This is a genomic window from Ruegeria sp. I1 (assembly GCF_056532675.1).
Genome location: NZ_JBQFNM010000001.1, coordinates 617,190 through 732,532, shown reverse-complemented (window position 1 = coordinate 732,532; position 115,343 = coordinate 617,190). Strand labels below are relative to the sequence as shown.

The window sequence follows — 115,343 nt, the reverse complement described above, 5'->3', positions numbered from 1 at the left end:
TTGAAGCCTGAACCGATGCCGATCAAAATCCCATCTGACCTGCCCGCCTATGATGTCCTGACTGAGGAAGGCGTCATGGTCATGGCCGAGGATCAGGCGATGCGGCAGGACATCCGGCCCTTACGCATCGGGTTGTTGAACTTGATGCCCAAGAAAATTCAGACTGAAAACCAATTTGCACGATTGATCGGGGCGACACCGCTGCAGATCGACCTGTCGCTGATCCGCATGACGGAACACCGGACCAAGAACACGGCTGCCGCGCATATGGCGGAGTTTTACCGCCCGTTTCAGGAGGTGAAGGATCAAAAGTTCGACGGCCTGATCATTACCGGTGCCCCGATTGAGCATCTGGAATTCAACGATGTCACCTATTGGGACGAAATCAGCGAAGTGTTCGAATGGACGCAAACCAATGTGCATTCCACCTTCGGCGTTTGCTGGGGTGGAATGGCGATGATCAACCATTTCCACGGCGTGAAGAAACACATGCTGGATGCAAAGGCCTTTGGCTGCTTTCGGCACCAGAATTTGAACCCGGCCTCGCCATTTCTGCGCGGGTTTTCAGACGATTGCGTCATCCCCGTCAGTCGCTGGACCGAGATGAAGCAGGCTGAGATAAATGCCGCACCGGGTCTGAACATCCTGTTGGGCAGCGATGATGTCGGCCCCTGCCTGGTTGAAGATCAAAAGCACCGTGCGCTCTATATCTTCAACCATTTCGAATATGACAGCGATACGCTAAAGCAGGAATATGATCGAGACGTGGCCAATGACACGCCAATCAATGTGCCGATCAACTACTACCCGGATGACGATCCTGCACAAACGCCACAGAACAGGTGGCGTAGCCATGCGCATCTTCTTTATGGCAACTGGATCAACGAAATCTACCAGACAACACCGTTCGATATGGATCAAATTGGCCGCTAAAATACTGATATCATTTGCCGTACTCCTGCTGGGCTTCGCCATTTTTACAACTTGGCGCAGCACCCAGATCGAAGCTCGGGCCGAGGCTGCCTTCCCCCCCGAAGGTCAGATACTGGATGTTGATGGGATAGCGGTGCATGCCGTTGTGATGGGCACAGGGCCGGACGTGGTGTTGATTCATGGCTCCAGCGGGAACACTCGTGATATGACCTTTGCGCTGGCTCCGATCCTTGCGCAACAGTATCGCGTGATCGTGTTCGACCGCCCCGGCCTGGGCTATTCGGCCAGCTTCAACCCGGATGGCGAAACTATCATCGAACAGGCCGAAATCCTGCAAAAGGCCGCGGCGCAGCTTGGGGCAGAGAAACCCATTGTCGCGGGGCAAAGCTATGGTGGATCGGTTTCCCTGGCCTGGGCTGTAACACAGCCCGACAACATTTCAGCCCTTGTTCTGATTGCACCTGCCGCAATGCCCTGGGAAACGCCTTTGGATGGCTTTAACCGCCTAGCCTCAACCCCAACTGGCAATGCTCTGGCCTTGCCGTTGATCACATCCTTTGTTCCAAACTGGTATGTGGACCAGGCGATGGATCAAGTCTTTGCCCCGCAATCCACGCCAGAAGGCTATGCTGCGCATTTCGGACCCGAACTGACGATGCGCCGCGCATCTATGCATGCCAATGCCAAACAGCGAGCAAATCTTCTGGACGAAGTCGCCGCGCTACAGCCGCGCTATTCAGAAATTTCGGTTCCGACCGAGATCGTGCACGGAACGGCGGATGACACCGTTGGGCTGGAGTGGCATTCCCACCGTCTGATTGACCAGATACCGGGGGCTGAACTCATCGAACTGCCGGGGATTGGCCACATGCCTCAGGTTGTTGCCGCTGATGCGGTCGCAGCAGCAATTGATCGCGCTGCAAAACGCGCGGGTTTGCGTTAAGCGGTCAGCTAATCCATAGTAACTTATGGATTTATCATGAGGTGAGGCATGGCCCGGACCGAAAAAGACGCGATCACGGCCTATTTCAACAAGAAAGCCCCCAAGGACGTACGTACGCTGATCAAGGCAGCCGAAAAAGGCGATATCCTGAACCCGACCTACCCCTATGCGCAAAAGATGAAGTCGAAAGACTATGACGCTCAGATCGATGCGCTACAGATCGAACTGGTCAAGATGCAGTCTTGGGTCAAAGAAACCGGCGAGCGGGTAGCGATTATCTTCGAAGGCCGTGATGCTGCGGGCAAAGGCGGCACAATCAAACGGTTCCGCGAAAATCTAAACCCTCGGGGTGCACGCAACGTTGCGCTGTCCAAACCCTCGGACGCCGAGCACAGCCAATGGTATTTTCAGCGCTACATCCCTCATCTGCCTGCCGCAGGCGAAATCGTGTTTTTTGATCGCAGCTGGTACAATCGCGGGGTGGTTGAGAATGTCTTTGGCTTCTGCACGCACGAAGAACGGGAACGCTTTTTTCGTCAGGTCATTCCGCTAGAAACCGGTTTGGTCAATGACGGCATTCGACTGTTCAAATTCTGGCTAAATGTCGGCCGGGCCGAGCAGCTCAACCGGTTTTTGGCAAGAGAAACCGATCCGCTAAAGCAATGGAAACTCAGCCCGATTGACGTGGCCGGTCTGGACAAGTGGGATGCATATTCGGAATCGATCTCCGAAACCTTAACCCGTTCACATACCGAGAAAAGCCCCTGGACCATCGTCCGATCAGACGACAAAAAACGCGCTCGTATTGCGGCCATCCAGACGGTTCTGCATGCATTGGATTATGATCAAAAAGATCGCAAGGCTTTGGGTAAGGTTGACCCAAAGATCTGCGGCGGGGCAGAGATATGGGACGCTTAAACAAAAAAGCACAAATCATCGATATTCGACACCACACCAAGTAGTTGGACGGCAAGCCGCCAGTCGACTATGTCAATGGTTCTGGAATACTGAAAACAACCCTGAGGCCGGGATGACGAAACGCGGGTACCACCACGGAAACCTGAAACAAGCCTTGATCGAGGCCGCGTTGTCCCTGATCGAGGAGAAGGGGCCAACGGGCTTTACCCTGTCCGAGGCCGCCAAAACCGCCGGTGTCACCCCTGCTGCCGTCTATCGCCACTATCACGGGCGCGAAGACCTGATAGCCGAGGCGGCAAAACAGGGTTTCGAGATGTTCGCGGACCTGATGCAATACGCCTATGACCAGGGTCAGCCTTCGGCCTTAGCTGCGTTCGAGGCCACAGGGCGCGCGTATCTGGCTTTTGCCCGAAAACACCCGGGCCACTATATTGCGATGTTCGAAAGCGGTGTTTCATTGAACCGCACGCCCGAGCTGTCGCTGGCAGCGAACCGTGCCAAATCCGTGCTGGAAAAGGCAGCCGCAGATCTGTCGCAGCATATTCCGCCCGAAAAGCGCCCACCTGCCTCGATGTTCAGCGCACATATCTGGGCGATGAGCCACGGCGTTGTCGAGCTGTATGCCCGGAACACGGGTGCGACATCACCCTTCCCGCCCGAGGATTTGCTGGAAAGCGGCATCGGCATCTATCTGCGAGGGTTGGGTCTGGTCCCACAGGACGATTGATTGGTTCAGATGCGCCCGCTGTTCTGAGGAACACTTAGCCCAGACGTGACATTGATCAGGTCCATGTCACCCATTCCCTTGATAGCGACACGCCCGATATCTGACACCTGGAACTCGTCAATCAACGCGTATTTCATCTCTTCCGGAGCAACAATATGCATCGGGTTTGCAAAGACCTGAAGACGCGCAGCTGTGTTCACCGCAGGCCCGAACACGTCGTAAACATATTTCTGAATACCCACGACCGACCCGACAGCGGCGCCCATGCCCAGACCAATCCGGGCCTGCCATTTATGCGGATGGCTTTCATTTCGCCGCTCGAGATATCGCAGAAAGCGTACGGCGCAATGGGCCACAGAGGTTGCGTGATCGGGCGTAGCGTCCGGCATCCCGGAAACAGCCAGATAAGCATCGCCAATCGTCTTGATCCGCTCGCAACCGAACTGTTCGACGATCCGATCAAAGGCCGTGAAGATATCGTTTAATTCGCTGAGTGTGACAGTTGGATCGGTTTTGGCGGCGAAATCGGTGAAGCCGACAAAATCCAGCATTACCACCGAGACTTCTTTGTACAACTGAGGCGTCACAACGCCAAAGGTTTTGAACTCTTCGTAGACCGCGCGCGGCATGACGTTCAGCAGCAGACGCTCGACCCTCTCTTTTTCACGCTCCAACTCACGGGTGTTGCGCTCTACCATGGTCGAGTAGCTGTCGATCATGCTTTCAAGCTCACGAATGCGAGTGATGTTCTGGCATTCAACAATCAGCAGTTGGTCTGACAGTTCATTGGTCAGCGAAACGGTGACCGCAAAGACCAGTGTCCGGCGCTTTGGTTTGATCTTTAACTCAACAGAGTAGCGTAGTCCGGACTGTTTCACATCATCCAGTTCACGCAGATCAAGGTCAGGGATAAGGTCCAAAAGCGTCTGTTTCTTTTCGGGCGTGCCGAACCATTCCGAGAAAGGACCGTTATGAAAGACAAACTTCAGGTCCGACGCCCGCACGATCGCTACGCCGACCCCGATCGCGCGTAAAAGTTGTTCATTGATGGCATGAATGCTCATGCAGCGTGCCGTACCACTATGATTGAACGTTTGTTTTCAATCGCGCCAAGGGCCGTTTGGATATCCTGAGCGGATACACCGTGCATCTCCAAAGCTTCACCAAACAGCGCAGCCATCTCGTCAAAATCCGCATGCGTAATATTGAGATGGCTGTGAACAGCCTTGATCCTGTCATCGCTGAATGAAGCCGGGCCGCCGATTAGTGAGGATACAAACTTGGTCTGATGATCAATCAATCGAGGCATATCGATATCTTCGAAATAGTCCCCGATCTGGTCGGACTCTAACGCCATTTCATAAAATGACATCACCACCCGGCTGATCGTTTTGAAACCACCGTATTTCTCATAAAGCGTCTGTGCCACACGAATACCCGGGTGCTACCTTTGAATAACACCATGAGACTACATCAAATTAATGGTATTGTTAACGTTTAACGGGTCAATGCACCTGCAACCTGTGTATCTGCTGAAAAACGTGACATCGAATTGTGAGTCAGCGCCTATCTGGTTCCGTGTGTTTGATCATATGCGGACACAGCAGGTTGCACATGTGCTGATCGCGCTTCATCGCCCGGATCGTAGATCTCGATCAGCAAGGGATAGCACGCGGCGGTGTCCGACGAATGCTCTGACGAACAATCCCCGCCTGGACAGGCTGACAGGCCAACGGTCACGTCGATTTCGGCATAAAATTCAAGATAATCGCCCGGGCGCACCGGGCTGGCCTTCATGAAATACTGCCCGGTTTCCTGTGTGAATCCGGTGCACATGAAAACGTTCAGTACATCGTGTACAAGCATCTCGGCTTCGTGCAAGGGCAGTTCACGATGCTGGGCCAGCGTGCGTGTCAGGTTCGAATGGCAGCAATAGTGGTAGTCATGGCCCGACAGCAAACGCCCTGTGTACGGATCGCACCGCGTGCCAATCACATCATGGAGAGAGCCACCAAAAGCGTCGAACCCGTACCAATCCAGCGTATCGTCAACGATAGTGGCCATCGGGCGCAGGAAAGGAAAGCTGGACCACATCCGGTCACCCGTCGACAAATGCGTGCCATGCAACGCGCGGGTTTTGCCGGAATAGAACCGCTCTGACAGGTTATGGGTATTCCACAGGTTCAAATCCCCAACCTGCGGGCCTTCGACCGAGACAATCCGGAAAAAGGCACCGGCAGGCACGTCGATACAGGCAGCATCGCGCGGCGCAGCTGTCACCTCAGCCGATTTACGGGCTGTTTCGCGCAGTGCCTTCAACCCATTCAGATTGGGCTGCACCAAGCTGTCAGGCGGGTAGCAAATGACCGGCTGAATGGCCTGACGCGCCGCCGCATCAAAAGGCGCTGCGTGTTTGGGATTGTCAGATTTCATAGGCTACCTCCGGACCAAGTACCGATTGTTCCGTAACTAGTTAGCTTAGTTTCTGATCGACAACCATGCCTGCATCAAGCTGCTGAAAGAAACACATACCCAAAGCCGCCTACACGCCAATCGAAGGTTCCTATCAGCAAGGGATGATGGCGGAGAGACAGGGATTCGAACCCTGGAGACGGTTTCCCGCCTACACACTTTCCAGGCGTGCGCCTTCGACCACTCGGCCACCTCTCCGTGAGCGGGATACTTGAACCATCGTCAGAGGATTTGCAAGGGGCGAATAGCGCGAAAACTCAACCTTTCACAGGCAGCTCTGAAATCGGGCTAAGGCTCATCTCCGTCACCGTCAGACAGGTCCGCCTGGGTCAGATCGGCGGGTTTCGAAGAGGCCTGTCTGAGTTTCTCCTCAGGCTTGGCAACAGGCGATTGCGCTTGCAGCACCTCTGGGTTCCGCAGCCAGAGGTCACGCTGAGCGAACGGAATCTCGATGCCCGCTTCGGTGAAGCGTCGGTTGATTTCGTGGTTCATGTCGGATTTCACCGACAGCACCCAGTTCACATCCCGCAGAATGGCACGGATTTCAAAATCCAGCGAATCCGCACCGAACCCCTGGAAAACGACGCTGGGCGCTGGGTTCGCCAGAACCATGGGATGTGCGTTTGCAATCTCACCCAGGATCGTTTCAACCTGCTGTGTATCGGTGCCATAGGCGACACCCACGGGCACGATAACGCGGCCAATTGTATTGCCTCTTGTATAGTTGGTAACCACGCCGGAAATCAGGTCCGAGTTGGGGACGATCACATCTGTACGGTCAAATGTTTCGATCCGCGTTGACCGGACCGAGATGTCGCGCACATAGCCCATCATTCCGTTTACATCGATCCAGTCGCCTTTGGAGATCGGCCGCTCAACCAACAGGATTATGCCCGAAACGAAGTTCGACACGATAGTTTGCAGACCAAACCCAATACCGACAGACAGGGCACCCGCGACAATAGCAAGCGATGACAGATCAAAACCTGCCACCATGATTGCAACCAAAGCCGCCAGGAAAATCCCAACATAGCCTGAACCTGCGACAATCGCGTTCTGCCCACCCGGATCGATACTGGTTTTGGGCAGCAACGAGTTTCGCAACCCGCTTTGCAACAATCGTGTCAGCCCATACCCGATCACAAATACGGCGACAAAGGTCAGGAAGTTACTGGGCGAAATTGTAATCCCGCCGATGTTGAACCCTTGCAAGAGGCGCGACCAGACTTCCAGCAAGTCCGTTTCACGCGCGCCCCAGTAAATCGCCAAAATCGGCAACGCCAATATCGACAGGGCAAACCCGACCAAAACTGCGAACAATGAATCCCGCGCGGCATCGCCCTGCCCTGTGATCCAGCCATAAACCTGGCTGATAAAACGTTGGATGATGACCAATGCAGCGATCAGAATGAGTGTCTTAACAGCAGGGAAGACAATGGCCTCGGCTGCGTTGATATAGCCAAAAATCGCCAGAAAAGGCGTTGTGATACCCAACAAGAAAACTGCGCGGCGTAAGAACTCGAGCACTTGGGTGAAACCGGCGCTGCGCACTGTGCCCGCCTGATCGGACCCTTCAGACCGTATGTCATTGGTTCGAATTTGCCGAACACGTAGCAGCAAAAGCGCAGTGACCACGATCACCGGAAAACTGACAACGGCGCGGGTCGCATCAGAAATGTTTTCGATCTGCTCGAACAGCAATGCCAACTCGTGCAGGATCAACATGATCGCTAGAAGATCAATGTAGATGCGCAATTCTGTGATTCTGGCAGGGGAAATACGCTTAAAGTCGTTCGCTGCGCTCATCACGTAGATCTGACGGCCAATCCAATCATAAAACAGAATGATCGCAGCCCAATAGGGAATCTCATCCAGCAGCAAAGTACCCCTCAGACCAAGAACATCGGTCATGTCGATGGCTGTCACGATGGCGACGACCCCGATCCAGGGCAGAACAATCCGAAGCAGAGAAATCACAAAGGTCCATGCGCCTGCACCCCTGCCGCCGAGCCTGCGCAAATAGTCCCCGCCTTTTTCGGACCAATGCTTACCAAAGATCAGCAAAACAGCGGAGAGCACCAGCAATATAAAGATGCCTAAACCACGATCGGTGACCTGTTCGCGAACAACGTCTGTTCGCATGTTCTCGACCGTTTCATTGATGAGGCTGCGGAAGGCCTCTTTGACGTCCACCCACGCCGGACCCCAATAGACCGGATTGATCGGAGACGGCCCTTTTTCAAGCAGTTGTTTTTTCTGACGCTCGCGAAGGATCTGATCAATTTCGCCGATCAGCCCGTTTGCACGACTGAATGCTTCTTCAGATATGATCCTTGGGACCCGCAGCTTGTTGAGCTGGTTTTCGAGATGCTCGCGCAACGCAGCGATGTCTTCAGGTTCTGAGGCATCGCCTTCAGGCTTGGGGCCCAGGGCCTTTAACTGGCTTTCAAGCGTCTGTATCCGCTCTGTGTTGGCGCCACGCGCCCTGTTAAAATCTTCGCGATATCCATTAATTTCCGAGCGCAGATTCTCCATTGCGGCATTCGACGCTCGGTTTGCATCGATCACCGCCTCGGCCCGGTCCGCCGTCTTGATCCAGCCCTGATAATACTCACTCTGCCTGTCGGTCAGCTGCGCACTCGCCGCGCCAACGAGCCCGAACAGGCAAAAGATCATCAGCGTCAGACACAGGCGGACCTGTTGCAGCATCAGATATCCTCGAAAACGCCGGGGATTTTGCGAGGAACTTCGGTCATCCAATCAGGCACCGGCAGCTCTTTTTCCCGCAGGAATTCTGGGTTGAACAGTTTAGACTGATAGCGCGTGCCGTAGTCGCACAGAATGGTCACAATAGTATGGCCCGGCCCCAGATCCTTAGCCAGACGCACGGCGCCCGCCATATTGATCGCGGTTGATCCGCCCATGACCAGACCTTCTTCGCGCAGCAGATCGAAGATATAAGGCAAGGCTTCGTTATCGGTCATCTGATACGCGAAATCGGGTTTGAACCCTTCGAGGTTCTTGGTGATGCGCACCTGCCCGATGCCTTCGGCGATCGAACCGCCCTCCATCGCGATCTCACCAGTGGTGTAGTAGGAGTACAGCCCTGCGCCCATCGGATCGACCAGACCGATCTTCACGCCTTTGGGCTGCAACGCTTCGGCCACACCGGCCAATGTACCGCCCGACCCCACCGCGCAGATAAAACCATCCACCTTGCCATCGGTCTGTTCCCAAATCTCGGGCCCAGTGGTTTCCACATGCGCCTGACGGTTGGCGACGTTGTCGAACTGATTGGCCCAGATCGCACCATTGGGTTCGGTCTTGGCCAGTTCCTCGGCCAAACGACGCGAGTAATGCACAAAGTTGTTGGGGTTGCGATACGGAGCGGCGGGAACTTGCACCAATTGCGCCCCCGCAAGGCGCAGCATGTCCTTCTTTTCTTCCGATTGAGTTTCGGGGATGACGATCACCGTCTTGAACCCCATCGAAGCACCGACTAGCGCAAGGCCTATCCCGGTATTGCCCGCGGTACCTTCGACAATCGTGCCACCGGGCTTTAGTTCACCTCGGGCAACCGCATCGCGAATGATGTAAAGCGCCGCGCGGTCTTTGACGGACTGACCAGGGTTCATGAACTCGGCCTTGCCGAGGATCTCGCATCCGGTCTCTTCACTGATGCGTTTCAGCCGGATCAGCGGTGTTTTCCCGACTGCGTCGGCAAGGTCTCGTGCAATGCGCATGGCGCCCTCATGTCATTTGGTATCAGGCAAGATTTACAGCCGCGCTGCCGCAACCACAAGCGCGATAGTCACCCTCGCAGCCGGTCCCGGTGGCGGGCCAACCAATGGGCTAAGGACAGAAGCGGCAAATCCTTGAACGCATGGCTGTCTACAAGGTCGATGAATTCGGAATAAGGCACGATCCGGGTGCGGATATCTTCGCCTTCGCTCGCCAAACCGCCCGTATCCGTGGTTTGGGTCAACTCCCCTAGTCCGACATAAAGATACAGGTACTCGGTCGAGGATCCGCTGGACGAATAAGCCCCGCCTGCAAACTCCAATGTGTCAAAGGTGACACCGGCTTCCTCCAGCGCTTCGCGATATGCGGCCTGTTCCGGTGTTTCACCCGGATCGATCATGCCCGCGACAGGCTCCCACATCCAGGGTTCTGGGTCTTCGATCAGGAAAATCGGTGTCCGAAACTGTTCGACCAGCAGGACCGCATCGCGCACAGGGTCATAAGGCAAAACGACCACCGCACTGCCCTGCAACAGGCTGTTGCGGTTCAGAACCGGCCCCATTGATCCGTCATGCTGGCGATATTGGAGCTGGATCTCCTCCATCCCGAAATAGTCGACATAGGCGCGGCGGTGGCTGTGGACGATCACGTCCTGTGTGATGTCACGCGGATCACCTGTGCGTCGCTGTCGGGCGAACAGCTTAGCCCAGGCACGGGTTTGGATGGCGGGCATGCTGCGGGTCATCTGCTTTGGGTCGACTCTGCCGAAATAGGCCATCTCCTCTTCGGCGGCGAGGGCCGTAACGGGCCCCAGTCTTTCGGCCCATCTTTCCAACGACCACAAACCCGAAGGAACCCAGACGCCGGGCGCTGGAAAGAACACCTGAGCCTCTGCCGGCGTTCCATCTGGCAAAGCAACGCTCAGCGTTTGCAGATCATAGTCGAAACCGCCTTCGTAGAACGACAACCGCGCCAGATCGACCTCGCTTAGTCCACGTATCAGCAGGCCGTCGGCTTGTGCACCCGATACGCGTTGGATCATCGGGAAATCCTGACCCTGTACCGCGTGAACAGCGTGATCCGCAAGGATTGCTGGTGTGATGCGCAAATCCTCCGCGGAACGGCCCAGGACACACTCCAGCAGCGGGACATAGCGAAGGGTGCCGTAAAAGAACAAATCTGACACGGAGAGGCTTTCTATTTGGAGTGACGGGTCAGCGCCAGCGGCGGCTAGCGATTTCGGTTGCAAGCCCAGACAAAACAGACCCAACGGCTAGGGTGATCAGGATTTCAGGCACCAGCAGAAGCTTTCCATAATCGACTCCGATCACGAAGATCGCCTTTACAGCCTCGAAGGGGCCATCATACCGGTTGCGCATGGCCAGGCGGAACATCTCGTAACAGCCCTGCACAAACAACGCCCAGAACACCAGCGAGGCCACTCCGGTCAGACCATTGTTGATCCCCGCCGTCCATCCGCGCCCGGCGCGCTTGCCCATGATCTTCCACCCACAGGCAACGGCCAGCGCAATGTTCACAAGGGTGAAATAGCCATAGTCTTTGCCCTCTTCGCCATTCTCGATGATCATGGTCGACACCAGAAAGGCCACCACCACCAGGCAAAGGGCGGCAACTAGACGAGCGGCTGTGGGCATTGCGTATTCCGTTCCTTAACTGGGCTTTGCTATGGTGATCTGTGTCACATCGCAATTGCCTGTGTCAAAGGCAGCGCCACATGCGGTCAAATAATAATTCCACATGCGGCGGAAACGCTCATCAAACCCCATGTCCGAGATCTGATCCCATTTGGCGTTGAACGTGTCATACCAGCGGCGCAAAGTCAGGTCATAGCTTTTGCCGAACTCTTTCGAACGCACCAAGTTTAGTCCCGCCAGATCGATTTGCTCACGTAAAACCGTAGGCGATGGCAGCATACCGCCGGGAAAGATATATTTCTGAATGAAATCAACGCCATTCTTATAGTAGTCCCAGCGGTGATCGCCAACTGTGATAATCTGTAGCGTCGCCTGCGCTCCGGGTTTCAACCGCTCGCGCACCGTATCGAAATAGACAGGCCAGTATTTCTGCCCAACGGCCTCGAACATCTCGATCGAGGCGATACCGTCATATTGCCCGGTTTCATCCCGATAGTCCTGCAGCTTCAGATCAACCATATCGGAAAGCCCAGCCTTTTCCATGCGTTGCTGCGCAAACTTCAACTGTTCTTGACTGATAGTCAGGCCGGTGACCCGAAGGCCACGCTCTTTCGCGGCATATTCGGCAAAACCGCCCCACCCGCATCCGATCTCAAGCACATGATCACCGGGTTTCACGCCCATTTCGTCAATCAGGCTGGCATATTTGGCGGTTTGCGCCTTTTCCAGACTCTCCTGCCCGGTCTCGAACAAGGCGCTTGAATAGGTCATCGTATCATCAAGCCAAAGACCGTAGAAATCATTCCCCAGATCGTAATGATACGAGATGTTTTTCTTGGCCTGAGCCCGGTTGTTCCGATGCAACCAGAACCGCAAACGTTCATAGGCCTGAACAAGGAATTTGCCCGTAAACCCGTCATAAACCGTTTCCGAGCCCAGATGCACCAAATCCATGAAAGAACGTAGGTCCGGCGTGCTCCAATGCCCTTCTAAATAAGCGTCCGAGAATCCAAGCTCGCCTTCGCGGATCAAGCGTGCAAATACATCGGGATCATGAATTTCTACGGCGGCAATAGGGCCAGGTTTTGCACCTTCGGTCCGAAACACACGGCCATCAGGCAGTGTGATGTCCAATCGCCCAGACTCCATCTTGCCGAGCATTTTGAAGACTTGGGCAAAATATCTGGGCAGGTTTTTCTGCCCCTCGGTCGATGTCAGGGTCATCCGCTCTCCCCTCTGCGGTGTTTGATGCAGGCTAGGACGGGTTTTTGTTTCTTGCAAGTTTTCAGTTCCTTACTGGTTTTTTCGGCTGTCATACGCAGACAGTGCGCGGGCGCGGCCTTCGGCCATTTCAACAACAGGCGGCGGATAGGATTGCCCGGCGTTCCGCCCCCAGCTTCGGGGGATCGCTTCGAAATATGACAGGGCCGTGGGCGTTGGGTTCGAACGGTCTTCGGCGATCCAGCGATCCAGATATTTGCCTTGTGGATCAAACTTTTCCTGCTGGGTCAGCGGATTGAAGATACGGAAGAACGGCGCGGCATCGGGACCCGATCCGGCCACCCATTGCCACCCCATCGCATTGCAGGCCGGGTCCCAATCGATCAGGCAATCCTGAAACCAGCGCATGCCAATCTTCCAATGAGTCATCAAATGCTTGGTCAGATAGCTTGCGACAATCATCCGGGCGCGGTTGTGCATTCGGCCTGTCACATACATCTCTCGCAGGCCCGCATCGACTACTGGAATACCGGTTTTTGCCTGCTTCCACGCTGTCACTTCAGGACGATCCGCGTCTGTGTTCCACGGAAAAGCATCCCATTCAGGCCGCCAGTTTCCGCTGAGCAGATGCGGCGTGTGGTACATCAGATGATAGGCGAACTCGCGCCACACCAGTTGTCTCAAAAAGCTACCAGTGCCCGAAACCCCCAGCATTGCCGCCCGCTGCACCCTGTGCCATGCGCTCCGTGGCCCGATCTCACCCAGCGACAGATATTCTGACAGGTTTGAGGTCCCGTCGATATCTAGCCGATCCCGGTCATCAGAATAGCGCGCGACACGGTCAAGAAACCCGTCCAGATGATCAAATGCGGCGGTTTCGCCTGGCTGGACATAGGGGCGCACGATCTGCGCACCCCGGTTCATGGGCCTCGCCAAGTTCCAGTCAGTCAGGGTGTCGCTCTGGGGCCAGTGCGACGGTGCGGTCAGGCGCGTGACGGCCGCATCAGGCTCTGGCACGTCTCTCCCCTGCACCGCGCGCCACATCGGCGTGAACACCCGAAACGGTTGTCCGGTTTTGGTGGCAACGGTCCAGGGTTCGAACAACAGATGACCTGAGAAGGACTTCGCGCATACGCCATCCTCGGTGAGCTTCGTCTTTATGTTGGTATCACGTGCAATCGCATCCGGATCGTAAGCGCGAGACCAGTAAATCTCGGACGCCCCTGTCTCGGCAATCACCGCGCGCAACTGCGCCAACGCATCGCCGCGCCGAAAGATCAGACGGCTGCCAATCTGTTCTAAGCTTTGGGAAAAGGCATCCAACCCCAGACCCAAACGCCATTTAGGGGCGGCCCCCAGCGCTTCGGCCAAAGGATCAAGGATGTATACCGGCACCACTGGGCGACCTGTTTGCGCAGCAGCGGACAGCGCCGGATGATCGGACAGGCGCAAATCCCTGCGAAACCAAACGATGATCGGAGAGTGCTGTGACGACATAGCCAGCCTGTTGTTTTCTTCGCACTACGAAACAGGTCTGAAAGTGGATCACAAAACGCGGTCAAGCGCCTCCAGTAATTGATCAATTTCCTGTTGTGAAGTGTAATGCGTGAAGCTGACCCTCAGGACACCCATAGCCGGATCGACACCCATCGCCTGTAACGGGCGCACCGCGTAGAAATCGCTTCCACCAGCCATTACACCATATTTCGCCAGCTCCGCAGCAACAGGCTCTGCTGGCCGTCCTAACGAAAGTGCAACCGTCGGTGCGCGGCGCGTTGCATCCGAGGGGCCGATCAGACGCACGGTGTTACGGGTTTTCAAAGCATCCAAAACCGGTTGCAGCAACGCTTCTTCATGGGCGCGCATCAGGTCATGCACAAATGCACCTTGCTCTGCCGCGCCTTGTTTTGGGCCACCGTGATGCAGACAAAGTTGTTCGATGTAGTCGGCCATCCCGGCGCTCGCTGCAATCTGCGCGTGGTCTGGCCCAGCCGGTGTGAACCGTTTGTACAGGACATCACCGTTGAAATAATGTGCCTGATTGGGCAACAGCTCGCCCAGCCCCCGCCGAATGACCATACAGCCCTGATGCGGGCCATAGGTCTTGTAGGCGGAAAACAGGTAGATATCCGGCCCAAGATCGCCAACATTCGGCAGCCCGTGCGGCGCATAAGAGACGCCGTCGACACAGACAAACGCGCCTGCGGCATGGGCGATCGCGGTGATTTCGGTCACCGGGTTGATTTCACCCACCACGTTGGAGCAATGCGGAAAACAGACAAGGCGCACCTTCTCATCCAGAAGGTTCTCAAGGTCCTTAGGGTCCAGCGCGCCGGTGTTAGGATCGATCTGCCATTCCCGCACCTCGACCCCGGCATCCGCAAGCCGCCGCCAGGGCCCGGAATTTGCCTCGTGATCCTGATTGGTGACCACAATCGCCTCACCCGGTTTCAGCCATTGCCGGAAGGCCTGCGCCAGAACATAGGTGTTTTGCGTGGTCGACGGGCCAAAGCTCAGCTCGTCTGTCTCAACGCCCAGAATGGCGGCGAGTCGGGCGCGCGCCTCGTCCATCTCGGCGCCCGCGAGCTGACTGACCTCAAACGGCGCATAGGGTTGAACCTTGCGCTGGGTGTAGAACCGGGTCAGCCGGTCGATGACGGGCTGGCAGGTATACGACCCGCCCGCGTTTTCAAAGAAAGCCTGCCCCTGCAAACCGGATTCGGAAAAGGCTGGGAATTGCGCCCGCACGAAATCAATATCCAACGGTGGCATGGTCGGTCCCTCCCCTATGTGTTTTCGATTGATCGCGCAGCGTCAGCCCTGAACCTTGGTATAGGTCCCCTCACCGGCCAGAATGCCCCGGAAGCCGCCGGGCTCATCCAGTCCAAACACGATCAACGGCAGGTTATTGTCCCGCGCCAACGCAATGGCCGAGGCATCCATGACCCGCAAGCGTTTCGCCAGAACGTCATCATAGCTGACCGTGTCATAGCGCACGGCATCCGCGTGCTCTTTGGGGTCTTTGTCGTATACACCATCGACCCCGTTCTTGCCCATGAATATCGCCTGACAGGCCATCTCATTGGCGCGCAGGGTCGCGGCGGTATCGGTGGTGAAATAGGGATTGCCGGTTCCGGCGGCAAAGATGCAAACCCGTTTCTTTTCCAGATGTCGCACGGCGCGACGGCGGATATAGGGCTCGCATACCTCATCCATGCGAATGGCAGAGATCACACGGGTGAACACCCCGATCTCTTCCAGCGCCGACTGCATCCCCAGCGCATTCATGACGGTGGCCAGCATGCCCATGTAGTCTGCCGTTGTCCGCTCCATCCCTTGAGCTGAGCCGCTGAGGCCGCGGAAGATGTTACCCCCGCCGATCACCATGCAAATCTCAACGCCCAGATCATGGACCGACTTCACTTCTTGCGCGATGCGCTGCACAGTTGGCGGGTGCAGGCCGAATCCCTGATCCCCCATCAGCGCCTCGCCAGAAATCTTCAGCATAACGCGGTTATACTTGGGTTTCGTGATGTCGGTGGATGAGGTCAGGCTCATATTGCGCTCCGGGCTGGCACGGGTTTATTTTCCGGCGCAAAATGAAGCAAAACCTCCGCAGGTTCAATGCGGTTGGTCAGGAATAAGACACCCCGGTATGGCCCAGCACACCCAAGCACAGATTTGGAACGATTTGCCCCCAATCGAAGACGGCAAACCCGTTCTGATCGCAGGCCCAACCGCATCGGGAAAATCCGAGCTTGCGTTGCGGATTGCCGAAACCTTTGGGGGGGTCATCGTCAATGCGGATGCCAGCCAGGTCTATGACTGCTGGCAAGTCATCTCGGCCAGACCATCGGCTCAGGACGAGGCGCGCGCGCCGCACAAGCTGTATGGTCACGTCGCCCATGACCAAAGTTATTCCACCGGACATTGGCTGCGTGAGGTCACGCCGATGCTTTCGGGCGATGAGCGCCCTATTATTGTTGGCGGTACCGGGCTTTACTTTACAGCCCTGACCGAAGGCATGGCAGAAATCCCTGCTACTCCGCCCGAGGTTCGGCAACAGGCGGATCAACTGCCCCTGTCAGACCTGATCAATGACCTAGATGCGGTTACCTTGGCCGGGCTCGACACCAACAACCGCGCGCGCGTCCAGCGCGCGTGGGAGGTTCAGCGTGCCACCGGTCGCAGCCTGAACTCCTGGCAGGCGGATACTCCGCCGCCGGTCTTGCAGATCGAGGACTGTACCCCATTGGTCTTTGACGTCGATAAAGCGTGGCTGCTGAATCGGATCGTCCTTCGGTTTGATCAAATGCTGGAAAAAGGCGCTTTGGACGAAGTGGCGGCCATGCGCGAACGCTTCGATCCTGCGTTGCCAGCCTTCAAGGCGATCGGCGTACCCGAGTTGATGTCGTTTCTAGAGGATCAGATGACCTTGGACCAAGCCCGCGAGCGCGCCACCATCTCAACCCGACAATTCGCAAAACGACAGCGCACCTGGTTTCGGGCCCGAATGAAGAACTGGAATCGGCTATATATCTCAAAGTGATATGACGCGAGTTTGTCATGGGCCTTCTCGCAGATAGAATCAGCGTCTTCCATGTTGGCCCCTTAGGCCAAACGTCACCTTAAATCGACACAAGCGGCATCCAGAGCCCGCTTGAATCCGGTTATTAACAAAACAATCACCTCCGCCCGTTACCGGAAACAGCCCGTTCCGAAGGGCAAATGATGTCGTTTTTGTACCTTGGATGACGAATTCGAACATTGACGCTGCCATTTTTCTGGTGCCGAATACGCCCATGGGGAGAGACAGAATCCAAAAAACGAGACCCATAGAATTACCTGACGGCGCAAAATGCGCCGCGTAATCTGAATCATCACATCAAAAAAAACTGTAACTCAGGGAGAAGAGTTAATGGCAAATCAATCAACTACCGGAGCAAATGTTCACTGGGCGGCCGAGATGCACGCTCAGGAATGCCGCGACGGTAAACTCAGCCGCCGCGAGTTTATGGCGCGGGCAACCGCGCTGGGTGTTGCCGTACCCACAGCCTATGGCATGATCGGCCTGCAAACACCTGCGGCTGCTCAAGAACCTCCGCGCGGCGGCACCATTCGCTATCAAATGGAAGTGCGCGCGCTCAAGGATCCGCGCACATATGACTGGACACAGATCGCCACGTTCACTGCAGGTTGGTTGGAGTATCTGGTCGAATACAACAACGACGGTACGTTCAAACCCATGCTTTTGGAAAGCTGGGAAGCCAATGACGACGCAACCGAATACACTCTGAATGTCCGCAAAGGCGTCAAATGGAACAACGGGGATGACTTCACCGCCGAAGACGTGGCGCGCAACATCACCGCATGGTGTGATGCAACGGTCGAAGGCAACTCGATGGCCGCACGGATGGCCTCACTTGCAAATGCGGAAACGCAAAAGGCAGCCGATGGCGCAATCACCGTTGTCGACAGCCACACAGTTAAGCTGAAGTGCAACGCACCCGACATCACGATCATTCCGGGCATGGCTGACTATCCAGCCGCCATCGTGCACAGCAGCTTTGACGCCAATGACATGCTGAGCAACCCGGTCGGAACCGGATTTATGCTGCCTGAAAGCCACGAAGTGGGCGTAAAGGGCGTTCTGGTCCGCAACGAAGGCCATGATTGGTGGGGCTACGAGGCCGGCAAGGGCGGCTATATCGACCGGATCGAGTTCATCGACTACGGCACCGACCCGGCCGCCTTCCTGGCCGCGTATGAGGCCGAAGAGATCGACATGAACTGGGAATCGGTTGGGGAATTCGTTGATATCTTCGACGGTATCGGCCTGGTTCGTTCGGAAATTCCGTCGGGCTTTACTATCGTTATCCGCCCCAACCAGTTGGCCGAAGATGGCAATGGCAACAAGATCTATGGCGACAAACGGGTCCGTCAGGCCCTTGCGATGGCCGTGGACAACGAGGTTTGCCTGGAACTGGGTATGTCTGGATACGGCATCCCAGCCGACAACTGCCATGTGGGCCCGATGCACCCCGAGCATGACTCGGCCGTGACCCGTATTCCATACGATCCGGCAGGTGCCAAGGCGCTGATGGACGAAGCAGGCATGGGTGATTTCGAACACGAGGTTCAATCCATCGACGACGATTGGCGCCGGAACACCACCGCTGCCGTTGTCGCTCAGCTGAACGATGCGGGCATCAAGGCCAAGCACACCGTTCTTCCGGGATCGACCTTCTGGAACGACTGGACCAAATACGCGTTCTCCTCGACTAACTGGAACCACCGTCCGCTGGGCACTCAGGTTCTGGCGCTGGCCTATAAATCAGGTGTTGCCTGGAATGAATCGGGCTTTGCGAATGAGGAGTTCGACACGCTGCTGGCCGAAGCGAACTCGATCGCTGATGTCGACAGACGTCGTGAGGTGATGGCCAAACTGCAGGCGATCATGATCGATGAAGGCGTGACTATTCAGCCTTACTGGCGAACAGCAATGCGCCACCACCGCGATAACATGGTGGGTGTCGAAAAGCACATCGCGGACCTGCCGCAGATCTACAAGTTCGGCATCCTGTCCTGAGCCAATACCAAACAAGAGGCCGCGCCACATTGGCGCGGCCTTTTCGTCCTGACAGCGACGACCATAAAAACAGCTACGCGTGAAGCCAAAAGACACTCACGCCAGCCTACCAACAGGGGCTAACATGGGACTATTTATCCTAAGACGCGTTGGCATCATGCTTTTGACAGCATTGTGCCTGACGTTCTTGGTCTTCTTTCTGACGAACCTCTATCCAAACCTGGAAAAGCTTGCGAAAACGCAGGGCAATTTCCGGATGTCGGATGAGCAGGTTGAGAGTTTTCTGGAAAAAGGCGGCTATCTGCAATCCACGCCGATCAAATACGGCGAATGGCTAGGGGTTCTGCCTTCGTACCGGCATACGAATGAAGATGGCACGGTTCAGGGCCGATGCATCCAGCCTGGTCAGCCTGCGGAAGAAGCCCCCAATTTCTGCGGTATCCTGCAAGGGTATTGGGGATATTCGACGGTCTTCAAAGAAGAAGTATCAACCGTTGTTGGCACCCGTCTGGCCCTGACGGGGCGGCTGATGTTCTGGGTGATGCTGCTGATGGTCCCGTCAGCTTTGATCCTGGGTATCCTGGCCGGGATGAAAGAAGGTTCGGCCACCGACCGGACCCTTTCGACCTTTGCCATCACCACCACGGCGACACCGGAATACGTATCAGGCGTGATTTTCATCGCCATCTTCACCTCGTCCGCTGTTGGATTGAAATGGTTCAAGGGCACCGCGACGCAGGCGATGGAGAATCCAACGTTTGAGAACTTCTTCCTGCCGGTATTGACCATTGCGCTTTATGGCATGGGCTATATCGCCCGAATGACCCGCGCTTCGATGACTGAGGTGATGACGGCGCAGTACATCCGCACCGCGCGCCTGAAAGGTGTCTCGTTCCCGAACATCGTCATGAAACACGCGCTGCGCAATGCGCTGATCGCACCCTTCACCGTCATCATGCTGCAGTTCCCATGGCTGCTGAATGGTGTTGTGATTGTCGAGACCCTGTTCAACTACAAAGGCTTTGGCTGGGCGCTGGTACAGGCGGCGGGCAACAACGACATCCAGCTATTGCTGGCAATCTCGGTCGTATCTGTCTTTGTGGTGCTTGTGACGCAGCTGATATCGGATATCGGCTATGTCTACCTCAACCCGCGCATCCGCATTTCTTAAGGAGGGATAGGATATGGAACCATTAACCTGGACCGGCTCTATCGCCTTCCTGAACCCGCTATTGGCTCTGGCTTTGGGGCTTATGGTGCTGTCGATTATCGTCTGGATGTTGGCCAGCATCGTGCTGCCAGAGGATCAGATGACCGTGAACCCGGATGGCACGCTGACCTCAAGTTCGGGCTTGAGAAACCTGATCGGCGCGTCGTTGCGCTATAGCTTCTTGGCCAGTGTCGGGATTGCCGTTGCCTATATTGTACTCGGCATTGTGATGGGCACAGGCGCAGGTATTATCGGCGCCATGTCTCAGCAATTTCTACCTGTCTGGCTTTCGCTGATCCTGCTTTATGCCATGTCGATCGCCTTCAAACGCAAGCTGGGCCTTTATGGCAAGCTGTTTGATAGCCCCATTGGCATGATCGGCTTCGGCCTTGTCATGTTCTGGGTCTTTACCGGCATATTCGGGGCGGTCGACATGATCGTGACCCATGATCCGCTGGCACAGGTCTCGGGCATGAAAAACAAGGTGCCCGGCACCCCATTATCCAATATCGAAGACGGCCAATACGCCTGGTACCTGCTGGGTGGCGACAATTTGGCCCGCGACGTCTTTAGCCGAATGGTCAAAGGCGCCTGGATCGTGGTGCAGATCGCGCCGCTGGCGACGATGTTTGCCTTTATGGTTGGCATCACCTTAGGCCTGCCTGCCGGGTACTATGGCGGTCGGTTGGATACTCTGCTGTCGTTCCTGGCCAACCTGATCCTGGCCTTCCCAGTAATCCTGCTGTTCTACCTGCTGGTGACGCCCGAGATCGTGGCAACCGGAGTGCCGAATTATATGGCGGCTGTGCTGTTCATCTTCCCGATCATCTTTTTGGGAGTGCTGTTGAACTCGCGCTACTACACGCGTCCAAATTTCCGCACACCTCTTCTGATCGGTGTTCTGGGTGTGGCCTTGTGGCTGTATCTGTCGCTGATTTCGACCGGTGGCTACATCATCAATACCGACGCCTACCGGATCTGGGGCCTGCCGATCTATCTGGACCTGTTCGATATTCCCGGCGGTATTCTGGTGGTGTTCGTCTCGGTGGTCTTCGTCAACTCGCCCACGGTCTTCCGTATCGTGCGCGGCCTGGCACTGGACATCAAAACCCGCGATTACGTGGCTGCGGCCCAGACCCGGGGCGAAGGGCCGTGGTACATCATGCTTTGGGAAATCCTGCCCAACGCCCGTGGCCCTCTGATCGTCGATTTCTGTCTGCGCATCGGTTACACCACCATTCTTCTGGGGACTTTGGGTTTCTTCGGGTTGGGCTTGCCGCCCGAAAGCCCGGATTGGGGATCCACGATCAATGAGGGGCGCAAGCTTCTGTCGATCTATCTGCACCCTGCCCTTCCGCCTGCGCTGGCGCTGTTGTCGCTGGTTCTGGGTCTGAACCTGTTGGCAGACGGCCTGCGAGAAGAAAGTCTGAAGGACTGATGTGACTGTGGCCGGGGGGCCAGCCCCCCGGACCCCCCGGGATATTTATGGCCAGATGAAGGGGATCCCCCGGACTCTCGCGAGGAGAAACACAGATGAATAAATTGGCAGATTATGACGGACCTATCCTAGAGATTGACAAGCTTTCGATTTCGTTTTTCACCCGGCTGAGGGAAATTCCCGCCGTTATGGATTTCTCGGTCTCTGTGCAGCCTGGTGAGGCTGTCGGGCTGGTGGGTGAATCCGGCTGTGGTAAATCTACGGTGGCGCTGGGTGTCATGCAGGATCTGGGCAAGAACGGGCGCATTGTTGGCGGTTCGATCAAGTTCAAGGGGCGTGATCTGTCTGAGATGACCACCGAAGAGCTGCGTGACATTCGCGGCAACGAGATCGCGATGATCTATCAGGAGCCGATGGCCAGCCTGAACCCGGCCATGAAGATCGGCAAACAGCTGATGGAAGTGCCGATGATCCATGAGGGTGTGAGCCAGGAAGAGGCTTATTCCCGCGCGCTGGAAGTTGTGACGGATGTGCGCCTGCCCGACCCCGAGCGGATGCTGAATTCCTTCCCGCATCAGCTGTCCGGTGGTCAGCAGCAGCGGATCGTGATCGCGATGGCGCTGATGTCAAAGCCGGCGCTTTTGATTCTGGATGAGCCAACCACCGCTTTGGACGTGACGGTTGAGGCTGCCGTGGTCGAACTGGTCAAAGATCTGGGTAAGAAATACGGCACTTCGATGCTGTTTATTTCGCACAACCTTGGTCTGGTGCTTGAGACCTGCGACCGGCTGTGCGTGATGTATTCCGGTGAAGCGGTCGAGCGCGGCTCGATCAAAGACGTGTTCGACGAGATGCAGCACCCGTATACGCAGGCGCTGTTCCGGTCGATCCCCCTGCCCGGCGCGGACAAGAACGCGCGCCCGCTGGTCGCCATTCCGGGGAACTTCCCACTGCCGCATGAACGCCCGCCAGGCTGCAACTTTGGGCCGCGCTGTGACTATTTCGAAGAAGGCCGCTGTGACGCGCAGAATATCCTGATGGAGGCGGTGCCCGGCAATGATCGACACCACACGCGCTGCCTGAAGTTCAAAGAGATCGACTGGAACGCGCCGATCACAGTGGGCGAGCAGAAGGAAAAGGCCGAGATTGGCCGAACCGTTCTCAAGATGGACAACCTCAAGAAATACTACGAGGTGGCAGCCAACGCCCTGTTCGGAGGCGGTGAAACAAAGGTTGTGAAAGCCAACGAGACGCTGAGTTTCGAGGCACATGAGTCCGAGACGCTGGCCATCGTCGGTGAATCCGGTTGTGGTAAGTCGACTTTCGCCAAGGTTCTGATGGGGCTTGAAACCGCGACAGACGGACAGATTCTGTTGGACAATCGCAATATCGAAGATGTGCCGATTGAAGAACGCGACGCGAAAACCGTGGGCGAAGTGCAGATGGTGTTCCAGAACCCGTTTGATACGCTCAACCCCTCGATGACCGTGGGGCGTCAGATCATCCGCGCGCTTGAGATCTTCGGCGTCGGCAATTCCGAGGCCGAGCGTAAGAAGCGCATGCTGGAACTGCTGGATCTGGTGAAACTGCCCCGCGCCTTTGCGGATCGAATGCCACGGCAATTGTCGGGCGGCCAGAAACAGCGTGTGGGCATCGCACGAGCTTTTGCTGGCGATGCACGGATTGTGGTGGCGGATGAACCAGTTTCGGCTTTGGATGTGTCTGTGCAGGCGGCGGTCACCGATCTACTGATGGAAATTCAGCGCGAGCACAAGACGACACTGCTGTTCATCAGCCATGACCTGTCGATTGTGCGCTATCTCAGTGACCGGGTGATGGTCATGTATCTGGGTCATGTGGTTGAACTGGGAACAACCGATCAGGTCTTCTCGCCCCCCTATCACCCCTATACCGAAGCCCTGCTGAGCGCGGTTCCGATTGCGGATACATCCATCGAGAAAACGCATATCGTTCTGGAGGGAGACATCCCATCTGCGATGAACCCACCGCCAGGTTGCCCGTTCCAGACCCGCTGCCGCTGGAAATCCGAAGTGCCGGACGGGCGGTGTGAATCGGATGTTCCACCGGTCAGAACACTGGCCGAAGGTCATCAGGTTAAATGCCACCTGGCCGAGGACATTCTGGCACGCATGGAGCCGGTGATCAAAATCGCCGCAGAGTAAACCACTGATCAGAATTGGAAAGGGCCGGTCATCGACCGGCCCTTTCTGTTCGCACCGCGGTTTGTGGGGAGACAGGCGGCACGCATCGGTATGCGTGAGTGGCGGAAGTCTTCCGAGGTCGGCTCAGCCGGTCATGACGTTGTTCCCGAAATGCATGAACTCCTCGCTCATTCCGGCAATTTCACCAGCTTCAAGCTGGAGGCTGGCGCTGTCGAGCATCTGGTAACTCTGCTGTCCTTTGACCCAATCATCGGCGGATTGCAGTGTGGTCAGTGTGTAAGACGTGACCTCGTTCAGGTAATGGGTCGGGATGATGACCTTGGGTTTGAGCTTAGAAACGATGTCATTGCCCTGATCAAAGCTGAGAATGTGTTCTGAACCATCCACTGGCAGTGTCAGAACATCGACCTGCCCGATAGCATCCCAGAACTCCTGCGGCGGGTTATGGCGGTTGTCGCCCCAGATCAACGTACGGATGCCGCCGGTTTCGACCAGATAGACCACCATATCCATATGGCCGACATTGTTCGGCGGGCAGGCTTCCACCCCGAACTCGGCGAGCGCATTCGTCCAGTCATACCATCCAGGTGCAACGCAAGCGTGTTTATCGGCAAAGCCCGTGATCTTGACGTCGGCAAACTCGAAATTGCCCACCATCCGGTCCAACACCATGGTCGAGCTTGGACGCTCAATCGCATCATGGTCAAAATGCGCATGGGTCGACAGCGTGATGTCCACAGGGATTTGCGGGAATTCATTGCGGAACCAAAGTCCCCAGGCACCAGACGGATCATCGCGCCAAGGATCAAACAAAACAGTTGCCCCATTGGGTGAAGTGATTTTGATTGCACAATGACCGTAGTAATCGATGCCTACAGCCCCGGTGCTGGCCTGGCCGGTGGACCCCTGAAGATCAATCACATGATTGTTGTTACCCGGCTGTAGCCAGGCCTGCGATTGCGCCTCTGCTGGTTTTGCGCCAAGAACCGAAGCTGTTGCGCCGACGCCCGCTGCGCCCGCTGCCATAAAGAAAGACCGGCGCGACAACCCCGGTGCCAGATGATCCCTGTCCCCTTTCAGGAGCGTGGGTTTCAGATCTTTGCGATCCATTTTGATGTACCTCTCTGTTGGTTGTGTGCAGTTAGTCCGCACCTCTCGGCAGAGGGTAACAAGTCAAAGCATATGGGCTCAGACCGGAAAATTGAGGGTGAAATATGGGGACAAACCCCATATTCGAACATCACGAAATCGAGAGCAGATGGCTGCGTAGGTTCTTATCGCGCCCTTCAAGGCCCAGTTTGCGACGGATGTTGTTGCGGTGAAAATCGATGGTCGACGTTTCCCGCGACAGCGCTTTGGCTATGTCTTTGGTTGTCTTTCCGAACATCACCATCTGTGCGATTTCAATCTCGGTCGGAGTCATCACGGCGAAGGCATCCGTGAGTTCGTCAGAGAGTGATGACGTAATCTCGTTCAGGTTTTTCTCAGCCAATTCAAGGTATACGCATTGCGCTTCGTCCTCTGAAAGCTGAGCACGCACCTTTTCGAGATATGGCAATACGCGGCTACGCACCTGATCGACAATTTCGTGATCTCGGCTTTTACGGTCATCATCCAAACTGGACAACAAAACACGCAATGCTGTGTTCGTTTCTTGCAACTCGCGGGTGCGATCCGAAACGCGGGTTTCGAGCTGCGCCAGTGTCTCGTTCAGTTTTTCTTCCAGGGCGCGGCGCAGGTAAACCTCTTGCAACAAGGCCAAATCCGACTCGACCATACGCGCAAACTGCGTAAGACCTTCGCGGAACAACAACGCGCGCCTGTTTTGCTTGCGGTCCAGAACACAGATTGTGCCGAACAGCGATCCATCCGGCCATTTCAACGGCAAGCCGATGTAAAATGTCATACCGTGTTCAAGGTCGTCATTGTCTGCCCAAACCGGATCGCAGGCGGCATCCTTGACCACCAGTTCTGCGTCGCGTTGTAGAACGCCGTGACAATAGAGTTTCGGATTAAGCTGAAAACTCATACCGACGGGATATGGGTTTTCTGGATGATCTGATGTGATCAAAACCGCATGATCTGGCGCATCGGTTCTCATGATCAGGCTTGCTGGAACATCCGCCAGCTCTGCAACCAGATCCACAAGCTGTTGCCAGTTGGCCAGTGTTTCCTTGGGAATCTGAGGGTGATCAACAGGCATGAGGGGTCTCACCAATTGGTGGGCAATACACCCTTTCAGGTTAGTTGGTCCATCGGTGAAAGATCAAGAATAGGGCGCTCTGCGTCGCAGCATCAGGGCTTAACCGCCCCAGATTACTTTTACATAGTTCTGGGTTTCCTTGTACGGCGGGATACCGCCGTGCTTTTCAACCGCTTTGGGGCCAGCGTTGTAGGCGGCCAGAGCCAAGGGCCAGGATTTGAACTTGCGATATTGCCAGGACAAATACCGCGCGCCGCCTTCCAGGTTCTGTTTGGGGTCATGCGGATTCACGCCCAGCAGTTCAGCCGTTTGTGGCATCAGCTGCGCCAGACCCAGCGCCCCTTTGTGCGACTTTGCATGCGGATTCCAGCCGCTTTCCTGTTGCACGAGACGCAAAAACAGCTCCTCGGGGATGCTATGAAGACGGGCGGCTTGCCGCGCCATGGTCAGATATTGGCCGCGATAGCTGCCGGTATAGCGTTTGGCGAAACTGCCTTGCGGGGTCTTTGGTTTCAAACGTTCGGACCCGCGATACTGCGTGGCAGCGCGGCCATCCAACACTTTGGATTGTTTCAGGAAAATATCCATTCGACTTTTGGTCGACAAGGTATCCGCCTGCGCAGTGCCCGACAGCAGCACAATGCCCAGAACCGTTAAACCAACACACACAGAACGCATCAAAGCTTATCCCGCTCGCTCAAAAATCAGTCGGAGTATAGGTATTCCAGTCAAAAATGAAAGCTTGGTTAAGGCCGGGACGGGATTTCTTGCCGAACGATAGTGTGATCAATCATGTTTTAACCATGACGCAGGCGATATAGGGTCGCAGAGATATCCGGCGTCAGATTCGGCGCATTCAAAGTAATACAGAACGGGGAAATACATGGCGGGTTCAGTCAACAAGGTCATTCTGGTCGGCAATCTTGGCCGCGATCCCGAGGTGCGGTCGTTTCAGAACGGTGGCAAAGTGTGCAACCTGCGCATCGCCACATCCGAGAACTGGAAAGACCGTAATACTGGCGAGCGTCGGGAACGGACGGAATGGCATTCTGTGGCCATCTTCTCGGAACCGCTGGCTCGTATTGCCGAGCAGTATCTGCGCAAGGGCAGCAAGGTCTATATCGAAGGTCAGTTGGAAACCCGCAAATGGCAGGACCAGTCCGGGCAGGATCGTTACTCGACCGAAGTTGTTCTGCGGCCCTATCGTGGCGAACTGACCCTACTGGACAGCCGTGGCGAAGGTGGCGGTGGTGGCCAGTCGGGTGGTTATGGCGGCGGTCAGGCCGGTGGCGGCTATGGCGATCCCTATGGCGGCCAATCCAATGCCCCTGCCCCGGCATCCGGCGGAATCGACGACGACGAGATTCCGTTCTAAGCAAAACGGAGACAACGCATGACATGGTCCTTTTCGCTCGGCCGACTACTCGGGTCCGAACTTAGGGTCCATGTCACCTTCTTCCTTCTGCTCGCCTGGGTCGGGTTTGCGGCCTATTCCAGCGGCGGCTGGCCAGCGGCCGTCGACAATCTGCTCTTTGTGCTGGCCCTGTTTGCCTGCGTCGTGGCGCATGAGTTCGGTCACGCCCTGATGGCCCGGCGCTTTGGCATCAAAACCCCTGACATCACCCTGTTGCCCATCGGCGGTCTGGCGCGGCTGGAGCGGATGCCAGAAAAACCGATGCAAGAAGTCCTCGTGGCCCTTGCAGGCCCAGCGGTGAATATCGTCATCTGGCTGGTGCTGGTTCTGCTTGGCGCAGGGATGTCGCTTGGGTCCTTCGCCGATCTGGATACGGCCAGTTTTGGGCTTTTGCAGCGGCTGGCTTACATCAATTTGCTGTTGGCGGCATTCAACATGATCCCGGCCTTTCCCATGGACGGGGGGCGTGTCTTTCGCGCCCTTCTGTGTCTGCGTATGGATCGCAGAACCGCCACCCGTATCGCCGCAGTCAGCGGCCAGATCGTCGCGGTTGGCTTCGGGTTCTGGGGGTTGAGTTCAGGCAATCCGGTTCTGGTTCTGATCGCAGTCTTTGTGTTCATCGCGGCCAATTCCGAAAATCAGGACGTCGCGCTTAGGTCAGTGGCACGGCGCGTTCTGGCACGCGACGCCATGATCACCGCGTTTCGCTCTCTATCACCTCAAGATACTTTGAACACAACGGCCGAGGCCGTGATCCACACAACTCAGCATGAGTTTCCGGTGCTGGAATCTGACGGGGCGCTGCTGGGCTTTGTCACACGCGATCGGCTGTTTGCAGCGATGGCCGGGGATCATCCGCGATCCGACCCGGCAACATCGATCATGGAGGCCGATATCCCCCAAGTCGCGCTGACCACAGGGCTGGAAACGGTGTTGGGCGAGTTGCACAAAGGCGCGCCTGCGGTCGCGGTGATGAGCCAAACAGGGAATATGATCGGCTATATCACACGCGAGAACATTGCCGAGTTGATGATTATAGGTGGACGCTGAATAGCGTTTCAGCGCGCTGCCAACGCATCCTGCAACACCGACATCACCGCATCGCGCGGTACGTCCGAGGTGACAAAAGCCTGACCGATCCCATGCGCCAAGATAAAGCGCAACTGACCGTCGATCACTTTTTTGTCCTGCGCCATCAGGTCGACCAGAGCCTTGGCATCCGGAAGCTCTCCGGGGATATCGGACAGGTCGGTTTTCATGCCCATGGCCTTGAGATGCGCCCGAACACGGCTTGGGTCTTCCTGCGAACACAGGCCAAGACGGGATGACAGCTCAAACGCCAGCGCACAGCCGATGGCAACGCCTTCGCCATGCAGCAGACGGTCGGAATAACCCGTCGCGGCCTCTAGTGCGTGGCAGAATGTATGGCCGAGGTTCAGCAACGCCCGGTCACCCTGCTCGGTCTCATCCCGCGCGACGATGTCAGCCTTCATCTGTACCGAGCGTGTGACCGCCTTGACTCGCGCGGCCATATCACCAGTCGAAACATCTGGGCCGTTGGCCTCAAGCCAGTCAAAAAACGCGGCATCGCCCAGCAGGCCGTACTTGACGACCTCACCATATCCAGACAGGAAATCCCTCTGGGTCATCGTGCCCAGAACCGAGGTGTCGGCCAGCACAAGCGAAGGCTGATGAAACGCGCCGATCAGGTTCTTGCCCTGCGGCGCGTTGATCCCGGTTTTTCCACCCACCGAACTGTCGACCTGCGCCAACAGAGAGGTTGGGATTTGAACAAACCGTACGCCACGGCGCAACACGGCGGCGGCAAAGCCCGCAAGGTCTCCGATTACGCCACCGCCCAAGGCAACAACAACATCGCGGCGTTCGACTTTTTCGGCCAGCAGCCATTCAACGGCGCGTTCAAAATGCGGCCAGCTTTTGGTCGCCTCACCTGCGGGTAGTGCAAGCGCAGACATCTGAATCCCGGCAGCAGCCAAACCGTCACGCAGCGCATCCAGATGCAGCGCTGCCACGTTTTCATCGGTCAGAACGGCAACCTTGAGGCGATGCAGCAAAGGCGCGATCCGTGCGCCCGATTGCGCCAGCAGATCGTGGCCAATCTCGACATCATATGCGCGTTCGCCCAGCTCTACATGTACGGTTTGATGCATTTATTTTCGTTCCAAAACATCCGGGCGAGCCAACAAGGCCTCGACCACGCGGTCCACCATATTGTCGATTGAGGTTTCGCCATCCGAGTCCGCGATCAGATCGGCCTTGGCATAAATCGGAACGCGATCCTCGTACAGGGCCTTGAGCGTGGCGTATGGATCGGCGGTGTGCAACAAGGGGCGCGTATCCTTGTGACGCACCCGGTTCCAAAGCACAGTCAGATCCGCGCGCAGCCAAACCGCTGCGCCGCGTTCACTGATCATCCTGCGATTTTCGGCAGACATAAACGCGCCACCACCGGTGGAGAGTATCCCCCGCTTCTCATCCAGCAAACGACCAATGACCTGAGTTTCCTTCTGACGAAAAAACGGCTCTCCATCGCGTTCGAATATTTCGGGGATTGTCATGTTGGCCGCCGATTCGATTTCGGCATCGCTATCGAGGAACGGAACGCCCAGCCGTGCGGCCAAGGCCCGGCCCACAGCTGTCTTTCCGGCCCCCATCATCCCTACAAGCACAACCGTTTTGTGCAGATCATATGATGATCCGTCATCCGCAAGTCGCGTGTTATGCTTAATTTCGCTCATTTCATCGTGAATGACGTGATCTTAGAAAAAATGCCAGTTATAACTTGGCCAAAATCAAAAATTGAGGCAGCGTGACGCCATGGGCCGTCTGATCAAGTTCCTGATATATATAATTTGCCTGTGCTTCATCGGGCTCGTGGGCTATGCCTATATCGGCCCGTTCTTTGGGGCCGATTTCTCGGCCCCTCAAAGCGAAATCCGTGAGCCGGTTACTCTGGATGTCGACTAAGCACATTGCGGTGGCAGTGCTGTTGGCCGGGGCCGCGCACGCGCAGGAGCCCCTGTCGGCGATCGAATGGCTGACCGAACCGCCAGAAAACTTACCCGGCACAGTCCTACTGGAACCGCCCGTAACCCAAAATGGAATTCAGCCCGAGGTCGAGGTGACGCCGCTTGAGGCACTGTCTCAGCCGCTGGGCCTTGTGTCATCCACGGTCACCGGGCTACCGGTCGACCTATGGCAGGGCAGCGATCCCGCGCGTCTGGCTGAACTGATCGCGCGCGTTCCGGTCAAGACCAACCCGGCCATGCAGCGCCTGCTGTTTACGCTTCTGCTGTCGGAATCCCGTGCGCCAGCTGGGCCAGGTGCTGAGGAAGCCCTTTTACTGGCCCGGCTGGATCGTTTGATACAGCTTGGCGCCGCTGATCCCGCGCAGTCGCTTGTTCAACTGGCCGGCCCTACTGACACGATGGCGCGGTTTCAACGCTGGTTCGATGCCACGCTGCTGACCGGGGATGAGGATCGCAGCTGCACTGCTCTGATCGCGCAGCCGCACCTGTCCTCTGACTATGCGGCGCAGATCTTCTGCAAGGCCCGCCGGGGGGATTGGGCGTCTGCCGCTCTGACGCTTGAGGCCGCACATGCGCTGAGCCTGCTGCCGCCAGAGGAATTGGACCTTCTAGACCGGTTTCTCAGTCCCGAACTCTATGAAGACGCAGCCTATCTTCCTCAACCTGACGACCCGAACCCCCTGACCTTCCGCCTGTTCGAAGCGATCGGGGAGCGGTTGCCCTCGGCCCCGTTGCCCCGCGCCTTTGCCAATGCGGACCTGCGCGATGTGGCTGGTTGGAAAGCTCAGATCGAAGCTGCTGAGCGCCTGACCCGGATCGGCGCGCTGACACCCAACCAATTGCTTGGGCTTTATACCGAGCGTGAGCCAGCCGCTTCGGGCGCAGTCTGGGACCGGGTGTCAGCGATTCAACAATTCGAAAGCGCTCTGAAAACCGGCAATGCTGAGGCAATCGGCAAGACACTGCCCCCTGTCTGGGACCAGATGCGCGGCGTCGGGCTGGAGGTTCCGTTTGCCGAGCTGTTCGCCGATCAGTTGGCGCGCGTAACCCTGCCAGTGCCCGCAACAGACGCGCTGCGGTGGCGCATTCTGATGCTGTCCGAGCTTTATGAACAGGCCGCTATGTCCCCGCCAGACACATCGACCGAAACGCAGTTCCTGACCGCCCTTGCGCAAGGCGATCCGGGGCGTGCAATCTCTCCGTCACCCTTGGCGGATGCGGTGTCACAGGGGTTCCAATGGGCAGCTCCAGTTCCGCCGGATATCGACGCTTTGCTGGATCAGGGCCAATTGGGTGAGGCGCTGCTGGAAGCCATGCAGATGTTCGCACATGGCGCACGTGGGAACCTTGTGGACCTGTCTGCCGCCATCGCTGCTTTTCGACGTGTCGGTCTGGAGGACACGGCAAGACGCGCCGCCTTAACCCTTTTGATCCTGCAACGGTGATCGTGATGAGCGCGCCAGCCTCTCATGAATTGTGGATTTCTACCTTTCTACAGGCGCAAGCGGCCGAGCTTGGGGCAGCAACCAACACGCTGCTGGCCTATGGGCGCGACCTGAAGGATTTTGCCGCATGGCTGGAACATCGGAAGATTGCGCTAGGTGACGCAGACCGCGACCAGATCGAAGCCTATCTGATCGATTGCGACGCCCAAGGCTTATCGAAATCCACCCGCGCACGCCGTCTGTCAGCGATCAAACAACTCTTTCGATTTGCCTTTGAAGAAGGATGGAGAGACGCCAACCCCGCAATTCAGATCAAAGGCCCCGGCCGATCTAAGAGGCTGCCAAAAACGCTGGATGTCGCTGAAGTGGATCGCCTGCTTGAGGCCGCACGTACGACCGGGCGCAGCGCATCAGACCGGATCCGGAACACCTGCCTGATGGAGTTGCTATACGCCACCGGCATGCGCGTGACCGAACTGGTTTCGCTGCCCGTCTCCTCGGCGCGCGGTGACCCGCGTATGCTATTGGTTCTGGGCAAAGGCGGTAAAGAACGCATGGTGCCGCTGTCCCCACCCGCCCGCGACGCGCTGGCCGATTGGCTGGTGCAGCGCGATGAGGCTGAAGAGAGCGCACTTGAGAAAGGCGGGCAGAAATCACGGTTCCTGTTCCCCTCGCGCGGGAAATCGGGGCACCTGACACGGCACCGCTTCTTTCTTCTAGTCAAGGACCTGGCGGTTGCTGGCGGCGTTTCCCCTGCAAAGGTCACGCCGCACACGTTGCGCCATGCGTTTGCGACGCATCTTCTGGCCAATGGGGCTGATCTGCGTTCGATCCAGACCCTGCTGGGCCATGCCGATGTCGCCACGACCGAGATTTACACCCATGTGCTGGACGAACGACTGGCCGAACTGGTGTTAGAGCATCACCCGCTGGCGAAAGACCCCAAAGATCAGGGCTAAACCCTTGATCCATAGGGGCAGCATCCCCATAACGGGTGCAGAAACACGAACAACCAAGGACCGATGGAACCCACATCCTCTCTGATCGACGGCGCATTCTGGTTTACCACAGGCGCCATCTTGCTTTTGCTTTTTCTGTCAGGCTTCTTTTCCGGCTCGGAAACCGCGCTCACGGCCTCATCCCGAGGAAAACTGCGCGCGCAGGCCGACAAAGGCTCTCGCGGCGCGAAAAAAGCGCTGGAAATAACCGAAGATAATGAACGCCTGATCGGATCGGTTCTGCTAGGCAACAATCTGGTGAACATTCTGGCGGCCTCGCTGGCCACGGCCTTGTTCACGCGACTGTTCGGCGAAAGCGGCGTGGCGCTGGCGACGCTGGTCATGACCCTGCTGGTTCTGATCTTTGCCGAGGTTCTGCCCAAGACTTATGCTATCACCAACTCGGAAAAGGCGGCCTCGGCGGTTGCGCCGATCATTGGCGTCGTTGTCACCGTCTTCTCGCCCATCGTGGCCGCTGTACGCTTGTTGGTGCGTGGGGTTCTTCGCCTGTTCGGCGTTCGGATTGACCCCGACAGCAATATCCTTGCTGTAAGGGAAGAGATCGCAGGCGCCCTGCAGCTGGGTCATTCCGAAGGTGTGGTCGAGAAAGAAGACCGCGACCGGATTCTTGGGGCACTCGACCTGGGCGACCGGGTGGTGGAAGAAATCATGCTTCATCGCTCGAACATCGAGATGATCGACGCGGATGCCGCGCCCGAGGCGATCCTGAAGCAATGTCTTGAAAGTCAGCATACGCGCTTGCCCGTCTTTCGGGACGAGCCAGAAAACATCGTGGGCGTCGTCCACGCCAAAGACCTGTTCCGCGCCATGTATGCGCAGGTTGGCGGCACCGATGGTGATGCGGATCGGTTGAAATCCTTTGATATCGCCAAGGTCGCAAATGACCCGTATTTCGTTCCGGAAACCACCACTTTAGATGACCAGATGCGTGAGTTTCTGCGGATGCACAGCCACTTCGCGCTTGTGGTGGATGAATACGGATCACTGAGAGGGTTGATCACCCTCGAAGACATCCTCGAAGAAATCGTGGGCGAGATCGCAGACGAATTCGATATCGAAGAAGATGTGCCAGTGACCCGATCCGAGGATGGGCAATACCTTGTCGAAGGGGCGATGACGATCCGCGACGCGAACCGCGCGCTGGATTGGTCCCTGCCCGACGAAGAGGCCAACACGCTGGCCGGGCTGGTGATCCATGAGGCTCAGATGATCCCTGTTGTGGGTCAGGTCTTCTCGTTCCACGGTTTCCGGTTCGAGGTGACGTCGCGCGAAGGCAATCGGATCACAGAGCTGAAGATCAGACCTCTTTCCACACTGTAACAAGCGCCAATCAGAGCGCATTGGTAAAAACTGATGCGCTCTAACCGACAAACTTTGTCGTATTTTCACATGCAGAACACCACCCTCCGATCAGACTGACCGCAATTCTGACGGAGGTATTCATGAAACTTCAAACCCGTGTGGCCGTGATCGGCGGTGGCGTTGTTGGCTGTTCGGTATTGTATCACCTGACCAAACTGGGTTGGTCAGACGTGATGCTGCTAGAACGGTCCGAGCTGACCTCGGGCTCGACCTGGCATGCGGCGGGCGGATTTCACACTCTGAACGGCGATACCAACATGGCGGCGCTGCAGGGCTATACAATTCGTCTGTACAAAGAGCTGGAAGAGATCACCGGCATGTCATGCGGGCTTCACCATGTGGGCGGGGTGACGCTGGCTGACAATCAGGATCGGTTCGACATGCTGCTGGCCGAACGCGCCAAGCACCGGTTCATGGGGCTGGAAACCGAAATCGTCGGCCCGGATGAGATCAAGAAAATCGCGCCGATCACCAATACCGACGGCATCATCGGTGCGCTCTATGATCCGCTGGACGGGCACTTGGACCCATCGGGCACCACCCATGCCAATGCCAAGGCGGCCCGAATGGGCGGTGCCACGATCGAGACCCATTGCATGGTGCGTGAAACGAACCAGCGTGCGGATGGCACCTGGGATGTGGTCACCGACAAGGGCACGATCCACGCCGAACATATTGTCAACGCAGGCGGCCTCTGGGCGCGCGAGGTCGGCGCGATGGCGGGTGTTTATTTCCCGCTGCACCCGATGGAGCATCAATATCTGGTCACAGACTCGATCCCCCAGATCGAGGCGATCATCGACGCGGGCGGAGAGCATCCGCACGTGATGGACCCTGCAGGAGAAAGCTACCTGCGGCAGGAAGGGCGAGGGTTGTGCATCGGGTTCTACGAACAACCCTGCAAGCCTTGGGCCGTGGATGGAACGCCGTGGGAGTTCGGGCATGAATTGCTGCCGGATGACTATGACAAGATCACCGACAGTATCGAGTTCGCCTATACCCGCTTCCCGGTTCTGGCCGAGGCCGGGGTGAAATCGGTGATCCATGGCCCATTCACCTTTGCGCCCGATGGCAACCCTCTGGTCGGGCCGGTGCCGGGGATGCGCAACTATTGGTCCGCTTGCGGTGTCATGGCCGGATTCAGCCAGGGCGGAGGTGTTGGCTTGATGCTGGCGCAATGGATGATCGAGGGCGAGCCGGAACGCGATGTCTTCGCCATGGATGTCGCCCGGTTCGGCAACTGGATCAGCCCCGGCTATACCCGCCCGAAAGTGATCGAGAACTACCAGAAACGGTTCAGTGTCGCCTACCCGAACGAGGAACTGCCCGCAGCACGCCCCAACCGCACCACGCCGATGTATGACATCTTCAGCGAACTGGGCGCGGTCTGGGGTCAGCAATATGGGCTGGAGGTGCCGAACTATTTCGCGCATGGCGATGAGCCGGGCTTTGAGACCCCCTCTTTCCGCCGCTCGGATGCATTCGAGGCGACGGGCCGCGAGGTCCGCGCCGTCCGCAACGGTGTTGGCATCAATGAGGTGCATAATTTCGGTAAGTACCGGATCGCGGGGCCACAGGCGCGGGATTGGCTGGATCGGATAATGGCCGGGCGGATTCCGCAGCCGGGGCGCCTGTCGCTCACACCGATGTTGTCGCACAAGGGCAAGCTGATCGGGGATTTCACTGTGTCTTGCCTGAGTGAGACCGAATTCCGCCTGACCGCCTCTTATGGCAGTCAGGCCTTCCACATGCGCTGGTTCCAGCAAAACGCAATCGATGGAGTTTCCATCGACAACATCAGCGATCAACTCAACGGCTTCCAGATCGCGGGCCCGAAGGCCGCGCAGGTCTTGTCGGCCTGCACACGTGAGGATATTTCGAACCTCAGATTCATGGATGTGCGCCAGATGACAATCGGCATGACGGACTGCATCGTACAACGGGTCAGCTACACCGGCGATCTGGGCTATGAGATCTATTGCGATCCGATGGCCCAACGACAGCTGTGGTGGACCTTGTGGCAGGCTGGGCAGCCGTTTGGCATAACGCCCTTTGGCATGCGCGCTATGATGTCCCTGAGGCTGGATAAGTTCTTTGGCTCGTGGATGCGGGAGTTCTCGCCCGATTATACTGCGGCTGAGACCGGGTTGGATCGCTTTATCTCATTTTCGAAGAACGCCGATTTCATAGGTCGCGCTGCTGCAGAAGCGGACCGCGCAGCGGGTGCTGCACGCAAACTTGTGGCCTTCGAAGTCGATGCGGCAGATGCGGACGTCAACGCCTATGAGCCAATTTGGCTGGAGGGCGCTGTTGTGGGGTTCTGCACCTCGGGCGGCTATTCCCACCACGCGCAAAAATCCATCGCCCTGGGGTTCCTGCCAACTGACCGTGCGCAGGACGGTCTGGAAGTTGAAATCGAAATCCTTGGGGATCTGCGCAAGGCCCGTGTGATCTCGACCCCGCTGTTTGATGCGGATGGCGCGCGCATGAGGGGATGACTTACCGCCACTGGGGCGGCATGTTGTCCACATGATACAGATACCAATCCTGCTGCTGGCCGCCGGGCAATCAAGCCGTATGCGCGGCGCCGACAAGTTGATGCAAGAGATTGACGGTATTCCCCTGTTACGACGCTCGGCTTCGACCGCGATGGCAGCTGGACCGGTCATTGTCGCGCTACCGCCACGGCCTCATCCCCGATACGAGGCATTATCAGGGCTTGATGTGCAGATCGCACCAATCCCTGATGCAGCCGAAGGTATGAATGCCAGCCTGCGAGGCGCTTTGGCCCTTGTCAGCCTCGATGCGCCTGCGGCCATGATTATGCTCGCAGACCTACCGGACCTGACGCTAGACGATCTGAAGGCGGTGCTGCGCGCTCGCGAGCGGAACCCGGACCATCTGATCTGGCGAGGTGCTACCCAAAGCGGCAAACCCGGTCATCCGGTTCTGTTCGACCAGAGCCTTTTTGCCACCTTATCGCAATTGACCGGAGATACGGGTGCGCAATCCGTCATACGTTCGAACGGTGCGCGCCTGTGCTTGGTGCCCCTTCCCGGTCGAAACGCGCTGTGTGACCTGGATACACCGGAAGACTGGGCGAACTGGCAAAAAGTTCGGGACGGCAATACCCTGTCCCCCAAATAGCTGCGACCCGGTTGTTGCCAACCGGGCCGCGTACCCAATAAAGGACTACCACTTTCTTCAATCTCAAATGCGCGACCTAACGCCAAACGGGCTGGTCGACTATGCTGCGAAACCTAAACAAGACCCCCTCGTTAACATGCAACATACACTACCTGAGATTGAGAACACCGTCGGCACCCCCTAGTGCTTTCGGCTCCCCCTCACTTGGGTAAGGTTATTTACCCCGATCTGATCTCTCAAAACAATATAAAATTGGGCAAAACGAACCAGTTCAGGACTGCTCTTCTGGCTTTTGAGCAACATCCCGCTTTTGTCAACATTACTATAAGTTGTATCCGAGATCAGGCCCTTGCAACGAAACACCATTTATGAGCACGCATAATTGACCCAAAGGCAATAAAAATAGCCGGTTAGTACATGAATTTCTGCACCAGCAAATTCGACGCTCAACCCAAGGAAGATCACATAATTTTCGGATTTTGGGTGGTGCGCATTGTCCTCAAAAGAAAGGCAATGCAATAGATTTGATTGTTTGACGCCGATTTTGGCAACAATCCACTGATTCTTCGACGCGACCACTTAGGACTCAACGAATCCTCGGGCGGCGATGATCTGCACTCAACTGCTCCTTTGTGGCAAAATTAAGTTTTCTTAACGAAACCATCAGGTAGCACACAGATTATCGGCATATCTCCGGCCTTAACGCGCGGTTGCAATCGCGTGAAACACACAGGAGACCTAAATGAGCATCCGTAAATCCTCGCTTCTATTGCCGCAGAAATCTGGCTGGATCGGCGCAAGCGCATTGGGCGCAGTGTTGCTTGCATCCACTGCCCTACCCGCGCTGGCGGATGAAGCGCTGGCTGATCTGGTCGAAACCGTATCCCCTTCGGTCGTGACCATCATCGCCGAACAGGACCCGACCACTAGCCCTGCATCCGGCCAAGACTTTGACCTCGACACCCATCCGTTTGGTGAATTTTTCAAGCGCTTCGGTGGGCCCGAAGGCTTCCAGGCACCACAGCGCGGTCCGGCACAGGGTTTGGGATCGGGATTTGTGCTGGATGAGGCCGGGTACATCATCACAAATCACCATGTTGTCGACAATGCCACAACCGTAACCGTGCGCCTGAACGATGACCGGAGTTTTGAGGCCGAAGTGATCGGCACCGACCCGCTGACCGATATTGCCGTTTTGAAGATTGATGCGGGTGAAGCGCTGCAAGCCGTCGAACTGGGCAACAGCGATATCATCCGTGTGGGCGAAGATGTGGTAGCCATCGGCAACCCGTTCGGGCTCAGCTCGACCGTGACCACAGGGATCGTATCGGCAAAGGGCCGCAACATCTCGCAAGGGCCATATGCCGAGTTCATTCAGACAGATGCCGCAATCAACAAAGGCAATTCCGGCGGCCCCCTGTTCAACATGGAAGGCGAAGTTGTTGGCGTGAACTCGGCCATCTATTCGCCAAGTGGCGGGTCTGTTGGTCTTGGCTTCGCCGTGACCTCGAACATCGTTGAACATATCGCAGCCGACCTGCGCGACGATGGTCAGGTCAGCCGTGGCTGGCTGGGTGTTTCGATCCAGAATGTCAGCCCGGAACTCGCGGCTGCCCTTGGCATCGAAAAATCGACCGGTGCGCTGGTTTCAGATGTTGTGGCTGGCAGCCCAGCGGAAGGCGTCTTGCAACAAGGTGACGTTATCCTGAGCTTCAACTACGAAGCCGTTGATAACAGTGGCGATCTGCCGCTTTTGGTTGGCACCACCAAGGTGGGCACTGAAAGCACGCTGACCGTGCTGCGCAATGGTGACCAGCAAGAACTTCAGTTGACCATCGGCCAGCATCAATCGGCATCGGCCGAGGCGGATATTCCGGTCGATCCCGAGGTCTCGGGCACCCAACTGGGCGTGACCGTCGCGCCGCTGACCGATACCGCACGGGCCGAGATGGGTGTGGCACAGGGTGTCGACGGCGTGGTTGTGACTGATCTGCAACCAGACAGCCCGGCGGCTAAGGCCGGTCTGCAGCGTGGTGATGTCATTGTCAAACTGGGCAGCCAGGACACGCTGACACCCGACGCGCTCAAGGCAGCGTTGGACAGCGAGAAAACCGACCCGGCCCTGGTGCTGATCAATCGCGGCGGCAACCAGATTTTCGTTGCGGTCGAGATCGCCTGAACCAAACCCGCGCACGCCACATGATGGGGATATTTGGCGTGCGCCTCCCGGCCGGATTGATTTGTCCGCGATCCGCCGGGCGTGCCGGGTGCGCGAGGCTGCACCCGGCACAGAGTTGTTGATGCAGCCCCGTCAAAACCATGTGCTTTGTACGGAAATTGTGTTTAAATTCCGATAGAAAGGAACCCGATCATGAGCCGACGCCTTCTGATTGTTGAAGATGACGAAGACACACGGGACTTCATCGCCAAGGGCTTTGGCGAAGAAGGATATGTGGTCGAGGTTGCCGCTGATGGCCGCGAGGGTCTGTATCACGCCACTGATGGTGGATTCGACGCCGTCGTGCTGGACCGGATGCTGCCCGGGTTGGACGGGCTATCCCTGATCAAATCCATGCGCGCAGCCGGTTTGAAGACACCGGTTCTGATGCTGACCGCGATGAGTGCGGTGGATGAACGTGTGAAGGGGCTCAATTCGGGCGCGGATGACTATCTGGTCAAACCCTTCTCGTTTCAGGAACTGCATGCGCGGATCGAGGCGCTTTTGCGCCGTCCGCAGGAATCGGAAGAAACGCCAACCCTGACCTGCAAAGACCTTGAAATGGATTTGCTGACTCGCAAAGTCACGCGCGACGGGCATGAGATCACTCTGACCCCGCGCGAGTTCCAGATTCTGGAGTACTTCCTGCGCCGCAAGAACCGCGTCGTGTCACGCACCATGCTGCTGGAAGGCGTTTGGGATTATCACTTCGACCCGAACACCAATGTTGTCGACGTCCATATCTCGAAACTGCGCCGCCAATTGGATGAGGGTGGCGAAGCACCGTTGATTGAAACCGTCAGAGGTTCAGGCTACATGATGTCTGATGGATAACCTTCGGCTTTCCCTGAATAATTCCCGAACACGGCTCGTTCTGGCCAGTATGGTGCTCAGCATATTTTTGACGGCAACCGTACTGGCACTGGTCTATTTTACAGCCAATCGCAGCATTGAATCCGAAACCCGTTCGGTCGTTTCGGCGGAACTGACAGGGCTGGCCGATGAATATGAACGCCGCGGGTTGATCGGTTTGATCACAGCCATCGAACGCCGCCTTCCCAGTGCCTCAGAACGCGACGCGCTGTACCTGCTGACGGATCGGTTCGGCAACAAGCTGGTTGGAAACCTCAAGCAATGGCCCGAACATATCACGGCTGGCAGTGGCTGGGTAGAACTGGAACTGCGGCGCGCTGACAACGACCAACTCGTACCGGTCTCAGCCGCCTCAATCCGCCTGCCCGGCCAAGAGCGTCTGATCGTCGGGCGAGATGCTGTTGCGCGTCAGCAATTTGATCGGGTTCTGCTGCGATCCGTGGCGCTGGCCCTTGTCATCGCGATGGTTCTGAGCGTGCTCACCGGATGGCTGTTCACCCGCTTGGTCTTTTCCCGCCTGTCGGACATCGCCAGCACTGCAGAAAACATCGTCTCGGGTGATCTGTCCCGACGTATGCGCCTGCGCGGCACTGGAGACGAGTTTGATCAGGTTGCAGGGACGTTGAACAACATGCTCGACCGGATCGAGGAGCTGATCAGCAACCTGCGCACGACATCAAATTCGATTGCGCATGATCTGCGATCCCCCCTGTCGCGTCTAAAACAACGGGTCGAGGCGCTGTCTGACCCGGGCAAAAGCGAACAAGAGCGCGAGGCTGATATCGCCCGCGCTACTTTGGAAATCGACCACGTTTTGCGCGTGCTGGGGCAGCTGACCGAAATTTCACGGGCTGAGGCCGGCTTGGGCCGCGAACAGTTTGAAGAGGTCGATCTACAGCACCTCGTTGGCGATGTGATCGAACTCTACGACCCGGTTGCCGCTGATCAGAACATCCAGCTCAAGGTCGAAGGAGAGGCCGCACCAGTGCAGGGTCACCGCCCGTTGCTATCACAAGCGCTGTCGAACCTGTTGGAAAACGCAATGCGCTATGCTCCCAAGAACACAACTGTTACCATCACAATTGGTGAGGACGACCAGTTCGCCCAGCTCAGCGTGCGCGATCAGGGGCCAGGCGTCCCCGCCAAAGACCTGCCCCGCCTGCAATTGCCTTTTGTCACGCTCGACCCTGCCCGGACCGAGCGTAATGCCGGGCTTGGCCTGGCGCTGGTTGCTGCGATCACGCATATGCATGGGGGGAAGTTCGTGGCCCGCAACTGTGATCCGGGCCTTGAGGTTACGCTGAACCTGTCGCGCTGAGCCTAGGCAGGTGCTCCATCAATGGCCAAGTTCTTGTTTTTATAGCGTTTATCTTCGGTCACGTCAGCGCCAAACCACGCGGGCGGTGTGAAACCAAGTGCCTCGGATTCGCTGGAAAATTCCACTTCGACTAGCCGCAATGGTGCCAACGCACCCTGAAAGATATCCAGCTCGAACTCCCGCCCATCTGGCAAACTGTTGGTAAAGCGTTCTTTTTCAACCCGTCGACCCTCGGTTTCGGGCCAAAAGGTTTCGAACTGTTCAGCGGACATCTCGGTCTCACGCTCCACCCGAACCAAACCGCCTGCACTTTTGAGTGTCAGGAAATACTGGTCATTCTTTTGCCGCAGGCGCAGTTCGGTCGAATCCTCGGGGGCCGTCAGATAGCCCTGTCGCACCACAGCCTTTTGAGCGCCGCTCAGGTCTGGCAGGTTGTTGACCAGAAACTTACGTTCGATTTCTTTGCTCATTTGGTCGAAACCACCCCGTTTTCCAACTCGTTGTAAAGTGCCTGATAGGCCGCCCCTGCCGCACCGCGCGGGGCATAGGTCACCACCGGTGCGCGATGTTGACCCATCTTTTCGATATCTGCCGCAAATGGAATGCTGCTGCGCATGAAGCGCTTGCGATAGGCTTTGCGCATCTTCTCCATCGTCTGCTGATGTAACGTTTTGCGCTGCTGCACCATTGAAAAGAACGCTTTCAGCTTCTTCTTCGGCAGTTTGTGCTGGTCGAAGAACCCAACCAGCTGCTCAAAGGTACGCTCTGATAACGTTGTCGGGATCACCGGCACAACGATCTGGTCTGCGGCCTTAAAGATGTTTTCGGACAGGGTCGAAAAGTTGGGCGGACAGTCCAGAATGATGACATCATAGTCACTGCCCGCAGCCATCAGCGCCTTCTTCAAGCGCGATCGGCTGTTCCGCATCCGCGACAGAAACACATCAAAATCACGATAGGTCAGGTTCGCGGGCAGAATATCCAGCCCTTCGAAATCACTGGCGCGAATGGCGCTGGTGAAACGTTTAACATCCTCGAAAAACCGCGCATCCGTCAGCTTCTTCGAAGGTTTCACACGGAAATAGAACCCCGAGGCCCCTTGTGGATCGAGATCGCACAGCAAGACCAGCTTGCCCGCCGCTGCATAGGCGTGGGCCAGATTGACCGAAGTGGCGGTTTTTCCAACACCGCCTTTGTTGCTGTAACAGGCAATGATTCTCATTCCTCACTCCTTGGACCGATGAAACAGGTGGCGAAACAACTGGCGCGTTTCTGGGGCATCGAACTGCTGGAAATTGGCGATCACACGGTCACGCTCGGCCCGTTGCCGTTGATCCAGCACCGCGATCAGCCCACCGACCGCTAGACCGATCTTTACATCAACGCGTCCTTGGGCGTTGGATTGCTGCGCGGAGAACTGCTGCAACGCCTCTTGCTGGACCGAGTAGTCATTGAACAGGCCCAGATTATCCTGAAGCTTTTTCAACGGCTTAAGGATCGATTTGAAGTCTCTCGCATCGTAAAGAGGCGCAAAGAACTCCATCAGATAGCGCAGTTTCTTACAATCGATCCGCAGATCATGCACAGTCTCATCCGGTGTTTCAGGCGTGATGCTGCGCGCAATCTTGCAGACCTTACGATAGCGCTTCCAGATCAGGGCGCAAGCGTAGTCATAGGCCCCGCGCTGCGCATTTGGCCCCGGTTGCAGACCCTCGGTGGTGCTAAACAGCGCCGTTAGCTCTGCCATCTGACTTTGATAGGCTTTGCTGCGTAACCTGCGGGTCAGCCGCGAGAGTTCCTGCATGCGTTCCTTCTGGAATTGCCCGAACATGGCATCCAGTCCCGGGTGAAGTGTGTGCGGCACAAGGCTGTAATATATGTCTTTTTCCAGAAGATAGACATCCAAATCCCGCACGCGCCCGGTCGGGGTCATCATATCTGAGAAGGTCTTTTTTAGCGTAGCGGTCTGATCGTCAGAGAAAACCCCTTTGAACAAGCTGATGACAGATCGTATTCGGCGCAGAGAAACACGGTAATCATGCAGGAATTCGGTGTCGATATCAGCGATAGCTCCGTTTTCATTTTGCCGCGCAACTTTCAGAAAAGTAAAGATAATATCAGTAGCCACCTGAAGTGAAGGCTCTGATCGTCCCAAAGTGATCTCGGGCTTTGCCCGATATGGGGCCTCATCCGGCTCCAAGGCTTGAACAATCGCAGACAGGTCAGCTCTGTCCGAGCCAGCCGCCAACATCGCGTCGCAGGCGCGGAGGTAGACCTTGTCATATCCCCGCAATCGACTGAGGCGAATAATCGTCGCCTGCCCGTTTACCGTCGACAAAACCGTGACGCGACCACGCACCTGGGTTTTCTCGAGATCATCCAGAACGGCAAGGCTGCCCTCCTCGACCTCGCCCGAGGCAATTGCCATCAGCGCGCGCAGTTTCGGAAATCCTTTCAAAGCGTCGCGCAGCGGGCCGTCTGGCAAGTCTTGTACAAAACGCCTTTGGCCCTTGCATCTTTGGCTCAAACGCGTGCCTTGGCCATCCAGCAGGTGCAATGACCCGCCGAACTCCAGCAACATCCGACCGGATGCGCGGATCGACTGGTCATGACAATCCAGCAGAACAAAGGGCTTGGAAGCCCGTTCCGGATCATATCGCAGGTTCAGCCCGACAAACTCAGATGGATCAAACGCGCCACGCAGGACAAACAACGTCTCTGTCTCTAATCTCATGAGGACATGAAATCTTCAGATCCGTCGGAACACAAGCAAAACCGGAATGCGTCAATGCTGGGGTGACAGCGCTTGGTTGGACGTTTAAACCAAACCCATGTCCGAACCTGTGTCCTCGATCAGAAATCTTGGCCCCGCCTTCGAAGAAGCTTGCGCCCGTGCGGGGATACACTCCGCGCAGGACCTACGTGAACTGGGCGCGGATGAGGCCTATACCCGACTGTTACAGGCCGGAACCAAGGCACATTTCATCGGGTACTACGTGTTGGTCATGGGTCTTCAGGGTCGCCCATGGAACGATTGTAAGGGCGAAGAGAAGAAGCAATTACGCGAAAGGTTTGACGCGATCAAAGCCGGCGCCAAACCCGCAGCGGAAAGCCAGTTGGTCTCAGACCTGAACGCGATCGGGGTGCGCGTGTCCGCAAGTGATCTGAAACAGGTTTGAACGAAAAAGGCCGCCCCAAACGGAGCGGCCCGAAATCAGCAGGAAACGCTGGCTTAGCCGACTAGTTCGATACCCGAGAAGAAATATGCGATCTCAACTGCAGCCGTCTCCGGCGCGTCCGACCCGTGGACCGAGTTTTCACCAACCGATTCAGCGAATTCGGCGCGGATGGTGCCGGGGGCTGCGTCTGCGGGGTTGGTTGCGCCCATGACTTCGCGGTTCTTGGCAATGGCGCCTTCGCCTTCCAGAACCTGAACAACAACCGGAGCCGACGACATGAATTCACACAGTTCGTCATAGAACGGACGCTCGGCGTGGACGTCATAGAATTTGCCTGCCTGAGCTTTGGTCATGTGGATGCGCTTTTGTGCCACGATGCGCAGGCCGGCTTCTTCGAACTTGGCATTGATCTTGCCAGTCAGGTTACGGCGGGTTGCATCAGGTTTGATGATCGAGAATGTGCGTTCCAGTGCCATTTTGGCCTCTCCTTACAATGTGACGCGGGGCCCGCGCCGAAATCCATCGCGCGCCGCGTATCACGGTATTTGCCTTATGAAAAGTGTTATGATGGTTCACGGCTCAGATCGCCTGGGGCAGCGGGTCGATCCTGTCCAACCTGCGGACGTAAAGCACCGCCAAAAGGCCAGCAAAACTGCTGCCGCTCATCATGCTCAGCACCAGATACGGGCCATTTTCGGGGCTGACGAATGCACCCGTCATCGAGGTCAGGATGGCACCAAGCGCCACGACCATCGCCCCGGACAACCCCGCAGCGCTTCCTGCCAGTTTGGGCCGGACCGACATCGCTCCGGCCGAGGCATTGGCGTTGGTCAAACCATTGCCAAATCCCACACAGATGGCCGACCCGAAAAACACCCAGACTGAGCCGTGACCGCCTACAAACAACAATAAACCGAAGAACGGTCCAACCGAGGCCACGATCCGTCCACATAGGATCATCGTGGTTAGCCGGGTGTGCGCCGCGATGCGTCCAGTGACAAAATTGCCCACCATGAAGCCACCTGTGATGATCCCGATCCCTAAGCCCAGCATCGCCGGGCTGAGGTCGAACCACGCAGCGGCGACCAGGGGCGCGCCAGTGATGAAGCTGTAGAACCCGCCGATCGAAAACGCGGCACATAGTGCATAACCCCAAAATCGACGGGCGCGAAATAAATGCGGGTACTCTTTCAATTGCGCGACCAAGGTTGATGAACGGTCTGTGTTGGTCTCTCCCATGTCGAACCACAGCAAGGCCAACAGCCCTGCCCCCAGAACCGAATACAAAACGAACCCCGCGCGCCAGCCGAACAGCATGTCCAGCGCGCCGCCCAGCATTGGACCCAGCATAGGCGCGAGCGCCATGGCCATCGCAACATATCCTAGCTTGCTGGCGGCTTCGTTGGGCGGATATCGATCCCGGATCGAGGCACTGGACAGAACCGACCCGGCTACGACGACGGCCTGCAACAGCCTGAAACCCAGAAAAACCCAGATCGACTCGGCCAGCGTGCATCCGATTGACGCGATCACGAAGACGGTCATGCAGATCAACAGAACCGGCCTGCGCCCAAACCGATCTGACAGCGGCCCCATGATGAGTTGCAGCACCGCCGAGACGGCCAGATATCCAGCCACTGACAAGTTCACGAGGCCATAGTCGACCGCGAAGTCGTCGCTCATATGCGCCAGCGACGGCAAGAACATATTCAGCGACAACACGGAAAGTGCGGTGGCGAAGATCAACGTGATCAGATGTGGAGGCGTCCGGGCCGCGCGCATGTCGAAAACCGTGTCAGAAAAACAAACGACACAGCGCTAACACATTGCCCGGCGCTTGAACATGCCAAGCCGCTGGCGGCTGCATTGAGGCTCTGCTAAGAGCGCGTCATGCTACGGATCGAAGACATCACTTACGCCGTCGAAGGCCGCCCGTTGTTTGATGGGGCCAGCACGACCATCCCAGACGGTCACAAGGTTGGCCTTGTGGGGCGCAACGGAACCGGCAAGACCACCCTATTCCGCCTGATCCGGGGGGAATTGGCGTTGGAATCCGGCGCTATCTCGATCCCGAAACGCGCGCGGATTGGTGGGGTGGCGCAAGAGGTGCCCTCATCCGATGTCTCGCTGATCAATACCGTTTTGGCGGCTGACACAGAACGCAGCGCGCTGATGGTTGAGGCCGAAAGCGCCACGGACCCTGCTCGTATTGCTGATATTCAAACCCGTCTGGCCGATATCGATGCCTGGTCGGCCGAAGCTCGGGCAGCGTCGATCCTCAAAGGGCTCGGGTTCGGCGATGAAGACCAACTAAAACCCTGCTCGGATTTCTCGGGCGGCTGGCGGATGCGTGTGGCGTTGGCGGCGGTGCTGTTCTCGCAGCCCGACCTGCTGCTTTTGGACGAACCGACCAACTATCTGGACCTTGAAGGCGCGCTGTGGCTGGAAAGCTATCTGGCGAAGTATCCGCATACGGTCATCATCATCAGCCACGACCGGGGGCTGCTGAACCGCGCCGTGGGCTCGATCCTGCATCTGGAAGACCGCAAACTCACCTACTACGCGGTGCCCTATGACAAATTCGCCGAACGCCGCGCTGAACGTTTGGCGCAGGCAGAATCCGAGAACGCAAAGGCCAAGGCACGCATCGCGCATTTGCAAAGTTTCGTGGATCGCTTCCGCTATAAGGCATCCAAGGCCGTACAGGCGCAGTCGCGCCTTAAAATGATTGAACGCATCCAACTGGTCTCGACCCCGCAAGAGGCAGCCCTGCGGGCGTTTTCTTTCCCGGAACCCGAGGAACTCTCGCCCCCAATTATCCAGATCGAAGGCGGCGTAACGGGCTATGGCGAGACCGAGGTCCTGCGCCGCCTGAACCTGCGTATTGATCAGGACGACCGGATCGCGCTGCTGGGCAAGAACGGTCAGGGCAAATCGACGCTCTCCAAGCTGCTGTCCGACCGCCTGCCCCTGATGGCGGGCAAGATGAGCCGTTCCAACAAGCTGCGCATCGGCTATTTCGCTCAGCATCAGGTGGATGAGTTGTATGTGGACGAGACCCCTCTGGACCACCTGCGCCGCCTGCGCCCGGACGAGGCTCCGGGCAAGTGGCGCTCGCGTCTGGCCGGGTTCGGGTTGAACGCGGATCAGGCGGAAACCAAGGTGGGGCGTCTGTCGGGCGGTCAAAAGGCGCGGCTGTCCCTGCTGCTGGCCACCATCGACGCACCGCATATGCTGATCCTGGACGAGCCGACCAACCATCTGGACATCGAAAGCCGCGAAGCGCTGGTCGAGGCGCTGACCGCCTATTCCGGCGCGGTTGTGCTGGTCAGCCATGACATGCACCTGCTGTCGCTGGTGGCGGACCGGCTATGGCTGGTCTCGGACGGGACGGTCAAGCCGTTCGATGGCGATCTGGAAGCCTATCGTTCCCTGCTGCTGGCCCGCGACAAGCCGGTGAAGGCCAAGCCGCAAACGGCGAAACCCAAGCGCCCCTCGCGCGAGGCGATGCTGGCCCTGCGCGCCGATCTGCGCAAATGCGAGGACCGGATTGAGAAACTGACAGATATGCACGACAAGCTGTCGGCCAAACTGGCGGACCCGGCCTTGTACGAAGATGACAAGATCAACGATTTGGAAACCTGGAACCGCAAATTTGCCGAAGTCACCGAGGCGATGCAAAAGGCCGAAACCCTTTGGGTTGCCGCCGCAGAAAGGCTGGAACAGGCCGAGAGTGCCGCATGATTGACGCCGCCTTCTTCATCACGGCCTTCACCACCTTGTTCGTTGTGATCGACCCGTTCGGCACTGCGCCCATTTTTGTCGCCATGACACAGGATATGGACGCGCGCACCCGGCGGCGAACGGCTTATCGCACCTGCGTTGTGGCCTCGGGCATCCTGATCGCCTTTGCCGCCTTTGGTGAGGCCGTACTGGGTTTCGTTGGCATTTCGATGGAGGCGTTCAAGGTCGCAGGCGGCGCTCTGCTGTTCCTGACTGCGCTGGACATGCTGTTCGAACGCCGCACCAAACGGCGCGAGGACCGGGCCGAGGAAGAGGAACACAACGATCCGTCCGTCTTTCCGCTCGCCATCCCTCTGGTCGCCGGGCCGGGATCGATTGCGACCATTATTCTGCTGTCCGGGCAGCATCCGGGCATTCAGGGAATTGCTGCGGCAGTGGCCGTAATGCTGGCCGTCATGGCGGTGGTGCTGTTGTTCTTCCTGTCGGGCGGTCTGATCGCCCGCATTCTGGGCAAAACCGGGCTGAACGTGTTGACCCGGTTGTTGGGTATGCTGCTGGCCGCCCTGTCGGTGCAGTTCATTCTGGATGGCCTCAAGGCCTTTGGTTTTGCGTCCTAAATCCCCATATAGAGGGTCAGAACCAAGGATAAGGGCAGCAGTATGAATGGCGACGATATCGGGCGTTTGGTGTATCTGGTCGTGCTTGGCGCGGCCATATTGCTGTGGTTTGTCGCCCAGAACCGCCAATCTCTGAACAAGACCCTTCAACAGGTGATGGCCTGGGTGTTCATCTTTGTGGGCGTCATCGCGGTCATTGGCTTGTGGGAGGATATCCGGTCCTCGGTCGGCCCTGCCCCGCAAATGGCCGTCACCGGCGACACGATCGAGGTTCCGCGCGCGCAGGACGGGCATTATTATCTGCCTGTCACGGTGAACGGCGAGCCTATTGTCTTCCTTGTGGATACCGGGGCCAGCCAGATCGTCCTCAGCGCGCAGGATGCGGAACGCGTGGGCATCGATCCGGATCAGCTGAACTATTTCGGGCGCGCGATTACCGCGAACGGCGAGGTCCGGACCGCGCCCGTGCGGCTGGATAGCCTGGAACTGGGGCCGATCACGGACCGCAATGTCTCGGCCTGGATCAATGAAGGTGAACTGCATCAGTCACTGCTGGGCATGGATTACCTGCATCGGTTTTCGAACATCCAGTTCACCGATGGCCGGATGATCCTGTCACGTTAGGCGCGTTCGCAACTTGAGAACAAAGTAAGAACATGATATACGCATATCATGTCTGCTCAGCTTCTTGGCGCCAAGCCCGCGCGCCCCGCGCCGGGGGTCAAACTTCATGATGAGGTCACCCTGCAACAGGGCCGCGTGCACGAAGCCTGCGGCCCCGCTCGGCGCAGTTTCGCCATGTGGCTGGCGGGGCAGACCCAAGGGCCGGTCTTGTGGATTTATCCCGCATGGGAGCTGGGCCAGCTGAACCCCCACGGAATGGTCGATTTTGCTGACCCCGGAAGGTTTCTCTTTGCGCGCCCCAAACGGGCCGAGGACCTGCTGTGGTGCATGGAAGAAGCCCTGCGCAGCCGAGCCGTTCCGCTGGTCATCAGCGATTTGCCTGGCGCGCCGGGCCTGACACCGGTGCGGCGACTGCATCTGGCAGCGGAACAGGGTGACATAGGGCAGCCCCCGCTGGGTCTGTTGCTGACCCCCGGCGACGGTGGTGCGCAGGGGGTCGAAACGCGTTGGCACATGGCCGCTACACATCGGGATGAGGCAAACCGCTGGACCCTGACCCGCCGCCGCGCCCGCGCCCTGCCCCCGGCGAGTTGGCAGGCCACTATGGCAGCCCCTCGCGCACAGATGCATCTGCAACCTGCGAGAAGTGGCGAAGACCGTTCACGGAAGATGTGATTGGCCGGGCAAAGGCCATCGCCCTAGCGTTTCCAACAAATAAGCGCGCTCATCGATTGTTGCCGGCGAACCACCCACGGCAATTGATTTGAGATCGGAGCGAATAAGACTGCAAGCTCGCGTGTTAACCAATCATTACGTCCTGCGTTCTAGCGTCAGGACAGCAGATATCAGCACAGCGGCGGATCTGACCACATCCGGCATGGGCAACACAGGCGAAAGGGATCGGCATGACCAGAATGACCAGACGCAGTTTCGTAGCTGGATTGGCACTATGGCCCAGCTTGGGAGCTGCACAATCCGTGATGATCCCCTATGCGCTTGCGCCAAAAGGCACATCGGTCGGGTTCACCTTTGATCTGTCCGGGGTGGCGCAATCGGGTACCATGCCGATCCAATCTGCCAACATTCAGCTGGATACAAAACGCCTGCAAAACAGCAAGGTCGACGTCATCCTAAACGTGGCGGCTGCACGAACGCGTTTGCCCTTTGCGCGCGGGCCCATGTTGGGCGAAAGCGTGCTGAATGCTGATGCGCATCCGACCATTCGCTTCACCTCGACCAAAATCCAGCTTGGCCCGGGTGGGCGCATCTCGGATGGGGCCTCGGTCAGAGGCGACCTGACCGTGCGCGGCATTACCCGGCCGGTGACCCTTGACGCGGCCCTCTATCGTGCGCCCGGCAGCGCGGCGGATGATCTTGATGCCCTGTCGATCCAGCTGACCGGTGCGCTGGACCGGCATGCATATGGGGCCTCTGGCTATCCCGATCTAGTCGATGACACAGTTGGTCTGAACATTCAGGCCCAGATCACACGACTGAACTAATCTGCGAATTCGCAAAAAACGACACCAAGGCGTCGATTAGGCGCGCGCAAAGCGCCTGAGACAGGTAGAGCGTGGTCTCATTATGCGCACGATCATTTCCTTTGCCGCCCTCTTCCTGTCCGTCATTCTGTTGCAACTGTCGACAGGCGGCGTTGGGCCACTGGATGCGATCTCGGGCATTACGCTGAACTTCACGACCGAACAGATCGGTCTGCTGGGTTCGGCGCATTTCATCGGCTTCTTTATCGGTTGCTGGTGGGCGCCACGCCTGATGGGCAGCGTTGGGCATTCACGCGCGTTTGCCGTGTGCACGGCCCTTGGCGCTATGGGTCTGATCGGGCATACCTTGACCGAAAACCCTTATGTCTGGGCCGCATTGCGAATAGCCTCGGGCACCTGCGTGGCAGGGTGCTATACAGTCATCGAAGCCTGGCTGAACGCCAAGGTCACGAACGAAACGCGCGGGCGGGCGATGGGAACCTATCGCATTGCGGATCTGGGGGCCTCGCTCAGCGCGCAGTTGATCATCGCGGTTTTGCCACCTGCATCTTATGTTTCGTATAACCTGCTGGCGATCCTGTGCTGTGCATCGCTGCTGCCGTTGACATTAACGCGGGCCAGCCAGCCTCAGACCCCCAGCGCCCCACGGCTGAGGCCCAAACTGGCCTGGGCCTGTTCACCGCTGGCCGTTGCTGGCGTGATCGTTTCGGCGCTGAGCTCTGCATCCTTCAGGATGGTCGGCCCGGTCTATGGTCAAGAGGTGGGTTTGAGCTTGGATCAGATCGCATTTTTCCTCGCCTCCTTCGTTTTGGGCGGTGCACTTGCCCAATATCCGCTTGGCTGGCTGGCCGACAAGTATGACCGGCGCTGGGTTTTGATCTGGCTTTCCGCTGCCGCGGTGCTCAGCTGCGGGGTCACAATGGCCGCCAGCGGGGCGGGAACACTGGGCGTGATGCTGGCGGCCGGGTTCTTTGGTCTGACCACCTTCCCTATTTTCTCGCTATCTTCCGCCCACGCCAATGATTTTGCCACCACCGAACAACGGGTCGAACTGTCTGCGGCCCTGATGTTCTGGTACGCGCTGGGCGCAATCGCCTCGCCCTATGTGTCTTCGACATTGATCGAACAATTCGGCCCAGGCGCCTTGTTCGCCTTTGTGGCCGTTGGGCATCTGGGGCTGATCGGCTTTGGTTTGGCCCGCATGCGGTCTCGCCCAACACCGGATGCGCGAACCAGCTACGTCTATGCCCCGCGCACCTCGTTCACAATCGGAGGTCTGCTAAAACGATCGCGTGAGGGTAAAGAATAAGCTCGATTGGCATCTCATCGGCCACCATTCAATCCGTCTCTCAGTCGAAATAGTAGCGTTTGCAGTTTTTGCAGTTCCGATTTGTCCAGCCCTGTTTGCTCAATCATGCAAGAGGTGATTTCTGGCGCTTTGTGCTTGAAAGCCAAACCCTGCTCGGTCAAGAAAACCTCTACCGCGCGTCCGTCAGTTTGACTGCGCGACCGGGTTACGTGGCCCAGGTTCTCCAGTCGCTTGACCAACGGTGTCAGCGTGCTGGTCTCCATCCCGAGTTGCTGGGCAAGCGTATTGATCTTTTGTCCATCATGCTCCCACAGCAAAGTTAGCGTGATGTATTGCGGATAGGTCAAACCCAACTTCTTAAGGTGTGGTGAGTAGGCACGGTTAATTGCGTGCGACGCGGTATAAACGCCAAAACAAAACAGATCATCCGCCTGCTTAGGGATATCAAAACTGTCCAATTCAAAGCCTCATTTATATCGCGCACGATATTATTCTTGACATAAACACTGGCTTCGTCAACTTTGCATTTTAGGTCGCGCACGATATAAATGGAGAGTGAAATGTCCTGGCTACCCAGTTTGAAAACTCAAACACCAGAAGAAGGTTATGAGCTTGCAGTGAAATTGTCCCGTATGGCAGTCAAACTGACGCAACCCGATGATGCAGCCCGCAACCGGATGCGCCTTGAATATGCAAATAACGCGGATAGTTTGATTGGTGTCTCTCACGTTGTGGCCATCAACTTTCAGACCGTCTCGCATGCAAACAATTTCTGGAAGTAACGCTCAGAAAAGAAAAATGGGCCGGGAAATCCCGGCCCATTTGGTTTATTGGTCGCTACGCGTTTCGTCTTCGACCAGATCGGCAGTGTCTGGCGATGTGATCGCTGGCTCCGGGGTCGCCTCAAGCGCACCGTTCACCACGCCACCAACACCGTTTTCCATAGACAGGCCCAGTTCTTCGCCCAGCTTCTTGAGCGCGGGCATCTGCACCGCCATACCCATGATCGAGTCAAGCGCCTGATTGACCACCGGCTTGTCGCTGTTGGCCGCCCCACCGGTCGCGCCCGCACCGATGCCACCGACCTGATGGATCTTGATCGAGTCGATCTTTTCCGCAGGCTTGACCATTTCCGAAATGATCGAGGGCATGGTTTCGATCCGTGCCATATCGACCTTCATGCGGATTTGTGCTGCGGACAGAGCGTTGTCGGCCTCAACAATCGCGCGCTTACCTTCCGCCTCGGCCAACATGTCGTTCTTCTTGGCCTCGGCGCGGATGTTCAGCGCGTCGGCTTCGGCCTGCGCCTCTTCGCGGCGGGCTTCGGCGCGGTCAGCGGCGGCCTCTTTCTCGGCCTGCGCAGACAGACGGATCGCTGTGGCCTGACGTTCAGCTTCACGCGTGGCTTCGATCAGAACAATCTGCTTCTGACGCTCGGCCTCGGCCACCTCGCGTGCGGTTGCAACAGCTTCCGTCGCCTTGGTCGCCTCGGCCCGGGCCAGGTCAGCAGACGCACGCGCGCGGCTTTCCTCTTCGGATTTCTGCGCGATGATGATCTGACGCTCCTGCTCAGCGACTTCGATCTCACGCTCTTTGGCAATCTCCGCATCGCGGATCTTGCGCTCGCGTTCGATCTCGGCCGAGCGGATGGCCTCTTCCCGCGCAATCCGCGCCCGTTCGGTTTCCCGCACCGAATCCTCGGTCCGCGCAGCAATCTCGGCCTCTTGCGCGACGCGCAGGGTTTCGACCTGCTGTGTCTGCTCGATCCGCGCCTGTTCTTCATCCTTTTCGATCAACAGCTTCTGACGCTGGGCTTCCATGGCCGCACGGCGCACTTCAACCTCGGCCTCAGCATCGATCTGAGCACGCTCCTTCTTCGAGGTTGCGATCACCTCCGCCAATTTGCGCATACCCACCGCGTTAAAGGCGTTGTTCTCGTCCAGCGCTTCAAACGGCGTCTGGTCCAAAGCGGTCAGCGAGACCGATTCCAGCGACAGACCGTTCTTCAATAGGTCCTCGGACACTGCGTTCTGCACCTCTTGTACAAAGTCGGCGCGATTTTCATGCAAACCGTCCATGGTCATTTGCGCCGCCACAGCGCGCAGACCGTCGATCAGCTTGCCTTCGATCATCTCACGCAGTTGTTCAACATCAAAAGTCCGGTCACCCAAGGTCTGCGCAGCGCGTGCGATCCCTTCTTCGGTGGCCATAACTGAGACGTAGAACTCCACACCCACATCAACCCGCATACGGTCTTTGGTTATCAAAGCAGCCTCACTGCTACGTTGCACTTCAAGGCGCAAGGTCTTCATGTTGACCGGGCTGACCTCGTGCAACAAGGGCACAATGATGACACCGCCATCCATAATGACCTTCTTGCCGCCTGCCCCGGTTTTGACCAGGCTGACTTCGCGGGTCGCGCGCTTATAAAGTCGGCCAAGCACAAGGCCGATGAACAGAACGACCGCCAAAATGGTCGCAACTGTGGTGATCAGGAAAGTAAGTTCCATGCAAAATCCTCCGATTTGGGGTTAAATTTTTGTCAGTTCGAAAGGCCGACCAGAACGAACCGGTCTTGCCGTCGGTCGCGCAGCACCAGCACTTCGGTGCCCTGTTCCAGCGTATCGCTGTCTTGCAACGGCTCGGCCCGCAGGTAATGCGCATTGCCAAAGCGATCCATGACCCTAACCTCGGCCGGGCGTCCGCGCGATGCGGTGCCTTGCGAGATGAAGCCACGACGACGGGCCAGCATCCGCTCGGACATCGCCTCGGTCTCGGTTTTGGGCAAAAGGCGCGCAAAGACGCCCCCAAATCCGCGTGCAAACCAAAGACCAAAGGCTCCAGCAGGTAGGGCAGCCACCCAGCCCGGCAGGTCAAAGCCCAACAGATCGCGCAGTGCTAGCTGCAGGCCCATGCCTGACAGGCCGAAACCGGCCAGCAGAACAACAAGCCAGATCATGACCGGTACCCTGCCGATACCCAGCCAGGCCAAAGGACCTGCTGAGGCGACCGTGGTCGCGTCAGGTTCGACATCCGCCAGCTCAAAATCGCCCAGATCCACATCCGCATCGATGTCGAGGTCAAAGCTTCCGACATCCAGATCCGGCCCGTCAGCCATATCCAAATCAAGATCGCTTTCGCCCGCCATAAGGCTAGCCCCCAGCAGCAAAGCGATCAGTTCTAGCGCCAGAAGGCCGAACAGCAATGCAAGCGCTAGGGTAAAGGGCGCAAAAGCACCCTCGAGCAAAAAGTCGAACATAAGGAAATAGCCCTCGTTATTGTATACTTTGGTATACATAAAAGATGGGAGTTCATTGTCGAAATTCAAGAGGTTGTGATTCAATATTACAACCTATGGGTAGTTTAGCGCACGACACTTCGGCAATCACTGACCTTTGGTCAACCTGGATTTTCCATATCGTGGCGCCGAAAATGTCATCCAGATGAAAGCCGGGGTTTTTCTAGCCGATCACATAAGGTAGACGGGCGCGCAGACAGATACGTGGAAACGCAAAATGGCCCGGATTCTTATTACCTCCGCGATCCCCTACATCAACGGGATCAAACACCTCGGCAACCTGATCGGCTCGCAATTGCCTGCCGATCTTTACGCACGTTACCAGCGTGGCCGGGGGAATGAGGTTATGTTCCTCTGCGCCACCGACGAGCACGGTACGCCTGCTGAGCTGGCTGCCGCCAAGGCGGGTAAGCCAGTGGCCGAATATTGCGCCGATATGTATGCGGTGCAGGCCGATATCGCCAAACGCTTTGGCCTGAGCTTTGATCACTTTGGTCGCTCCTCAAGTGAACAGAACCGCAAGCTGACCCAGCATTTCGCGGGCAAATTGGATGAGGCCGGTCTGATCCGTGAGGTTAGTGAAAAACAGATCTACTCGAACGCCGATGGTCGTTTTCTGCCGGACCGGTATATCGAGGGCACCTGCCCCAATTGTGGCTACGACCGCGCGCGTGGTGACCAGTGCGAGAATTGCACCAAGCAGTTGGACCCAACCGACCTGATCGAACCGCGCAGCGCCATCAGCGGCTCGACCGATCTGGAAGTGCGTGAAACCAAGCACCTCTATCTGCGCCAATCGGCGATGAAGGATCAGCTGGATGCCTGGATCGACAGCAAGGCCGATTGGCCGATCCTGACCACATCTATTGCCAAGAAGTGGCTGCATGACGGCGACGGCCTACAGGATCGCGGCATCACCCGCGATCTGGATTGGGGTGTTCCGGTCAAGAAAGGCGATCAGGACTGGCCCGGTATGGAGGGTAAGGTCTTCTATGTCTGGTTCGACGCACCCATCGAATACATCGCCTGCGCCAAGGAATGGGCTGATGCCAACGGCAAGACGGATGCGGATTGGGAACGCTGGTGGCGCACCGACAAAGGCGCAGAAGACGTGCGGTATGTCCAATTCATGGGCAAGGATAACGTGCCCTTCCACACGCTGTCCTTCCCGGCCACCATTCTAGGTTCGGGTGAGCCGTGGAAGCTGGTCGATCACCTGAAATCGTTCAACTATCTGAACTATGACGGTGGTCAATTCTCGACCTCACAGGGCCGTGGCGTCTTCATGGATCAGGCGCTGGAGATCCTGCCCGCCGACTACTGGCGCTGGTGGCTGCTGAGCCATGCGCCGGAAAGCAGCGACAGTGAGTTCACATGGGAGAACTTCCAGCAATCGGTTAACAAAGACCTTGCCGACGTGTTGGGCAATTTTGTTAGCCGGATCACCAAGTTCTGCCGCTCGAAATTCGGCGAAGTCGTACCTAAGGGCGGACGTTTTGGAGAGCGCGAGACTGCGCTGATCGAAGACCTAAGCAAACGCATTCGCACCTACGAAACCCATATGGAGTCGATGGAGGTCCGCAAATCTGCGCAGGAATTGCGCGCGATCTGGGTTGCGGGAAATGAATATCTGCAAGCCGCAGCCCCATGGTCGACCTTCAAGGAAGACCCGGAACAGGCCGCCGCGCAGGTGCGCCTGGGCCTGAACCTGATCCGTCTTTACGCCGTGCTCAGCGCGCCATTCATCCCCGACGCTTCAGCACGGATGCTGAGCGCCATGAACACGCTGGATACAGGCTGGCCGGACAGCGCCGAGACAGCGCTGAACGCCCTGCCCGCCGGACATGAGTTTACGGTTCCGGACGTTTTGTTCGCCAAGATCACGGATGAACAACGCGAAGATTGGCAAAGCCGTTTTGCCGGAACGCGCGACTGATAAGCTGGCTTTTTCGCTCGGCTCTATGACCTAAGGCGAAGGTTCCAACCTTTGCCTGATTTGTGTTGGGCATCCCGATTGTCCACGGGTTCAGCACCCAAATCTACATCTGGTGCACATCTAAGTTGGCCTGCAACCAGAACAATTTCCCGCCCACTCCAACTCACCGCGGTACTCAAGGCGCTTGAGATATGTCTCTAAACGAGCCATCCTGACCTAAACACCAATCGACTCGTCGTGGTCTCGCGCCACGACACACATTCCTATTGAACGAGGCGTCCGCCATGCCCCTTGAATTGAAGAACTCTATCCTCCGCTATCAGGGTCCGGCTTTGGCTATCGCCGCCCTGGCCAGTTTGGGCGTCAGCTATACTGCGCTGGCGCAAGATCAAAGCGAGGCGCCAGCCCCCAAAGTGTCAATCGCGGCGGCTTATACACAAGAGATCACAGATGAGGCGGCGTTCATCGGACGGGCCGAAGCGATCAACAAGGTCGATATCGTGGCGCGGGTGAACGGGTTTTTGGAAAGCCAGAATGTCGAAGACGGCGCACTCGTCACCAAGGATGAGCTACTGTTCACCATCGAACCGGACCTGTATCAGGCCACGCTTGAGGCCCGCAAAGCCGACCTGAACCGGGCCCAGGCCAATCTGGAACTGGCTAAGATTGACCTTGATCGTAAAGAAGAATTGTTCAAACGCGACGCCACGCCTGAATCCGAACGCGATACAGCCCGCGCCAACGAATTGGTTGCCGAGGCCGAGGTCAAAGCCGCAAATGCTGCAATTCAACAGGCTGAGTTGGACCTGAGCTATACTCAAATCCACGCCCCGTTTGACGGGCGGATCGGGCGCGTGACCACCAGCGTTGGTGATGTGGTTGGCCCCACGAACCCGGCATTGGTCAATCTGGTCAGCGAAGCCCCAATCTACGTGAATTTCTCTCTGAACGAAAAGCAGTTCACCTCGATCCTTGAGCAATTTAACGAAAACGCAGCCTCACTTGCGGAAAGTGACCAAAGCCCGAATGTCCATGTGACCTTGCCGAACGGCACGGAACTGGATGAGACAGGCGAGATCGTCTTTGTCGACAACCGCATCGACCCGCTGACGGGTGCGATTACAATGCGTGCCGAGTTCGACAATGCGAACCGTCTGATCCTTGACGGCGCATTCCTGACGGTTCGGATCGAGGCGTTGGAGCCTACGCTGCAGGTGCTGATCCCGCAGGCCGCCTTGCAACGCGACCAGCGCGGCGAATTTGTTCTTGTGGTGAACGACAAGCAAATGGTTGAACAGCGCTACATCACCACGGGCGATACAGTCGATACTGCGATTATCGTATTGGATGGGCTACGCGAAGGTGAAAGCGTGATCGTCGAAGGTTTACAAAGGGTACGCCCGGGCGTCGCGGTTGACGCGGTTGTGGCCTCAGAGCAGCCGGGAGAATAACACATGTTCTCGGCCCTCTTCATCAGCCGGCCCAAGCTGGCGCTTGTCATTTCGCTGGTCCTGACGATCATGGGCGGCATCGGCTATATGGTTCTGCCGGTCGCCCAGTTCCCGGACATCACGCCACCCGTTGTCAGTGTGACCACCACCTACACCGGCGCCAATGCCGAGACGGTGGAAAACACCGTCGCTGCTCCGATTGAGGCGCAGGTGAATGGCGTTGACGACATGATCTACATGACGTCAACGTCGTCCGATAACGGTTCGTATTCGCTGAATATTACCTTCGAGGTTGGCACCGACCCCGATATCGCTTCGGTCAATGTGCAGAACCGCGTGGCGCAGGCCATGTCTTCGCTTCCAACCGAGGTAACGTCCTCTGGCGTGGTTACGCAGAAAGCATCAACCAATATGCTGTTACTGGTGACATTGACCTCGCCAAACGAGACCTATGACAGCGTGTTCCTGTCGAACTACGCGTCGATCAACCTGAAAGACGCGCTGGCGCGGATTCAGGGTGTGGGCAAGGCGGATGTTCTGACCAATCTGGAATATGCCATGCGCATCTGGATGGACCCGGACAAGATGGCGGCCCTGTCGATCACACCCGGTGACGTGATCAACGCCATTCGGGAACAGAATATCGAGGTTTCGGCGGGTTCGATCGGTTCGCCACCCGTGCCCGAGGGGCAAACCTTTCAATACACGATCAAATCCAAGGGTCGCCTGACCTCTGCTGCCGAATTCGGGGATATCGTGATCCGCACCGGCGATGCCGGGTCGATCGTGCGTGTTCGTGACATTGCGCGGGTTGAGCTTGGGGCACAGTTCTATTCGGCCTCGGGCTATTTCCAGGCCGTTCCCGCCACCGTGATTGGCATTTATCAGGCCCCGGGCGCAAACGCGCTGGCTGTCTCCGAACGGGTTCAGGCCGAGTTGGAACGGCTGTCGCGTTCCTTCCCAACGGATGTAGAATATGATGTGCCCTTCAACACCACGGATTTTGTCGAGGCGTCTCTGAACGATGTGGTTTCGACCCTGATCCTGACATTCATCCTTGTGATTTCGGTGGTGTTTGTCTTCCTCGGCAGTTGGCGGGCTACAATCATTCCAGCCGTCGCCATTCCGGTGTCACTGATCGGCACCTTTGCCTTCCTTCTGGCTTTTGGCATGTCGCTGAACACGATCTCACTGTTCGCATTGGTGCTGGCCATCGGGATCGTGGTGGATGATGCCATCGTGGTCGTGGAAAACGTCGAACGGATCATCGCAGACGAAGGCCTGCCCCCGGCCGAAGCCACGCGCAAAGCCATGGGCCAAATCACAGGCCCCGTCATCGCAACCACGTTGGTTCTGCTGGCGGTGTTTGTGCCCGTGACCTTCATGCCCGGCATTTCAGGCCAGCTATATTCGCAATTTGCGGTGACCATTTCGACGGCTGTTGTGATCTCTTCCATCAACGCATTGACCTTATCGCCAGCGCTGTGCGGATTGGTTCTGCGGGCGCGTTCCGGCCCTCCAAAAGGTGTGCTGGCTCTGTTCGAAGGGTTTATCGGAACTGTGCGGAACGGCTATGTCTCGATCGTGCGTAAGTTGCTGATCTTGCCGGTTGTTGCCCTAGGCGTGATCGTAGCGCTTGCGATGGGAACGGGAACGATCATGTCCAACACTTCCAGTGGATTCATCCCGCTTGAGGATAACGGCTATCTGTTCGTCGATGTTCAACTGCCGGATGCGGCCACTTTGGAGCGGACCGAGACGGTGACCGCGCGTCTGGACGATCAGATACGCGAGATACCCGGTGTCGCAAGCACCGTTCTGGTGAACGGCTTTTCCATGCTGAATGGAACCACCACCAACGGCGCTGCGATTTTCGTCAACCTGGACAACTGGAATGACCGGCAAGAGGATGATCTGAGTGCTGATGCCATTCTCGCCAAGATACTGGCGATTGCGAACGGCGAATCCGCAGCCTCGGTCCTGGCATTCAATCCGCCCCCCATTCAGGGCCTCGGTATGTCCGCTGGGGTTGAGATGGAGGTGCAGCAAACCGGAGGTGGCACACCACAAGATCTGGCCTCGGCCGTGGGATCCTTTGTCTACGCGGCAAATCAACGGCCAGAAATCGGCCAAGCCTACACGACCTTTCGCGCCAACGTTCCGCAGTTGTTTGTCGATCTGGATCGGGAAAAGGCCAAGACCCTGCAGGTTTCAGTGGCTGAAATTTTCCAAACCATGCAGGCGCAACTGGGATCGTATTACGTGAACGACTTCAACCTGTTTGGTCGGGTCTATCGGGTGATGATCCAGGCAGATGGAACCTATCGGGACAATGTCGAGGATATCTCGAACCTCTATGTTCGCTCTCAACAAGGTGAAATGGTGCCACTCGGTACGTTGATCGATGTGGAAAACGTGCTGGGCCCGGTTCTGCTGAAACGGCACAACCTGTTCCGCTCGGCCACAGTCACGGCAGTGCCCGCACCAGGGCTATCTAGTGGCGACGCGATCAGTGTGATGACCGAGGAATCCGCCACCGCCCTGCCCCCCGGCTATGCCTTCGAATGGACGGGGACGGCGCAGCAGCAATTGGCCTCGGGCAGTCTGGTGATCATCATCCTTGGGCTGGCGATCCTGTTTGGCTACCTGTTCCTTGTCGGCCAGTATGAGAGTTGGTCGATGCCCGTGTCGATCCTACTATCGGTGGTCGTTGCCCTCTTCGGGGCGGTCGCCGCCGTGGCCATCGTGGGCAGTGATATCAACCTCTATACCCAGATCGGGATGATCATGTTGGTTGGTCTGGCCTCGAAGAACGGGATTTTGATCGTGGAATTCGCCATGGAGCAGCGCGCCAAAGGTCTGTCGATCAAGGATGCGGCAGCCGAGGCCGCCTATCAGCGTTTCCGCGCGGTGATGATGACGGCGCTTTCCTTCCTGCTTGGGGTTGTTCCGCTGTTGGCGGCCAACGGCGCTGGTGCCGCAAGCCAGAAGGCCATCGGTGTGGCCGTGTTTGGCGGCATGCTCGCAGCTACCCTGGTCGGCGTGATCCTTGTGCCGGTGCTGTATGCCCTGATGCAGAGCCTGCGCGAATGGTTAAAGGGCAGCAAACGTGATCCTGATCCGGCAACTGAGACCAGCTGAGATCACCTGCGATAAAACATGAAAAAGCCCCGTGCTGGCCACGGGGCTTTTTGCTGTTCAGCTATGCGGTGGTCAACTCTGCCCGGCTGCGTCGTCGCAAAGCAACCTCGCGGATTACGGCCTGCGCTTCTGGTGGTGGGGCCTGCTCAATCCGGCGATAGTCACTACCGTCGATTTGTCGCGTCAGCAGCCCACATGAGATCATAGTGCGCCGCAAGGTCGCCGGGTCATCGAACAGGTGCTCTTGCACAAGCCGTTCATTGACTTCGGCCTCTCGCAGGCTGATCCCCGCAGGAATGCTGGCCCACAGGGCCCACAGGGCAAGGGTCTGCACAGAGCGCCTGGACGGCCATCGTTTCAGGCGCCCTGCGGCGTCGAATTGAATGAACGCCCGCTCGACCCTCCGCATGTCCAGCGGCTCTGCATCGGGTCGCGTTTCGATACGCCGCTTGGCCGCGTTGGCGGCCCGCATATGCTGCAGGTTCTGAAACCCGGCCGCGCGGGCTAGCATGTTCATCAGGCTGAGATGAGGTGGGCTGGCCTCACCCAATTGGTGGTTCAAAGCGCGCGCAAACCCGGTCAGGTCATCCACGTGCAAAGGGATCGGAGTTTTGGTCATCATGCATCCATATCGGGCGTTTCATACGCTCGTCGGTCGCTGACTTAACGAAACAACGCCCCTAGGAATTGCGATGTCGTTTCAATCTGAATGGCAGGTTTAGCTCTCCCGCAGGAGCAGCGACGCCTCGGTGTCTGCCGACCGTGCCCAAGGGCTAACATGCTCTGCCCCGGCAGCCAAGCCTTCGATGACCTATGCCTGCAGGCGCTGCGCCATCCACTGATCGATCCGTTCGATCTGCTCAGGCTTCAGTCGCAAACCCAGCTTGTTGCGCCGCCAGACCACATCCTCGGCCCTGCGCGCGTATTCCTTGTCCATGAGCCAGGCAACCTCGCGCCCGGTGAGCGTTGCGCCGAAATCCTCGCCCAGATCGGCAGCCTTTGTTGCATCGCCCAGGATCTCTTGCGCCTCGGTCCCGTAGGCACGGATCAGGCGCGCTGCCCATGCGGTGTCGAGGAATGGATAGTCTGCAACCAGCTTGTCGCTTAGCGCCTGCACGCCATCAACAGGGAAATCCCCGCCAGGCAGAGCCACACCCGCCGTCCAGGGGCCTGGCAAATCCGGGAAATGCTCGCCCACCTTCTCTAGCGCGCTTTCAGCCAGACGGCGATAGGTGGTGATCTTGCCGCCGAACACGTTCAGCACCGGCGCGCCGCCGATTGCGTTCACCTTCAACGTATAATCCCGCGTCGCCGCCGTCGCGCTGCTGGCCCCGTCGTCATAGAGCGGGCGCACGCCGGAATAGGTCCATACGATATCGTCCTTGGTGACTGGTTGCGCGAAGTAGTTGGTTGCAAAGGCGCAGAGATAATCCTTCTCGGCCTCGGTACAAACCGGGTGTTCAGACGGATCCGCATGGTCCTGATCAGTTGTGCCGATCAGCGTAAAATCCTGCTCATACGGGATGGCAAAGATGATGCGCCCATCTTCACCCTGAAAGAAATAACACTTGTCATGATCGTACAGCTTGCGCGTCACGATATGGCTGCCGCGCACCAACCGCACACCTTCGCGCGAATTCACATGGATTTTGGACTGAATGATATCACCAACCCAGGGGCCACCGGCGTTGATCAGCATCTTGGCGCGGATGACCCGCGTTTCATCACTGTCGCGATCCCTGACCGTAACTTCCCACAGATCGTCAACCCTGTGGGCCGATGTCACCTCGGTCCGCACCATGATCTGCGCCCCGCGCGCCTCGGCATCGCGGGCGTTCAACACGACCAACCGCGCGTCCTCGATCCAGCAATCAGAATACTCGTAGGCGGTTTCGAACTTTTTCTGCAATGGCGCGCCTTCGGGTGCGCTGCTCAGGTTCAGAGAGCTGGTTCCCGGCAGGATCTTGCGCCCGCCGAGATTGTCATACAGAAACAACCCTAACCGGATCAGCCAGGCCGGACGCCGCCCGCGCATCCACGGCATGACCGTGCTAAGCAGTTTTGAGGTCGGCGTTTCGGAATCGAACCGCATATCCTTGTGGTAAGGCAGCACAAAGCGCATCGGCCAGCTGATATGCGGCATCGCGCGCAGCAGCGTCTCACGCTCGATCAGCGCTTCGCGTACCAGCCGGATTTCGAAGTACTCCAGATAGCGCAGACCCCCATGAAACAACTTGGTCGAGGCTGACGAGGTGGCTGAGGCCAGATCGTTCATCTCAGCCAAGGCCACCGACAACCCGCGCCCGGCAGCGTCGCGCGCGATACCGCAGCCGTTGATCCCGCCGCCGATGATGAACAGGTCAGTGATATTATCGTTTGTCGAAGTCATGGCCTATGATTCCCACTCAAATCCGGTTGCCTGCATTAATCAGAGCACCCTTCGCATGATCAAGCTTTATGTTCGTTTATTTTCGTTTTGCAACACAGCCATGAATTTCCCGCAGGGAAACTTGCCAAATCGAAGTGAAAGAACATAAACGAAGATGTCTGAACCACACGGAAACGCCGATGTCCCTGTCCTTTCGCCAAGCTGATATTCTTGAGATCGCCAGCACCGAAGGGCGCGTTACGGTCGATGGGTTGGCCGAACGGTTTGGGGTCACTGTCCAGACCATCCGACGTGACCTGTCCGAACTGGCAGAGGCCGGCAAGCTAGACCGAGTACACGGTGGCGCGGTTCTACGGTCGAGCCTGGCCAATATCGGATATGAGGATCGCCGCACCCTGAATGCCGACGCCAAGACCCTGATGGCGCAGGCCTGCGCCCAGGATATTCCCGATGGTGCATCGGTTTTTCTGAATATCGGCACCTCAACCGAAGCAGTTGCCCGCCAGTTGCTGAACCACAAGAACCTGATGGTGGTGACCAACAACATGAATGTCGCCAATATTCTGGTCGACAACCCGGATTGCGAAATCGTGGTGGCGGGTGGCATGCTGCGCCGCTCGGACGGGGGGCTGATCGGCAACCTGACCGTGTCGACAATACGCCAGTTCAAATTCGACTACGCGGTGATTGGATGTTCGGCGCTGGATGCAGATGGCGATCTGCTGGATTTTGACTTTCAGGAAGTCCATGTCAGCCAAACCATCATCGCACAGGCGCGGCGCAGCCTTCTGGTTGCAGATCATTCGAAATTCCATCGCTCTGCACCGGCTCGGATCACCTCAATGGCTGAGATGGATACGTTTTATACCGATCAGCTGCTGCCCGAGGATTTGGTGCAGAAATGTGTCGCCTGGGAAACCAAGGTTCGTATCTGCGACAGCTCGTAGACTGCCGCGTAAATCCACTACAAATAGATTGACGATCCCCTGCCTAAACCTGAGGATAGGGCCACCGTCCAGAAAAGGAGGCGCGAGCATGGGACTATTGGGGCAACCTCTGGGCTATTATGACTACCTGACCTTTGTTGCACTGATCCTGCTTCTGGCCGCAGTGATGGGCCTCTTTCTGTTCCTTATGGGGCTGCCCGGTCGGATTGCGATCAAACGCAACCATCCGCATGCCGAGGCAGTGAAGATCATGGGTTGGATGGGATTTCTGGCTGTTGTGCCTTGGGTCCATGCTTTTATGTGGGCATTCCATGACGGCATCACGGTCGATATGCGCCGTGGGCCGGATGAAGAAAAAGAAGCCATCCGCAAAGACATTGAACGTCTGGGAGGAACGGTGAAAGAAGAATATCAGGCCGCGTCCGACGAGACGCAGAAAAGCTAAGGCCAAAGGAAACACTCAGACATGTTCGTCGCCCTCGGCATTACGCTGTTTTACATCATTTTTGTCTGGTTCATCTTCTTCAAGATGGAGTGGCTCAAGTTCAACATCGCCTGGGGCATCGTCTCGTTTTGGGTGGGTGCGCACTTGCTGCTGATATTCCTTGTTGCGTTGCGGTTCTTTCAACCCTTCTCGGTCGATAGCCATGTGGTGCGATCCACCATTCAGATCGTCCCGAAGCTGACGCAGCCCACCATCCTGACCGAAGTTCTGGTTGAACCGAACACTCCTGTGACAAAGGGCGATCCGCTTTATCGCTTTGATGACACGGTGTTCTCGCTCGCGGTCGACAATGCACAAGCTCAATTGGTTGCAGCGCAGCAGAATGCAAAAATTCTGGAACAGGACGTGATTGCCAAGACCGAAGCGGTAGAGCGGGCAAATGCACAGCTGGACTATGCGCTGACCGAACAAGCCCGGTACGAAAACCTGGTTCCTGCCGGCGGCGCACGACAAGATGAGTTGGACCGCTGGAACGAACAGGTAGCCGAAGATACATCAGGTGTTAAACAGGCGACCGCGAACCTGCAAAAGGCGGTTCTGGCACAAGACTCCCAGATCGATGGGGTGAATACCGGCATTCTGCAAGCACAGGCGCAGCTGGCCGAGGCCGAATACTTCTTGAACAACACGACGATCTACGCCCCTGAAAACGGCATGATCGTCTCGCAACAGGCTCGCCCCGGTCTGGTCGTTGGCGATATCCGTCTGGGCGCGATTGCCAGCTTCGTGACCGAAGATAACCCCTATCTGCTGGCCACGTTCCGTCAGCAGAACCTGAAATTTGTCGAGGTTGGGCAAGAGGTTGAGGTCGCGCTGGACCTCTACCCCGGAGAGATCCTACCCGGCAAAGTCGAGGCGATCTGGTGGGCCACGCGCCAGGGACAGTATCTGCCGTCGGGCCGCCTGCCCGGCTTTGAACTGCCGAAACTGCCGGGTCGGATCGCGGTTCAGATCACGGTCGAGATGCCTGAAGAACATATCCTGCCAGCGGGCGGTCACGCTGCTGTTGCCATCTATACCGGTCAGGGAAAAAGTTTTGAGTTCTTGAGACGCATCAACATTCGCCTCTATTCCTTCGCCAACTTCATCCGACCGCTGGACATTTGAGGACGCAGACCATGAAACGGGCCACCTTTCGCAATTTGATAGGGACGGCCCTGTGCGCGGCAATGTTGGCCGCCTGCACGCCGTTGGGGCCCGATTTCGTGCGCCCGAACTCGCCGGTCGTGAAAGAATGGATCGAGGTCAACAGCCCAAGCGCAGGACAAAGCGGTCTGACCGCGCGCAGCGCGCCGGTTGTGAAGTGGTGGGAGACGTTCAATGACCCCACCCTGAACAAACTGGTGGCCGAAGCCTATGCCCAGAACCTGAGCTTGCAAGTTGCAGGGGCACGCGTATTGCAAGCGCGGGCGCAGCTGGGGATCGCCTTTGGTGAGCTTTATCCGCAATCGCAGGCGCTTGGCGGGTCCCTGCAAAGGCGCGAGATCAGTGACAATCTTGGTCCGATTGCAGATATCAATCGGATCATCCCGCTGGATACAGAGTTTTCGACCTCGCAAGTGGGCTTTGATGCCCAATGGGAGCTGGACGTCTGGGGCGCACAACGTCGCGGCGTGCAGGCGGCACGGTCGAACCTCGCCTTGCAGGTGGCGAACTATGATGACGCGTTGGTCACGCTGACCGGGGATGTCGCGGCGCTTTACGTCAATATCCGCGCGTTGCAGGAGTCGCTGGCCGTTGCCCGTGAAAACATCAAGCTGCAGCAAGACTCGGCGGATCTGACGCAATTGCGGTTCAACAACGGAGTCACCACCGAACTGGACGTTCAGGAATCAACCGCCCTGTTGAACAACACCAAAGCGCTGGTGCCCGAGCTAGAGAGCGATCTGCAGCAGACCAAGAATGCGTTGGCCGTATTGCTGGGCGCGACACCTTCGCGGATGACCAACCTTCTGGGCAATTCCGGTCGCATCCCTTCGGCGCGCTCCAGTGTCGCCGTGGGCGTTCCGGCCGAGTTGCTGCGCCGTCGCCCTGATGTCCGCGCTGCCGAACTGGCCGCGGCCACCCAATCGGCGCAGGTGGGTATCGCCATGGCGGACCTGTATCCACAGTTTGTCTTGTCTGGCTCAATCGGATTGCAAGCTTCGGGCGGGCGCGATCTGTTTAGCTCGAACAGCACGACGGGTCTGGCCAGCGCGGGTGCGGTTTGGAACGTACTGAACTACGGGCGCATCAAGAACAACGTGCGGGCGCAGGACGCGGCCTATCAGGCTTTGATCGCAAACTACCAGAACACCGTTCTAACGGCCTATTCCGAGGTGGAAAGCGCCATGGTCGCCTATGCACAGGCGCGCAAGCAGGTCGGGTTCTATCAGCAAAGCGTCGAGGCCTCACGCAAGGCTGCAGAGATCGCGATCAGCCAGTATCGTGATGGGATCGCCAGCTATTCTCGCATTCTGAACACCCAGACTGCGCTGCTGCGGTCTCAGGCCAATCTGATCGAGGCGCGGCAAGAGGTGTCCAGCAATCTGGTCGCTGTCTACAAGGGTCTGGGCGGCGGCTGGCAAATCCGCCAGAACCGGGAATTCCTGCCCGAAACGGTTTTGGCCGAAATGGCGTATCGCACAGATTGGGGTGATCTTTTGCAACAGGCCCCAACCGGTGCCAGCCTGAACTGACCTTTACTTTGTCAACCCGCGCAAACCGCCCGAGATCAGGATATTCACTTCATAGAGGATGCGCGGTGCAGCGAACCCACCGGGGCTGGCCAGATAGTTTGGGCTCCATTCCGGGTCAAATTTCTGCTTAAACGCCCGCAGCCCTTCGAAGTGATAAAACTGTTCCCCGTGTTCATACACAAACCCGCCAATCCGGTTCCAGATTGAAGCAAGTTGGCGGTTTTCAATGCCAGAAAACGGCGCCGCGCCGAGTGAAAACCAGTGAAAGCCCTGCTCGGATCCCCAGACCATCATCTCGGCAAACAGCGCATCCATGACAAAGCTGGGGCTGTCGGGCTCGTACCGCATTAGGTCTAGCGAGAGCTCGGATTTATTGCCACCCTGAAACAGATTGGCGAAGGCCTTGATCTGCCCGGTCTCACCGTTTCTCAGCACCGCATGATCGAAATAGGACAGATAAGCCTCATCAAAGCCGCCCAATGCAAACCCCTTTTCAGCCCCCGCCTTCTGCGCCAGCCAATCATCAGAGATCTTCTGCAATTCCGGCAGCACCGGCGCAAGTTCCTCTTTCGGGATGATCTCAAACACATAGCCTTCACGCTCGGCCCTGTTCTTGGCCTGCCGGAACCGTTTGCGGGATTTTCCGTCCAACGAGAAACCCTGAAGCGGAACGCGGGCGACCTCACCGATTTTCAGAATCGACAGGCCCAGATCAAGGAAGGTCGGCAGGTATTTGGTCGAAACGCTGTAGAACGCGCATAGCTTGCCCTCTCGATCCGCCATCTCGCGCAATTGCCAGATCAGTTGCTGCCCGGCCTTTTCATTCCCCACAGGTTCGCCCTTGGAAATGATCGCATTTCCAGTGTCCGCGTAGGCAATAAAGGCCGTGTCATCCGGTGCAATCAGGAACTGTTTGTCTCCCGTCAATGAAATCTGGGACTCCGTGTCTTCGCTCTGCATCACCAGCCGTTCCACGACCTCGGGGATATCAACGCGCTCGGGCACCGGAATCTCGCGCCCGAACAACGAGGTGACCGCGACGATGCCGACAATCACGGCCACAACAAGGCTCGAGCGCAAGAAGCGTGAGGCATCGCCGTTCCAAGCAAATTCCCACCACAGCGCATTTTGATATTCGACATGGGAATAGGCAAAAAGGCCGATCCAGAAAATCACCGCCAGCAACACGACTACGCTGATCAGCCACGGAATGTTCAGCCGGAAGATCGACGCCCCGCTGACCCGGTAAAACGCCCCTCGGAACAGCGCAAGAACAGCGATTGTGCCCAGCATGCTGATGGCTTCGTGAGTATCCAATCCCTTGGCAAGCGATGCGGCAAATCCCGCCGCCATCAGCAACATGGCGACGACCCAGGCGCGGTAGAGTTTGCGGAACAGACCCCTGGAGACCAATAACAGCAATACGCCGACTGCACTGCCCGCCAGATGCGAGGCCTCGACGAACGACAAGGGCAACACATCGCGTAAGACGCTGAGGTTTTGCGAATTCGATGGTAAAGCACCTGAAACCAGCAAAACAACACCGGCAATCGCTGCTACACCCGCCGCCACCATCGGAACAATCGGGCGGATCGCTCGATAGACCCAGGTAGCCGCTCCGCCGATCAGGTGGCGTTGCGTCAGGGCCGAGGCGACGGCAATCGACAAGCTTGCGATAGCGAAAGGCAAAAAGGTATAGACAACGCGATACAACAGCAGCGCCGCGATCACATCCGACCGGCCCGATGCGCCCAGCCCTGCGATGATAGTAGCCTCGAACACGCCGATCCCGCCGGGGGCATGGCTTAGGATACCCACCGCTATGGCCCCGACATAAATCGCGAAGAAATACGGGAAACCAACACCCAGATCATCGGGCATCAGAACGTAGAGCACCATGGATGCGCCAAACAGGTCGCCCAAGGCTGCAAGTGTCAACAGGCTGGCCAGCTTCCCGCCGGGCAGATCGAATTCGAACCCTGCAAATGAAAACCGGCGCCCACCGCTGGACAACCAGACAAAAACCGCCACTAATCCGGCCAGCAAAAACAGGCCAATAGCCGTCTCAACCGTTTCACTGATGGGCAGAACTTTGGATATCCCATCCGGGTGCAACGTCAAAAGCACCCCCAGGATCAAAGTCAGCCCCATCCAGAACGCCACCCAGGACGTGGCGATCACCCCTGCGACCCGCGCCAGATCCAACCCCAGCGAAGCGTAAATACGATACCGGATCGCGGTACCTGTGATGTATGAAAATCCCAGACAGTTCGAAACCGCATAGCCACTGGCCCCGGCCATGCCCGCAACCGGTAATGGTACCTCGCCGTCTGCAACACTTTGGACAGCAAAAACATCGTAGAAGGACAGCGACAAAAAGCTGACAGCGGTCCAGCACAGTGCGATGAAAAACACGGTCCACGGGGTTGCCGCGACATCAGATTGCACATCCGACCACTTCACATGCGCTGACAGGTCATGCAGTATCGTCAAAGCGACCAGCGTGATCACAACAGGAATGGCAATCCGCACCCATGGCTTTTCCAGAAGGCCTGTGAGCTTTTCAGCCCATTGCAGGGCTTTGGGCTCAACGCCTTGGTCTTGTGCGGTCATGGCTCTGGCCCCTGCCTGTGGATCACCCTTGACGGGACTGTGTCACAATTTCCTTCCGGTTCAAAGCGCTAGGGCAACTAAGATGAGGCGTCACAACCGCCCCTTCCGCGTTGACAGCAGCAGGTTGGTTTCGGATCGGGTGATCCCTTCCATCCGTCTGATCTGAAACAAAACTTCATCCAGCTCTACCAGCGTTTCGGTGCCAATCTCAGCAATCAGATCCCAACCGCCATTGGTCGAATGTACGGCACGCACCTGACGCATGGCGCCGATCCGCGCCATGGTTCGTTCGGTGCCACGCCCTTCGATTTCCAGCATCATCAGGCCACGTACTGGGCTTTGAGCCTCATCCCGCCGGGTCAGCACAGTGAAACCGACGATCTCGCCGGACTGTTTGAGCCGCTGCATCCGACTGCGCACGGTCGTGCGGGTCACGCCCAATGTTTCCGCAAGTTCCGACAGGGATGCGCGCGCATCCCGATGCAAAGCGCTGATCAGGCGCGTATCCAGTTCGTCCATTAGATCTTTCCATTTCGGATTTTCAAAGCCCATTTTGAACAATTTGCGGGCTTCCAGCAAGATATATTGAGCGGCTAAATGAGCCTATGGACAACAAGCAGATTATTTTGGTCGGGGCCCCGATGGATTCGGGAAAACGGCGTCAGGGATGCCGGATGGGCCCCGATGCCCTTCGCGTAGCAGGGCTGGAACAGGCAATTGCCAATCTGGGACATAAGGTTGCGGACTGGGGCAATGTCGAACCCGATCAGGTTGATCTACCTCAGGATTCGCATCTGTTCTCACTACCCGAATGCGTCGGCTGGACCCGCGCCTTGAGCCGAACAGCTGAAAAGGCGGCCTCCGATGGCACGCCAATCTTTATGGGTGGCGATCATGCGCTGTCGATGGGCACGGTTGCGGGTATCGCCGCGCATGCACAGCAGTTGAGCCGCCCCCTCTTTGTGCTCTGGCTCGATGCGCACAGCGATTTTCATACGCCGAAAAGCACAGACAGCGGCAATCTGCATGGCACGCCAGTGGCCTATTTCACCGGGCAATCGGGGTTCGAGGCCTTCCCCGCGCTTCCAGCAACCATCCCCACAGATTGCGTCGGGATGATTGGGCTGCGCTCGGTCGACCCTGCGGAACGTACCGTTTTGGAGCAAAAAAGCGCCATGCTGGCAGATATGCGCAGCATAGACGAACATGGGATCAAAGCCCCTTTGATGGCCTTTCTGGACCGTGTCCGCGCCGAAAACGGCCTGCTGCATGTTTCGCTGGACGTAGACTTCCTTGACCCTTCCATCGCTCCGGCTGTTGGCACCACTGTTCCTGGCGGTGCGACCGAGCGCGAGGCCCATCTGGCCATGGAGCTGTTGCATGAAAGCGGGCTGGTTTGTTCGCTTGACCTGGTCGAGCTGAACCCGTTCCTTGATGAACGCGGGCGCACCGCAAAGCTGGTAGTCGATCTGGCTGCATCCCTGTTGGGGCGCCGGATCTTTGACCGCCCCACCCGGAGCTTCTGATGCTGTCTCTTCAAGCGCCTTCCGCAGTCGTCATGATCCGCCCGCACGCTTTTACATCCAATCCGGAAACGCGCGACGACAATGCGTTTCAAACACTGGCCAACCGATCGACCAAAGCCACATCCGCCACGGCACGCGACGAGCATGACAAAGCCGTTGAACAGCTGCGCGCTGCGGGCGTTACCGTGCATGTCTTTGACGACCACGGAGACTTGAATACGCCAGACAGTGTTTTCCCCAACAATTGGTTTTCCACCCATCCCGGAGGCCACGTGGCAATCTACCCGATGTTCGTTCCGTCCCGCAGACGTGAACGGCGCTCGGATGTCATCGAGTTGCTGAAATGCGAATACCGGGTGCAGGATGTCATCGACTATTCGGGGCTTGAACAGGATGATCTCGCCCTGGAAGGGACCGGGGCGATGGTGCTCGATCACGTTGGCCGCATTGCATACACCGTGAAATCAAACCGCGCCGACCCGGTTTTACTGGAAAGGTTTTGCACGCATTTCAACTATGAACCCATCGCTTTCGAAGCTCGTGACGCGGCAAATCGCGACGTGTATCATACCAATGTTCTCATGGCGATTGGCACGCAATATGCACTGATTTGTCTAGACATGATCCCTGATGCCGAGCGGCGGGAAACCGTCAAGTTCCGGCTTGAGGAATCCGGACGAACGGTCATTGATCTGTCTCATCAACAAATCGCTGAGTTCGCCGGAAACGCGATTGAGCTAACCGGTAGTAACGGGTTGGTGCTGGCTCTTTCCAGCCGAGCGTTGGCGGCACTGACGCCTGACCAGATTGCCACGATTGAGGAAAGCGCAACGCTATTGCCTCTTTCGGTTCCAACAATAGAAACTGCCGGTGGATCGGTACGCTGCATGATCGCGGGCATCCACCTGTCCCGCCGATAGGAGCAAGAAATGCAGCCGTCAGATAAGGCCCTCGTCCCATTTGTATCCGTCGACAACATGATGCGGCTGGTTCACCATGTCGGGGTCGAGCAGATGATCACCAAGATCGCAGCGCAGATCGAGGCTGATTTCAAACGGTGGGAAAGCTTCGATAAAACCCCCCGTATCCCGGCCCATTCCCCACATGGCGTGATCGAGTTGATGCCGACCTCGGATGGCGAAGCTTACGGATTCAAGTATGTCAACGGCCACCCGAAGAACACCTCCGAAGGCCTTCAGACCGTCACGGCTTTTGGCCTGCTCGCAGATGTCTACACGGGTTACCCGACCCTGCTGACCGAGATGACCATGCTGACCGCCCTGCGCACTGCTGCAACATCGGCCCTGGTCGGCCAGTATCTGGCCCCGAAAAACGCGAGGACGATGGCAATGATCGGCAATGGCGCGCAGTCCGAATTCCAGTGTCTGGCCTTTAAAACCATGTGCGGTATCGACACCGTTCGTCTTTATGACATTGACCCGAACGCCACCGCCAAATGCGCCGCCAACCTGCAAGGCAAGGGCCTGACCGTCGTATCCTGCAAAACCGCCGAGAACGCCATTGAAGGCGCACAGATCATCTCGACCTGCACCGCAGACAAGAAGTATGCCACCATCCTGACCGACAACATGGTCGGCCCCGGTGTGCACATAAACGCCATCGGTGGCGATTGCCCGGGCAAGACCGAATTGCACCGCGATATTTTGTTACGCTCTGAAATCTTCGTCGAATACCCCGAGCAGACAAGGATCGAAGGTGAGATTCAAGCGCTTGAAGACGATCATCCGGTGACCGAGATGTGGCAGGTAATGATGGGACAAGCCGAGGGGCGCAAAGATGATCGGCAGATTACTCTGTTTGACAGCGTGGGCTTTGCCATCGAAGATTTCTCGGCCCTGCGGGTCATCAAGAACGTGGTCGCCGAGACGGAGTTTTTTGAGCCACTCGATATGCTGGCGGACCCGGACGATCCGCGTGATCTGTTCGGGATGTTGATGCGGGCGCAGTAACACCCGCATCGTTCGTTTACGAGGTCGCGAAAGAGGGGGCTCTGCCCCCGCCGCCCTTCGGGCGTCTCCGCCGGGATATTTTTGGCCAGATGAAGTAATGGATCATTAACCAAAGCCACCAAATGGAGAGAGGCGGTACAGGCAGGGATGCCGATGACCGCGCCAGGTGAAGCTCTTTGGGCGGAAGTTTAGAGAGTGGATCCCTGCTTCATCTGGCTATAAATATCCCGGAGCGCGAGGCAGAGCCTCGCTGGCCCCTACCCTGCCAAGGATGGCAAGAAGAGGACAATGCCCGGGAAGGCCACAAGCAGCGCAATCGTCAACGCATCCGCGATGAAGAACGGTGTCACACCTTTAAATACATCCTGAACACTCAGATCAGGCCGCACGCCGGCGACAACGAAACAGTTCAAGCCAATGGGCGGCGTGATCAGACAGAACTCGGCCATTTTGACGACTAGAATACCGAACCAGATCGCACACATCGGACCGGACATGCCAAAGGCGCTGTCAGCCGCACTGACGGTTTCACCGCCATTCAAGGCCATCACCGCCGGGTAGACAACTGGAAGGGTCAGCAAGAGCATCCCAATGGCATCCATGAACATGCCCAGCACAGCATAGGCCAGAAGAATGCAGATCAGGATCAACATTGGGGACATCTCAAGGGACGTAATCCAGTCCGAGAATGCGCCCGGCAAATCTGCGAATCCCAGAAAGCGCACATAGATCAAGACACCCCAGATGATCGAAAAGATCATTGCTGTCAGTTTGGCGGTTTCCAGCAGGGCGGACTTGAACTCGGGCCAGCGCATGCCGTGAAACAGGGCAAAACAGAAGACGATGAAAGCCCCTATTGCGCCGCCTTCGGTCGGGGTACCCCAGGCTTTGTCGCCGAAGGGGTTATAGACAAAGCAGATGATAATCAGGATCACGGCCACGATCGGAATGGCACCGGGCAGTGCGGCGAAGCGCTGTTTCCAACTGAAACCTGTCACCGGAGGACCCACCGATTTAAACACAACCGCGATGCCGACGATCAATAGGCCATAAACAAGCGCTGAGAACGCTCCGGGTATGAACCCCGCCAGAAGCAATTTACCGACGTCTTGTTCAACGATTATGGCGTAGATCACAAGGATCGCCGAAGGCGGGATAAGTGAGGCCAAGGTACCGCCTGCAGCAACGACCCCGGCGGCAAAGCGTTTGTTGTAGCCCACGCTCAGCATCTCTGGGATTGCAATGCGCGCGAACACGGCAGATGTCGCAACTGAGGCACCGGATACTGCGGCAAACCCAGCGGTGGCGAAAATGGTCGAAACAGCCAACCCGCCGGGCACCCAGGCAATCCAGCGTTTGGCGGCTTCAAAGAGCGCTCGCGTCAGACCGGCGTAATAAGCCAAATAGCCGATCAGGATGAAGGTCGGAATCAGACTGAGCGTATGGGCCGCCACTTTGGAATGCGGCACCTGCCCGGCTGTTTTCACGGCCACTGTAACGGCTTTGCCAAAACGGTCCGGATCGTAGCCGAACTTGGCCCAGAAAATCCAAATCAGCCCGATTAACCCGGCCAGACCCGCAGCAAAGGCCACGCGCATCCCGGTTACAACAAGAAGCAGCAGACCTCCGGTGACCCAAAGGCCAATCTCAATCGTATCCATGCGCTAGTCCTGCCCTTCGAACTGTTCTGCCTCGGCAGCGGCTTGGGCGGCTGCATCTTGGATCAATGGAACAGCAACCGGCGTCTCAAGACCCAGCACTAAGGCGCGCCCATATCCCCAAACCTGCAGAACCAGCCGCATGCACAACACCGAGAACGCCACTGGCGCCAGCAGTTTTGCAGGCCAAAGCGGTATACCAATGTCGATTGAACTGTCGCGGCTCCACAGTGGAGCATCGAAATCGAAGGACCGGTCGAAATGTGACCAGCTGCCCCAGACCAGGGCCAGCATCAGGACAAGGATCAAAAGGACCGACATAAGTTCAAACAGCCATAGGGCCCGCCCCTGCAGGCGAGAGATCACGATGTCCATGCGGATATGCCCGCCATCGCGCTGCACATAAGAAATGCCCAGAAAGGCAATCAGCGGCATCGCCTGTTCGATCCAATCCACATAGCCAGGCAGCGGCGCGTTAAAGGCGTTCCGACCACTGACCGAGACAACGGCCAGAACCATTAGGCTGAACACGGCGAACCCGCTGATCAGCGCCATGAACCGCTCGAGTGTCAGCAGACGCTGATCCAGCTGGCTGAGGCGGCTGCCATCTTCCAGCACCGTGGCTTGACCTGCCATTCCGGTGATCCTTTTTAGTGAAGCAATACGGGCACCCGTTAGGGGTGCCCGAATGTAAGATCAGTTCCCGCCGCGTTGTTGCTGCAGCGTGGCTTGAACAAGATCATAAAGCTCTTGCGCCGGAAGGCCCTGGGCAGACATATCTGCGATCCACTGTTCACGGATCGGGTCAGCCGCCTTTGTGCGGAACTCTTCGATGACAGCGTCGTCGATCATCACTTTCTGAACGCCTTTTTCGGACAGAACGCTATCCCATTGCTCGAGCAGACCGCCGTAATTCGCCAGATAATGCGCAATTGCTTCGTCAATCGAGCTGTCGAGCGCTTCGCGATGCTCGGGCGACAATGCCTCATAGGCATCGATGTTCACAACAACCGGGCAATTCACAGTGCCGGGGTTCAGGTTCGCCGTCCACCAGTCTGCTTCATTGATTGTACCGAAGGACAGATGCGCGTGCTGAGCGAAGGCCACGGTGTCAACAACACCGGATTCCATCGCGTTGTAGGCTTCGGTTGCGGGAACTGATGTCGGAACCCCACCCACGGCCTCGAACGCCTGACCAAGACCACCGGTTGCACGGACACGCATACCTTCGAAATCGGCCAGTTGATCTCGTGGATCGCCGGTGCCCACAAGATTGTATTGCGGCATAGGCGAGGTCATCAGGATGCGCGCATTCCACTGCGCCATTTCATCAGCCACAGCCGGATGGTCATAAACCGCATGGCTGACAGCAACTTCTTCTTCCAGATTGTTCACGCCCAGGAAAGGCAGTTCAAGCACGGTGATCGCGCGGTTCTTGTCGCGGTGATAACCTGCGCAGAACTGCGCGACTTCAAAAGCGCCGATCTCGATCCCGTCCAGGTTTTCGCGCGGCTTGGACAGGCCACCATAGCTGACATTGATCGTGAATTCGCCACCGGTTTTTTCGTTCACCAGTTCGGATAACTTTTCAACATGCTCGGTAAAGGCGCGCCGCTTGCCCCAGACCGAGGCATTCCACTCTGTTGCAGCCGCCTCGGCCACAAAGGCAATCCCAAGGGCGGCGACAGCGGCACCGCTCAAATACTTTTTCATTCTGATGTCTCCCTTATGTGCGCCTCTTCCCGAAGCGCTTGGCGAAAAGTTAGCGCCAACCCCCGCATCTGCCAACCCCGCAGACGCGGCAACGGATACCCGAAGCTCTGGACTCGGCTGTGTTTCACGCTTGGGTTTACTCTGACTCTGAGACCAAGCGGCGACTAGAGCTGCTTCAACCGCTGCGAAACGTGTTACATTCTACCCTTTGTTTTTATGTATTTATTTTAGACAGAAGGAAATTTTTTTACATATTTACACCAAGATTAGAAATTTTTTGACAAACAAATGCAGGGATTACGGCAATTTATTTATTTATTTTCAGAACGCAGCAATACTGCGCTCGGGGAGGAATGGGATCGACATTACCCGTTCAGCGGGCAAAGAAGATCCAGAACTATCCAGTCCAGAGGGAGGAGCCTCAAAAATGACTACCGCTGCCCAGGCAGATGCCAAGACATATGCGCCATCCGCAGATACCGTCGCCCGCGCGCATGTTGATGCCGCCAAATATGACGCGATGTATGCAGCTTCGATCAGTGACCCCGACGCTTTTTGGGCCGAGCAAGGCAAACGCGTCGACTGGATCAAACCCTTCTCTCAGGTCAAAGACGTCAACTACGATTTCGGCTCGGTCAAGATCAACTGGTTCGCAGACGGTACGCTCAACGTATCTGCCAACTGCTTGGACCGCCATCTTGAATCGCGCGGAGATCAGACCGCGATCATTTGGGAACCCGATGATCCAAATGATCCCGCCCAGCACATCACCTATGCCGAATTGCACCGCCGTACGTGCCGGATGGCAAACATTCTGGAAACGCTGGGTGTGCGCAAAGGTGACCGGGTTGTGATTTATCTGCCGATGATCCCCGAGGCGGCCTATGCGATGCTGGCCTGTGCACGGATCGGCGCGATCCATTCGATTGTTTTTGCAGGCTTTTCACCAGACGCCCTAGCCGCGCGCGTCAATGGGTGTGACGCCAAGGTCGTCATCACAGCAGATGAAGCCCCGCGCGGGGGCCGTAAGACACCGCTGAAATCCAACGCCGATGCGGCCCTGCTGCACTGCAAGGACATAGTGAAGTGCCTCGTTGTCAAACGCACAGGCGGTCAGACCACTTGGATTGACGGTCGCGACTGCGACTACAACGAAATGGCGCTGGAAGCGGATGACTATTGCGCACCTGCTGAGATGAGCGCCGAGGATCCGCTGTTTATCCTCTACACCTCTGGCTCAACAGGTCAGCCCAAAGGCGTTGTTCATACGACCGGGGGCTATCTGGTTTACGCGGCCATGACGCATGAGATCACCTTCGACTACCACGATGGCGATATCTACTGGTGCACCGCAGATGTGGGCTGGGTGACCGGCCACAGCTATATCGTCTACGGCCCGCTGGCCAATGGCGCAACCACGCTGATGTTCGAAGGCGTGCCAACCTATCCGGACGCTAGCCGCTTCTGGCAGGTCTGCGAAAAGCACAAGGTCAATCAGTTCTACACGGCCCCAACCGCGATCCGTGCGTTGATGGGCCAAGGCACTGAGTTCGTCGAGAATTGTGATCTTAGCGACTTGCGCACATTGGGGACCGTGGGTGAACCGATCAACCCAGAAGCCTGGAACTGGTACAATGAGGTTGTCGGCAAAGGCAAATGCCCCATCGTGGATACATGGTGGCAGACCGAAACCGGTGGCCACCTGATGACCCCCCTGCCCGGTGCACACGCGATGAAGCCGGGCTCGGCCATGAAACCCTTCTTTGGCATTCAGCCCGTGGTTTTGGACCCGCAATCCGGGGTGGAGATCGAGGGCAACGGCGTCGAAGGCGTTCTGTGTATCAAAGACAGCTGGCCCGGTCAGATGCGCACCGTTTGGGGAGATCATGAGCGGTTCGAAAAGACCTATTTCTCGGACTACAAGGGCTACTACTTCACCGGTGACGGCTGCCGCCGGGATGAGGATGGTGACTACTGGATTACCGGTCGCGTTGACGATGTGATCAACGTCTCGGGCCACCGCATGGGCACCGCTGAGGTGGAAAGTGCGCTGGTTGCACATGCCGCTGTGGCCGAGGCGGCCGTGGTTGGGTATCCCCATGAAATCAAAGGGCAAGGTATCTATTGCTACGTCACTTTGATGAATGATCGTGAACCTTCGGATGAGCTGCTGAAAGAGCTGCGCACTTGGGTTCGAACCGAGATCGGACCAATTGCCAGCCCGGATGTCATTCAGTGGGCCCCCGGCCTGCCAAAGACCCGTTCGGGAAAGATCATGCGCCGCATCCTGCGCAAGATCGCCGAAAACGACTTTGGCAGCCTGGGCGATACTTCAACCCTCGCAGACCCGTCAGTGGTTGAAGACCTGATCGAAAACAGGGCCAACACCTAGGCCCTGACCTAAGACGACCTCATCGCCCGCTCTGGAGGATCTCGCGGGCGATGAGACACACGAATGGGAGGAGATAGGCCGCAAGGCTTTGATCCTGAAACCGAATACTTCGATTGAACCGCTTTGGCGGAACAGCGGAGTTTTGCCGGACGTCACGGGGCGTTTGGCACAACCAAGAAGCGGCGCATCGCACTGGAGGAGTTGTGCAGCGTCGCCCAAGAGGGAAGCGAAGGAGGACACCGCATGGCGGATCATTCATCAAACTCCGCGCAGGCTGCCGATGCCGATAAGGGCTATTGGCAGGCCAACCTGCGCCTCATCTACATCAGCCTCGTCATCTGGGCGCTGGTGTCGTTTGGATTCGGCATCCTGCTGCGTCCGCTTCTGTCGGGGATCGCCATCGGCGGCACCGATCTGGGCTTTTGGTTCGCTCAGCAAGGATCAATCCTGGTCTTTCTGGTGCTGATCTTCAACTACGCCTGGCGCATGAACAAGCTGGACGCTGAATACGGCGTGGACGAGGAGTAAGCGAACCATGGATCAGTTTACCATCAACCTGCTGTTTGTTGGCGCATCCTTCGCGCTCTACATCGGCATCGCGATCTGGGCCCGCGCTGGGTCCACATCTGAATTCTACGCTGCGGGCCGCGGCGTTCACCCGGTCACCAACGGTATGGCGACAGCGGCAGACTGGATGTCTGCGGCCTCGTTCATCTCAATGGCGGGCCTGATTGCCTTTACCGGCTATGACAACTCGACCTTCCTGATGGGTTGGACCGGTGGTTACGTACTGCTGGCACTGCTGCTTGCGCCCTACCTGCGTAAGTTTGGCAAGTACACCGTCTCGGAATTCATTGGCGACCGGTTCTACAGCCAGACCGCACGTGTTGTTGCGGTTGTCTGTCTGATCGTGGCGTCGGTGACTTACGTGATCGGTCAGATGACCGGCGTGGGCGTAGCCTTTGGCCGCTTCCTCGAGGTCGACAACACCACCGGACTGCTGATCGGTGCCGCTGTTGTGTTTGCCTACGCGGTGTTTGGCGGGATGAAGGGCGTGACCTACACTCAGGTCGCTCAGTACTGCGTGCTGATCACCGCCTACACCATCCCGGCCATCTTCATCTCGTTGCAGCTGACAGGCACGCCGATCCCGGCGCTGGGTCTGTTTGGCGACACCGCAAGTGGTGAGCCGCTGCTGACCAAGCTGGACGCAATCGTGACCGAGCTGGGCTTTAACGAATACACAGCCCACCATTCGAACACGCTGAACATGGTTCTGTTCACGCTGTCGCTGATGATCGGTACTGCCGGTCTGCCACACGTGATCATGCGCTTCTTCACCGTGCCGAAAGTCTCTGACGCCCGTTGGTCCGCTGGCTGGACGCTGGTCTTCATCGCTCTGCTGTATCTGACCGCCCCTGCGGTTGGTGCCATGGCACGTCTGAACATCAGTGAAATGATGTGGCCCAATGGCGGCATCGAAGGTGGTGCTGTGAGTGTCGAACAGATCGACAACGACCAACAATATGACTGGATGGCCACGTGGCAGAAAACCGGCCTACTGGACTGGGAAGACAAGAACGGCGACGGCAAAATCCAGTACTACAACGACAAATCCGAAGCGATGCAGGCCATTGCGGAAGAAAAAGGCTGGGTTGGTAACGAGCTGACCAAGTTCAACCGCGACATCCTGGTTCTGGCGAACCCGGAAATTGCCAACCTGCCAGGTTGGGTTGTGGGTCTGGTTGCTGCCGGTGGTCTGGCTGCGGCGCTGTCCACGGCTGCGGGTCTGTTGCTGGCGATCTCGTCAGCGGTGTCCCACGACCTTGTCAAAGGGGCGATCAACCCGTCGATCTCTGAAAAGGGTGAGCTTCTGGCGGCGCGGATTGCCATGGCTGTGGCCATCGTGGTCGCAACATGGCTGGGTCTGAACCCACCGGGCTTTGCAGCGCAAACCGTGGCCCTGGCCTTTGGTCTGGCGGCAGCCTCGATCTTCCCGGCGCTGATGATGGGGATCTTCTCGACCCGCATCAACAACACCGGCGCGGTCGCTGGCATGATGGCTGGCCTGGTTGTGACCTTGGTCTACATCTTCCTGCACAAAGGCTGGCTGTTCATTCCGGGTACCAACTCGTTCACCGATGCTGACCCGCTGCTGGGTCCGATCAAGTCGACCTCGTTCGGCGCCATCGGTGCAATGATCAACTTCGGCGTTGCCTACGTCGTTGCCGGCATGACCAAAGAGACTCCGCAGGAGATCGTTGAATTGGTCGAAAGCGTTCGCATTCCCCGTGGTGCTGGCGCAGCTCAGAATAAATGAGCATGATGCGGTGCATGAATAACCTCTATGTGCCGCGTCTTTCGACTTACTGTTCCCGCCCGGCATTCCACCGGGCGGGATTTTTGCTTGGAGATCATTGAGCGTTCTGATGACCCTGTCCCAATCGCAGATCACCCGGTTTCTGAAATCCGTCCATCCCTATGACGCGTTGGCCGAGGACGTGCTGGAAGATATCGCACGCCGGGCGGACATTCAGGATGTGGACGCGGATGCGCAGCTTTATGATCTGGGGCACACCCTGCCCGGCGTGTTTCTAATCTATGAAGGGCTGGTTGAGATCACGGATGAAAACGGTGCCGTTGTCTCGCAACTCGGATTGCGCAATTCCTTCGGCGAACGGGGCTTGCTGCGTAATGGCAAAGCCGCGACACGCGCAACCGCGCAACGCGCATCCATCCTGATCATTCTACCGCCCGATCTGGTACAGGAACTGGTCACCTCGCATGAGATCGTATCCCGGTTTTTCAACCGGACCCGTGGGGATCGTTCCGGGCCGCAGAGCCTGGCCACCAGTGCCATCGACGTTCTGATGGCCCGTGATCCCGCGACCTGCCTACCCGATACCCCCGTCCCCGAGGCCGCGCGCCTGATGCGCGACAAGAAGATTTCATCCCTTTGCGTGACAGATTCCGAGGCGTTGTTGGGGATCGCAACCCTGCGCGATATCTCAGGCAAATACGTGGCGGATGCACTGCCCCCGGACACGCCGATATCGGAGATCATGACCTCAAACCCCATTACGCTTTCCCCCACGGACATCGGGTCTGATGTGCTGCATATCATGATGGAGCGTGGGATCGGTCATATTCCAATTTGTAAGGCCGGTCAGCTGGTCGGGATTGTGACACAAACCGACCTGACCCATTATCAAGCGGTAAGCTCGGCTGAGTTGGTGCGCAGAATTGCCCATGCCGATTCCCCCGCCGAAATGGCAACCGTTACGGCTGAGATACCGCAACTGCTGGTCCAGCTTGTGGCCGCAGGGAACCGGCACGAGATAGTGACACGTCTGATTACCGATATCGCTGATACCGCCACACGACGCTTGCTTGCGCTGGCCGAGGATAAACTCGGCCCACCGCCTGTTCCCTATCTGTGGCTGGCCTGTGGCTCGCAAGGTCGGCAGGAACAGACAGGCGTATCCGATCAGGACAATTGCCTGATGCTGGACGACAGTGTCACCGACGGCGACATGCCTTACTTTCAATCTCTGGCCAAATTCGTCTCGGACGGGTTGGATGTCTGCGGGTATTTCTATTGCCCCGGCGACATGATGGCGACAAATCCGCGTTGGTGCCAGCCACTGCAGGTCTGGCGCGAGTATTTCAGCGGCTGGATCGCTAAACCCAACCCCGAGGCGCAGATGCTGGCCTCGGTCATGTTTGACCTGCGTCCCATCGGCGGCACGTTTGATCTGTTTGCCGATCTTCAGGCAAACACGCTGAAAGCGGCCAGTTCGAATTCGATCTTTGTGGCCCACATGATCGCAAACTCGCTGAAGCACACCCCACCTTTGGGGCTGTTTCGCGGGTTTGCCACTGTTCGGTCAGGAGAACATCGCAACACATTGGATCTAAAACATAATGGCGTGGTGCCTGTGGTTGATCTGGGCCGCATCTACGCCCTGCAAGGGCAGTTGACCGAAGCCAATACCCGCGCGCGGCTGAAAGCGGCTGAGGCGGCTGGCGTGCTCAGCCCCTCGGGTGCACGGGACCTTTTGGATGCCTATGACCTGATCGCTGAAACCCGCCTGGAACATCAGGTTCGAAGGGTCAAATCAGGCGCGGGCCCGGATAATTACCTGCCCCCCTCGGATCTATCGGATTTCGAACGCAGCCATCTGCGCGACGCCTTTGTGGTGATTAAGACAATGCAATCTGCGGTTGGTCATGGCAAAGGGATGCTGGGCTAGGATCTGTTGACGCTCTGGTAGAGCAAATGAATTGAAGAAGGGGCCGTCTGCGCCCCGAAAGTGGAGGAAACAGATGTTTCTGGAATTGATCGGCACAATATTCGCAGGCTTCGCCTTTGCCGGGGTCGTGATGGTGCTGAACAAGATAACCGGTGGCCTGTTGCCCCGATGGGCAACCCCGGTTGCGGCAGGTTTGGGTATGATCGGGATGACCATTGCCAGCGAGTATTCGTGGTATGACCGCACCCGCGACACGCTGCCTGACAGTCTGACGGTGATTCAAGAGGTTGAAAGCCGCGCAATCTACCGCCCATGGACCTATGCGGTGCCCTTTGTCGATCGCTTTGCCGCCATCGACACGGTCTCGCTGCGGACCAATGATCAAGTGCCGGATCAACGCCTGGTCGACCTGTATTTCTTTGGCCGCTGGGCGCCGCGTTCGATGGTTCCTGTTGCGGTTGACTGCGCTCAGAACCGGCGCGCCAATCTGGCCGATGGGGCCGAGTTCGGGGCTGACGGACAACTGGTAAACGCCGATTGGTTCACAGCTGGTAGCAGTGACCCAATCATTGAGGCCACCTGCGGAGTGTAATCATGCTGACCCGCCTCAGTCTTCGACTTAGGATTTTCCTGTTCTTCTGTTTGCTGGCGTTAGGCGGGCTCTTGGTGACGGCTTTGGCTCTGGGGCTCAGCTATTCCCGCGCAGACCAGCCGGAACTTCTGGATGCATTCGTTTTCTCTGGACTTCTGATTGGGTTTGGCCTGCTGGCACTGGTCGCAGGGATTTGGCTGCTGTTTGACGACAATATCGCAAAACCGATTGAGCGCATTTCGGCACAGCTTCGCGCCCGTGCCCATGCCGGCGTTAGCACGGACATGGATATGCAGGCCGCGCGCTACCTTGGCGATCTGGCCCCCGCAGCCGCGGGGCTTGCCGATCAATTGTCGGATAAGACGTTGAATATAGCCGAGGCTGTGGCGACCGAAACCGCTGCTTTGGCCACGGAAAAAGAACGCCTGACCGCTTTGCTCACCGAAATTCCGGTGGCCATGTTGCTGGCAAGTCCGACGCACAAGATCGTTCTTTATGATGCGCAGGCGGCTGAAGTTCTGGCCCAGATTGCGCATCCGCGCCTGAATGCTTCTCTGTTTGAGTATCTCAAGCCAGACTCGTTGGAGGCCGCGTATAAACGCCTGATGAAAACCGGGCTGGATGTGGATTGCACCTTGCACAGTGCCGACGACAAGCAAAGTTATCAGGCGCGGATGAAACCCTTGGGGGACGCGCCCGGATATATGCTGATCTTCGACGATAGCGCGGCCCGCATCGCCCCGGATTCGGCGCGCCCGTTGGTCTATGATTTCGACCTGCTGACAAGCGCGGCTGAGGAAGCGTTTGAAACCCGAAACCTGTCTGATCTGTGTTTTGTGGTGTTCGATACGGAAACAACTGGCCTGCTGCCCCATAAGGATGAGATCGTTCAAATCGGCGCGGTGCGCGTCATCAAGGGCCGTATCGTTGCGGGCGAGCAACTGGATATGCTGGTCGATCCGGGCATTCCCATCCCTGCGGCTTCGACCAAGGTGCACAAGGTCAGCGACCACATGGTTCAGGGCGCGCCAGATATTGGTCAGGCGGGGCGGGTGTTCCATCAATTCGCACAGGATGCCGTGATCGTCGCCCATAACGCGCCGTTTGACATGGCTTTCCTGCGCCGTCATGCGCAACGAATGGAGGTGGAATGGAACCACCCGATTCTGGATACCGTGCTGATGTCCGCAGTTCTGTTTGGCGCCAGCGAGACGCACACGCTGGACGCCCTGTGTGAGAGGCTGGACATCACCATCCCCGAAGCTCTGCGCCATACGGCACTGGGGGATGCGGTGGCCACGGCGGATGCATTGGTGAAGATGCTGCCGATGCTCGAGGCCCGCGGTATGACCACCTTCGGAGCGGTCATAGCAGAGACCCGCAAACATGGGCGGTTGCTGGAAGATTTGAACTGAGTTCGAGGCAGCGCTCTAACACTCGGTTCTTTGGCGGGTGTACCTCTTTAGCACGCCCTACCGTCCGATTATGATATCGGCGCACAAGCCGCCCAATCGCTCGCTTTTGGCGAGCCGCAGAACCCCACCATGCGCCCGCGCCACATCCGCGACAATTGCCAAACCCAGCCCGACGCCGCTGCCTTGATTCTGGTTTCGGGCCGGATCAAGGCGAGAGAACGGCTTTACCGCCTCGGTACGCCGATCCGGCGGAATGCCCGGCCCGTCATCTTCAACCCGGATACGCAAAGATTTTGGGGTGATCGACAGGCTCACGTCGGCGCGGCTTCCATACCGCACCGCGTTGCTGATCAGATTTTCAACCGCTCGCCTTATGGCCATCGGTCGCAGCATGACGCTGCCCTGCCCGTCCACTTCGACCAATGCGGCCGCGTGGCCCGCCCGTTTGGCATCTTCAACGATCTGATGCACCAGGATTTCGACGTCGGCCTCTTCCGGCGCGCCTTCGGCTGCGCCGCGCGAGAAATCCAGAAAGGCATCCAACAGAGATTGCATCTCTGTCACGTCCTGCTGCATGGGAGCCGCCTCATCCTCTGGCAGCATTGACAGGCCCAGCTTAAGCCGGGTCAAAGGCGTTCGCAGGTCGTGACTGACACCGGACAGCATCATCGTTCGTTGTTCGATCTGCCGTTCGATCCGGGCGCGCATGTCCAGAAAGGCATTGCCTGCTGCGCGCACCTCAATCGCTCCGCCGGGCGTGTAGTCGACCACCCGCCCCCGCCCAAAGGCCTCGGCGGCTTTGGACAGCCGCGTGATCGGACGCAGCTGATTGCGCATATAAAGAAACGATATCGAAGTCATGACGATGGCGAAAAACACCATTGTCACGATCAACTGATGCGGTGCCGTGGGCGCAAGACGCCTGCGGTCGAACACAAGTTCCAATGTGCCCAATGGCGTGTCCATGTAGAGCCGCGCGTCCGGTCCGTTCGGTAAAGCCACCGCCTTAAGATCAGGCAGCAGTGCATACAAATCCGCCTCAATCTGCGGGGCGATGAAATCATACCAGCGCCCGGTGCCGATATCCGGCGCTTCGTTGATATCCAGGAACCGAACGCTCATCTCCAGCGCGGCCAGATCGGGGCGCACAGCAGCCAGCGCCTGTTGCTGGGTCTCAACGCCCTCCATCGCGCTGGTCACCAGATTGACCTCACGCGCTGCGGTGCGGACCATTTGCGCTGTTACATCTTCGAGATGCCGTTGTAGAAACGCATTTCCAACGACCAGCAGCAGGACGATCACCGGCAAAACCAGAATCAACGCCGCCCGGGCGTAAAGGCTGCGTGGCAGATAAGGTTTGAGCCATTGCGAAGACATGCGCTAAACCTAGCGGGCTGCCCGGGCAAGAGGAAGAGGACAGAATGCAGGCGCCAGATGATTTCGACCCACCCGTTGGGCTTGCGATGGAATTGCAACCCGGACTAAGGCGCATTCTGGCCCCCAACCCGTCGCCCATGACCTATCGTGGGACCAATACCTATCTGCTGGGCACACGGGATGTCGCAGTGATCGACCCGGGCCCTGCGTCCGAGGCACATCTGCAGGCGATTCTGGGCGCACTAGAGCCCCGTCAAAAGATCAGCCATATCTTCGTGACCCACAGCCATTTGGATCATTCACCGCTGGCTGCACCATTGGCATCCCGAACGGGCGCGCGGATCCACGCGTTTGGAGGACCGGAGGCCGGGCGCAGTACCGTGATGACTGAACTGGCGCAGAACGGTCTGGTCGGTGGCGGTGAAGGGATTGATCTGGAGTTTCGCCCGGATGTTGAAATCGCGGATGGTGAGTTGATCGAAGGCGACGATTGGCAACTTGAGGTGATCCATACACCAGGGCATCTGGGCAATCATATCGCGCTGGCCTGGGGTCAGACCTGCTTCACCGCCGATCATGTGATGGGTTGGGCCAGCTCACAGGTTTCTCCTCCGGATGGTGATTTGACGGATTTCATGGCCGCTTGTTACAGGCTGCAAGAGCGCGATTGGTCGGTGTTTCATGCCGGCCACGGCGCACCTATCACCGACCCTGCCGGACGGTTGATATGGCTGATTCAACACAGGCTGGGCCGTGAGACGCAAATCCTATCCGCGCTGGAAGATCAGCCCGGTACCGCCCGGCAATTGGCCCAGCGCATCTACACCGAAACGCCCAAAGCGCTGCTGTCCGCAGCAGAACGGAATGTCTTTGCCCATCTGGTTGATCTGGTTGGAAAATCCAAAGTAACGCACGCGGGAGCGCTATCGACCGAGGCCGTCTTTCAACGGCACGCATAGGCGCAAAAGTTTTTTCCCAAATCGAGCGCTTCCCCACTGGACGACAAAAATCGAGGTTGCTATACGGCGCGAACCGTTCCGGCGTAGCTCAGCGGTAGAGCAGTTGACTGTTAATCAATTGGTCGTAGGTTCGATCCCTACCGCCGGAGCCATTCTTCCCCCTGAGAAGTCCGCTAATTCGCCCTCTACGGCGTCGTCATTTCGGGGCCGCGTTTTTTCGTCGAAAAACTGACTGTCCCCTCTGGACGGCGCGAAATCAGGTTGCTATACGGCGCGAACCGTTCCGGCGTAGCTCAGCGGTAGAGCAGTTGACTGTTAATCAATTGGTCGTAGGTTCGATCCCTACCGCCGGAGCCATTCTTCCTCAAATCCGCAGGATCAGTCGGTCAGGGCTGTTTCGAAATCGGCACGCAGGTTCCGTTTGAGCACTTTACCCGTGGCATTCAGGGGCAAAGCCTCAACAAAAACAACCTTGTCCGGGATTTGCCACTTGGCGATCTTGCCGTCGAAGAAAGCTAAAAGCTCGTCTTCACTGGGCTCCTGCCCGTCGGCCTTGACCGCCACCAGCAAAGGCCGTTCATCCCATTTGGGATGCGGGACACCCACAACAGCAGCTGTGGCGAGCTTGGGATGAGCCACGGCGATGTTTTCCAGCTCGACCGAGCTGATCCATTCGCCGCCAGATTTTATGATGTCCTTGGACCTGTCCCTGATCGTCATGTAACCATCTGGGTCCAGTGTCGCCACATCTCCGGTGGCAAACCAGCCATCCTGTAACAGCGTCTGATCCTGCATTAGGAAGTAGCTGTCCAACACCCAAGGGCCACGAACCAGAAGATCGCCCTGGGTGACACCATCATGCGGCAATTCCTTGCCATCATCGTCGACGATTTTCAGCTCGACCCCGTAAGGCGGTCGCCCCTGGCTTTCGCGCAGCTTATGTTGTTGGTCGATCGGCAGATCGCGGTGCTTGGCCATCGGAGTATTGGCTGTGCCCAGCGGGCTCATCTCGCTCATGCCCCAGGCGTGAACCGTATCGACACCGTAAGTGTCGCGGAAGGTTTCGATCATCGACGGCGGACAGGCCGCGCCGCCAATCACGGTGCGTTCCAGACTGGTCAATTCGCTACCGGATTGAGCCGCCTGCGCCAGCAATCCCTGCCAGATCGTGGGGACTCCCATGGCCAATGTCACGCCATAGGTGTCGATCAGCTTGACCAGAGACGCGCCATCCAAGCCCGGCCCAGGCAGGACCATTCTGGATCCCGACATCGCGCAGGCATAAGGCGAACCCCAAGCATTGACATGGAACATCGGCACAACCGGCATCACCACATCCATGGCGGAATAGCCGATCACGTCCCGCGTGTTCGACCCAAAGCTATGCAGCACAGTCGACCGGTGCGAATACAGAACCCCCTTTGGGTTGCCGGTGGTGCCCGAGGTATAGCAAAGACTGGACGCTGTGTTTTCGTCAAAGCTGGGCCAGGCATAGCCTGCATCGCCGGTTTCGATCAGTTCGTCATAGAAGGCGACCCCATCGATCTGGGCCAGCGCCTCGTCATTGCGCGGCCCCATCAGGACAAAATGACGAACCTCGGTCAACGATGGCTTTAGCGCAGCAACCAATGGAATGAAGGTGGCATCAAAGAACAGAACCCGGTCTTGCGCGTGGTTGATGATATAGGTCAGCTGTTCGGGAAACAGGCGCGGATTGACCGTGTGACACACATATCCAGCGCCCGAAGTTCCATAGTAAATTTCAAGATGGCGGCGGTTGTTCCAAGCCAGCGTTCCGATGCGGTCCTGCGGCTCTAGCCCCAGCTTGCCCAGCGCCGAGGCCAGTTTACGCGCATTGGTGGCCACCTCAGACCAACTGGTCTGCGTTACCGTTCCATCCGTTTCGACCGAGTGTATCTCGGTCTGGCCGTGATAGCGTTCGGCGTGTTCGATAAGCGACGAGATCAGCAAAGGCTGCGTCATCATCTGTCCCAGCATGGACATCCTCCCCATTTCTCGGCTTGGCCCCGTGCGACCAATGCCGTGTCATCGACACCTAGGGGCAATGCCCCACGGGTCAATTCCATTCTCCTCAGACGGAACCCTGCCAAGCATTTAATTGTCTGACAATATCAGAATGCAGCCTGCCCTAAGGGCAAGCCACTGGTTTTTGCGTTAATCTCGGTGTTTCAACGCGTAAGCAACCAACGCCGCAGTCGAGCCATCCTTGCCTTCTGCGCTTTCCTCACCATCCACAATGGGACCCAGTGAGGTTGCCAGTTCTTTGCCCAGCTCAACACCCCATTGATCGAAAGAGTTAATACCCAGAAGGACGCCTTCGACAAAGACACGATGTTCATAGAGCGCGATAATCTGCCCCAGCACAAAAGGCGTCAGTTTCGGGTAGATCAAAGTGGTCGACGGCCGATTGCCCGCAAACACGCGATGGCGGGCCTGACGATCCAGCTCATCCCCCTCAAAACCCTTTTCGGCCATTCGTGCGCGGGCCTCATCCAGCGACCGGCCAAGCATCAGCGCCTCGGACTGAGCCAGACAATTGGCCAGCAGCAGGCGGTGATGATGAGCCAGTTCAGGTTCGTGCCCTTTTGCAGCCACCATGAACTCACAGGGGATGACATCCGTGCCCTGATGGATCAGCTGGTAGAACGCGTGCTGACCATTGGTGCCCGGCTCGCCCCAGACAACCGGGCCTGATGGTAGGGTCAGAGACGCGCCATCCATCGCCACGGATTTCCCGTTCGACTCCATCTCAAGCTGTTGGAAATAGGCTGGAAGGCGCAGCAGGCGCTGATCATAGGGCAGAACGGCGCGGCTGGCATAGTCCAGTACCTGACGATGCCAAATGCCGACAAGGGCCAGCATGACAGGCATGTTCTCGGCCCAATCAGCCGATTGGAAATGCAAGTCCATCGCCTGCCCACCGCGCAAGAACGCGTCAAACGCGTTCGAGCCCACCGCGATCATCACCGGCAGACCCACCGGCCCCCAGACCGAATAGCGCCCACCGACCCAATCGGCGAAACCAAAGACACGGTCCGCCGGGATGCCAAATTCTTGCGTCTTGTCCAAAGCACTGGACACGGCTGCGAATTGTTTTGCAGGGTCGCCGCCGCCATCACTCATCCATGCCCGCGCGGTGCGAGCGTTGGTCATGGTCTCGATGGTCGTAAAGGTTTTGGACGCTACGATGATCAAGGTCCGCGTAGGATCAAGCTGCTTCAGCGTGTCCGCGATATGTGCCCCATCGACATTCGAGACATAGTGGACCCGCGGCCCGTCATGATAGGGTGACAGCGCATAGGTCGCCATCACAGGCCCCAGATCGGACCCACCGATACCGATATTCACCACATCCGTGAAGCTGCCGCCTACCCCCGCTATAGCCCCTCCGCGAATTTCTTCGGCAAAGACACGCATGCGCTGCAAGGTTGCCAGCACATCAGGCATGACGTCCTGCCCATCGACCTGCACAGCATCGCCATCCAGATTGCGCAACGCCGTGTGAAGAACAGCGCGCCCCTCGGTTTCGTTGATCTTCTCACCCGCAAACATGGCAGCACGCCGATCGGCCAGGTTAGCCTCGTCGCACAGACGGATCAGGCCGTCGCGCATATCAGCGTCGATCCGGGTCTTCGAATAATCAAAGACCATATCGCCCGTAGAGGCCGAGAAGTTTTGTGCCCTGTCCACGTCAGCCGCAAACAAATCCACGATGCGGTCGGTCTGCGCAGCGGTCAGCGCTTTGAGATTGTTCAGGTCCATCACACTCACTCCGCCCAATGTACCGTCATACCACTCAGCACGGCAGCGATTGGCGCCTCTTCCGGTGGAAGCGCCATAGCACGCTCCAATGCGTCACGCTTGGCTGCCCCAAAAATGATCAGGTGTTTGGACAAGGCCCCGTCCAGAGCCGGCCCCGTCAGTGTAATACGCGGCTCAGGCTGAACCTGCGTGCGGGCCACGGCGAGCGTAGGAGCATGACTGTCGAGGGCCGCCTGCAACCCCTCCATCCCCGGAAACAGCGATGCCGTGTGCATGTCTTCTCCCATGCCCAAAACCAGAACCGACAGTGGCAGAACCGGTGCGATCAGAGATTCAATTTCTGGCAACGCATCCTCGGGATCAGCTCCCGGGACATAGAGCGGCACGTATGTTGCTCCTGATGCACGATTGGTTAGCAACCGCTGTCGGATCAGGCGTTCATTTGAACGCTCGCTGTCGGCAGGAACGCAGCGTTCATCGGTGGGCATGACACGCACACGTTCCCATTCCAGATCAGCCGCGCAAAGAACGTCGAACACCGGGCCCGGAGTCGTCCCACCCGGAACCGCCAGCGCGATGGTTTCATTGTGCAACAACGCTGCCTCAAGCTCTCCGGCCAGCATATTGGCAACATCGATGGCCAGCATGTCCCGATCGGCATAATCCTGAATGTTCATGGCTTTATTCCTTGCCAGCGGCGACCGTCACGTTTCATCAGCAGCTCGGCGTCGCCGGGGCCTGTGCTGCCGCTGTCATAGGGTTTGGGCACATCACCGCGCGCCTGCCAGCCGGCAATGATCGGATCGGTCCAGGCCCATGCAGCCTCGACCTCATCTCCGCGCATGAACAGGGTCTGGTTGCCCCGGATCACATCCATCACCAGGCGTTCATAGGCGTCAGGTGGGTCCTGGTTTTCAGGTCCCAGCGCATCGGCAAAGCTCATATCCAGCGGCACGTCGATCAGGCGCATACCGCCCGGCCCCGGTTCCTTGATCGTTACCTTCAGCGTGATGCCTTCGTTCGGCTGCAACCGGATAGACAAGGCATTTGCGTGCCGTCCCGCAGCCTCACCAAAGATCGAATGCGGCGCGTCCTTGAACTGCACATTGATGACCGAGGATCGCGCGACCAGCCGTTTGCCCGTGCGCAGATAAAACGGAGTGCCAGCCCACCGCCAATTGCTGACATGCGCTTTCAAAGCCACATAGCTTTCAGTGGTCGAACGGGGATTGTCCACCACCTCACGATAGCCCGGCTCTCCCTCGCCCGTTGCAAATTGGCCCCGCACGATGTGATGCGGTTCGACCGGATCAAGCGCGCGAATGACCTTCAGCTTTTCATCGCGCACCGCATCGGGGTCGAACTTGGCTGGCGGTTCCATGGCGATCAGGCAGAGCAACTGCATCAGGTGATTCTGCACCATATCCCGCATCGCACCTGCGCGTTCGTAATAATCCTCGCGCCCATCCACACCGACCGTTTCGGCAACGGTGATCTGGATGTGATCGACATACTGGCTGTTCCACAGAGGCTCGAACAGCATATTGCCAAAGCGCACGGCCATCAGGTTCTGGACTGTTTCTTTACCCAGATAGTGATCGATCCGGTAGATTTGACCCTCGTCAAAATGTGCCGCCAGGGTTGAATTCAGACCGCGCGCACTTTCGAGATCATGGCCAAACGGTTTCTCGACGACGATCCGCGTCTGGTCTGAAACCATGCCATGAGATCTGATCTGATCGGCCAATGGTCCAAAAAGGCGCGGACCAACCGAGAAATAGAAAGCCCGAATACGATCCTTGGTCAGCCGTGCAGCCAAGTCTGACCACCCATCCCCCGACATTGCGTCCAGCACGACATAATCAATCCGGTGAAGGAAGCGATCCAGCGCCTCGGTATTCTCGGCGCACCCAGGCGCGCCACGCCGTAGCGAGTCCGCCACAATCTGTCGGAACGCATCGGCTGTCAGGTCGGATCGCGCCGCACCAATGATCTGTGTATCTTCCGGCCATTGGCCTGCACAAAACCGGCGAAACAAGGCTGGCAAAATCTTGCGCTGCGCCAAATCGCCGGTGCCGCCGAAAATGACCAGATCAAATGGGTCAACAGGTATGACACGAGAAACCATGGCTTGTCCTTATCCTGCCCCCATCGACATGTCCAATGTTAGCGCAATCATTTTCGAACCTTTTGGCAGGAAAACTCTCATTCATCAAAACTCTGTCAGAACGCCATCAGACCCTTACCATAGCGACAACAAACAGATAAATCAGTCAAACGACTTCAAAGAACCGGATGTGGGAATGAAAGACAACGCCCCTCAGCTTGCCAATATCGGCAAGTTTCAAGACAAATTGGTGACGGCAGACGGACAGACCCGTGCCTCGGTTGCTCTGACAAACCCGCAGACCCTGTGGTTCAATACCGGTACCCTGTGCAATATCGAATGCGTGAACTGCTATATCGAAAGCAGCCCCACCAATGACGCTCTGGTCTATATCACCACAGCCGAGGTCCGCGACTATCTGGATCAGATTAAACAGCGCAACTGGCCCATCAAAGAGATCGCGTTCACCGGCGGCGAGCCCTTCATGAACCCTGAGATGATCGAGATCACCCGCGCTGCGCTGGACCGCGGCTATGAAGTGCTGATCCTGACCAATGCGATGCTGCCGATGATGCGCCGTAAGATGCGCGAGGGCCTGCTGGAGCTGCGGCGCGACTATGCTGACAAGCTGACCTTGCGGGTTTCGGTCGATCATTTTCGCCCCGAACTGCATGACGAGGAACGCGGCAAGGGCAGCTTTGCCAAAACCCTGACCGGGATGGAATGGCTGCGGGATCATGGGTTTAACATGGCTGTCGCCGGGCGCACGGTGTGGGGCGACAACGATGCAGACAGCCGTGCAGGCTATGCCGCGTTTTTTGACGCGCACGGGTTTGACATCGACGCAAACAACCCAGCGCAGACCGTTCTCTTCCCGGAAATGGACGAAACGGTTGAGGTTCCGGAAATTACCACCGCATGCTGGGGCATTCTGAACAAATCCCCCGACGCGGTCATGTGTGCCAGCGCGCGCATGGTGGTGAAACGCAAAGGCGCCGCGCGTCCGTCCGTTCTGGCCTGCACCCTGCTGCCCTATTCGCCTGAGTTCGAGCTGGGCGAAACTTTGGCCGAGGCCGAGGCGGATGTGCATTTGAACCACCCTCACTGCGCAAAGTTCTGCGTTTTGGGCGGGGCCAGCTGTTCAGGCTAGTTCACTCGAAATTCGCCGACCATGTTGCGCCATTCACCGGGCGCGATCATCTTTCGGTGGGTAAACTTGACCGAGTGTAGCGGCCCCTCAATCTCGCGCTGCCAGAAGTCAATGAATTCAAACAGTTTGGGGTGATCGGGGGCCAGATCGTATTCCTGCCAGATAAAGGTGTTCAGCACATGGACATAGTCAGGCATATGGTAGAAAAACTCTGCCGTCGTCAGCCCATATCCTTTCAGCATTAGCTCGGTTTCGCTTTGCTCCATTCAGACCTCCGGTTTCGTGCAAGGTCTCTTGAGGCTACCCCGAAACTGCCTAATTATTAGATAACAATATGTTACTCGGATGTTACCGGCCTATTTCTACTGCGGCATCGCGGGCTGCTTGCACCTTATATGCTAGGTCTGATAAGGTACATCCACAAGATATAGATCAAAAACAAGACACGGGCAGCCTACGTGAGCGATACGCCAGAAATCCCTGAAAACATGGACGAAACCCCGCCCGAGCGCCCTGTCTATGACGGCCCGACGGTCTCCATCGAATCCGAGATGCGCACATCCTATCTGGACTATGCCATGTCGGTCATCGTTTCCCGCGCGATCCCCGATCTGCGCGACGGGCTGAAACCCGTGCATCGGCGCATCCTGTATGCGATGCACGAGACCGGCAACACGCATGACAAGGCGTACCGCAAGTCGGCCCGTCCTGTGGGCGACGTGATGGGTAAATACCACCCGCACGGCGATAGCGCGATCTATGACGCTCTGGTGCGGATGGCGCAGGATTTCTCGATGTCACTGCCGTTATTGGACGGTCAGGGAAACTTTGGCTCGATGGACGGCGACAACCCGGCGGCCATGCGTTATACCGAAGTGCGGATGGACAAGCCCGCCGCGTCCCTGCTGGCTGATATCGAAAAAGAGACGGTCGATTTTCAGGACAACTATGACGGCAAGGACCGGGAACCAACGGTCCTGCCCGCGCGTTTCCCGAATATGCTGGTAAATGGTGCTGGCGGCATTGCCGTGGGTATGGCCACCAACATCCCACCGCACAACTTGGGCGAAGTGGTCGACGCCACATTGGCGCTGATCGACGATCCCGATCTGACATCCGAACAGCTGATCGAATACGTTCCGGGCCCCGATTTCCCGACCGGCGGCGTGATGTTGGGCCGGTCCGGCGCGCGCAAGGCGTATCTTGAGGGTCGCGGCAGCGTGATCATCCGCGCCAAGACGCGCACGGAAGAAATCCGTAAGGATCGTTACGCCATCATCGTGGATGAGATCCCCTATCAGGTGAACAAAGCCTCGATGATCGAAAAGATCGCCGAAGCGGTGCGCGAAAAGCGCATCGAAGGTGTCGCTCATGTGCAGGACGAATCCGACCGCAATGGCGTGCGCGTGGTCGTTGAACTGAAGCGTGACGCGACGCCCGAAGTGGTGCTGAACCAGCTATATCGCTTCTCGCCAATGCAGACGTCGTTCGGCTGCAACATGCTAGCCTTGAATGGCGGTCGGCCCGAGCAGTTGACCCTGCGGCGCTTCCTGACCTCGTTCATCGACTTCCGCGAGGATGTTGTCGCCCGCCGGACAGCTTATGACCTGCGCAAGGCACGAGAGCGCAGCCATATCCTGTGTGGTCTGGCCGTGGCCGTGTCGAATGTGGACGAGGTTGTCGCCACCATCCGGTCCTCGGCAGACGCCGCCGAGGCGCGCGAGAAACTGATGACCCGCCGTTGGCCCGCATCCGAGATCGAAGGCTATCTGCGCCTGATCGACGATCCGCTGTCCAAGATGAACGACGATGGCACCTATAACCTAACCGAAGTTCAGGCCCGCGCGATCCTCGAGTTGCGCCTGCAGCGCCTGACCCAGCTTGGCGTCAAAGAAGTCACGGACGAGCTGGAAGAACTAGCTGCCAAGATCAAGGAATACCTGGATATTCTGTCCTCGCGCGAACGGATCATGTCGATCATCGGCGACGAGCTGCGCAGCGTTCGCGAACAGTTCGCCGTGCCGCGCCGCACCGAGATTGTCGACTGGTCCGGCGACATGGAAGACGAAGACCTGATCGAGCGCGAAGACATGGTGGTGACCGTCACTTCCGGCGGCTACATCAAGCGCACACCACTGGCCGATTTCCGCGCGCAGAAGCGTGGTGGCAAGGGTCTGTCGGGGATGCAGACCAAGGAAGAGGATGTAGTCACCAACCTCTTCGTGGCCAACACCCATACACAGCTGTTGTTCTTCACCACCGACGGGATGGTCTACAAGCTCAAGACCTGGCGCTTGCCGCAATCCAGCCGGACCGGCAAAGGCAAGGCGATCGTCAACATTCTGCCGATCCCAACCGGGGTGTCCATTGCGGCGATCATGCCGGTGGATGTCCCGGATGAGGAATGGGAAAACCTTCAGATCGTCTTCGCCACCAGCGCCGGTGACGTGCGCCGCAACGCGCTGAGCGATTTCACCAATGTCAAACGCAACGGCAAGATCGCCATGGATCTGCCCGAAGATGTCGAACTGGTGAATGCGCGCATCTGCTCCGAAGATGATGACGTCATGCTGGTCACCAATTCGGGCCGTGCGATCCGGTTCCAAACCACCGATGTGCGCGTCTTCAAGGGCCGTAAATCGACCGGTGTGCGCGGCATTAGGCTATCCAATGGCGACCGGGTTGTTTCGATGTCGGTGATCCGTCACTTCGAGGCCACGTCGGACGAACGCGCCGCGTATCTCAAGATGCGACGCCTGATGGCCGGTGTGACTGATGAGACCGAAAGCGATGAAGACGAAGGCAACGCCGACAGCGTTCTGCCCCAGGAACGTTATGCCGAGATGTCGGCCGCTGAAAACCTGATCCTGACCATTACTACTGGCGGCGCGGGCAAGCTGAGCTCCAGCCACGACTACCCGGTACGTGGACGTGGCGGTATGGGTGTCGCCGCGATGGACAAGGCGATGCGAGGCGGTGAACTTGTCGCCTCCTTCCCAGTTGAGATCGACGATCAGATCATGCTGGCCACTTCGAAGGGCCAATCAATCCGGGTGCCGGTTGATGGAATATCGTTCCGCTCCCGCAGCGCAGGTGGTGTGCGGGTGTTCAACACCGGCAAGGGTGAAGAAGTTGTTTCCGTTGCCTGGATCGCCGATCAGGGGGATGAAGAGGCCGAAGAATAGCCCTCACATTCCACAACAAAACTGAAACAAAACGTCCGCAATGCGGGCGTTTTATCGTTTCGGATCACGTTATTGGTATCGAAACGGCCCGTTAACTTGCCCGAAACCCTGCTGCTGCTTAACTTTTTAACATGTGGTCCTTCGCACATATCCGCCCCGCCTATAGCCGAGCCGAGCGCTTGAGTGACGGGGTGGTTCATGTTCTGGGCATATGCGCCGCAGCCATCGGCGTGCCGCTGTTGATCACCATGACCGTGCTTTATCGGTATGATCCGGCGGCGGTTGTTGGCGTTTCGATCTATGGCGTAACGCTTGTCCTGATGCTCAGCTTGTCCGCCTTGTACAACATGATTGAAAGCGATGATTGGACAGAGCTTCTGCGCCGCCTTGATCATTCGGGGATTTATGTAAAAATTGCAGGCACCTATACGCCGTTCCTATTGCTATCTGGCACACAGGCAACCGGGCTTTTGCTGGGCTTGTGGTCTTCTGCCACATTGGGGTCGGCTCTCAAGATGCTCGACCCAAACCGATTTCGCTGGTTCGGCCTGGCGCTGTATCTGATGATGGGATGGGCCGCTGTTTGGGCCGGACAATCCATGTTGGCAGAGCTTGCGCCCACCGTTTTGATACTAATGATCGCCGGAGGGCTAGTGTATACCGCAGGCGTGGCGTTCTACCTGTCCGACTGGATGGCCTATCACAACACGATCTGGCATGTGTTTGTTCTGGTGGGCAGCGTTTTGTTCTTTGCCGCCGTTGCCGCGCGGATTGCGTTGATGCCTACCGTCTAGCGCCTGCGGTGTGCCATAAGCAGATCCTCGACCGCCCAAAAACGATCCTGCCCCCACAGGCTTTGCCCATCGACGCAAAAGCTGGGAACGCCCCACAGGCCAACCTCTTGCAGGCGGTGCTGATTTGCCTCCACCCGACCGCGCCATTCCTGCGTGTTTAGCAAGGGCCGCGCGACGCTCCATTCCAGACCTGCGCTGGTCACGATCCACTCCATGCCTCTATCGGTCGCGGCATCCACGCCTTGCGACCAGACGGACCGCATGAAGGCCGCGCAATATGGTGCCAATTTGCCTTGATCTTCGGCATAGTCGAACAGCGCATAGCCGCGTTCGACCCCAGCCCCCAACGGATCACAAATTCGGCCAAACGGGATACCCAGGCGCCGTGCCTCGCGCGTGCAATCCCTTAGAATGTAACGCGATTTGGCCTTGGGAACCGGCAATCCACGCATAAGCATTGGCAGCACCGGCTTAAGTATCAGCCGGGCGTTGTGCCGCTTACCAAGATTAACGACTCGATCGAAGGCCAGATAGGAATAGGGACTGCGGAACGAGAAAAAGAAATCCAGCTCTTGTGCTTCACCTGCAAGAGGCTGATCCGTTGGACCAGAAACCGGAACGATCAGGGGGTCCCCGCCCAAACCTGCCTGCTGCAACCGTTGTTCCAGATAATGCAGACGGTCGATCCCCCAATACCATTCGCCGCAATAGAAGAATGTGCCGCCCAGATAATGCCCCTTTGACGCCAAGGCTCGATCCCCCGCAGCCATCGCGTGGGTCGGGTCCACGCCCGGTTGGTCCGGAAGCGCGTGACCGGTCCAGAGGGCAGCTGAAACATCGCTCAATCGATCAGCCCAATCCTGGGTGTCAATCACGGCTGCGAACAGACGATTGGCCTTCTGTATCCTTTCGATGGAGGGCTTCACAGGCGCGTTCAACCCATGTTTCAACGCCAATCGGGTCGCGTCAACCATAGCGTTTTTCTGATAGGCATCGGGTTCGGGCACAGCCTCGGATGGTGGGCCCGAGATGAGGTGCGGACACAACATAACCCCATACTTTGCCTGAAATGCGGGCAAGATTTGCGCGGTCAGCGCACCATAAGGATCAGCGGTATCATGGAAGTAGTGCACCACATGACCCGCGCCACGCAGGCGGCGGCGTAGATCATGCACCCGCCTGCGGGCATTCAGCAATTGATCACTTGTGATGGCCGCTGCCAGATAGGATTTCAGATTTGTTTTCAGGGGCAAGCGGCTCTCCGTCGGGTATGGTGCCGCCTACTCTACCGATCCAGACTTCAAACGCCACGTTGCCGCACGACAACGTGACGACAACCTGTCAAAGACCGTAGAGCGCCCCGAATTTCTGCTCCAGATAGTCCAACAACGGACCCGGACCCGGTTCAATCCCGCTGGCCTGCCGAATGATCTCGCGCGGCGCATAGAGACCGCCGTGGCGCTGAACCGTTTCGCGCAGCCATCCGGTTGCCTGCGATGTGTCACCTTCGGCCAGCTGGGCCTCCAGTTCCGGCACCGCCATCTGCAGGGCTTGATAGAGGCACCCAGCATAGACATTGCCCAACGAATAGGTCGGGAAATAACCAAACAAACCCACTGACCAATGCACATCCTGCAAACACCCGTTCGAAGGCTTGTCGACCGCATAGCCGAAATCAGCCTTGAACCGGTCATTCCATGCAGCCTCAAGATCGCTGACCTGCAGATCACCCGCCATCAGCGCGCGTTCCAGGTCAAAGCGCAGCATGATGTGCAGGTTGTACTGCACCTCATCCGCCTCGGTGCGGATATAGCCGTTATGGACGCGGTTGACGGTGGCATAGAACGCGTCTGCATCGGCAATGCCAAAATCACCAAACGCATCTTTCATCTGCTCGAATAGCCAACCGGTGAAGGCCCTCGACCGGCCCAGCTGGTTTTCGTAGATTCGGCTTTGACTTTCGTGCACGCCCATCGACACGCCCTGACCCAACGGTGTCAGCAGATAGTCGCGATCAATCCCTTGTTCATAGGCGGCATGGCCGACCTCATGAATGGTCGAATAGAAGCAGTTGAACGGGTCGGTTTCGCTGGTGCGGGTGGTGATCCGCACATCCAGCCCGCTGCCCGAGCTGAACGGATGCACGGCCTTGTCCACGCGGCCATTGTTCAGGTCATACCCGAAGGCGACGGCCAGCTTTTCAGACAGTTGCATCTGGGCGCGCGCGTCGAAGTGGCCGGTCAGCTCGGCGGGCTGTCGGCGCTCGAGAACAGCCGCTCGCAGCGCCACCAGGCGTGGGCGCATTTCATCAAAGATCGCAGCGATCTGAGCGCCGGTTGTGTAGGGCTCATAATCCTCGACCATGGCGTCATATACATCACCGCCCTGCGCCAGCGCCTCGCCTTCTTGTCGCTTCAGCGCGACGACCTCTTCCAGCACCGGAAGAAAGGCCGAGACATCTTCGTCTGCCCGTGCCTGCGCCCATTTCCCCTGTGCCCCTGACGTCACGCGGGCAATTGCGGTGGCCAGATCGGCCGGTACTTTGACTGCACGCTCATAAGCCCGACGGATCTCGCGCAGCTGGGCCTTGCCTGCCTCATCCTGAGGGGCGGCCTGATCCAGCCAATCCGCCACGCGTGGATCAGACCGGCGCGCATGCAGTACAGCCTCGATAGCGGCCATCTCCTCGGCCCGTTGCGCGGCAGCGCCACGTGGCATCATCGTCTCCTGATCCCAACCCAATCGCCCTGCGATCTGAGCTAAGGCCGAAGTTTCACGCTGAAAGGCCATCAGGTCATTGAATGCGGTCATGGTATCAAACTCCGCGCACAGATGTTGCAATTGGGTAGGCCGCCAGGAAGCGCGCGCGCAGGATCAGGGTCCAGACTACGACGGCCATAAACTGGTGGAAAATGGCGATCTGCCACGGGGCTGCATATACGACCGTGACGATCCCGACCACCACCTGCAGAGACAGGGCTGCAAAGGCTGCGTTGAAAGCAAAGCGGGTCTGCGGATGGGCGCTGGTCTGACCCTGACGCCATACGATGATGGCGAAGATGAACAGCAGATATCCCGCGCAACGATGGATGAACTGCACCAGACCGGGGCTTTCGAAGAAGTTGCGCCACATCGGTTCCAGCATGGTCGCATCTGGCGGCAAGAGCTGCCCACCGATCAGAGGCCAGTCGGTGTAGGACCGCCCAGCGTCAATCCCGGCGACAAGTGCACCAATGAGGATTTGTAAAAAGGTGAAATGCAGGAGGCCGGTCGAGAGCGAGAAAAGCTTCGCCTCTTTCGCGCGGCGCGCCTGCATCAGGTCGCGCTCGTCCCGGCCCAGTTCAAAGATATACCACGCGAGGAACCCAAGTATCACAAAGGCCAAGCCGAGATGTGTCGCCAGACGGTAGCTGGCAACCGCCGTCATCCCTTCGCCCTGTGTCACGCCCGAGGCGACCATCCACCAGCCAACCGCACCCTGAACGCCACCCAAGGCACCGGGGATCAGCAGTTTGCCGGTCCAACCCGTGGGGATTTTGCGCGCGATCAGGAAGCCAAAGAAACCAAGCGCCCAAACCAAGCCGATCACGCGGCCCAATTGGCGGTGGCCCCATTCCCACCAGTAGATGAATTTGAAATCATCCAGCTCCATCCACTGGTTCTGAATGCGCCACTGGTCGATTTCCTTGTACTTGTCGAATTCGGATTGCCATTCCGCCTCGGTCTTCGGCGGAATGGCCCCGGTGATCGGACGCCATTCGGTGATCGAAAGCCCGCTATCGGTCAGCCGGGTCAGGCCACCTACGGCGATCATCACAACGACCAGAGCGAACAGGATCATCAGCCACGCCCGGATCGCCTTGCGTGCCCCGCCACGGCCCTTGTCGATCATACCGGGTTGAACGGCTTGTTGTTTTTCGGTGTCTGAGACGTCTTCGAAGATGCTGCGCTTGGCGCTCATGCTGTCCTCATATGTCCTGGATTTCGTCGCAAGCTAGGGCCAGTGAGGGGCAAGGTCCAGCTTTACCCTTTGTCTTTCCAACGGACCATCTGACGCATGACACCGTGCAACATCTGCACATCCGCCCGCGTCATTCGCATCCGCGACCACAGGTTGCGCAGATTGGTCTTCATGCCTTCGGCCTTTTCCGGCGGGTAGAAGAAACCCGCCTCTTCCAGCCGGTCTTCATAATGTTCGACCAGCTTCTCGACCTCGATCCCGGTCGCCCAGTCGCCCTTGCCCAGATCGGTGGCCTCATGCACCACATCACCGGTCTGGCGCATCCATTCATAAGCAGTTAGCAAGACGCATTGGCCCAGGTTCAGCGAGGCATATTCCGGGTTCACGGGAACCGAGATGATCGCGTTGGCTTTGGCGATGTCTTCATTTTCCAGCCCAGCGCGCTCGGGCCCAAACAAAACGGCGACCTTTTCGCCTGCCGCCGCCTTCTCCGCCGCGATCTGCATGGCCCGTTCCGGGCTGTAGACCGGTTTTGTTAGACCGCGTTGCCGCGCCGTCGTCGCAAAGACAAATGTGGTGTCGGACAGCGACCCCGCCAGATCGTCAAACAATTGCGCCTCATCCAGCAGTCGCCCCGCCCCACTCGACATTGCCACCGCCTTCGGGTTCGGCCACCCGTCGCGCGGCGCCACGATCCGCATCCGATCCAGCCCGAAATTCCACATCGCCCGCGCGGCGGCACCGATGTTTTCCCCCATCTGCGGGCGCACAAGCACGAAAGAGGGCTGGTATGTATCGCTTGGCATGACTGTCTCCGAAAAACTCCGCTTGCTCTAGTCGCCGCATAGACGAAGGGCAAGCCGCACCATGCTTCTTCTGTTTCCAAATACCCGCTCGGCAGGCAAAAAAGTTTGCTTCCCTACGGCAATCCGCTAAACCGCGCGAGGAACTGAATACCGAAGGACGCGCACATGGACACTCCAGAGCAGCCGCAGATTTACCTGATCACGCCCCCGACCATCACGCTCAGTACCTTTCCGGACCAACTGGCGCGGGTGCTCGACGGGTCCGAGATTGCGTGCATTCGCCTCGCTCTGGCCGGGAATGATGAGGATACCATTGCCCGCGCCGCTGATGCCTGCCGCGAAGTGGCTCATGTGCGCGATGTGGCGATTGTGATTTCGAACCATGTTCTGATGGCGCAGCGGCTTGGGCTGGATGGCGTTCATCTGGTTGACGGGGCACGGTCGGTGCGCGCTGCGCGCAAGGAATTGGGCACCGACGCGATCGTTGGCAGTTTCTGCGGGGCCTCCAGCCATGACGGCATGACCGCAGGTGAGGCAGGCGTCGACTATGTCGCCTTCGGCCCGGTAGGCACCTCTCACCTGGGTGACGGTACCTTGGCGGAAAAAGACCTGTTTCAATGGTGGTCTGAGATGATCGAAGTTCCCGTTGTGGCCGAGGGCGGCCTGACCCCCGACCTGATCCGCACCCTGTCCCCCTGCACAGATTTCTTTGGCGTCGGCAACGAAATCTGGTCTGCCGAGGACCCGCTGGTGGCGCTGAACACTCTGCTTGAGTGCATAGCTAGCTAAACAACCAAGGCTCGATCATCCAATAGACACCCAGACCGGCAATCAGGATCGAGCCCAAAACCGAGATACGACTGCGCAGGCGATGGGATCCGCCCGCAATCACGGAGACAACAGCCAACGCGGTCGCAGCAGCAGCTGACAGGACCGCCAGATAGCCAATCGCATATCCCAAAAGCGCCGGCGGCAGGTGATCCGGCGGCGCACCGATCGCACTCAACGATTGGCTTAGCGCGTTGCCCAACAACAAGCCAATGGCAAACACCGCCAACAGGCGAAACACATGAATACCGCGCAGGATCAGATTCCAAAGCGCCAGCACCACAACCGCTGCCGTCGACGACATCGTCGTAACAACGGACGACAGCACCAATGTTCCGTATGCTGACAACGCCAGCCCAAAAACCGCGCCGAGGGACAAAAAGACCAATTGCAGGACCAGTGATCTTGGGGACAGCGACAGAAAGACCAAAGCCAGGGCCAACGCAAATACACGCATACCGTCCGTTACGATCTGCTCTGCACCTTTGACCAGAAACACCTGTATCGTTTGTTGTCCGCTCAGCGCCGCGCCGCCTTGCAGCGGGATCAGCGGGCTGGTCTCTCCGGCCATCAGGTAGCCGGTATAGGGTGCCTCGACACGCTGCTGTTTGATCACAACGGGGCCGTGACCGGAAGGCCATGTCAGCCGCAGCGCCGATGCCCCCTCGGGCAAGGGTGCCGTCAGCAAAAGCTTTGAGAGACGGGGCTTGTCCGGATCCCCAACCACCGGGATGCGCACGCCTTCATAGGAAAGACCAACCGGTCCTTCGATCTCAACCTGCAAAGAGGCCGCCCAGCCATCAACAAAGCCCCGCACCTCGACCTCCAACTCGGATGAGACCAGCCGGCGGAGTTCTCGATAGCGCGCATTGCCCGCAACATCCGGTTGCGTGTCGGGGTCGAGCCCGGCCAGAAACATTTCGGCATTCAGGCTGATCTCAATCAGAAGGCTCTCTGCTTTGGTCCAGAACTCGACAATGCTCGGCGGATGCGTTTGCGCCCTAGTTGGCGCAGCTAACAAGGTCAAAACGACCGGCAATATCAGGATAAGGCGGACCAACCCGCTCATGCGTGACACTCTGCGAATAAAATCAAATCAGAAACCATATGCGGCAAGTTTCCCGCCGAATGCTTCGGATCGCAAGCCCGAACAGTTGAGCGCGCGGCTTTATCTGCGAGCACCCTCTTGCACGCCCCCCGGTGCTGCGGCATGACAGCAGCATGACTCAGAACAGCGAAATCCTGTGTATCGGTTCCGTCTTGTGGGACGTGATCGGACGATCCGCCAGTGCCATGCGACAAGGATCGGACGTGCCAGGCCGGATCACCCGTTTGCCCGGTGGCGTTGCGATGAACATCGCCATGACGTTGGTGCGCTTTGGCATGACGCCGACCCTGCTGACCGCGATTGGACGCGACCCCGAAGGTGACGAACTGGCAAACGCCTGCGCACGGCTCGGTATGGTGACCGAGCATATCTACCGCTCGCAAGACCTGCCCACTGATCGCTATATGGCGGTCGAAGGGGCGAATGGCTTAATTGCCGCCATCGCCGATGCGCATTCGCTTGAGGCAGCCGGGGCCAAAATCCTGCGCCCGTTGATGCAGGGTCCTCTGGGATACGAAAACGCGCCCTTTGAAGGCCCGATTGCGCTGGATGGGAACCTGACACTGAACCTGCTGGAAGAAATCGCGCAGAGCCCGGCCTTTGCCAAGGCAGACCTGCGGGTTGCGCCGGCTTCGCCCGGCAAGGCCGAACGCCTGCTGCCCTTCCTGAAACACGCCCGTGCGACGCTCTATGTGAATTTGGAAGAGGCTGGGTTGCTCTGCCAACGCGAGTTCACCGATTCCGAATCCGCCGCCAAAGGCCTGCTGGATCGCGGTGCGCTGCGGGTCCTGGTCACCGATGGCGGCAGTTCCGCGACCGTGGGATCAGCAACAGGCGTTCTGACCCAGACACCCCCATCCGTTCTGGTGACCCGCGTCACAGGCGCGGGCGACACTTTCATGGCGGCGCATATCGCTTCGGAATCAAACGGGGCCGATGAACAAACGGCCCTCACCCGCGCATTGAACGCCGCCGCAACCTATGTTTCCGGAGAAACTCCCCTGTGATCAACATCCACTATTCCACCGAGGTCCGCGCCGCCAAGGACGCAGGTCAGCCCATCGTGGCATTGGAAAGCACCATCATCACCCATGGTATGCCCTACCCCCAGAACATCGAGGTCGCGGCCCAGGTTGAACAAGATATTCGTGATGCGGGCGCCGTTCCGGCCACGATGGCGGTGATCGAGGGTGCGCTGCACGTAGGTCTTGAACCGGATCAGTTGCAGTCTTTGGGTCAAGCTCAGGGCGTCGCCAAGCTGTCACGCGCGGACATGGCGGCCTGCATTGCAACCGGTGGTACCGGTGCCACCACCGTCGCCGCGACGATGATCGCAGCGCATTATGCAGGGATCGAGGTTTTTGCGACCGGCGGTATTGGCGGTGTACACCAAGGGGCCGAAACCTCGTTCGATATCTCTGCTGATCTACACGAGCTTGGCCAAACCCCAGTCACTGTTGTGGCTGCTGGAGCCAAAGCCATCCTTGATCTGGCCAAAACACTCGAAGTGCTAGAAACTCTGGGTGTGCCCGTCATCGCGCATGGCCAAGACGAGTTCCCGGCTTTCTGGTCGGCCAAATCCCCTTATGCTGCGCCCCTGCGGATGGACAGCGCCGAGGCCATCGCCAAGGCCCACGCCACCCGCCGCGCGCTGGGTCTGCCCGGCGGTCAGTTGGTCGCCAATCCGATCCCCGCCGCCGATCAAATCCCAGCCGAGGAACTGGCGCCGATCATCGCCGAGGCGCAGGCCGACGCGGATGCGCACCGCATCACCGGAAAAGCCGTCACGCCCTATCTGCTGCAACGGATATTTGAAAAGACCCAAGGCCGGTCGCTGACCGCAAATATCGCATTGGTCCGCAACAACGCACGACTGGCTGCGAATATCGCTAAAGCACTGGCAAACAGCACGTAATTCTGCCCTATTGCACCGGCCCGCCGGACTGCTTAACTAGTCCGGCAAGCCACTCGGATCCGCAATGAATACACCGTTTGACGAAAAACCCCATCGCCGCCCCGGTCTGTTCGCGCGCCTGCGTGCGTCATTCCTAACGGGAATCGTTGTGATTGCGCCGGTCTGGCTGACCGTATGGCTGATCTGGTCCGTCGTTGGCTGGATCGACAGTGCGGTGTTGCCTTTGGTGCCGCATCAATTCCAGCCCGAGCAATATGTGGGCATCAACCTGCGCGGCGTTGGCGTCATTATCTTCCTGATCTTCACCATTCTGGTCGGCTGGGTCGCCAAAGGTATCCTTGGCCGATCCTTTATCTCGTTCACTGAAAGCCTGGTGAACCGAATGCCCATCGTGCGGTCGATCTATTCCGGGATCAAACAAATCTCGGAAACCGTGTTCGCCCAGACCGAGCGGTCCTTTGAAAAAGCCTGTCTTGTTCAATACCCGCGCCGCGGCATCTGGGCGATCGGGTTCGTGTCGACTACAGCCAAAGGCGAAGTCAATGTCAGGGCCGAAACCGGTGGCGACCTGCTGAGCGTCTTCATACCGACCACACCCAACCCGACCTCAGGCTTCTTGCTGTTCTTCCCAGAAGAAGACGTCATCTTGCTGGATATGAGCATCGAAGATGCGGCCAAACTGGTGATTTCGGCTGGGCTGGTCTATCCGAACGAAAAAGATCCGACCCAGCCGCCCGAGTGATCAGCCGAACATCGCAGGCAGATCGACGGTACTGTTCTGCCCAAGATCACCCTTATGCCGCGACAGGAACCCATCCGCAGCATCCCGACCTGCCCGTTTCAGCTTATGCAGGATCACCGGGTTGGGCACCGTCTTGGTGGCAACAGACAGGCCGTTCATCAGGTCGTTATCCGCGATCATGTGCACTAGCACGCGGCTCATCTCACCCGCTTTCAGTTTACCTTCTTTCAGTAGGCGCTGCACAAAACTGATCGCCCGCAACTCGCGAAACAGCGAAGAATTAAAACTAATCTCGTTGATCCGGTTCTGAATCTGCTGCGGCGTGATGGGCAATTCATCCCTTTCCAGTGGGTTGATGTTCACAATCACCACATCATCCGGCAGGTCATCACCGAACAAAGGATACAAGGCCGGGTTACCCGTATACCCGCCATCCCAATAGGCTTCGATCCGCTCGGTCTCTGGGTCATAAATCTCAACTGCCTTGAACAAGGTCGGCAAACAGGCCGAGGCCAGAATAGCATCTGTCGATATCTCGCTGCCCGTGAACACACGGATCTTGCCGCTGCGCACGCAGGTTGCACAGACAAATAGGCCTGGCCCCTGATCGGCGCAGACTTCTTCAAAGTTGAACCGGTCTACAACGAGCTCAAGCGGGTTGGTATAGAACGGCCCATAGGCATAAGGCGACACCATCCGCGACCAGGCCTCGCCCACCGAATAGGGCAGCGAATACTCCATAGCCTGCGCGATGCTGGACGGCTCCAACCCGCGAAACCAGTTGGTCAGGCGCATGTCACCTACAGCACCCATCTGTTTCCACAACTCATCCAATCGTGCCCGCGCACCGTCGCGGCCTGCATGCACCATCCCAGATTTGAACGCCGCCCCGTTCAACGCCCCGGCCGAGGTTCCGGTGATCGCCGCAACTTCGATATCCTCTTCATCCAGAATTCGGTCAAGAACGCCCCAGGTGAAGGCCCCATGCGCCCCACCACCCTGCAAAGCCAGATTGATCCGTTTCATGGTTTCGCCTCTTCATCTGGCCAAAAATATCCCGGGGGTATGGGGGCAGAGCCCCCATGATAGCTCACAAAGCCGTCCAGCCGCCATCCACGGAAATGGTCGTGCCTGTGATCTGCGCCGCCGCGTCGGAACACAGGAACTGCACGGTGCCACCCAGTTGCTCGACTGTTGCAAACTCTTTGGATGGTTGCCGCTCCAACATGACATTCTTGATCACGTCTTCGCGGCTCATGTTGTATTCCTTCATCGTGTCTGGGATTTGCGCCTCAACCAGCGGTGTCAGCACATAGCCCGGGCAGACTGCGTTGCAGGTGATCGGTTCCTGCGCGGTCTCCAGAGCAACCGATTTGGTCATCCCTACAACCCCGTGCTTGGCCGCGACATAGGCCGTCTTGTAGGGCGAAGCCGTCAGACCATGGGCCGATGCGATATTGACGATCCGTCCCCATCCTGCCGCACGCATCACCGGCAGGGCTGCCGCCGTGGTATGAAAGGCCGAGTTCATGTTAATTGCGATAATCGCATCCCATTTCTCGACCGGGAACTGATCAATGGGCGAGACGTGCTGAATGCCCGCGTTGTTGACCAGGATATCGCAAGCCCCGGCCGTCGCAATCAGAGCGCGGCATTCATCGCCCTTCGACATGTCGGCCTTGATGTAGCGCGCCTTGGTTCCCGTTTCTTTTGCGATCTCGGCAGCGAGCGCATGATCTTCATCCCGATCCGTGAATGAGTTTAAGACCACGTCTGCCCCGGCCTTGGCCAGTTCGCGTGCAATGCCCAAACCGATCCCCGAATTCGATCCTGTGATGATAGCTGTTTTTCCCGACAGGCTCATAACCATTCTCCGCTGACCTCTGTTCAAATGCAGCATGCCATGCTGCACCTGCAAAGAAAACGGGGAAAGACGCTGCTAAAGTCTCGCGCTGATACGGCTTGCCGTAGCCAAAAAAAACGCCCGCACGAAGCGGGCGTTAAGTTATTGAGGCAGGTTTCATACAGGCAAGAAACCTATCGAGCAGTGAGACCTTTATAAGCAATTCCATGCCTTCATCCAAGCTAAAAGTTTGAAAATAAGAAAAATCATCGGTACGATGATACCCAACAAAATAAGGCCAGAGCAGGATTGTTTCCAAAATGAGCCCGGATTTTCTACGCCCTCTTCGTTTACTCGCAGCGGGAATCGCCTGCATTTTGGCAGCCCCTTTAGCGCAAGCAGATTCGTCACATGGCATAGCTATGTATGGCGATCCGGCTCTACCACCGGATTTTGTGTCTCTGCCCTATGCAAATCCGGATGCGCCCAAAGGTGGCAAGGTCGTTTTTGGGAATACGGGCGGCTATAACAGTTTGAACCCGTTTGTGCAAAAAGGCACCTCTCCGTGGCAATTGCGATTTTGGACCCATGAAAGCCTGATGGGCCGGTCCTGGGACGAACCTTTCACTCTTTACGGACTGTTAGCCGAATCGGTTGAGACGGCGCCGGACCGGTCCTGGGTCGAATTCACGCTGCGGGAAGAGGCAGCGTTTTCCGACGGAACACCTGTAACGGTCGAGGATGTGATCTGGTCGTTCCAGACATTGGGCACCGAAGGTCATCTGCGCTACCGCGGGCTGTGGTCCAAGATCGACAGTATCGAAGCAACCGGCCCGCGCACGGTCCGGATTTCGTTCAATGAACCCGATCGCGAATTGGCCTTGATCGCTGGGCTGCGGCCGATCCTCAAAAAAGCTCAGTGGGAGGGCAAGAGCTTTGCCGACGCCCCGCTGCAAGACATCCCGATCGGCACTGGCCCCTATGTGATCGATGACTTTGAGGCTGGCCGATACGTCAATCTGCGCCGAAACCCTGACTATTGGGGCGCAGACATCCCATTCCGCCGCGGTACGATGAACCTGGATGAGATGCGGATTGAGTTCTACGGCGATGCCACAGTTTTGTTTGAGGCCTTCAAGGCCGGAGAGCTATCCGCTGTGCGTGAATTCAACGCCGACAAATGGGACAACCAGTATGCTTTCCCCGCCATCCAGCGTGGCGACGTGATCAAAACCGAAATCCCACACGGTAAGCCCTCGGGCATGACCGGGCTTGTCATGAACACCCGCAAAGCCCCGTTCGATGACTGGCGCGTGCGCGAGGCGCTGACGCTGGCCTTCAACTTCGAATTTATCAACGACACGATTACGGGCGGCGCGCAGCCCAGAATTACCTCATATTTCTCGGGCTCCGATCTGGCGATGCAGCCCGGACCCGCCACCGGCAAAGTACAATCGCTGTTGGAACCGTTTCAGGAGGACCTGACCCCTGGCACTCTGGAGGGCTATGTATTGCCCGAAGGGGACGGCTCAGCCCGCAATCGCAGCAATATCCGCGAAGCAACCAAGCTGCTGGCTGAGGCCGGATGGACCATTCAGGGCGGTGTTTTACAGAACCAGAATGGTGAGCCTTTCCGGATAGGCGTTTTGTTGCAACAGGGCGATACCGAGATGCAAACAGCGGTCGAGATCTATGCCCGCGCGCTGGAGCGGTTGGGCATTCAGGTCCTCACCGAACAGGTGGATAATGCGCAATATACGGGCCGCATCGCCGAGTTGGATTTTGACATGACCCCGTTCCGCCGTGCGCTGTCCCTGTCTCCGGGTAATGAACAGCGCTTGTACTGGGGCAGCGAAAACGCCGATACTCCAGGAACTCGAAACCTGATGGGCGTTGTCTCACCGGCTGTGGACGGGATGATCAATGCCATGCTGGCCTCGGAGTCTCGCGAGGATTTTGTCGCAGCGACCCGCGCACTGGACCGGGTTTTGACAGCAGGTCGGTATGTCATTCCGATCTGGAATTTCGATGTTGGCCGTATCGCGCATATCCAGGAACTGAAATTCCCTGAAACGCTGCCGATCTACGGCGACGGGCCGCAATACATGCCGGAGATCTGGTGGTACGAAGGTTAAACCCCTTTGCGTCGCACCAAAAGCCTCACAAAGCGAATGGCCTGTTGAACCGAACACTGGATGCGAGGCTCCGATCGCGCCCCGACCCTTTTGCTATCCTGCTTCGGCAATAATCAGCACAGGGTGACATGCGCCCCATGTTTAGTGTGGTGGCGAAGAAAGATCGGCAACATACGTGTCAGACAGCTAAATTTGGTAGGTTTCCGATCATAGTCATCAATTCATTTTACTCATCATATTCTAGTGATATAGCCTGAGTGTAGGGAAACACACGATCAGCAGAAAATTAGCTCTTTCATATCAGACACCTAAACAGGCAGGACATTGACACTGACCTCGTTACATCGGACCGGCTACCACTCACTCACAAACTCAGGTCCAAAGGCCCGTTGCGGACGACCCGCAGCGGGTTTTTCTTTGGCAAACAACCCGCACACCACCTGCGACATTTTGTCATGTCTGAGGTTACTGTAACTGCTTCGTACCCTATCGGTGGGGGAGAGCAGTCCAGGTCGGATCAAGGGAGGCTCGCACATGTTGAACTGGGCAGAACTTACAAAAGAGCTGGGCGCCACTTATGCCCGCGCAAAACGGCGTTTTCCAAACCTGAGAGATCAGGACATGGACAGCGTCTGGAACAATCGTGAACGGTTCGAGGCCTATCTGGCCGAACGTCATCATCTGACGGTGAATGAAGCCCATGAAGAGGTCGAGGATTTCCTGTTCACCGAACGCCTGAACCACGAACTGGCGCATGCAGCCTTAGCCAAGTGACGTCACCCACAGGATCGTGGCATCTTCGTCGCTGACCGACACGACATTGTGCCCCATGCTGCCATCATAATAGGCACTGTCCCCCCGGCGCATTTCAACAGGCTCGTAGAACTCGGTGTACAGGCGCACAACACCCGTCAGCACATATAAGAATTCTTCACCATCATGGCGCACCCATCCGTCAAACTCGTCCATTGACCGGGCACGCACCCGTGCGCGGTAAGGCAACATCTGCTTTTTCGTCAGCGTCTCGGCCAGCAACTCATGCTCGTAGGTTGCGGTGGCATGGGCCGTCCCATCGCCCATCCGGGTCACCGCCATGCGCCCGATCACCTGATCGCGCTG

Annotated in this window: 99 protein-coding genes and 3 tRNA genes (1 of these 102 only partly in view); 56 read left to right on the top strand and 46 right to left on the bottom strand. The window is 57.6% G+C overall.

Features of this window, described 5'->3' with window-relative positions:
* Positions 1 to 15 precede the first annotated feature (15 nt).
* The 4 genes from metA (at position 16) to ACR0DH_RS03635 (ending at position 3,521) form a co-directional block, all read left to right on the top strand.
* On the top strand, positions 16 to 933 hold the full coding sequence (gene metA / locus ACR0DH_RS03650) for a homoserine O-acetyltransferase MetA (RefSeq protein ID WP_480542924.1): 918 nt from the start codon (positions 16 to 18) through the stop codon (positions 931 to 933).
* Positions 923 to 1,876 carry an alpha/beta fold hydrolase gene (locus ACR0DH_RS03645; RefSeq protein WP_480542922.1) on the top strand — a complete coding sequence of 318 codons (954 nt, stop codon included), beginning with the start codon at positions 923 to 925 and terminating at the stop codon, positions 1,874 to 1,876. The genes metA and ACR0DH_RS03645 overlap by 11 nt, the downstream gene beginning before the upstream one ends.
* A gap of 48 nt (positions 1,877 to 1,924) precedes the next feature.
* The gene (ppk2, locus tag ACR0DH_RS03640; RefSeq protein ID WP_480547239.1) at positions 1,925 to 2,794 is read left to right on the top strand and encodes a polyphosphate kinase 2; all 870 of its coding nucleotides are present in this window, start codon (positions 1,925 to 1,927) and stop codon (positions 2,792 to 2,794) included.
* A 112-nt stretch (positions 2,795 to 2,906) separates the two neighbouring features.
* Positions 2,907 to 3,521: a TetR/AcrR family transcriptional regulator gene (locus ACR0DH_RS03635; protein WP_170530110.1), complete on the top strand. Its 615-nt coding sequence runs from the start codon at positions 2,907 to 2,909 to the stop codon at positions 3,519 to 3,521.
* A gap of 5 nt (positions 3,522 to 3,526) precedes the next feature.
* On the opposite strand, the gene ACR0DH_RS03630 is transcribed toward ACR0DH_RS03635, so the two are convergent.
* From ACR0DH_RS03630 to pyrH, 12 genes are all read right to left on the bottom strand, one after another.
* The gene (locus ACR0DH_RS03630; protein WP_480547237.1) at positions 3,527 to 4,585 is read right to left on the bottom strand and encodes an adenylate/guanylate cyclase domain-containing protein; all 1,059 of its coding nucleotides are present in this window, start codon (positions 4,583 to 4,585) and stop codon (positions 3,527 to 3,529) included.
* Positions 4,582 to 4,950 carry a group I truncated hemoglobin gene (locus tag ACR0DH_RS03625; RefSeq protein WP_480542917.1) on the bottom strand — a complete coding sequence of 123 codons (369 nt, stop codon included), beginning with the start codon at positions 4,948 to 4,950 and terminating at the stop codon, positions 4,582 to 4,584. Before ACR0DH_RS03625 ends, ACR0DH_RS03630 begins: the two co-directional genes overlap by 4 nt.
* 137 nt (positions 4,951 to 5,087) lie before the next feature.
* The gene (locus ACR0DH_RS03620) at positions 5,088 to 5,954 is read right to left on the bottom strand and encodes an urea carboxylase-associated family protein (protein WP_480547235.1); all 867 of its coding nucleotides are present in this window, start codon (positions 5,952 to 5,954) and stop codon (positions 5,088 to 5,090) included.
* 147 nt (positions 5,955 to 6,101) lie between these two features.
* Positions 6,102 to 6,191 (bottom strand) — tRNA-Ser (locus tag ACR0DH_RS03615).
* 90 nt (positions 6,192 to 6,281) lie between these two features.
* A complete protein-coding gene (locus ACR0DH_RS03610) occupies positions 6,282 to 8,702 on the bottom strand; it encodes a DUF3772 domain-containing protein (RefSeq protein ID WP_480547233.1) in 2,421 nt (806 codons plus the stop codon).
* Positions 8,702 to 9,736, bottom strand: coding sequence for a cysteine synthase A (locus ACR0DH_RS03605; RefSeq protein WP_480547231.1), 1,035 nt, complete (start codon positions 9,734 to 9,736; stop codon positions 8,702 to 8,704). Before ACR0DH_RS03605 ends, ACR0DH_RS03610 begins: the two co-directional genes overlap by 1 nt.
* A gap of 68 nt (positions 9,737 to 9,804) precedes the next feature.
* A complete protein-coding gene (locus ACR0DH_RS03600) occupies positions 9,805 to 10,920 on the bottom strand; it encodes an NUDIX domain-containing protein (protein WP_480547229.1) in 1,116 nt (371 codons plus the stop codon).
* Positions 10,921 to 10,948: 28 nt separating this feature from the next.
* Positions 10,949 to 11,389, bottom strand: a complete 441-nt coding sequence (locus ACR0DH_RS03595) for a TrgA family protein (protein WP_480542910.1) — start codon at positions 11,387 to 11,389, stop codon at positions 10,949 to 10,951.
* 15 nt (positions 11,390 to 11,404) lie between these two features.
* Positions 11,405 to 12,613 carry a class I SAM-dependent methyltransferase gene (locus ACR0DH_RS03590; RefSeq protein WP_480547227.1) on the bottom strand — a complete coding sequence of 403 codons (1,209 nt, stop codon included), beginning with the start codon at positions 12,611 to 12,613 and terminating at the stop codon, positions 11,405 to 11,407.
* Between the two features lie 69 nt (positions 12,614 to 12,682).
* Positions 12,683 to 14,107: a cryptochrome/photolyase family protein gene (locus ACR0DH_RS03585; RefSeq protein ID WP_480547225.1), complete on the bottom strand. Its 1,425-nt coding sequence runs from the start codon at positions 14,105 to 14,107 to the stop codon at positions 12,683 to 12,685.
* Positions 14,108 to 14,155: 48 nt separating this feature from the next.
* On the bottom strand, positions 14,156 to 15,382 hold the full coding sequence (locus tag ACR0DH_RS03580; RefSeq protein ID WP_480547223.1) for an aminotransferase class V-fold PLP-dependent enzyme: 1,227 nt from the start codon (positions 15,380 to 15,382) through the stop codon (positions 14,156 to 14,158).
* 42 nt (positions 15,383 to 15,424) lie between these two features.
* Positions 15,425 to 16,168, bottom strand: a complete 744-nt coding sequence (gene pyrH / locus ACR0DH_RS03575; RefSeq protein ID WP_353007164.1) for a UMP kinase — start codon at positions 16,166 to 16,168, stop codon at positions 15,425 to 15,427.
* Positions 16,169 to 16,265: 97 nt separating this feature from the next.
* Here pyrH and miaA point away from each other — a divergent pair, with 97 nt between their 5' ends.
* From miaA to ACR0DH_RS03550, 5 genes are all read left to right on the top strand, one after another.
* Positions 16,266 to 17,159 (top strand): tRNA (adenosine(37)-N6)-dimethylallyltransferase MiaA, encoded by an 894-nt coding sequence (miaA, locus tag ACR0DH_RS03570; protein WP_480547221.1) that lies wholly within the window; start codon positions 16,266 to 16,268, stop codon positions 17,157 to 17,159.
* 369 nt (positions 17,160 to 17,528) lie between these two features.
* Entirely contained in the window at positions 17,529 to 19,199 is a 1,671-nt protein-coding gene (locus ACR0DH_RS03565; protein WP_480547219.1) for an ABC transporter substrate-binding protein, read from the top strand.
* 124 nt (positions 19,200 to 19,323) lie between these two features.
* Complete coding sequence (locus ACR0DH_RS03560) at positions 19,324 to 20,370, top strand: ABC transporter permease (RefSeq protein ID WP_480542899.1); 1,047 nt, start codon at positions 19,324 to 19,326, stop codon at positions 20,368 to 20,370.
* Between the two features lie 13 nt (positions 20,371 to 20,383).
* Positions 20,384 to 21,847, top strand: a complete 1,464-nt coding sequence (locus ACR0DH_RS03555; RefSeq protein WP_480547217.1) for an ABC transporter permease — start codon at positions 20,384 to 20,386, stop codon at positions 21,845 to 21,847.
* 95 nt (positions 21,848 to 21,942) lie between these two features.
* A complete protein-coding gene (locus tag ACR0DH_RS03550; RefSeq protein ID WP_170530142.1) occupies positions 21,943 to 24,030 on the top strand; it encodes an ABC transporter ATP-binding protein in 2,088 nt (695 codons plus the stop codon).
* 123 nt (positions 24,031 to 24,153) lie between these two features.
* On the opposite strand, the gene ACR0DH_RS03545 is transcribed toward ACR0DH_RS03550, so the two are convergent.
* The 3 genes from ACR0DH_RS03545 to ACR0DH_RS03535 all read right to left on the bottom strand — a co-directional run bounded on the left by ACR0DH_RS03545 (position 24,154) and on the right by ACR0DH_RS03535 (position 26,911).
* Positions 24,154 to 25,140, bottom strand: coding sequence for an MBL fold metallo-hydrolase (locus tag ACR0DH_RS03545; protein WP_480547215.1), 987 nt, complete (start codon positions 25,138 to 25,140; stop codon positions 24,154 to 24,156).
* A 130-nt stretch (positions 25,141 to 25,270) separates the two neighbouring features.
* Positions 25,271 to 26,233, bottom strand: coding sequence for a LuxR C-terminal-related transcriptional regulator (locus ACR0DH_RS03540; protein WP_480547213.1), 963 nt, complete (start codon positions 26,231 to 26,233; stop codon positions 25,271 to 25,273).
* 99 nt (positions 26,234 to 26,332) lie between these two features.
* The gene (locus ACR0DH_RS03535; RefSeq protein WP_480547211.1) at positions 26,333 to 26,911 is read right to left on the bottom strand and encodes a lytic transglycosylase domain-containing protein; all 579 of its coding nucleotides are present in this window, start codon (positions 26,909 to 26,911) and stop codon (positions 26,333 to 26,335) included.
* A gap of 205 nt (positions 26,912 to 27,116) precedes the next feature.
* Between ACR0DH_RS03535 and ssb the strand changes: the two genes are divergently transcribed.
* Both ssb and ACR0DH_RS03525 read left to right on the top strand, forming a co-directional pair.
* On the top strand, positions 27,117 to 27,608 hold the full coding sequence (gene ssb / locus ACR0DH_RS03530; protein WP_480542891.1) for a single-stranded DNA-binding protein: 492 nt from the start codon (positions 27,117 to 27,119) through the stop codon (positions 27,606 to 27,608).
* A gap of 18 nt (positions 27,609 to 27,626) precedes the next feature.
* On the top strand, positions 27,627 to 28,697 hold the full coding sequence (locus ACR0DH_RS03525) for a site-2 protease family protein (protein WP_480547209.1): 1,071 nt from the start codon (positions 27,627 to 27,629) through the stop codon (positions 28,695 to 28,697).
* A gap of 8 nt (positions 28,698 to 28,705) precedes the next feature.
* Here the strand turns inward: ACR0DH_RS03525 and aroB are convergent, their stop codons facing one another.
* Together aroB and ACR0DH_RS03515 are read right to left on the bottom strand one after the other, a co-directional pair.
* Positions 28,706 to 29,818, bottom strand: coding sequence for a 3-dehydroquinate synthase (gene aroB / locus ACR0DH_RS03520; RefSeq protein ID WP_480547207.1), 1,113 nt, complete (start codon positions 29,816 to 29,818; stop codon positions 28,706 to 28,708).
* On the bottom strand, positions 29,819 to 30,406 hold the full coding sequence (locus tag ACR0DH_RS03515) for a shikimate kinase (protein WP_480542885.1): 588 nt from the start codon (positions 30,404 to 30,406) through the stop codon (positions 29,819 to 29,821).
* Between the two features lie 79 nt (positions 30,407 to 30,485).
* On the opposite strand from ACR0DH_RS03515, the gene ACR0DH_RS03510 reads away from it, so the two are divergent.
* From ACR0DH_RS03510 to ACR0DH_RS03470, 9 genes are all read left to right on the top strand, one after another.
* The gene (locus ACR0DH_RS03510; protein WP_170530159.1) at positions 30,486 to 30,635 is read left to right on the top strand and encodes a hypothetical protein; all 150 of its coding nucleotides are present in this window, start codon (positions 30,486 to 30,488) and stop codon (positions 30,633 to 30,635) included.
* On the top strand, positions 30,625 to 32,142 hold the full coding sequence (locus ACR0DH_RS03505) for a hypothetical protein (protein WP_480547205.1): 1,518 nt from the start codon (positions 30,625 to 30,627) through the stop codon (positions 32,140 to 32,142). Before ACR0DH_RS03510 ends, ACR0DH_RS03505 begins: the two co-directional genes overlap by 11 nt.
* A gap of 5 nt (positions 32,143 to 32,147) precedes the next feature.
* Positions 32,148 to 33,101: a site-specific tyrosine recombinase XerD gene (locus ACR0DH_RS03500; protein ID WP_480547203.1), complete on the top strand. Its 954-nt coding sequence runs from the start codon at positions 32,148 to 32,150 to the stop codon at positions 33,099 to 33,101.
* Between the two features lie 63 nt (positions 33,102 to 33,164).
* Entirely contained in the window at positions 33,165 to 34,481 is a 1,317-nt protein-coding gene (locus tag ACR0DH_RS03495; RefSeq protein WP_480542879.1) for an HlyC/CorC family transporter, read from the top strand.
* Positions 34,482 to 34,603: 122 nt separating this feature from the next.
* Complete coding sequence (locus ACR0DH_RS03490) at positions 34,604 to 37,021, top strand: GcvT family protein (RefSeq protein ID WP_480547201.1); 2,418 nt, start codon at positions 34,604 to 34,606, stop codon at positions 37,019 to 37,021.
* A gap of 31 nt (positions 37,022 to 37,052) precedes the next feature.
* Positions 37,053 to 37,670: a nucleotidyltransferase family protein gene (locus ACR0DH_RS03485; protein ID WP_480547200.1), complete on the top strand. Its 618-nt coding sequence runs from the start codon at positions 37,053 to 37,055 to the stop codon at positions 37,668 to 37,670.
* 742 nt (positions 37,671 to 38,412) lie between these two features.
* Entirely contained in the window at positions 38,413 to 39,849 is a 1,437-nt protein-coding gene (locus ACR0DH_RS03480; RefSeq protein WP_480547198.1) for a Do family serine endopeptidase, read from the top strand.
* Between the two features lie 192 nt (positions 39,850 to 40,041).
* A complete protein-coding gene (locus ACR0DH_RS03475) occupies positions 40,042 to 40,722 on the top strand; it encodes a response regulator transcription factor (protein WP_480547196.1) in 681 nt (226 codons plus the stop codon).
* Complete coding sequence (locus tag ACR0DH_RS03470) at positions 40,715 to 42,079, top strand: ATP-binding protein (protein WP_480547194.1); 1,365 nt, start codon at positions 40,715 to 40,717, stop codon at positions 42,077 to 42,079. Before ACR0DH_RS03475 ends, ACR0DH_RS03470 begins: the two co-directional genes overlap by 8 nt.
* Before the next feature lie 2 nt (positions 42,080 to 42,081).
* Here ACR0DH_RS03470 and ACR0DH_RS03465 read toward each other — a convergent pair whose 3' ends face one another.
* The 3 genes from ACR0DH_RS03465 to ACR0DH_RS03455 are packed head-to-tail and all read right to left on the bottom strand — an operon-like array spanning position 42,082 to position 44,813.
* Entirely contained in the window at positions 42,082 to 42,549 is a 468-nt protein-coding gene (locus tag ACR0DH_RS03465; protein ID WP_480547192.1) for a CYTH domain-containing protein, read from the bottom strand.
* A complete protein-coding gene (locus tag ACR0DH_RS03460; protein WP_480547190.1) occupies positions 42,546 to 43,301 on the bottom strand; it encodes a ParA family protein in 756 nt (251 codons plus the stop codon). The genes ACR0DH_RS03465 and ACR0DH_RS03460 overlap by 4 nt, the downstream gene beginning before the upstream one ends.
* 3 nt (positions 43,302 to 43,304) lie before the next feature.
* Complete coding sequence (locus ACR0DH_RS03455; protein WP_480547188.1) at positions 43,305 to 44,813, bottom strand: CHAD domain-containing protein; 1,509 nt, start codon at positions 44,811 to 44,813, stop codon at positions 43,305 to 43,307.
* A 97-nt stretch (positions 44,814 to 44,910) separates the two neighbouring features.
* Between ACR0DH_RS03455 and ACR0DH_RS03450 the strand changes: the two genes are divergently transcribed.
* Positions 44,911 to 45,258, top strand: coding sequence for a TfoX/Sxy family protein (locus ACR0DH_RS03450; protein WP_480542863.1), 348 nt, complete (start codon positions 44,911 to 44,913; stop codon positions 45,256 to 45,258).
* Positions 45,259 to 45,311: 53 nt separating this feature from the next.
* Here the strand turns inward: ACR0DH_RS03450 and ndk are convergent, their stop codons facing one another.
* A complete protein-coding gene (gene ndk, locus ACR0DH_RS03445) occupies positions 45,312 to 45,734 on the bottom strand; it encodes a nucleoside-diphosphate kinase (RefSeq protein WP_008757405.1) in 423 nt (140 codons plus the stop codon).
* 103 nt (positions 45,735 to 45,837) lie between these two features.
* Complete coding sequence (locus ACR0DH_RS03440) at positions 45,838 to 47,040, bottom strand: multidrug effflux MFS transporter (RefSeq protein WP_480547186.1); 1,203 nt, start codon at positions 47,038 to 47,040, stop codon at positions 45,838 to 45,840.
* Between the two features lie 108 nt (positions 47,041 to 47,148).
* Here ACR0DH_RS03440 and ACR0DH_RS03435 point away from each other — a divergent pair, with 108 nt between their 5' ends.
* The 6 genes from ACR0DH_RS03435 (at position 47,149) to ACR0DH_RS03410 (ending at position 53,054) form a co-directional block, all read left to right on the top strand.
* Entirely contained in the window at positions 47,149 to 49,002 is a 1,854-nt protein-coding gene (locus ACR0DH_RS03435; RefSeq protein ID WP_480547184.1) for an ABC-F family ATP-binding cassette domain-containing protein, read from the top strand.
* On the top strand, positions 48,999 to 49,619 hold the full coding sequence (locus ACR0DH_RS03430) for a MarC family protein (RefSeq protein WP_170630185.1): 621 nt from the start codon (positions 48,999 to 49,001) through the stop codon (positions 49,617 to 49,619). Before ACR0DH_RS03435 ends, ACR0DH_RS03430 begins: the two co-directional genes overlap by 4 nt.
* Before the next feature lie 42 nt (positions 49,620 to 49,661).
* On the top strand, positions 49,662 to 50,243 hold the full coding sequence (locus ACR0DH_RS03425; protein ID WP_480547182.1) for a retropepsin-like aspartic protease family protein: 582 nt from the start codon (positions 49,662 to 49,664) through the stop codon (positions 50,241 to 50,243).
* 48 nt (positions 50,244 to 50,291) lie between these two features.
* A complete protein-coding gene (locus ACR0DH_RS03420) occupies positions 50,292 to 50,918 on the top strand; it encodes an ImuA family protein (RefSeq protein WP_480547180.1) in 627 nt (208 codons plus the stop codon).
* 230 nt (positions 50,919 to 51,148) lie between these two features.
* Complete coding sequence (locus ACR0DH_RS03415) at positions 51,149 to 51,745, top strand: YceI family protein (RefSeq protein WP_480547178.1); 597 nt, start codon at positions 51,149 to 51,151, stop codon at positions 51,743 to 51,745.
* 82 nt (positions 51,746 to 51,827) lie between these two features.
* Positions 51,828 to 53,054 carry an MFS transporter gene (locus tag ACR0DH_RS03410; protein WP_480547176.1) on the top strand — a complete coding sequence of 409 codons (1,227 nt, stop codon included), beginning with the start codon at positions 51,828 to 51,830 and terminating at the stop codon, positions 53,052 to 53,054.
* Between the two features lie 14 nt (positions 53,055 to 53,068).
* On the opposite strand, the gene ACR0DH_RS03405 is transcribed toward ACR0DH_RS03410, so the two are convergent.
* Positions 53,069 to 53,512: a MarR family winged helix-turn-helix transcriptional regulator gene (locus ACR0DH_RS03405; protein WP_480547174.1), complete on the bottom strand. Its 444-nt coding sequence runs from the start codon at positions 53,510 to 53,512 to the stop codon at positions 53,069 to 53,071.
* Between the two features lie 102 nt (positions 53,513 to 53,614).
* Here ACR0DH_RS03405 and ACR0DH_RS03400 point away from each other — a divergent pair, with 102 nt between their 5' ends.
* Positions 53,615 to 53,836, top strand: coding sequence for a hexameric tyrosine-coordinated heme protein (locus tag ACR0DH_RS03400; RefSeq protein ID WP_480547172.1), 222 nt, complete (start codon positions 53,615 to 53,617; stop codon positions 53,834 to 53,836).
* Positions 53,837 to 53,881: 45 nt separating this feature from the next.
* Here ACR0DH_RS03400 and ACR0DH_RS03395 read toward each other — a convergent pair whose 3' ends face one another.
* Positions 53,882 to 55,564 (bottom strand): flotillin family protein, encoded by a 1,683-nt coding sequence (locus tag ACR0DH_RS03395; protein WP_480547170.1) that lies wholly within the window; start codon positions 55,562 to 55,564, stop codon positions 53,882 to 53,884.
* A gap of 32 nt (positions 55,565 to 55,596) precedes the next feature.
* Entirely contained in the window at positions 55,597 to 56,352 is a 756-nt protein-coding gene (locus ACR0DH_RS03390; protein ID WP_480547168.1) for an OB-fold-containig protein, read from the bottom strand.
* A 217-nt stretch (positions 56,353 to 56,569) separates the two neighbouring features.
* Here ACR0DH_RS03390 and metG point away from each other — a divergent pair, with 217 nt between their 5' ends.
* The 3 genes from metG to ACR0DH_RS03375 all read left to right on the top strand — a co-directional run bounded on the left by metG (position 56,570) and on the right by ACR0DH_RS03375 (position 62,880).
* Positions 56,570 to 58,288 carry a methionine--tRNA ligase gene (gene metG, locus ACR0DH_RS03385; protein WP_480547166.1) on the top strand — a complete coding sequence of 573 codons (1,719 nt, stop codon included), beginning with the start codon at positions 56,570 to 56,572 and terminating at the stop codon, positions 58,286 to 58,288.
* Positions 58,289 to 58,572: 284 nt separating this feature from the next.
* Positions 58,573 to 59,739 (top strand): efflux RND transporter periplasmic adaptor subunit, encoded by a 1,167-nt coding sequence (locus ACR0DH_RS03380; protein WP_170530208.1) that lies wholly within the window; start codon positions 58,573 to 58,575, stop codon positions 59,737 to 59,739.
* Positions 59,740 to 59,742: 3 nt separating this feature from the next.
* Complete coding sequence (locus ACR0DH_RS03375) at positions 59,743 to 62,880, top strand: efflux RND transporter permease subunit (protein ID WP_480547164.1); 3,138 nt, start codon at positions 59,743 to 59,745, stop codon at positions 62,878 to 62,880.
* A gap of 61 nt (positions 62,881 to 62,941) precedes the next feature.
* On the opposite strand, the gene ACR0DH_RS03370 is transcribed toward ACR0DH_RS03375, so the two are convergent.
* Both ACR0DH_RS03370 and glpD read right to left on the bottom strand, forming a co-directional pair.
* A complete protein-coding gene (locus tag ACR0DH_RS03370; protein ID WP_480883920.1) occupies positions 62,942 to 63,502 on the bottom strand; it encodes a DUF2087 domain-containing protein in 561 nt (186 codons plus the stop codon).
* Positions 63,503 to 63,691: 189 nt separating this feature from the next.
* Complete coding sequence (glpD, locus tag ACR0DH_RS03365) at positions 63,692 to 65,269, bottom strand: glycerol-3-phosphate dehydrogenase (RefSeq protein WP_480547160.1); 1,578 nt, start codon at positions 65,267 to 65,269, stop codon at positions 63,692 to 63,694.
* 179 nt (positions 65,270 to 65,448) lie between these two features.
* On the opposite strand from glpD, the gene ACR0DH_RS03360 reads away from it, so the two are divergent.
* From ACR0DH_RS03360 to ACR0DH_RS03345, 4 genes are all read left to right on the top strand, one after another.
* Positions 65,449 to 66,216 (top strand): DeoR/GlpR family DNA-binding transcription regulator, encoded by a 768-nt coding sequence (locus tag ACR0DH_RS03360; protein WP_480547158.1) that lies wholly within the window; start codon positions 65,449 to 65,451, stop codon positions 66,214 to 66,216.
* 88 nt (positions 66,217 to 66,304) lie between these two features.
* Positions 66,305 to 66,661, top strand: a complete 357-nt coding sequence (locus tag ACR0DH_RS03355; protein ID WP_170530218.1) for a DUF3302 domain-containing protein — start codon at positions 66,305 to 66,307, stop codon at positions 66,659 to 66,661.
* A gap of 21 nt (positions 66,662 to 66,682) precedes the next feature.
* On the top strand, positions 66,683 to 67,828 hold the full coding sequence (locus tag ACR0DH_RS03350) for an HlyD family secretion protein (protein WP_480547156.1): 1,146 nt from the start codon (positions 66,683 to 66,685) through the stop codon (positions 67,826 to 67,828).
* An 11-nt stretch (positions 67,829 to 67,839) separates the two neighbouring features.
* Entirely contained in the window at positions 67,840 to 69,399 is a 1,560-nt protein-coding gene (locus ACR0DH_RS03345; RefSeq protein ID WP_480547154.1) for an efflux transporter outer membrane subunit, read from the top strand.
* 3 nt (positions 69,400 to 69,402) lie between these two features.
* On the opposite strand, the gene mprF is transcribed toward ACR0DH_RS03345, so the two are convergent.
* Together mprF and ACR0DH_RS03335 are read right to left on the bottom strand one after the other, a co-directional pair.
* Positions 69,403 to 72,012, bottom strand: a complete 2,610-nt coding sequence (gene mprF, locus ACR0DH_RS03340) for a bifunctional lysylphosphatidylglycerol flippase/synthetase MprF (RefSeq protein WP_480547152.1) — start codon at positions 72,010 to 72,012, stop codon at positions 69,403 to 69,405.
* 90 nt (positions 72,013 to 72,102) lie between these two features.
* Complete coding sequence (locus ACR0DH_RS03335; protein WP_480547150.1) at positions 72,103 to 72,531, bottom strand: Lrp/AsnC family transcriptional regulator; 429 nt, start codon at positions 72,529 to 72,531, stop codon at positions 72,103 to 72,105.
* Between the two features lie 86 nt (positions 72,532 to 72,617).
* Between ACR0DH_RS03335 and rocF the strand changes: the two genes are divergently transcribed.
* The 3 genes from rocF to ACR0DH_RS03320 are packed head-to-tail and all read left to right on the top strand — an operon-like array spanning position 72,618 to position 75,508.
* Positions 72,618 to 73,538, top strand: coding sequence for an arginase (gene rocF, locus ACR0DH_RS03330; RefSeq protein WP_480547148.1), 921 nt, complete (start codon positions 72,618 to 72,620; stop codon positions 73,536 to 73,538).
* Positions 73,538 to 74,458, top strand: coding sequence for a citrulline utilization hydrolase CtlX (ctlX, locus tag ACR0DH_RS03325; protein WP_480547146.1), 921 nt, complete (start codon positions 73,538 to 73,540; stop codon positions 74,456 to 74,458). The genes rocF and ctlX overlap by 1 nt, the downstream gene beginning before the upstream one ends.
* Before the next feature lie 9 nt (positions 74,459 to 74,467).
* Positions 74,468 to 75,508: an ornithine cyclodeaminase gene (locus ACR0DH_RS03320; protein WP_480547144.1), complete on the top strand. Its 1,041-nt coding sequence runs from the start codon at positions 74,468 to 74,470 to the stop codon at positions 75,506 to 75,508.
* Between the two features lie 257 nt (positions 75,509 to 75,765).
* Here ACR0DH_RS03320 and ACR0DH_RS03315 read toward each other — a convergent pair whose 3' ends face one another.
* From ACR0DH_RS03315 to ACR0DH_RS03305, 3 genes are read right to left on the bottom strand one after another with little or no spacing between them, the layout of a single operon-like run.
* Positions 75,766 to 77,169 carry a TRAP transporter large permease gene (locus tag ACR0DH_RS03315; RefSeq protein WP_353007050.1) on the bottom strand — a complete coding sequence of 468 codons (1,404 nt, stop codon included), beginning with the start codon at positions 77,167 to 77,169 and terminating at the stop codon, positions 75,766 to 75,768.
* A gap of 3 nt (positions 77,170 to 77,172) precedes the next feature.
* Complete coding sequence (locus ACR0DH_RS03310; RefSeq protein ID WP_480547142.1) at positions 77,173 to 77,802, bottom strand: TRAP transporter small permease subunit; 630 nt, start codon at positions 77,800 to 77,802, stop codon at positions 77,173 to 77,175.
* Between the two features lie 60 nt (positions 77,803 to 77,862).
* Positions 77,863 to 78,879 carry a C4-dicarboxylate TRAP transporter substrate-binding protein gene (locus ACR0DH_RS03305; protein WP_480547140.1) on the bottom strand — a complete coding sequence of 339 codons (1,017 nt, stop codon included), beginning with the start codon at positions 78,877 to 78,879 and terminating at the stop codon, positions 77,863 to 77,865.
* Between the two features lie 427 nt (positions 78,880 to 79,306).
* On the opposite strand from ACR0DH_RS03305, the gene acs reads away from it, so the two are divergent.
* From acs to ACR0DH_RS03275, 6 genes are all read left to right on the top strand, one after another.
* Positions 79,307 to 81,271: an acetate--CoA ligase gene (acs, locus tag ACR0DH_RS03300; protein ID WP_480547138.1), complete on the top strand. Its 1,965-nt coding sequence runs from the start codon at positions 79,307 to 79,309 to the stop codon at positions 81,269 to 81,271.
* A 243-nt stretch (positions 81,272 to 81,514) separates the two neighbouring features.
* Positions 81,515 to 81,799: a DUF4212 domain-containing protein gene (locus tag ACR0DH_RS03295; RefSeq protein ID WP_170530242.1), complete on the top strand. Its 285-nt coding sequence runs from the start codon at positions 81,515 to 81,517 to the stop codon at positions 81,797 to 81,799.
* A 7-nt stretch (positions 81,800 to 81,806) separates the two neighbouring features.
* The gene (locus ACR0DH_RS03290; RefSeq protein WP_480547136.1) at positions 81,807 to 83,591 is read left to right on the top strand and encodes a sodium:solute symporter family protein; all 1,785 of its coding nucleotides are present in this window, start codon (positions 81,807 to 81,809) and stop codon (positions 83,589 to 83,591) included.
* Positions 83,592 to 83,700: 109 nt separating this feature from the next.
* Positions 83,701 to 85,524: a DUF294 nucleotidyltransferase-like domain-containing protein gene (locus ACR0DH_RS03285; RefSeq protein ID WP_480852331.1), complete on the top strand. Its 1,824-nt coding sequence runs from the start codon at positions 83,701 to 83,703 to the stop codon at positions 85,522 to 85,524.
* Positions 85,525 to 85,597: 73 nt separating this feature from the next.
* Entirely contained in the window at positions 85,598 to 86,116 is a 519-nt protein-coding gene (locus tag ACR0DH_RS03280) for a hypothetical protein (protein ID WP_480547132.1), read from the top strand.
* A gap of 2 nt (positions 86,117 to 86,118) precedes the next feature.
* The gene (locus ACR0DH_RS03275; protein ID WP_480547130.1) at positions 86,119 to 87,531 is read left to right on the top strand and encodes a 3'-5' exonuclease; all 1,413 of its coding nucleotides are present in this window, start codon (positions 86,119 to 86,121) and stop codon (positions 87,529 to 87,531) included.
* Positions 87,532 to 87,588: 57 nt separating this feature from the next.
* On the opposite strand, the gene ACR0DH_RS03270 is transcribed toward ACR0DH_RS03275, so the two are convergent.
* Positions 87,589 to 88,908 (bottom strand): ATP-binding protein, encoded by a 1,320-nt coding sequence (locus ACR0DH_RS03270; RefSeq protein WP_480547128.1) that lies wholly within the window; start codon positions 88,906 to 88,908, stop codon positions 87,589 to 87,591.
* A 44-nt stretch (positions 88,909 to 88,952) separates the two neighbouring features.
* Here ACR0DH_RS03270 and ACR0DH_RS03265 point away from each other — a divergent pair, with 44 nt between their 5' ends.
* The 3 genes from ACR0DH_RS03265 (at position 88,953) to ACR0DH_RS03255 (ending at position 90,224) form a co-directional block, all read left to right on the top strand.
* Positions 88,953 to 89,867 (top strand): MBL fold metallo-hydrolase, encoded by a 915-nt coding sequence (locus ACR0DH_RS03265; RefSeq protein ID WP_480547126.1) that lies wholly within the window; start codon positions 88,953 to 88,955, stop codon positions 89,865 to 89,867.
* A gap of 77 nt (positions 89,868 to 89,944) precedes the next feature.
* Positions 89,945 to 90,019 (top strand) — tRNA-Asn (locus tag ACR0DH_RS03260).
* Between the two features lie 130 nt (positions 90,020 to 90,149).
* Positions 90,150 to 90,224: transfer RNA gene (locus tag ACR0DH_RS03255), tRNA-Asn, on the top strand.
* A gap of 21 nt (positions 90,225 to 90,245) precedes the next feature.
* Here ACR0DH_RS03255 and ACR0DH_RS03250 read toward each other — a convergent pair.
* From ACR0DH_RS03250 to zwf, 4 genes are all read right to left on the bottom strand, one after another.
* Entirely contained in the window at positions 90,246 to 91,865 is a 1,620-nt protein-coding gene (locus ACR0DH_RS03250; protein ID WP_480547124.1) for a long-chain-fatty-acid--CoA ligase, read from the bottom strand.
* Between the two features lie 177 nt (positions 91,866 to 92,042).
* Positions 92,043 to 93,650, bottom strand: coding sequence for a glucose-6-phosphate isomerase (pgi, locus tag ACR0DH_RS03245; protein WP_480547122.1), 1,608 nt, complete (start codon positions 93,648 to 93,650; stop codon positions 92,043 to 92,045).
* Positions 93,651 to 93,655: 5 nt separating this feature from the next.
* On the bottom strand, positions 93,656 to 94,327 hold the full coding sequence (gene pgl / locus ACR0DH_RS03240; protein WP_480542805.1) for a 6-phosphogluconolactonase: 672 nt from the start codon (positions 94,325 to 94,327) through the stop codon (positions 93,656 to 93,658).
* Entirely contained in the window at positions 94,324 to 95,778 is a 1,455-nt protein-coding gene (gene zwf, locus ACR0DH_RS03235) for a glucose-6-phosphate dehydrogenase (protein ID WP_480547120.1), read from the bottom strand. Before zwf ends, pgl begins: the two co-directional genes overlap by 4 nt.
* A gap of 175 nt (positions 95,779 to 95,953) precedes the next feature.
* Here zwf and ACR0DH_RS03230 point away from each other — a divergent pair, with 175 nt between their 5' ends.
* On the top strand, positions 95,954 to 96,907 hold the full coding sequence (locus ACR0DH_RS03230; RefSeq protein WP_480547118.1) for a radical SAM protein: 954 nt from the start codon (positions 95,954 to 95,956) through the stop codon (positions 96,905 to 96,907).
* Here the strand turns inward: ACR0DH_RS03230 and ACR0DH_RS03225 are convergent.
* The gene (locus ACR0DH_RS03225; protein WP_480542799.1) at positions 96,904 to 97,173 is read right to left on the bottom strand and encodes an usg protein; all 270 of its coding nucleotides are present in this window, start codon (positions 97,171 to 97,173) and stop codon (positions 96,904 to 96,906) included. The two genes, ACR0DH_RS03230 and ACR0DH_RS03225, sit on opposite strands and share 4 nt — an antisense overlap.
* A 192-nt stretch (positions 97,174 to 97,365) precedes the next feature.
* Here ACR0DH_RS03225 and gyrA point away from each other — a divergent pair, with 192 nt between their 5' ends.
* Entirely contained in the window at positions 97,366 to 100,092 is a 2,727-nt protein-coding gene (gyrA, locus tag ACR0DH_RS03220; RefSeq protein WP_480542797.1) for a DNA gyrase subunit A, read from the top strand.
* 131 nt (positions 100,093 to 100,223) lie between these two features.
* Positions 100,224 to 100,886, top strand: a complete 663-nt coding sequence (gene trhA, locus ACR0DH_RS03215; RefSeq protein WP_480542795.1) for a PAQR family membrane homeostasis protein TrhA — start codon at positions 100,224 to 100,226, stop codon at positions 100,884 to 100,886.
* On the opposite strand, the gene ACR0DH_RS03210 is transcribed toward trhA, so the two are convergent.
* The 4 genes from ACR0DH_RS03210 to ACR0DH_RS03195 form a co-directional block, all read right to left on the bottom strand.
* On the bottom strand, positions 100,883 to 102,139 hold the full coding sequence (locus ACR0DH_RS03210; protein WP_480547116.1) for a DsbA family protein: 1,257 nt from the start codon (positions 102,137 to 102,139) through the stop codon (positions 100,883 to 100,885). The two genes, trhA and ACR0DH_RS03210, sit on opposite strands and share 4 nt — an antisense overlap.
* Before the next feature lie 88 nt (positions 102,140 to 102,227).
* Entirely contained in the window at positions 102,228 to 103,697 is a 1,470-nt protein-coding gene (locus tag ACR0DH_RS03205) for a carboxypeptidase M32 (protein WP_480547114.1), read from the bottom strand.
* Between the two features lie 4 nt (positions 103,698 to 103,701).
* Positions 103,702 to 104,847 carry a heme A synthase gene (ctaA, locus tag ACR0DH_RS03200; RefSeq protein ID WP_480547112.1) on the bottom strand — a complete coding sequence of 382 codons (1,146 nt, stop codon included), beginning with the start codon at positions 104,845 to 104,847 and terminating at the stop codon, positions 103,702 to 103,704.
* Positions 104,848 to 104,909: 62 nt separating this feature from the next.
* Positions 104,910 to 105,653, bottom strand: a complete 744-nt coding sequence (locus tag ACR0DH_RS03195) for an RNA methyltransferase (RefSeq protein WP_480547110.1) — start codon at positions 105,651 to 105,653, stop codon at positions 104,910 to 104,912.
* A gap of 165 nt (positions 105,654 to 105,818) precedes the next feature.
* Here ACR0DH_RS03195 and ACR0DH_RS03190 point away from each other — a divergent pair, with 165 nt between their 5' ends.
* Positions 105,819 to 106,442, top strand: coding sequence for a thiamine phosphate synthase (locus ACR0DH_RS03190; RefSeq protein WP_480852332.1), 624 nt, complete (start codon positions 105,819 to 105,821; stop codon positions 106,440 to 106,442).
* On the opposite strand, the gene ACR0DH_RS03185 is transcribed toward ACR0DH_RS03190, so the two are convergent.
* Complete coding sequence (locus ACR0DH_RS03185; RefSeq protein ID WP_480547106.1) at positions 106,435 to 107,550, bottom strand: hypothetical protein; 1,116 nt, start codon at positions 107,548 to 107,550, stop codon at positions 106,435 to 106,437. The two genes, ACR0DH_RS03190 and ACR0DH_RS03185, sit on opposite strands and share 8 nt — an antisense overlap.
* A gap of 152 nt (positions 107,551 to 107,702) precedes the next feature.
* On the opposite strand from ACR0DH_RS03185, the gene ACR0DH_RS03180 reads away from it, so the two are divergent.
* The 3 genes from ACR0DH_RS03180 to ACR0DH_RS03170 all read left to right on the top strand — a co-directional run bounded on the left by ACR0DH_RS03180 (position 107,703) and on the right by ACR0DH_RS03170 (position 110,246).
* The gene (locus ACR0DH_RS03180) at positions 107,703 to 108,596 is read left to right on the top strand and encodes a PfkB family carbohydrate kinase (protein WP_480547104.1); all 894 of its coding nucleotides are present in this window, start codon (positions 107,703 to 107,705) and stop codon (positions 108,594 to 108,596) included.
* Positions 108,593 to 109,504: a pseudouridine-5'-phosphate glycosidase gene (locus ACR0DH_RS03175; RefSeq protein ID WP_480547102.1), complete on the top strand. Its 912-nt coding sequence runs from the start codon at positions 108,593 to 108,595 to the stop codon at positions 109,502 to 109,504. The genes ACR0DH_RS03180 and ACR0DH_RS03175 overlap by 4 nt, the downstream gene beginning before the upstream one ends.
* Positions 109,505 to 109,568: 64 nt before the next feature.
* Positions 109,569 to 110,246 (top strand): DUF502 domain-containing protein, encoded by a 678-nt coding sequence (locus ACR0DH_RS03170; protein ID WP_480542777.1) that lies wholly within the window; start codon positions 109,569 to 109,571, stop codon positions 110,244 to 110,246.
* Here ACR0DH_RS03170 and ACR0DH_RS03165 read toward each other — a convergent pair whose 3' ends face one another.
* Positions 110,247 to 111,272, bottom strand: a complete 1,026-nt coding sequence (locus tag ACR0DH_RS03165; RefSeq protein ID WP_480547100.1) for a patatin-like phospholipase family protein — start codon at positions 111,270 to 111,272, stop codon at positions 110,247 to 110,249.
* A gap of 64 nt (positions 111,273 to 111,336) precedes the next feature.
* Positions 111,337 to 112,110 carry a 3-hydroxybutyrate dehydrogenase gene (locus ACR0DH_RS03160; RefSeq protein WP_480547098.1) on the bottom strand — a complete coding sequence of 258 codons (774 nt, stop codon included), beginning with the start codon at positions 112,108 to 112,110 and terminating at the stop codon, positions 111,337 to 111,339.
* A 299-nt stretch (positions 112,111 to 112,409) separates the two neighbouring features.
* On the opposite strand from ACR0DH_RS03160, the gene ACR0DH_RS03155 reads away from it, so the two are divergent.
* The gene (locus tag ACR0DH_RS03155) at positions 112,410 to 114,224 is read left to right on the top strand and encodes an extracellular solute-binding protein (RefSeq protein WP_480547096.1); all 1,815 of its coding nucleotides are present in this window, start codon (positions 112,410 to 112,412) and stop codon (positions 114,222 to 114,224) included.
* Between the two features lie 534 nt (positions 114,225 to 114,758).
* Positions 114,759 to 114,998 carry an SPASM domain-containing protein gene (locus ACR0DH_RS03150; RefSeq protein ID WP_353006984.1) on the top strand — a complete coding sequence of 80 codons (240 nt, stop codon included), beginning with the start codon at positions 114,759 to 114,761 and terminating at the stop codon, positions 114,996 to 114,998.
* Here the strand turns inward: ACR0DH_RS03150 and ACR0DH_RS03145 are convergent.
* Positions 114,987 to 115,343, bottom strand: partial view of a helix-turn-helix domain-containing protein gene (locus tag ACR0DH_RS03145; RefSeq protein ID WP_480547094.1) — the 3' portion only. 267 nt of this gene lie beyond the right edge of the window; only the last 357 of its 624 coding nucleotides appear in the window; its start codon lies beyond the right edge, outside the window; the stop codon is at positions 114,987 to 114,989. The two genes, ACR0DH_RS03150 and ACR0DH_RS03145, sit on opposite strands and share 12 nt — an antisense overlap.

Coding starts and splice junctions, on each gene's coding strand:
- metA (WP_480542924.1), top strand. CDS start 16: ATGCCGATCAAAATCCCATCTGACCTGCCCGCCTATGATGTCCTGACT.
- ppk2 (WP_480547239.1), top strand. CDS start 1,925: ATGGCCCGGACCGAAAAAGACGCGATCACGGCCTATTTCAACAAGAAA.
- ACR0DH_RS03635 (WP_170530110.1), top strand. CDS start 2,907: ATGACGAAACGCGGGTACCACCACGGAAACCTGAAACAAGCCTTGATC.
- ACR0DH_RS03630 (WP_480547237.1), bottom strand. CDS start 4,585: ATGAGCATTCATGCCATCAATGAACAACTTTTACGCGCGATCGGGGTC.
- ACR0DH_RS03620 (WP_480547235.1), bottom strand. CDS start 5,954: ATGAAATCTGACAATCCCAAACACGCAGCGCCTTTTGATGCGGCGGCG.
- ACR0DH_RS03610 (WP_480547233.1), bottom strand. CDS start 8,702: ATGCTGCAACAGGTCCGCCTGTGTCTGACGCTGATGATCTTTTGCCTG.
- ACR0DH_RS03605 (WP_480547231.1), bottom strand. CDS start 9,736: ATGCGCATTGCACGAGACCTTGCCGACGCAGTCGGGAAAACACCGCTG.
- ACR0DH_RS03595 (WP_480542910.1), bottom strand. CDS start 11,389: ATGCCCACAGCCGCTCGTCTAGTTGCCGCCCTTTGCCTGGTGGTGGTG.
- ACR0DH_RS03590 (WP_480547227.1), bottom strand. CDS start 12,613: ATGACCCTGACATCGACCGAGGGGCAGAAAAACCTGCCCAGATATTTT.
- ACR0DH_RS03585 (WP_480547225.1), bottom strand. CDS start 14,107: ATGTCGTCACAGCACTCTCCGATCATCGTTTGGTTTCGCAGGGATTTG.
- ACR0DH_RS03580 (WP_480547223.1), bottom strand. CDS start 15,382: ATGCCACCGTTGGATATTGATTTCGTGCGGGCGCAATTCCCAGCCTTT.
- pyrH (WP_353007164.1), bottom strand. CDS start 16,168: ATGAGCCTGACCTCATCCACCGACATCACGAAACCCAAGTATAACCGC.
- miaA (WP_480547221.1), top strand. CDS start 16,266: ATGGCCCAGCACACCCAAGCACAGATTTGGAACGATTTGCCCCCAATC.
- ACR0DH_RS03565 (WP_480547219.1), top strand. CDS start 17,529: ATGGCAAATCAATCAACTACCGGAGCAAATGTTCACTGGGCGGCCGAG.
- ACR0DH_RS03560 (WP_480542899.1), top strand. CDS start 19,324: ATGGGACTATTTATCCTAAGACGCGTTGGCATCATGCTTTTGACAGCA.
- ACR0DH_RS03555 (WP_480547217.1), top strand. CDS start 20,384: ATGGAACCATTAACCTGGACCGGCTCTATCGCCTTCCTGAACCCGCTA.
- ACR0DH_RS03550 (WP_170530142.1), top strand. CDS start 21,943: ATGAATAAATTGGCAGATTATGACGGACCTATCCTAGAGATTGACAAG.
- ACR0DH_RS03545 (WP_480547215.1), bottom strand. CDS start 25,140: ATGGATCGCAAAGATCTGAAACCCACGCTCCTGAAAGGGGACAGGGAT.
- ACR0DH_RS03540 (WP_480547213.1), bottom strand. CDS start 26,233: ATGCCTGTTGATCACCCTCAGATTCCCAAGGAAACACTGGCCAACTGG.
- ACR0DH_RS03535 (WP_480547211.1), bottom strand. CDS start 26,911: ATGCGTTCTGTGTGTGTTGGTTTAACGGTTCTGGGCATTGTGCTGCTG.
- ssb (WP_480542891.1), top strand. CDS start 27,117: ATGGCGGGTTCAGTCAACAAGGTCATTCTGGTCGGCAATCTTGGCCGC.
- ACR0DH_RS03525 (WP_480547209.1), top strand. CDS start 27,627: ATGACATGGTCCTTTTCGCTCGGCCGACTACTCGGGTCCGAACTTAGG.
- aroB (WP_480547207.1), bottom strand. CDS start 29,818: ATGCATCAAACCGTACATGTAGAGCTGGGCGAACGCGCATATGATGTC.
- ACR0DH_RS03515 (WP_480542885.1), bottom strand. CDS start 30,406: ATGAGCGAAATTAAGCATAACACGCGACTTGCGGATGACGGATCATCA.
- ACR0DH_RS03510 (WP_170530159.1), top strand. CDS start 30,486: ATGGGCCGTCTGATCAAGTTCCTGATATATATAATTTGCCTGTGCTTC.
- ACR0DH_RS03505 (WP_480547205.1), top strand. CDS start 30,625: ATGTCGACTAAGCACATTGCGGTGGCAGTGCTGTTGGCCGGGGCCGCG.
- ACR0DH_RS03500 (WP_480547203.1), top strand. CDS start 32,148: ATGAGCGCGCCAGCCTCTCATGAATTGTGGATTTCTACCTTTCTACAG.
- ACR0DH_RS03495 (WP_480542879.1), top strand. CDS start 33,165: ATGGAACCCACATCCTCTCTGATCGACGGCGCATTCTGGTTTACCACA.
- ACR0DH_RS03490 (WP_480547201.1), top strand. CDS start 34,604: ATGAAACTTCAAACCCGTGTGGCCGTGATCGGCGGTGGCGTTGTTGGC.
- ACR0DH_RS03485 (WP_480547200.1), top strand. CDS start 37,053: ATGATACAGATACCAATCCTGCTGCTGGCCGCCGGGCAATCAAGCCGT.
- ACR0DH_RS03480 (WP_480547198.1), top strand. CDS start 38,413: ATGAGCATCCGTAAATCCTCGCTTCTATTGCCGCAGAAATCTGGCTGG.
- ACR0DH_RS03475 (WP_480547196.1), top strand. CDS start 40,042: ATGAGCCGACGCCTTCTGATTGTTGAAGATGACGAAGACACACGGGAC.
- ACR0DH_RS03470 (WP_480547194.1), top strand. CDS start 40,715: ATGGATAACCTTCGGCTTTCCCTGAATAATTCCCGAACACGGCTCGTT.
- ACR0DH_RS03465 (WP_480547192.1), bottom strand. CDS start 42,549: ATGAGCAAAGAAATCGAACGTAAGTTTCTGGTCAACAACCTGCCAGAC.
- ACR0DH_RS03460 (WP_480547190.1), bottom strand. CDS start 43,301: ATGAGAATCATTGCCTGTTACAGCAACAAAGGCGGTGTTGGAAAAACC.
- ACR0DH_RS03455 (WP_480547188.1), bottom strand. CDS start 44,813: ATGAGATTAGAGACAGAGACGTTGTTTGTCCTGCGTGGCGCGTTTGAT.
- ACR0DH_RS03450 (WP_480542863.1), top strand. CDS start 44,911: ATGTCCGAACCTGTGTCCTCGATCAGAAATCTTGGCCCCGCCTTCGAA.
- ndk (WP_008757405.1), bottom strand. CDS start 45,734: ATGGCACTGGAACGCACATTCTCGATCATCAAACCTGATGCAACCCGC.
- ACR0DH_RS03440 (WP_480547186.1), bottom strand. CDS start 47,040: ATGCGCGCGGCCCGGACGCCTCCACATCTGATCACGTTGATCTTCGCC.
- ACR0DH_RS03435 (WP_480547184.1), top strand. CDS start 47,149: ATGCTACGGATCGAAGACATCACTTACGCCGTCGAAGGCCGCCCGTTG.
- ACR0DH_RS03430 (WP_170630185.1), top strand. CDS start 48,999: ATGATTGACGCCGCCTTCTTCATCACGGCCTTCACCACCTTGTTCGTT.
- ACR0DH_RS03425 (WP_480547182.1), top strand. CDS start 49,662: ATGAATGGCGACGATATCGGGCGTTTGGTGTATCTGGTCGTGCTTGGC.
- ACR0DH_RS03420 (WP_480547180.1), top strand. CDS start 50,292: ATGTCTGCTCAGCTTCTTGGCGCCAAGCCCGCGCGCCCCGCGCCGGGG.
- ACR0DH_RS03415 (WP_480547178.1), top strand. CDS start 51,149: ATGACCAGAATGACCAGACGCAGTTTCGTAGCTGGATTGGCACTATGG.
- ACR0DH_RS03410 (WP_480547176.1), top strand. CDS start 51,828: ATGCGCACGATCATTTCCTTTGCCGCCCTCTTCCTGTCCGTCATTCTG.
- ACR0DH_RS03400 (WP_480547172.1), top strand. CDS start 53,615: ATGTCCTGGCTACCCAGTTTGAAAACTCAAACACCAGAAGAAGGTTAT.
- ACR0DH_RS03395 (WP_480547170.1), bottom strand. CDS start 55,564: ATGGAACTTACTTTCCTGATCACCACAGTTGCGACCATTTTGGCGGTC.
- ACR0DH_RS03390 (WP_480547168.1), bottom strand. CDS start 56,352: ATGTATACCAAAGTATACAATAACGAGGGCTATTTCCTTATGTTCGAC.
- metG (WP_480547166.1), top strand. CDS start 56,570: ATGGCCCGGATTCTTATTACCTCCGCGATCCCCTACATCAACGGGATC.
- ACR0DH_RS03380 (WP_170530208.1), top strand. CDS start 58,573: ATGCCCCTTGAATTGAAGAACTCTATCCTCCGCTATCAGGGTCCGGCT.
- ACR0DH_RS03375 (WP_480547164.1), top strand. CDS start 59,743: ATGTTCTCGGCCCTCTTCATCAGCCGGCCCAAGCTGGCGCTTGTCATT.
- ACR0DH_RS03370 (WP_480883920.1), bottom strand. CDS start 63,502: ATGATGACCAAAACTCCGATCCCTTTGCACGTGGATGACCTGACCGGG.
- glpD (WP_480547160.1), bottom strand. CDS start 65,269: ATGACTTCGACAAACGATAATATCACTGACCTGTTCATCATCGGCGGC.
- ACR0DH_RS03360 (WP_480547158.1), top strand. CDS start 65,449: ATGTCCCTGTCCTTTCGCCAAGCTGATATTCTTGAGATCGCCAGCACC.
- ACR0DH_RS03355 (WP_170530218.1), top strand. CDS start 66,305: ATGGGACTATTGGGGCAACCTCTGGGCTATTATGACTACCTGACCTTT.
- ACR0DH_RS03350 (WP_480547156.1), top strand. CDS start 66,683: ATGTTCGTCGCCCTCGGCATTACGCTGTTTTACATCATTTTTGTCTGG.
- ACR0DH_RS03345 (WP_480547154.1), top strand. CDS start 67,840: ATGAAACGGGCCACCTTTCGCAATTTGATAGGGACGGCCCTGTGCGCG.
- mprF (WP_480547152.1), bottom strand. CDS start 72,012: ATGACCGCACAAGACCAAGGCGTTGAGCCCAAAGCCCTGCAATGGGCT.
- ACR0DH_RS03335 (WP_480547150.1), bottom strand. CDS start 72,531: ATGGACGAACTGGATACGCGCCTGATCAGCGCTTTGCATCGGGATGCG.
- rocF (WP_480547148.1), top strand. CDS start 72,618: ATGGACAACAAGCAGATTATTTTGGTCGGGGCCCCGATGGATTCGGGA.
- ctlX (WP_480547146.1), top strand. CDS start 73,538: ATGCTGTCTCTTCAAGCGCCTTCCGCAGTCGTCATGATCCGCCCGCAC.
- ACR0DH_RS03320 (WP_480547144.1), top strand. CDS start 74,468: ATGCAGCCGTCAGATAAGGCCCTCGTCCCATTTGTATCCGTCGACAAC.
- ACR0DH_RS03315 (WP_353007050.1), bottom strand. CDS start 77,169: ATGGATACGATTGAGATTGGCCTTTGGGTCACCGGAGGTCTGCTGCTT.
- ACR0DH_RS03310 (WP_480547142.1), bottom strand. CDS start 77,802: ATGGCAGGTCAAGCCACGGTGCTGGAAGATGGCAGCCGCCTCAGCCAG.
- ACR0DH_RS03305 (WP_480547140.1), bottom strand. CDS start 78,879: ATGAAAAAGTATTTGAGCGGTGCCGCTGTCGCCGCCCTTGGGATTGCC.
- acs (WP_480547138.1), top strand. CDS start 79,307: ATGACTACCGCTGCCCAGGCAGATGCCAAGACATATGCGCCATCCGCA.
- ACR0DH_RS03295 (WP_170530242.1), top strand. CDS start 81,515: ATGGCGGATCATTCATCAAACTCCGCGCAGGCTGCCGATGCCGATAAG.
- ACR0DH_RS03290 (WP_480547136.1), top strand. CDS start 81,807: ATGGATCAGTTTACCATCAACCTGCTGTTTGTTGGCGCATCCTTCGCG.
- ACR0DH_RS03285 (WP_480852331.1), top strand. CDS start 83,701: ATGACCCTGTCCCAATCGCAGATCACCCGGTTTCTGAAATCCGTCCAT.
- ACR0DH_RS03280 (WP_480547132.1), top strand. CDS start 85,598: ATGTTTCTGGAATTGATCGGCACAATATTCGCAGGCTTCGCCTTTGCC.
- ACR0DH_RS03275 (WP_480547130.1), top strand. CDS start 86,119: ATGCTGACCCGCCTCAGTCTTCGACTTAGGATTTTCCTGTTCTTCTGT.
- ACR0DH_RS03270 (WP_480547128.1), bottom strand. CDS start 88,908: ATGTCTTCGCAATGGCTCAAACCTTATCTGCCACGCAGCCTTTACGCC.
- ACR0DH_RS03265 (WP_480547126.1), top strand. CDS start 88,953: ATGCAGGCGCCAGATGATTTCGACCCACCCGTTGGGCTTGCGATGGAA.
- ACR0DH_RS03250 (WP_480547124.1), bottom strand. CDS start 91,865: ATGCTGGGACAGATGATGACGCAGCCTTTGCTGATCTCGTCGCTTATC.
- pgi (WP_480547122.1), bottom strand. CDS start 93,650: ATGGACCTGAACAATCTCAAAGCGCTGACCGCTGCGCAGACCGACCGC.
- pgl (WP_480542805.1), bottom strand. CDS start 94,327: ATGAACATTCAGGATTATGCCGATCGGGACATGCTGGCCATCGATGTT.
- zwf (WP_480547120.1), bottom strand. CDS start 95,778: ATGGTTTCTCGTGTCATACCTGTTGACCCATTTGATCTGGTCATTTTC.
- ACR0DH_RS03230 (WP_480547118.1), top strand. CDS start 95,954: ATGAAAGACAACGCCCCTCAGCTTGCCAATATCGGCAAGTTTCAAGAC.
- ACR0DH_RS03225 (WP_480542799.1), bottom strand. CDS start 97,173: ATGGAGCAAAGCGAAACCGAGCTAATGCTGAAAGGATATGGGCTGACG.
- trhA (WP_480542795.1), top strand. CDS start 100,224: ATGTGGTCCTTCGCACATATCCGCCCCGCCTATAGCCGAGCCGAGCGC.
- ACR0DH_RS03205 (WP_480547114.1), bottom strand. CDS start 103,697: ATGACCGCATTCAATGACCTGATGGCCTTTCAGCGTGAAACTTCGGCC.
- ctaA (WP_480547112.1), bottom strand. CDS start 104,847: ATGAGCGCCAAGCGCAGCATCTTCGAAGACGTCTCAGACACCGAAAAA.
- ACR0DH_RS03195 (WP_480547110.1), bottom strand. CDS start 105,653: ATGCCAAGCGATACATACCAGCCCTCTTTCGTGCTTGTGCGCCCGCAG.
- ACR0DH_RS03190 (WP_480852332.1), top strand. CDS start 105,819: ATGGACACTCCAGAGCAGCCGCAGATTTACCTGATCACGCCCCCGACC.
- ACR0DH_RS03185 (WP_480547106.1), bottom strand. CDS start 107,550: ATGAGCGGGTTGGTCCGCCTTATCCTGATATTGCCGGTCGTTTTGACC.
- ACR0DH_RS03180 (WP_480547104.1), top strand. CDS start 107,703: ATGACTCAGAACAGCGAAATCCTGTGTATCGGTTCCGTCTTGTGGGAC.
- ACR0DH_RS03170 (WP_480542777.1), top strand. CDS start 109,569: ATGAATACACCGTTTGACGAAAAACCCCATCGCCGCCCCGGTCTGTTC.
- ACR0DH_RS03165 (WP_480547100.1), bottom strand. CDS start 111,272: ATGAAACGGATCAATCTGGCTTTGCAGGGTGGTGGGGCGCATGGGGCC.
- ACR0DH_RS03160 (WP_480547098.1), bottom strand. CDS start 112,110: ATGAGCCTGTCGGGAAAAACAGCTATCATCACAGGATCGAATTCGGGG.
- ACR0DH_RS03155 (WP_480547096.1), top strand. CDS start 112,410: ATGAGCCCGGATTTTCTACGCCCTCTTCGTTTACTCGCAGCGGGAATC.
- ACR0DH_RS03150 (WP_353006984.1), top strand. CDS start 114,759: ATGTTGAACTGGGCAGAACTTACAAAAGAGCTGGGCGCCACTTATGCC.